81 protein-coding genes and 2 pseudogenes (2 of these 83 running past the window's edge) are annotated in these 83745 nt (G+C 64.9%); 48 read left to right on the top strand and 35 right to left on the bottom strand.

What is annotated here, in order from left to right; all coding sequences use genetic code 11:
• From EDE08_RS13500 to EDE08_RS13475, 6 genes are all read right to left on the bottom strand, one after another.
• On the bottom strand, positions 1-1009 hold the 5' portion of the coding sequence (locus EDE08_RS13500; RefSeq protein WP_131868997.1) for a TRAP transporter substrate-binding protein. 80 nt of this gene lie to the left of the window's left edge; 1009 of the gene's 1089 nt are visible here — the first part of the coding sequence; the start codon lies at positions 1007-1009; its stop codon lies off the left edge, out of view.
• Between the two features lie 180 nt (positions 1010-1189).
• On the bottom strand, positions 1190-2503 hold the full coding sequence (locus tag EDE08_RS13495; RefSeq protein WP_131868998.1) for an NAD(P)H-dependent oxidoreductase: 1314 nt from the start codon (positions 2501-2503) through the stop codon (positions 1190-1192).
• A 187-nt stretch (positions 2504-2690) separates the two neighbouring features.
• On the bottom strand, positions 2691-3491 hold the full coding sequence (locus EDE08_RS13490) for a phytanoyl-CoA dioxygenase family protein (RefSeq protein WP_131868999.1): 801 nt from the start codon (positions 3489-3491) through the stop codon (positions 2691-2693).
• Between the two features lie 156 nt (positions 3492-3647).
• Positions 3648-4325, bottom strand: coding sequence for a GntR family transcriptional regulator (locus EDE08_RS13485; protein WP_131869000.1), 678 nt, complete (start codon positions 4323-4325; stop codon positions 3648-3650).
• A 187-nt stretch (positions 4326-4512) separates the two neighbouring features.
• Positions 4513-5325, bottom strand: coding sequence for an alpha/beta fold hydrolase (locus EDE08_RS13480; protein ID WP_131869001.1), 813 nt, complete (start codon positions 5323-5325; stop codon positions 4513-4515).
• A gap of 17 nt (positions 5326-5342) precedes the next feature.
• Positions 5343-6161, bottom strand: coding sequence for an alpha/beta fold hydrolase (locus tag EDE08_RS13475; RefSeq protein ID WP_131869002.1), 819 nt, complete (start codon positions 6159-6161; stop codon positions 5343-5345).
• A 133-nt stretch (positions 6162-6294) separates the two neighbouring features.
• On the opposite strand from EDE08_RS13475, the gene EDE08_RS13470 reads away from it, so the two are divergent.
• Positions 6295-6837, top strand: coding sequence for a methylated-DNA--[protein]-cysteine S-methyltransferase (locus EDE08_RS13470; protein ID WP_131869003.1), 543 nt, complete (start codon positions 6295-6297; stop codon positions 6835-6837).
• A 128-nt stretch (positions 6838-6965) separates the two neighbouring features.
• On the opposite strand, the gene EDE08_RS13465 is transcribed toward EDE08_RS13470, so the two are convergent.
• Both EDE08_RS13465 and EDE08_RS13460 read right to left on the bottom strand, forming a co-directional pair.
• On the bottom strand, positions 6966-8510 hold the full coding sequence (locus EDE08_RS13465; RefSeq protein WP_131869004.1) for an acyl-CoA synthetase: 1545 nt from the start codon (positions 8508-8510) through the stop codon (positions 6966-6968).
• A 190-nt stretch (positions 8511-8700) separates the two neighbouring features.
• The gene (locus EDE08_RS13460) at positions 8701-9873 is read right to left on the bottom strand and encodes an acetyl-CoA C-acetyltransferase (RefSeq protein ID WP_131869005.1); all 1173 of its coding nucleotides are present in this window, start codon (positions 9871-9873) and stop codon (positions 8701-8703) included.
• A 234-nt stretch (positions 9874-10107) separates the two neighbouring features.
• On the opposite strand from EDE08_RS13460, the gene EDE08_RS13455 reads away from it, so the two are divergent.
• From EDE08_RS13455 to EDE08_RS13420, 8 genes are all read left to right on the top strand, one after another.
• On the top strand, positions 10108-10686 hold the full coding sequence (locus EDE08_RS13455) for a TetR family transcriptional regulator (RefSeq protein ID WP_245524783.1): 579 nt from the start codon (positions 10108-10110) through the stop codon (positions 10684-10686).
• Positions 10687-10741: 55 nt separating this feature from the next.
• Entirely contained in the window at positions 10742-11500 is a 759-nt protein-coding gene (locus tag EDE08_RS13450) for an SDR family NAD(P)-dependent oxidoreductase (protein WP_024337318.1), read from the top strand.
• 194 nt (positions 11501-11694) lie between these two features.
• Positions 11695-12501 (top strand): enoyl-CoA hydratase/isomerase family protein, encoded by an 807-nt coding sequence (locus tag EDE08_RS13445; protein ID WP_131869006.1) that lies wholly within the window; start codon positions 11695-11697, stop codon positions 12499-12501.
• Between the two features lie 43 nt (positions 12502-12544).
• Positions 12545-14416: an AMP-binding protein gene (locus tag EDE08_RS13440; protein WP_131869007.1), complete on the top strand. Its 1872-nt coding sequence runs from the start codon at positions 12545-12547 to the stop codon at positions 14414-14416.
• Between the two features lie 143 nt (positions 14417-14559).
• A complete protein-coding gene (locus EDE08_RS13435; RefSeq protein WP_131869008.1) occupies positions 14560-15687 on the top strand; it encodes an acyl-CoA dehydrogenase family protein in 1128 nt (375 codons plus the stop codon).
• Positions 15688-15832: 145 nt separating this feature from the next.
• Positions 15833-17077 carry an acyl-CoA dehydrogenase gene (locus EDE08_RS13430; RefSeq protein ID WP_131869009.1) on the top strand — a complete coding sequence of 415 codons (1245 nt, stop codon included), beginning with the start codon at positions 15833-15835 and terminating at the stop codon, positions 17075-17077.
• Between the two features lie 9 nt (positions 17078-17086).
• Positions 17087-18331, top strand: a complete 1245-nt coding sequence (locus tag EDE08_RS13425; RefSeq protein ID WP_131869010.1) for an acyl-CoA dehydrogenase — start codon at positions 17087-17089, stop codon at positions 18329-18331.
• Between the two features lie 141 nt (positions 18332-18472).
• Complete coding sequence (locus EDE08_RS13420) at positions 18473-19171, top strand: nitroreductase (RefSeq protein ID WP_131869011.1); 699 nt, start codon at positions 18473-18475, stop codon at positions 19169-19171.
• 100 nt (positions 19172-19271) lie between these two features.
• On the opposite strand, the gene EDE08_RS13415 is transcribed toward EDE08_RS13420, so the two are convergent.
• Positions 19272-19820, bottom strand: coding sequence for a sigma-70 family RNA polymerase sigma factor (locus EDE08_RS13415; RefSeq protein ID WP_018316216.1), 549 nt, complete (start codon positions 19818-19820; stop codon positions 19272-19274).
• Positions 19820-20053: a NepR family anti-sigma factor gene (locus tag EDE08_RS13410; RefSeq protein ID WP_024337325.1), complete on the bottom strand. Its 234-nt coding sequence runs from the start codon at positions 20051-20053 to the stop codon at positions 19820-19822. Before EDE08_RS13410 ends, EDE08_RS13415 begins: the two co-directional genes overlap by 1 nt.
• 218 nt (positions 20054-20271) lie before the next feature.
• On the opposite strand from EDE08_RS13410, the gene EDE08_RS13405 reads away from it, so the two are divergent.
• Positions 20272-21078 carry a response regulator gene (locus EDE08_RS13405; protein WP_028179299.1) on the top strand — a complete coding sequence of 269 codons (807 nt, stop codon included), beginning with the start codon at positions 20272-20274 and terminating at the stop codon, positions 21076-21078.
• Positions 21079-21147: 69 nt separating this feature from the next.
• Here EDE08_RS13405 and EDE08_RS13400 read toward each other — a convergent pair whose 3' ends face one another.
• Together EDE08_RS13400 and EDE08_RS38425 are read right to left on the bottom strand one after the other, a co-directional pair.
• Complete coding sequence (locus tag EDE08_RS13400; protein WP_283811639.1) at positions 21148-21921, bottom strand: energy transducer TonB family protein; 774 nt, start codon at positions 21919-21921, stop codon at positions 21148-21150.
• Positions 21851-22078: a hypothetical protein gene (locus tag EDE08_RS38425; protein ID WP_165935858.1), complete on the bottom strand. Its 228-nt coding sequence runs from the start codon at positions 22076-22078 to the stop codon at positions 21851-21853. The genes EDE08_RS13400 and EDE08_RS38425 overlap by 71 nt, the downstream gene beginning before the upstream one ends.
• A 27-nt stretch (positions 22079-22105) precedes the next feature.
• Here EDE08_RS38425 and EDE08_RS13395 point away from each other — a divergent pair, with 27 nt between their 5' ends.
• Both EDE08_RS13395 and EDE08_RS13390 read left to right on the top strand, forming a co-directional pair.
• On the top strand, positions 22106-22705 hold the full coding sequence (locus EDE08_RS13395) for a nuclear transport factor 2 family protein (protein WP_131869013.1): 600 nt from the start codon (positions 22106-22108) through the stop codon (positions 22703-22705).
• A 145-nt stretch (positions 22706-22850) separates the two neighbouring features.
• Positions 22851-23036: a hypothetical protein gene (locus EDE08_RS13390; protein ID WP_131869014.1), complete on the top strand. Its 186-nt coding sequence runs from the start codon at positions 22851-22853 to the stop codon at positions 23034-23036.
• Positions 23037-23184: 148 nt separating this feature from the next.
• On the opposite strand, the gene EDE08_RS13385 is transcribed toward EDE08_RS13390, so the two are convergent.
• From EDE08_RS13385 to EDE08_RS13375, 3 genes are all read right to left on the bottom strand, one after another.
• Positions 23185-23472 (bottom strand): BA14K family protein, encoded by a 288-nt coding sequence (locus EDE08_RS13385; RefSeq protein WP_502700597.1) that lies wholly within the window; start codon positions 23470-23472, stop codon positions 23185-23187.
• Positions 23473-23979: 507 nt separating this feature from the next.
• Entirely contained in the window at positions 23980-24642 is a 663-nt protein-coding gene (locus EDE08_RS13380; RefSeq protein ID WP_131869016.1) for a response regulator, read from the bottom strand.
• Positions 24639-26606 carry a sensor histidine kinase gene (locus tag EDE08_RS13375; protein ID WP_131869017.1) on the bottom strand — a complete coding sequence of 656 codons (1968 nt, stop codon included), beginning with the start codon at positions 26604-26606 and terminating at the stop codon, positions 24639-24641. Before EDE08_RS13375 ends, EDE08_RS13380 begins: the two co-directional genes overlap by 4 nt.
• A gap of 222 nt (positions 26607-26828) precedes the next feature.
• Here EDE08_RS13375 and EDE08_RS13370 point away from each other — a divergent pair, with 222 nt between their 5' ends.
• Complete coding sequence (locus EDE08_RS13370) at positions 26829-27647, top strand: Crp/Fnr family transcriptional regulator (protein WP_131869018.1); 819 nt, start codon at positions 26829-26831, stop codon at positions 27645-27647.
• 45 nt (positions 27648-27692) lie between these two features.
• A complete protein-coding gene (locus tag EDE08_RS13365) occupies positions 27693-27929 on the top strand; it encodes a hypothetical protein (RefSeq protein ID WP_131869019.1) in 237 nt (78 codons plus the stop codon).
• 213 nt (positions 27930-28142) lie between these two features.
• Here EDE08_RS13365 and EDE08_RS13360 read toward each other — a convergent pair whose 3' ends face one another.
• The gene (locus EDE08_RS13360) at positions 28143-28340 is read right to left on the bottom strand and encodes a hypothetical protein (protein WP_131869020.1); all 198 of its coding nucleotides are present in this window, start codon (positions 28338-28340) and stop codon (positions 28143-28145) included.
• Positions 28341-28906: 566 nt separating this feature from the next.
• Here EDE08_RS13360 and EDE08_RS13355 point away from each other — a divergent pair.
• The 9 genes from EDE08_RS13355 to EDE08_RS13310 all read left to right on the top strand — a co-directional run bounded on the left by EDE08_RS13355 (position 28907) and on the right by EDE08_RS13310 (position 37051).
• Complete coding sequence (locus tag EDE08_RS13355; RefSeq protein WP_131869021.1) at positions 28907-29329, top strand: hypothetical protein; 423 nt, start codon at positions 28907-28909, stop codon at positions 29327-29329.
• 111 nt (positions 29330-29440) lie between these two features.
• Positions 29441-31318, top strand: coding sequence for a molecular chaperone HtpG (gene htpG / locus EDE08_RS13350; protein ID WP_131869022.1), 1878 nt, complete (start codon positions 29441-29443; stop codon positions 31316-31318).
• A 129-nt stretch (positions 31319-31447) separates the two neighbouring features.
• Positions 31448-31729, top strand: a complete 282-nt coding sequence (locus EDE08_RS13345) for a DUF3551 domain-containing protein (protein ID WP_131869023.1) — start codon at positions 31448-31450, stop codon at positions 31727-31729.
• Between the two features lie 9 nt (positions 31730-31738).
• Positions 31739-32044, top strand: coding sequence for a DUF3551 domain-containing protein (locus tag EDE08_RS13340; RefSeq protein WP_502700594.1), 306 nt, complete (start codon positions 31739-31741; stop codon positions 32042-32044).
• A 383-nt stretch (positions 32045-32427) separates the two neighbouring features.
• On the top strand, positions 32428-34242 hold the full coding sequence (locus tag EDE08_RS13330; RefSeq protein WP_131869024.1) for a long-chain-acyl-CoA synthetase: 1815 nt from the start codon (positions 32428-32430) through the stop codon (positions 34240-34242).
• Positions 34243-34385: 143 nt separating this feature from the next.
• Complete coding sequence (locus EDE08_RS13325) at positions 34386-34631, top strand: acyl carrier protein (protein WP_131869025.1); 246 nt, start codon at positions 34386-34388, stop codon at positions 34629-34631.
• Positions 34618-36000 (top strand): class I adenylate-forming enzyme family protein, encoded by a 1383-nt coding sequence (locus EDE08_RS13320; RefSeq protein ID WP_131869026.1) that lies wholly within the window; start codon positions 34618-34620, stop codon positions 35998-36000. The genes EDE08_RS13325 and EDE08_RS13320 overlap by 14 nt, the downstream gene beginning before the upstream one ends.
• Positions 35993-36715, top strand: a complete 723-nt coding sequence (locus tag EDE08_RS13315; protein WP_131869027.1) for an SDR family NAD(P)-dependent oxidoreductase — start codon at positions 35993-35995, stop codon at positions 36713-36715. Before EDE08_RS13320 ends, EDE08_RS13315 begins: the two co-directional genes overlap by 8 nt.
• A gap of 126 nt (positions 36716-36841) precedes the next feature.
• The gene (locus tag EDE08_RS13310; protein WP_131869028.1) at positions 36842-37051 is read left to right on the top strand and encodes a hypothetical protein; all 210 of its coding nucleotides are present in this window, start codon (positions 36842-36844) and stop codon (positions 37049-37051) included.
• A 5-nt stretch (positions 37052-37056) separates the two neighbouring features.
• On the opposite strand, the gene EDE08_RS13305 is transcribed toward EDE08_RS13310, so the two are convergent.
• Positions 37057-37455, bottom strand: a complete 399-nt coding sequence (locus EDE08_RS13305) for a hypothetical protein (protein ID WP_131869029.1) — start codon at positions 37453-37455, stop codon at positions 37057-37059.
• A 212-nt stretch (positions 37456-37667) separates the two neighbouring features.
• Here EDE08_RS13305 and EDE08_RS13300 point away from each other — a divergent pair, with 212 nt between their 5' ends.
• Positions 37668-38813, top strand: a complete 1146-nt coding sequence (locus EDE08_RS13300) for a DUF3095 domain-containing protein (RefSeq protein ID WP_131869030.1) — start codon at positions 37668-37670, stop codon at positions 38811-38813.
• A gap of 24 nt (positions 38814-38837) precedes the next feature.
• Here the strand turns inward: EDE08_RS13300 and EDE08_RS13295 are convergent, their stop codons facing one another.
• The 3 genes from EDE08_RS13295 to EDE08_RS13285 all read right to left on the bottom strand — a co-directional run bounded on the left by EDE08_RS13295 (position 38838) and on the right by EDE08_RS13285 (position 41372).
• Positions 38838-39272 (bottom strand): DUF2147 domain-containing protein, encoded by a 435-nt coding sequence (locus EDE08_RS13295; protein WP_131869031.1) that lies wholly within the window; start codon positions 39270-39272, stop codon positions 38838-38840.
• Between the two features lie 105 nt (positions 39273-39377).
• Positions 39378-40763, bottom strand: coding sequence for an MATE family efflux transporter (locus EDE08_RS13290; protein ID WP_165935905.1), 1386 nt, complete (start codon positions 40761-40763; stop codon positions 39378-39380).
• An 81-nt stretch (positions 40764-40844) separates the two neighbouring features.
• Positions 40845-41372: a GNAT family N-acetyltransferase gene (locus EDE08_RS13285; protein ID WP_131869033.1), complete on the bottom strand. Its 528-nt coding sequence runs from the start codon at positions 41370-41372 to the stop codon at positions 40845-40847.
• 245 nt (positions 41373-41617) lie between these two features.
• On the opposite strand from EDE08_RS13285, the gene EDE08_RS13280 reads away from it, so the two are divergent.
• The 11 genes from EDE08_RS13280 to EDE08_RS38420 all read left to right on the top strand — a co-directional run bounded on the left by EDE08_RS13280 (position 41618) and on the right by EDE08_RS38420 (position 49656).
• Positions 41618-42214, top strand: coding sequence for a superoxide dismutase (locus tag EDE08_RS13280; protein WP_027573470.1), 597 nt, complete (start codon positions 41618-41620; stop codon positions 42212-42214).
• 251 nt (positions 42215-42465) lie between these two features.
• A complete protein-coding gene (locus EDE08_RS13275) occupies positions 42466-43077 on the top strand; it encodes a permease (RefSeq protein ID WP_131869034.1) in 612 nt (203 codons plus the stop codon).
• Entirely contained in the window at positions 43074-43574 is a 501-nt protein-coding gene (locus EDE08_RS13270) for a hypothetical protein (RefSeq protein WP_131869035.1), read from the top strand. The genes EDE08_RS13275 and EDE08_RS13270 overlap by 4 nt, the downstream gene beginning before the upstream one ends.
• Positions 43575-43618: 44 nt before the next feature.
• A complete protein-coding gene (locus EDE08_RS39075; protein WP_131869036.1) occupies positions 43619-43855 on the top strand; it encodes a hypothetical protein in 237 nt (78 codons plus the stop codon).
• A 2-nt stretch (positions 43856-43857) separates the two neighbouring features.
• The gene (locus EDE08_RS13260) at positions 43858-44613 is read left to right on the top strand and encodes a metal ABC transporter ATP-binding protein (protein ID WP_165935904.1); all 756 of its coding nucleotides are present in this window, start codon (positions 43858-43860) and stop codon (positions 44611-44613) included.
• A gap of 6 nt (positions 44614-44619) precedes the next feature.
• Positions 44620-45489 carry a metal ABC transporter permease gene (locus EDE08_RS13255; RefSeq protein ID WP_124163272.1) on the top strand — a complete coding sequence of 290 codons (870 nt, stop codon included), beginning with the start codon at positions 44620-44622 and terminating at the stop codon, positions 45487-45489.
• 2 nt (positions 45490-45491) lie between these two features.
• Positions 45492-46355, top strand: a complete 864-nt coding sequence (locus EDE08_RS13250; RefSeq protein WP_165935924.1) for a metal ABC transporter substrate-binding protein — start codon at positions 45492-45494, stop codon at positions 46353-46355.
• Positions 46356-46409: 54 nt separating this feature from the next.
• A complete protein-coding gene (locus EDE08_RS13245; RefSeq protein ID WP_131869039.1) occupies positions 46410-47456 on the top strand; it encodes a CobW family GTP-binding protein in 1047 nt (348 codons plus the stop codon).
• Positions 47456-48475 (top strand): WD40 repeat domain-containing protein, encoded by a 1020-nt coding sequence (locus tag EDE08_RS13240; RefSeq protein ID WP_165935923.1) that lies wholly within the window; start codon positions 47456-47458, stop codon positions 48473-48475. The genes EDE08_RS13245 and EDE08_RS13240 overlap by 1 nt, the downstream gene beginning before the upstream one ends.
• Before the next feature lie 30 nt (positions 48476-48505).
• Positions 48506-49222, top strand: coding sequence for an MgtC/SapB family protein (locus tag EDE08_RS13235; RefSeq protein ID WP_131869041.1), 717 nt, complete (start codon positions 48506-48508; stop codon positions 49220-49222).
• Positions 49223-49323: 101 nt separating this feature from the next.
• The gene (locus EDE08_RS38420) at positions 49324-49656 is read left to right on the top strand and encodes a hypothetical protein (RefSeq protein ID WP_165935903.1); all 333 of its coding nucleotides are present in this window, start codon (positions 49324-49326) and stop codon (positions 49654-49656) included.
• A gap of 145 nt (positions 49657-49801) precedes the next feature.
• Here EDE08_RS38420 and EDE08_RS13225 read toward each other — a convergent pair whose 3' ends face one another.
• The 5 genes from EDE08_RS13225 to EDE08_RS13200 all read right to left on the bottom strand — a co-directional run bounded on the left by EDE08_RS13225 (position 49802) and on the right by EDE08_RS13200 (position 54638).
• Positions 49802-51244: a homospermidine synthase gene (locus EDE08_RS13225; RefSeq protein ID WP_131869043.1), complete on the bottom strand. Its 1443-nt coding sequence runs from the start codon at positions 51242-51244 to the stop codon at positions 49802-49804.
• A 66-nt stretch (positions 51245-51310) separates the two neighbouring features.
• Positions 51311-51700, bottom strand: coding sequence for a RidA family protein (locus EDE08_RS13220; protein ID WP_131869415.1), 390 nt, complete (start codon positions 51698-51700; stop codon positions 51311-51313).
• Positions 51701-51847: 147 nt separating this feature from the next.
• The gene (locus tag EDE08_RS13215; protein WP_131869044.1) at positions 51848-52435 is read right to left on the bottom strand and encodes a GNAT family N-acetyltransferase; all 588 of its coding nucleotides are present in this window, start codon (positions 52433-52435) and stop codon (positions 51848-51850) included.
• A gap of 132 nt (positions 52436-52567) precedes the next feature.
• Positions 52568-53710 carry a type III PLP-dependent enzyme gene (locus EDE08_RS13210; RefSeq protein ID WP_061879223.1) on the bottom strand — a complete coding sequence of 381 codons (1143 nt, stop codon included), beginning with the start codon at positions 53708-53710 and terminating at the stop codon, positions 52568-52570.
• A 673-nt stretch (positions 53711-54383) separates the two neighbouring features.
• Positions 54384-54638 carry a hypothetical protein gene (locus EDE08_RS13200; protein WP_061879224.1) on the bottom strand — a complete coding sequence of 85 codons (255 nt, stop codon included), beginning with the start codon at positions 54636-54638 and terminating at the stop codon, positions 54384-54386.
• Between the two features lie 136 nt (positions 54639-54774).
• Here EDE08_RS13200 and EDE08_RS13195 point away from each other — a divergent pair, with 136 nt between their 5' ends.
• From EDE08_RS13195 to EDE08_RS13185, 3 genes are read left to right on the top strand one after another with little or no spacing between them, the layout of a single operon-like run.
• A complete protein-coding gene (locus EDE08_RS13195; protein WP_131869045.1) occupies positions 54775-56856 on the top strand; it encodes a M3 family metallopeptidase in 2082 nt (693 codons plus the stop codon).
• Positions 56856-57494: a DUF1007 family protein gene (locus tag EDE08_RS13190; protein ID WP_131869046.1), complete on the top strand. Its 639-nt coding sequence runs from the start codon at positions 56856-56858 to the stop codon at positions 57492-57494. The genes EDE08_RS13195 and EDE08_RS13190 overlap by 1 nt, the downstream gene beginning before the upstream one ends.
• Positions 57491-58615 carry a nickel/cobalt transporter gene (locus tag EDE08_RS13185; protein ID WP_207912976.1) on the top strand — a complete coding sequence of 375 codons (1125 nt, stop codon included), beginning with the start codon at positions 57491-57493 and terminating at the stop codon, positions 58613-58615. Before EDE08_RS13190 ends, EDE08_RS13185 begins: the two co-directional genes overlap by 4 nt.
• Positions 58616-58655: 40 nt before the next feature.
• Here EDE08_RS13185 and EDE08_RS13180 read toward each other — a convergent pair.
• A pseudogene (locus tag EDE08_RS13180) lies at positions 58656-59049 on the bottom strand (MAPEG family protein).
• An 82-nt stretch (positions 59050-59131) separates the two neighbouring features.
• Here EDE08_RS13180 and hemH point away from each other — a divergent pair.
• The 4 genes from hemH to EDE08_RS13160 all read left to right on the top strand — a co-directional run bounded on the left by hemH (position 59132) and on the right by EDE08_RS13160 (position 62836).
• The gene (gene hemH / locus EDE08_RS13175) at positions 59132-60169 is read left to right on the top strand and encodes a ferrochelatase (RefSeq protein WP_131869048.1); all 1038 of its coding nucleotides are present in this window, start codon (positions 59132-59134) and stop codon (positions 60167-60169) included.
• A gap of 10 nt (positions 60170-60179) precedes the next feature.
• Positions 60180-61151, top strand: a complete 972-nt coding sequence (locus tag EDE08_RS13170; RefSeq protein ID WP_131869049.1) for an ABC transporter substrate-binding protein — start codon at positions 60180-60182, stop codon at positions 61149-61151.
• Between the two features lie 226 nt (positions 61152-61377).
• Positions 61378-62367, top strand: a complete 990-nt coding sequence (locus EDE08_RS13165) for an SPFH domain-containing protein (RefSeq protein WP_061879231.1) — start codon at positions 61378-61380, stop codon at positions 62365-62367.
• A 25-nt stretch (positions 62368-62392) separates the two neighbouring features.
• Positions 62393-62836: an NfeD family protein gene (locus tag EDE08_RS13160; protein WP_131869050.1), complete on the top strand. Its 444-nt coding sequence runs from the start codon at positions 62393-62395 to the stop codon at positions 62834-62836.
• Positions 62837-62926: 90 nt separating this feature from the next.
• On the opposite strand, the gene EDE08_RS13155 is transcribed toward EDE08_RS13160, so the two are convergent.
• Entirely contained in the window at positions 62927-63316 is a 390-nt protein-coding gene (locus EDE08_RS13155; RefSeq protein WP_061879233.1) for a winged helix-turn-helix transcriptional regulator, read from the bottom strand.
• 83 nt (positions 63317-63399) lie between these two features.
• Between EDE08_RS13155 and EDE08_RS13150 the strand changes: the two are divergent.
• Positions 63400-63953: pseudogene (locus EDE08_RS13150) on the top strand (carboxymuconolactone decarboxylase family protein).
• Positions 63954-64109: 156 nt separating this feature from the next.
• On the opposite strand, the gene EDE08_RS13145 reads toward EDE08_RS13150, so the two are convergent.
• Complete coding sequence (locus EDE08_RS13145) at positions 64110-65117, bottom strand: KpsF/GutQ family sugar-phosphate isomerase (RefSeq protein ID WP_165935902.1); 1008 nt, start codon at positions 65115-65117, stop codon at positions 64110-64112.
• Positions 65118-65308: 191 nt separating this feature from the next.
• Here EDE08_RS13145 and EDE08_RS13140 point away from each other — a divergent pair, with 191 nt between their 5' ends.
• Complete coding sequence (locus EDE08_RS13140) at positions 65309-67051, top strand: outer membrane beta-barrel protein (RefSeq protein ID WP_131869052.1); 1743 nt, start codon at positions 65309-65311, stop codon at positions 67049-67051.
• Positions 67052-67060: 9 nt separating this feature from the next.
• The gene (locus EDE08_RS13135) at positions 67061-67327 is read left to right on the top strand and encodes a hypothetical protein (protein WP_131869053.1); all 267 of its coding nucleotides are present in this window, start codon (positions 67061-67063) and stop codon (positions 67325-67327) included.
• Between the two features lie 165 nt (positions 67328-67492).
• Here EDE08_RS13135 and EDE08_RS13130 read toward each other — a convergent pair whose 3' ends face one another.
• Together EDE08_RS13130 and gltB are read right to left on the bottom strand one after the other, a co-directional pair.
• Positions 67493-68944 carry a glutamate synthase subunit beta gene (locus tag EDE08_RS13130; RefSeq protein ID WP_131869054.1) on the bottom strand — a complete coding sequence of 484 codons (1452 nt, stop codon included), beginning with the start codon at positions 68942-68944 and terminating at the stop codon, positions 67493-67495.
• Positions 68945-69102: 158 nt separating this feature from the next.
• The gene (gltB, locus tag EDE08_RS13125) at positions 69103-73836 is read right to left on the bottom strand and encodes a glutamate synthase large subunit (protein ID WP_131869055.1); all 4734 of its coding nucleotides are present in this window, start codon (positions 73834-73836) and stop codon (positions 69103-69105) included.
• A gap of 490 nt (positions 73837-74326) precedes the next feature.
• Here gltB and EDE08_RS38415 point away from each other — a divergent pair, with 490 nt between their 5' ends.
• On the top strand, positions 74327-75082 hold the full coding sequence (locus EDE08_RS38415) for a hypothetical protein (protein WP_165935901.1): 756 nt from the start codon (positions 74327-74329) through the stop codon (positions 75080-75082).
• A gap of 237 nt (positions 75083-75319) precedes the next feature.
• Here EDE08_RS38415 and EDE08_RS13115 read toward each other — a convergent pair whose 3' ends face one another.
• Complete coding sequence (locus tag EDE08_RS13115; protein ID WP_131869057.1) at positions 75320-76090, bottom strand: alpha/beta fold hydrolase; 771 nt, start codon at positions 76088-76090, stop codon at positions 75320-75322.
• A gap of 152 nt (positions 76091-76242) precedes the next feature.
• A complete protein-coding gene (locus EDE08_RS13110) occupies positions 76243-76707 on the bottom strand; it encodes an Hsp20 family protein (RefSeq protein WP_165935900.1) in 465 nt (154 codons plus the stop codon).
• Between the two features lie 204 nt (positions 76708-76911).
• Between EDE08_RS13110 and EDE08_RS13105 the strand changes: the two genes are divergently transcribed.
• A complete protein-coding gene (locus tag EDE08_RS13105; protein WP_061879238.1) occupies positions 76912-77859 on the top strand; it encodes an alpha/beta fold hydrolase in 948 nt (315 codons plus the stop codon).
• Between the two features lie 160 nt (positions 77860-78019).
• Here EDE08_RS13105 and EDE08_RS13100 read toward each other — a convergent pair whose 3' ends face one another.
• Together EDE08_RS13100 and EDE08_RS13095 are read right to left on the bottom strand one after the other, a co-directional pair.
• Positions 78020-80830, bottom strand: coding sequence for a di-heme-cytochrome C peroxidase (locus EDE08_RS13100; RefSeq protein ID WP_131869059.1), 2811 nt, complete (start codon positions 80828-80830; stop codon positions 78020-78022).
• A 171-nt stretch (positions 80831-81001) separates the two neighbouring features.
• Positions 81002-82798, bottom strand: coding sequence for an adenylate/guanylate cyclase domain-containing protein (locus tag EDE08_RS13095; protein ID WP_165935899.1), 1797 nt, complete (start codon positions 82796-82798; stop codon positions 81002-81004).
• Between the two features lie 223 nt (positions 82799-83021).
• Between EDE08_RS13095 and EDE08_RS13090 the strand changes: the two genes are divergently transcribed.
• A complete protein-coding gene (locus EDE08_RS13090) occupies positions 83022-83654 on the top strand; it encodes a LysE family translocator (protein WP_131869061.1) in 633 nt (210 codons plus the stop codon).
• Between the two features lie 2 nt (positions 83655-83656).
• Here the strand turns inward: EDE08_RS13090 and EDE08_RS13085 are convergent, their stop codons facing one another.
• On the bottom strand, positions 83657-83745 hold the end of the coding sequence (locus tag EDE08_RS13085; RefSeq protein WP_165935898.1) for an alpha/beta fold hydrolase. Its footprint extends 943 nt past the window's final position; 89 of the gene's 1032 nt are visible here — the last part of the coding sequence; its start codon lies off the right edge, out of view — the gene reads right to left on this strand; the stop codon is at positions 83657-83659.

The raw sequence follows: 83745 nt of genomic DNA, 5'->3' as shown, positions 1-83745 counted from the left end.
GGAAGGCGGTGAGGCTCGCATACATCTTGGCGAAATGCGGGTTGCTCTTGGCGAGACCAGCGTAGATCTCGTTGGCTGCGCCATAGCAGGCTTCGAGCACCTCCTGCGGGAACGGCTTCAGGATCGCGCCGGCCGCCAGCAGCCGCTTCAGCGCGGGCGGATTCACCGAATCGTACTTGCCTGTCACCCAGGTGAAGGTGTCCATCGACGCCGTGCTGATCGCGGCCTGGTAGTGCTTCGGCAGCGCATTCCACTTCTCGAGGTTCATGATGTTGTGGCCCTGGCCGGTGCCTTCCCACCAGCCGGGATAGTAATAGTACTTCGCCACCTTGACGAAGCCGAGCTTCTCGTCGTCATACGGTCCGACCCACTCGGCGGCGTCGATCGTCCCCTTCTCCAGCGCGGGATAGATGTCGCCGGCCGCGATCTGTTGCGGCACGCCGCCCAGCTTCGAGATGATGGTGCCGGCGAAGCCGCCGACGCGGAATTTCAGGCCCTTGAGATCATCGACGGACTTGATCTCCTTGCGGAACCAGCCGCCCATCTGAGCTCCGGTCGAGCCCGTGGGGACGCCGATCGCGTTGTGCTCCTTCAGGAGATCGTTCAGCATCTCCTGACCGCCCGCCCAGATCAGCCAGGAAATATGCTGCCGCGTATTGAGGCCGAACGGCAACGATGTCCCGAAGGTGAAGGCCGGATTCTTGCCCCAGTAATAGTAGAGCGCAGTATTGCCCATCTCGACCGTGCCGTTCGACACGGCGTCGAGCACTTGAAGGCCCGGGACGATTTCGCCGGCCGCAAAGGGTTGGATCTGGAATCTGTTGTCGGTGACCTCGGCGACGCGCTTGCAGAAATATTCGCAGCCGCCATAGAGCGTATCGAGCGACTTCGGCCAGCTCGCCGCCAGCCGCCATTTCACCTCGGGCATCGACTGCGCGATAGCCGGCGAAGCAACGGCACTTGCGGCCAGGCCCAATCCGCCTGCCGTCAGGAATTTACGACGTTCCATGCGTTTCCCTCCTGTGATGTCGTGTCCTCGACGAGGGATCGCGGTCTTGGCGCCGCTTTCGTCTTCGCCGGTGGCCGACGTTTCCTTATGTCCGAAATTCAGTATTCCCGGATCGCAGTCAGCATGACCAAAGGGGAACCGCAAATCAAGCGCACTTTGGTTGTGACGCCGGCAGGCCGGTCAATGCTGCGCTGCGAACGCGGCTTCCATGGTCTTGCGCGTTTTCACCGTTTCGTTGCCCGGGTCGAATTCGACATCGCTCCAGCGCACCACCGCGCCATGGGCGACGTCATGTTTCAGCTTCACGCGATGTGCTAGTCCGATGGGCAGGGCGCCCGCCCTCAGGCTCGCAGCCGCCGGTAACAGCTTGCCCCACACCGTATAGCCCCCTTCGCCGTCGAGCATCTCGCCGGCGCGCAGATTGCGCTTGGCCACCGCTGCGACGTCGCCGCGGAAGCCGGTGGCCTGCCCGGTCGGTTCGCCCCGCAACGCGGCCGACAGCACCGAGATGTTCAGCTCGAGCCCGATCAGATGATAGGGCTTGTACATTGCGGCGAAGCGTCCGCTGGCGTCGGTTTTCAGGCCATATTGCCTGAAGCAGTCGGAGGCATAGTCGCTCAGTGTTTCCAGCACGACATAGACGCCCCAGCGCAAGTCGCGAAACACCGGCCGACCGTCGCGCTCGAGCGAGGAGACGACCTCGACGACGCCCGACCGCTCCAGCACGCCGCCGCGCGAGCGCGGCCGCATGATGTGCGGCAGGTCGTCGACGCCACAGGGCGGAAACAGCAGGCCGTCCGCGGGCACGTCGAGGCTGCAGGCGTTCGCAATCGCGGCCATCTCGATCGCCGATTTGGTGCCGTCGAGAAAGGAATTGAACATCTGCGGATTCATGCCGGCCGATTGCGCCTCGCCCGCAGTCAGGCCGTAATGCTGCCAGACGCCGTCGGGCGTCACGTCGTGATAGGCCGGCAGATATTTCGTGCCTTTGCCGGCAGCGACGACGCGGAAGCCGGTGGCCCGTGCCCAATCCACCATCTCCGCGGTCAGCGCCGGCTGGTCGCCATAGGCGAGCGAATAGACCACGCCGGCCTTGCGCGCTTCCTCGGCGAGCAGGGGGCCTGCCAGCACATCGGCCTCGACATTCACCATCACGATATGCTTGCCGGCCGCGATCGCGGCGCGCGCATGCTTGATGCCGACCGCAGGATTGCCGGTCGCCTCCACCACCACGTCCATCACGCCGCCGGCAATGGCGCGCGCGCCGTCATCGGTGAACATGGTTGCGGCGATCCGCTCGGCGCTCCAGCCGACTGTGCGGCAGGCCTCACGCGCGCGGTCGCGGTCGATGTCGACGATGATGGGCACCTCCAGCCCAGGCGTGTGCGGCACCTGCGCCAGGAACATCGAGCCGAATTTGCCCGCGCCGATCAGCGCGACGCGGACCGGCTTGCCGGCGCTGGCGCGGGCCTGGAGAAGGCGGAAGAGGTTCATGGGAATATCCTGGCAATGGTCGTGTCCTGGACGCGGTGCAGCGTGGAACGCTGCTCGGCAGAGCCGGGACCCAGACAGAGAAGACGTGGCGGCGTAGGCCCCGGCTCAGCAGCGCATCACACCGGACGATGCTCCGCATCGCCGGGAGTGCTGCGCTGCGTCCGGGGCACGGGATCGGATCCTACTCTTACTCCGCCGCCTGACGCGGTGCACGGGCGAGCCGCAGCAGCGCGTCGTCGTCCACGGTCTTGATCGGCGTGAAGTCGCGATGCGCGATGTAGTCCGGCCGGGTCGGCGTGCGAATGTGGTTCGAGACCGCGTTCAGCGTCAGGTACACGATCTTGCGCGGGTAGGGCGTGATGTTGCCGGCAGATCCATGCACGAGATTGCCGTGGAACATCAGCATGCCGCCGGGCTTGCCGGTGGGCGCCACGATGCCGCCTTGCTCGACGAGGCGTGTCACGGTCTCCTCGTCCAGCGTCCACAACGGATAGGAGGTGGTGGCGAGGTCATGCGAGGCCTCGAGGTCGCCGGCATTCTGGCTGCGCGGCACCAGCATCAGGGGGCCGTTGATCGGCATCACCTCGTCGAGGAAGATCGCGATGTTCATCGCACGCGGCTCCGGCATCCCGTCGTCGCGCTTCCAGGTGCCATAGTCCTGGTGCCACTGCCAAACGTCGCCCGTGAAGGCCGATTTCGCGTTGATCTTGAACTGGTGCATGTAGACGGGCTCGCCGAACAGCTGCTCGACCGGCTCGATCATGCGCGGATGCGCGCCGAGGAGTCCGAAGGCCTCGTTGTAGAGGTGTGCGGCAAAGGCCGTGCGCGGCGCGCCGCTCTTCTCGCGCCAGACCTCCGGCCGGTTGGCGTCGTAGATGCCGACCGCCTCGCGCGCGAGCAGATCGACCTCCTCCTGGGCGAACAGCTCGGGCAAAAACAGCCAGCCCTCGCGGTGGAAGAACTCCAATTGCGCCTGGGACAGTTTCATCGGGTCGTCCTCCTTGGTCTTGTTATTCTGTTTGTTGTCGTCATTCCGGGGCGCGACGAAGTCGCGAGCCTGGAATCCATTCATCCGCCATCGCTGCCGCCCGATGGATTCCGGGCTCGCACCAATTGGCGCGCCCCGGAATGACGGCGTTCGTCGCTACGCCGCCGCCGCGTCCGTTGCCCTCAATCTCTCCTCGGTCATCCGTCCCGCCGTCTGCGCATGCGCCAGCGCCGCGCGCTCAGCGGCGCTCGCATTCCCAGCGAGAATGTGTCCGGCAATATCGGCATGCTCGGCCCAGGCGCTATCGCGATAATCGAGCTCGGACAGCACCGTCGCCATCGAGCGCCGCATATGCGGCCATTGTGGCGCGATAGTCTCCTCGATCACGGGATTGCCGGCGAGCTGATAGATCGCGCGGTGAAAATCGACATCGAGCCCGATGAGCTCGGCCAGCGTCGTGTTGCGGTCGCTGCGGCGTCCGGCCGCGAGTGCCGCGTCCAGCCGCGCGCGTCCGGCCGCGTCACTGCCTGCGCGCGCCGCGGCAAGTCGGGCCGCCAGCGCGTCGATGGCGCCGCGTACCTCGTAGAGCTGGCGGATGCGCGCGGGGTCGAGCTGGGTGACTTCAAATCCCCGGCGGCCGCTTTCGGCGACCAGGCCCTGGCGGTGCAACAGATGCAGCGCATGCGAGACCGGCTGGCGCGATACGCCGAGCCTGTCGGCCAGCTCGTTCTGACGGATGCGCTGGCCGGGGCGCAGCGTGCGATCGGAGATCGCTTCCAGGATCCGCGCATAGACCTGGTCGATCAGGTTCGGGAGCGGGTCGAGAGGGATCACGCCGGCAGCTCCTATTATGGAATACGGAATTCCATATCGGACGGTATGCCGGGAGGGGAGAGGCGTCAAGGCGGACTTCGAGGTCCCGCTCAAGCGGCTTCTCTGCCTCCGCTAAGCCATTGATATCACTAGGTCCATCTACTGTGCATGGGGTTGTTTTCGAAGTTTGTAAGGCGGGCAGCCACCCCTACTCCGCCAGGAACCTGTTCACGACTTCACCGAACTCCAGCGGCGCCTGCTCGAACATCCAGTGGCCGGCATTCTCGACCACCGCTGTCGTGCTGCCCGCGATGTGCGCGGCCAGCACGCGCCACATCACCGACAGGCTGCCGGTGGTGGCGCCGCCGCCGATCAGCAGCGTCGGCGTCCTGATCGCCTGCGCGTCGCTGAGCGTGTAGGGCCGGCGCTGCTCGTTGATCTGGCCGAGAAAGGTCATCGCGTTGTCGCGCAGTTGCTGCTTGGCCGCGGCGGGCACGCGCCGCCAGGAGCCGTCACCCTCGATGCCGTCGTAGAAATTCTGTAGCGCGCCCTCGATATCGCCGGCGCGGATCATCTCGACCGATCGCACGGTGCGGGCCGCCAGCGGCGGATGCGCGGGCGTGCCTTCCGGCACCGGCAGGGATGCGTCGAGATCGCCGCCGGGCTCGGCCAGCACCAGCTTGCGCAACAGATCAGGCCTCGCCTGCGCCACGCGAAAGGCGACATGCCCGCCGCGCGAATGACCCATGAGATCGACAGGCCCGGGCTCAACCTGCTCGATGAAAGCGATCACGTCGGCGACATGTTGCGCCATCTTGTAGTCGTCGCCGACCGCATCCCAATGCTCGGGGAAGAAATGGCGCAGGCTCACCGAGATCACCCGGTGTGCTTTCGACAGCGGGCCCAGCACCGAATACCAGGTGCGGAAATCACCGAGCGTGCCGTGCACGCAGACCAGCGGCGGGCCGCTTCCGACTTCCAGATAGGCCATGTCGTAACCGTTGACGCGAATTGTCTGCATGGGTCAGCTCGCCAAAATCAACCTGCTAAGAAATCCAGCACCACTTCGGAATATTTCTGCGGCGCCTGCTCGAACATCGGGTGCGTCGCGTTCGGGATGATCGCCGTCTTCGAATAGGGCACATGTGCGGCCAGCGCGTGCAGCACCTTCGGCAGCAGGCCCTTGGTCCGCGCGCCCAGGATGAACAGTGTCGGTATCTTGATGGACTCCGCGTCCGCCTTCGAGAACGGCGGGCGATTGTCGCGGACCTGGCCGATCAGCGTCATGGCGTTGTCGCGCAGATTTTGCTTCACCATCGCCGGCAGTCGCGGCCAGGTGCCGGGCCCCTCCAGCGTGTCGACGAAGACGGCAAGGCCGCCGTCGACATCGCCGGCTGCGATCTTCGCTGCGGAAGCCGTGAAGCGCGCGAGCAGCGGCGAGGGGCCGCCGACGTAATCCGGATCAAGGCTCGCATCGAGCTCGCCACCAGGCTCGGCCAGGATCAGCCGCCGCAGCAGATCCGACCGCCGCTGCGCCACGCGGAAGCAAATGTGCCCGCCACGGGAATGGCCCATCAGGTCGACCGGTCCGAGATCGAGCTCGTCGATGAAAGCGATGACGTCTTGGACATGCTGGGCGATCGAATAGGTGTCACCAAGCCCGTCCCAGCGCTCGGGGAAGAAGTGCCGCAGGCTGACGGCGATCACCCGATGTCGCTGCGACAGCGGCCCGAGCACGCAGCCCCAGACACGGAAGTCGTTGAGCGATCCGTGCACGCAGACCAGCGGCGGACGGCCTCTGTCCTCGCCCACGTCGAGATAGGGCATGTCGTATCCGTTGACGTGGACGCTTTGCATTCAGGGCTCGTGAGGAATTGGAACTCCTGTGCAAGATTCCCGGAAACCGGGTGGATCGCAACTATTTCCAAGCCTAGATTTGCCGCGAGATGAAAGTGGGGGCCTGCACGAGACGCAAGCCAGGAACCTAGCCATGACCGACCAGCATTTTGCCCTGTTCGACACCCGGATCGGCCTGTGCGCCATCGCCTGGGGCCCGCACGGCATCAACGGCACGCAATTGCCGATGGGCGGCGAGCAGAAGATCCGCACCCGCATCCAGCAGCGCCATGCCGATGCCAGCGAAGCCGAGCCGACCGCCGCGGTGCAGCAGGCGATCGACCGCATCACGAAACTGCTCGCGGGCGAGCCGGATGATCTCACCGATATCCCACTCGACCTCGATGGCGTGCCCGAATTCAACCGCGGCGTCTACGACATCGCCCGCACCATTCCGCCCGGCAAGACGATCACCTATGGCGACATCGCCAAGCAGCTCGGCGGCGTCCAGCTGTCGCGCGACGTCGGCCAGGCGCTCGGCCGCAACCCCTGCCCGATCGTCGTGCCCTGCCATCGCGTGCTGGCGGCCGGCAACAAGCCCGGCGGCTTCTCGGCCAATGGCGGCGTGGTGACCAAGCTGAAGATGCTGGAGATCGAAGGCGCGCTGGTGAACCACACGCCGAGTTTGTTTGATTGAGGTTGCGAAAGCTTGCTCGGCGTCATGGCCGGGCTTGTCCCGGCCATCCACGTCTTCCTTCGCAGTACAAAGAACGTGGATGCCCGGGACAAGCCCGGGCACGACGGTGTTGGGAGCAGGCGCTCGTCCTAAATCTTCGCCGCCGTCTTCGGCCAATACCGATCCCGCAAATGCCGCTTCACCAGCTTGCCGGTCGGCGTGCGCGGCAGCTCGGCTTCGAAATCGATCGAGCGCGGGCACTTGATGGCGGAGAGGCGGGTCTTGCAGTAGGCGATCAGATCGGCCTCCAGAGCCTTGCCGGCGCGCGCCATGTCGTGCGGCTGGACCACCGCCTTCACCTCCTCGCCCATCTCTTCGTTCGGCACGCCGAACACGGCGACGTCGGCGACCTCGGGATGCGTGATCAGCACGTCCTCGGTCTCCTGCGGGTAGATGTTCACCCCGCCCGAGATGATCATGTAGGACTTGCGGTCGGTGAGATAGAGGAAGCCGTCCTTGTCGAGATAGCCGACGTCGCCGAGCGTCGACCAGCCCTTGGCGTTGTAGGCCTTCTTCGTCTTCTCGGGATCGTTGTGATAGGTGAAGGCGGGCGCGTCGGCGAAATAGACCGTGCCGATCTCGCCTGTCGGTTGCTCCTCGTCGTTCTCGTCCAGAATCTTGATCTTGCCGACCACGGCGCGGCCGACGCTGCCGCGGTGCTCCAGCCATTGTTGCGAGTTGCAGACCGTGACGCCGTTGCCTTCCGAGCCCGCGTAATACTCGATCAGGATCGGTCCCCACCATTCGATCATCTTCGCCTTGACGTCGACCGGGCAGGGCGCCGCTGCGTGAATCGCGCCTTTCAGCGTTGAAACATCGTACTTCGTCCGCACCTCGTCCGGCAGCTTCAGCATGCGCACGAACATGGTCGGCACGAGCTGCGACTGCGTCACCTTGTACTTCTCGACCAGCTTCAGGAACTCTTCGGCGTCAAAGTGCTCCATGATGATGGAGGTGCCGCCGAGCACGATCGCCATCATGTTGAAGCGCAGGGGAGCCGCGTGATACAGCGGCGCCGGCGACAGATAGGTGCTCTCCGCGTTCATGCCGCACATGTCGGCGCAGAGCACGCGCAGGAAGGCGTTCGGCGCGTCGATCCTGTTGCCTTCGAAAGCCTTCTTGATTCCCTTCGGCCGACCGGTGGTGCCCGACGAATACAGCATGTCGTAGCCCGCGACCTCGTCGGCAATCGGCGTGGTCGGCTGCGACGCGGCTTCCTTGTCGTAGGAGCGGAAGCCGGGCAGCGGCTCGTCCATCATGTAGAAGATCGGCTCGCCGGGCGTGCCCTTGATCAGGCCTTTGATCTGGTCGGCGCATTTCGGCGTGGTGATCACGACCTTGGCGCCGCAATCGGCGATGATGTAGTCGATCTCGTCCTGCTTCAGATAGCGGCTGATGGCTGTGTAATAGAGCCCGCTGCGCTGTGCCGCCCAGCAGATCTCCATGAAGGCGAGGCGGTTCTCCATCAGAAGCGCGATGTGGTCGCCGGCTTTAAGTCCCAGCGAGCGGAACAGCTGCGCGCCCTGGTTCGAGAGCTCGTCGAGCTCGCGATAGGTGATCGCCTTGCCGGTCCCCGCCATCTGGTAGGCGATCTTGTCGGGCGTATTACGGGCGTGGATGGAGGGGTGGGTCATGGTCGAGATCTCGCAACAAAAAAAGTGTCATCCCGGCGAAGGCCGGGGATCCATAACCACAGGCCTCGACTGTTGAAACGAGATGGAGCTCCGGCGCAGCATAACCACGGCATCCCGTGGTTATGGGTCCCGGATCGGCGCGCGCTTGAGGCGCGCTTGTCCGGGACGACACCGTTTGTGTGGCCGCGACTTATAGCCGTTCCACGATCGTCACGTTGGCCATGCCGCCGCCTTCGCACATGGTCTGGAGGCCGTAGCGCTTGCCGCGCTGGTGTAGGGCGTGGACCAGCGTCGTCATCAGCTTGGTGCCGGAGCCGCCGAGCGGATGGCCCAGCGCGATGGCGCCGCCGTTGACGTTGAGGCGTTCCGGATCGGCGCCGGTGGTCTTCAGCCATGCGGTCGGCACCGAGGCGAAGGCCTCGTTGACCTCGAACAGGTCGATGTCGCCGATCTTCATGCCGGCTTTCTCCAGCGCGCGCTTGGTGGCGTGCAGCGGCGCGTCCAGCATGATGACGGGATCGCCGCCCGTCATGGTCATGTGGTGGACCCGCGCGAGCGGCTTGACGCCGAGTTGCTTCAGGCCGCGCTCGTTCACGACCATCACGCCGGAAGCGCCGTCGCAGATCTGGCTGGCGCTGGCGGCGGAGAGCCTGCCGTTCTCGGCGATCAGCTTGACGCCCTTGATGCCGTCGAGGCTGACGTCGAAGCGGATGCCCTCGTCGATGTGGTGGGTGTCCTTGCTGCCGTCGGCACGGGTGATCTCGAGCGGCACGATCTCCTTCTTGAAGTGGCCTCCTTGCGTCGCCGCGATCGCGCGCTGGTGACTGTTGTAGGAGTACTCGTCGAGCTCATCCTTGGAGAGGCCGTACTTCTCCGCCATCATCTCCGCGCCGGTGAACTGGCTGAACACGATGTTCGGATACTTCTTTTCGATGCCCGGGCTCTTGTAGTTGCCAAAGCCGTTCTTGGCCGGAAGTTGCGAGGACAGGCCCATCGGAACCCGCGTCATCGATTCCACGCCGGCCGCGATCACGACGTCCATCGCGCCCGACATCACGGCTTGCGCGGCGAAGTGCAGCGCCTGCTGCGAGGAGCCGCACTGGCGGTCGATCGAGGTGCCAGGCACACTCTCCGGCAGCTTCGAGGCCATGATCGCGTTGCGCGCGACGTTGTTGGACTGCTCGCCGACCTGCATCACGCAGCCCATGATCACGTCCTCGACCAGGGCGGGATCGGCCTTGGTGCGGTCGACCAGCTCGTCCAGCACCTTGGCGGCGAGATCGGCCGGATGCCAGCCGGCAAGGCGGCCCCCCTTGCGCCCGCCCGCGGTGCGCGCAGCGGCGACGATGTAAGCCTCGGCCATGTCGGTCTCTCCCTGAATTTTTGACTGGGTTGGTTGTCGAGGTCGGATTTAAGGGACGAGAGATCGTTTAGTCAATCGATCAATTAACTCTTGTGATGAGGCGCTGCTTGGGCTTATCTGCGCCCGCTTCAAGCGGCGAAAACAGGGATCTCCGTGGCTATCAGCGTACCGAACAGGCTCCCCGGCGGGAAAAATTCCACGGCACAGAAATTGCTGGTGGCCGCGAGCGAGCTGATGATCGAACGCTCCTCGATCGAGATCTCGCTCTCCGACATCGCGCAGAAGTCCGGCGCCAACGCCGCGCTGGTCAAATATCACTTCGGCAACAAGGACGGCCTGCTGCTGGCGCTGCTTGCACGGGATGCGGCGACCGAGATGTCGAATCTCGAATATCTGCTGGCGCAGCCGATCACGTCGACGGCGAAGCTGAAGCTGCATATCGCCGGCATCATCCGCGCCTATCACCGGTTCCCCTACATGAACCGGCTGATCCACTATCTGCTGCACGAGACCAGCGCGGGCTCAGCCGATGAGGTCTCGAAATTCTTCGTTGCGCCGCTGCTGGACTTTCACCGCCGCCTGCTCGCCGAAGGCGTCAGCCGCGGCGAATTCCGGCAGACCGATCCGGTGCTGTTCTACACCAGCCTGATCGGGGCCTGCGATCATCTGTTCTTCGGCCGGCATGCGATGTCCCGCGCGACCGGCGTCGGCCCGGTTACCGATGATGTCTGCCGGCAATACATCAAGCACATGGAAACGCTGATCTGCGGCGGCATCCTCACGCAAGCCGGGGAAGCTGTCGCTGCCGGATAGTCCAGCCGATGGTTCACAAGTCTAGAGAAGAAACGCCCAAGGAAAGGTACACACGATGCAGTTGAAAGACGTAGCCGTTCTCATCACGGGTGGTGGCTCGGGCCTTGGTGCCGCGACCGCCCGAGCCATGGCTGCCAAGGGCGCCAAGATCGGCGTGATCGACCAGAGCAAGGAAAACGCCGAGAAGGTCGCTGCCGAAGTGAAGGGCGTCGCGCTGCATGCCGACGTCACCAGTGAGGAGCAGATCAAGGCCGCAATCGCCAAGGCGGAAGCTGCGCACGGCGTCGCCCGCGTGCTGATGAACTGCGCCGGCATCGGCGGCTCGCAGCGCATCGTCGGCCGTGACGGCGTCTACCCGCTGGAAAAGTTCGCGCGCATCATCAACGTCAACCTGATCGGCACGTTCAACTGCCTGCGGCTGTTCGCCGAGCGCCTCGTCACTGCGGAGCCCATCGGCGAAGAGCGCGGCGTCATCATCAACACCGCTTCGGTTGCCGCTTATGAAGGCCAGATCGGCCAGATCGCCTATTCGGCCTCGAAAGGTGGTGTCGTCGGCCTCACGCTGCCGGCCGCGCGCGATCTCGCCAGCCAGAAGATCCGCGTCAACACCATCGCGCCCGGCCTGTTCTTCACACCGCTGCTGATGGGCTTGAACGAAGAGGCGCGCAAGAGCCTGGGCGCCCAGGTGCCGCACCCCTCGCGTCTCGGCGACGCCAATGAATATGGCATGCTCGCGGTGCACATCGTCGAGAACCCGATGCTCAACGGCGAGACCATCCGCCTCGACGGCGCCATCCGCATGGCGCCGCGGTAGGCGGTGGGTTCTTCCTTCTCCCCTTGCGGGAGAAGGTGGCGCGAAGCGTCGGATGAGGTGTTCTCTCCGCGATCTCATCTGTGGAGACAGACCCCTCACCCGAGCGAACTCTGGGCTCACAGCGACTTGCCCTCTCCCACATGGGGAGAGGGCGCAGCAATTGGCACCGCGATCAGCGGTACTCAGGAGCGCCCATGTCCCAACCATTGCTGATCGAGCATAACGACGGCGTCGACCGGGTGACGCTCAATCGGCCCGAGCACCTCAACGCGCTCGATCCCGCGCTGATCGATGCACTCAACGACTATTTCCAGGGCCTGCAACGCAACCGCGATACCCGCGTGGTGGTATTGAAGGGCGCCGGCAAGAATTTCTGTGCGGGCCTCGATCTCAAAGCCGCAATGGCGCGCCGGGCCGGGCAGCAGGAGCCGCCTGGGGTCACGGAGTCGCTGGACTCGCAGAGGCGCATTGCAGACATCGTGATGCTGATGCGGCGCTGTCCGCAGCCGATCCTGGCGCTTGTGCAGGGCGCGGCTGCTGGTGGCGGCTTCGCGCTGGCGCTGGCGTCCGACATCCGCATTGCGACGAGATCGGCACGGATGAACTGCGCCTTCATCAAGCTCGGGCTCGGCGGCTGCGATATCGGCACCAGCTATTTCCTGCCTCGTCTCGTCGGCGTGTCGGTCGCATCCGAGCTGATCCTCACTGGGCGCTTCATCGGAGTGGAGCGCGCGCTCGCGGTCGGCCTCGTCTCGCAGGTTGTGGACGAGGACACGCTCGACGACGCGGCTGAGCCTTATGTCGAGGCGATGATGACCGCCTCGCCGGTGGGGCTCCGTCTATCAAAGGAATGCCTCAACATGAGCGTCGATGCCGGATCGCTGGAGGCTGCGATCGCGATGGAGGATCGCAACCAGGTCCTTTGCAGCCGCTCGGAAGAGTTTTCGGAAGGCATCAGGGCCTTCCTCGAGAAGCGAAAGCCTGTCTATATCAAGCGCTGAATGACGAAGATCCGCGAAGGACAATAATTCCGGGAGACGCAAAATGAGTGGAAGTGCGGCAGCGGTGATGACGAGGCCCGCCTTTCGCAAGGTCGCGTGGCTCGCTCGCGACATAGATGTCGCGCGTCGAGATGACGGCACGATGGTGCTGAAGTCGCGCATTCCGCTGCAGCCTTACGAGAAGCACATCCCGGCCTCGCTGGCGAAATGGGCGAAGGAAGCACCCGAGCGCACCTGGCTGGCGCAGCGCGGCGGGCCCAACCGCGAATGGCGCAAGGTGTCTTATGGCGAAGCCAAGCGCATCGTGGATGCGCTGACGCAAGGCTTGCTCAATCTCAAGCTCGAGGGACGTCCGGTCGCGATCCTCTCCGGCAATTCGATCGAGCACGCGCTGATGACGCAGGCCGCGATGCAGGCGCGCTCGCCCGCTGCGCCGGTCTCGCCGGCCTACTCGCTGATGAGCCACGATCACGTCAAGCTGAAATACCTCTTCGACCTGATCAAGCCGGCCGTCGTGATGGTGCAGGACGGCCCGACTTTTGAGAAAGCGCTGAAGGCACTCGACCTCACCGGCGTCACCGTGGTTCACGTCGCGCGACCCTGCGACGGCATCGCAAGCGTCAGCTTTGCCGAGCTCGCGGTAACGCCAGTGACGGCGGATGTCGAAGCGTCGATTGCAGAGATCACACCCCAGACCGTCGGCAAGCTGCTGTTCACGTCAGGCTCGACCGGCATGCCCAAGGCTGTCATCAACACGCAGGAGATGATGTGCGCCAATGCGGCGATGATGATGCAGGTTCGTCCACGCGACCCGAGCGGGCCGATCTCGACCATGCTGGACTGGATGCCCTGGAACCACACGATGGGCGGCAATGCCGCGTTCCACCCGATCCTGGTCGACGGCGGCACGCTCTATATCGACGACGGCCGGCCGATGCCGGGCCAGTTCGACGAGACGCTGCGCAATTTGCGCGAGATCTCGCCGACCTACTACGCCAACGTGCCGGCCGGCTACGCCGCGCTGGCCGCCGCCATGGAGAAGGACGATGCCCTCTGCCGCTCCTTCTTCAAGAATCTCTCGATCATGGCCTACGGCGGCGCGCGGTTGCCGGACGATCTCTACTATCGCATGCAGGTGCTGGCGGTGAAGACCACCGGCGAGCGCATCGTGTTCTACACGGGCTGGGGTTCGACCGAGACCGCGCCGACCTCGACCGGCACTTACTGGGACACCGAGCGCGTCGGCCTGATCGGCCTGCCGTTCCCCGGCGTCGAATTGAAGATGGTGCCGTGCGGCTCGAAATACGAATTGCGCCTGCGCGGCGTCAACGTCACGCCCGGCTATTTCGGCCAGTCGGATCTCACGAAGAAGATGTTCGACGAGGAAGGATTCTACTGCATCGGCGATGCCGGCATCTTCGTCGACGACACCGATCCGGTACAAGGCATCATCTTCGCCGGCCGCGTGGTGGAGGACTTCAAGCTCACCACCGGCACTTTCGTGCATGTCGGCTCGCTCCGCACTGACGCGATCGCCGCGGCGACCCCTGTGGTGCACGACGCGCTGGTCGCGGGGCAGGATCGCGCCTTCATCGGTTTGCTGGCCTGGCCCAATTTGCATGCCTGCCGCCAGCTCGTCGGCAATCCCGATCTGAGCTTTGCCGATGCCGTGAGGCATCCCGAGGTGATCGCCTGCTTCAGGCGTGGCCTGGAAGCTCACAACCGGGAATGCGAGGGCGCCAGCAGCCGCATGATTGCGCGCGCGATGCTGATGGTCGAGCCGCCCTCGATCGACGGCAACGAACTCACCGACAAGGGCTACATCAACCAGCGCGCCGGCCTCGAACGCCGCGCCGCGCTGGTGGAGCGGCTCTATGCCGATCGGCCGGATCAGGATGTGATCGTGCTGCGATGAATGAATACTCTCTCCAATCGTCATTCCGGGGCGCGCGCAGCGCGAACCCGGAATCCATCGGGCCACAAACGTGCGGCGAAATGGATTCCGGGCTCGCGACTTCGTCGCGCCCCGGAATGACAGCAAGAAAAAGGTAGCCCGCCATGAACTTCGATTTCTCCGACGACCAGAAGCAGCTCCGCGACCAGGCGCGGAAGTTCCTCAGTGAGAAGTGCCCGCCCAAGGCGGTACGTGTCGTGCTCGACGGCAAGGCGCCTTACGACAGGGAGCTGTGGAAAGGTCTTGCCGAGATGGGCTTCCTCGGCGTCGCGATTCCCGAGGAATTCGGTGGTGCGGGCGCCGGCCATCTCGAGCTCTGCGTGATCGCGGAGGAGATGGGCCGGGCCAACGCGCCGGTGCCGTTCTCCTCGACGGTCTACCTCGCTGCCGAAGCGCTGCTGATCGCCGGCAGCGACGCGCAGAAGAAGAAATGGTTGCCGGCGATCGCCGCGGGAGAGGCGATCGGCACGCTTGCGCTGTTCGAGGGCAAGGGCAATCCGTCGCCGAAGAACGTCAAGCTCACCGCAGCGAACGGTGTGCTCAATGGTGTCAAGAAGCCGGTGGCCGACGGGGCAATCGCTGATTTCGCCGTGGTTGCCGCGCGCACGGGACCGAGCGGACGCGAGAATGACATCTCGCTGTTCCTCGTCGACCTCAAGGCCGGCGGTGTCGAGGTGAAGAGCCTCACCAATCTCGATCCGACCCGCGGGCAGGCAGAGCTAACGTTTAAGGATGCCAAAGCCGAGCCGCTCGGCGCAGCGGGCGAAGGCCGGAGCATTCTGACCCAGGTGCTCGACCGCGCCGCGGTGCTGTGCGCGTTCGAGCAGGTCGGTGGTGCCGATCGCGCGCTGGAGATGGGCCGAGACTACGCGCTCGACCGCATCGCCTTCGGTCGCCAGATCGGCTCCTTCCAGGCGGTCAAGCACATGCTGGCCGACATGTACGTCTCGGCGACCCTGGCGCGTTCCAACAGCTATTACGGCGCCTGGGCGCTCTCGACCAATGCCGCCGAGCTGCCGGAAGCCGCGGCTGCCGCGCGCATCAGCGCGACGCAGGCGTTCCAGCATTGCGCCAAGAACAACATTCAGGTTCACGGCGGCATGGGCTTCACCTGGGAGTTCGACTGCCACATGTACTACCGCCGCGCCAACGCGATGGCGCTCGGGCTCGGCAGCCTCAGCTATTGGGAAGACCAGTTGATTGAACGGATGCGGAAGAAGAACGCGGCCTGATGACAGGTGCGTAGGGTGGGTTAGCGGAGCGGGTTGCGCGAAGCGCGAGCCGCTCGGCGTAACCCACCTCTTCTGTCGAAGAGGAAACCAAAGAGGTGGATTACGCCTTCGGCTAATCCACCCTACGGACAACAGAGAAAAAGCCATGAACTTCGACGACACCCCGCAGGAAGCCGAGTTCCGCGCCACAGCGCGCGCTTGGATCAGTGCGAATGCGCCAAAGCAGTACGAGGAAGAGCTGCGCAAATCCTCGCTCGGTCGCACCGTCCTCAAGAACGCCAACATTCTCGAAGTGGCAAAAGCCTGGCAAAAGAAAAAGGCCGACGCCGGCTGGGCCTGCCTGCACTGGCCGAAGGAGTATGGCGGCCGCGGCGCCTCGCCGATCGAGCGCGTGATCTGGTCGCAGGAAGAGGGGCCATTCGGCCAGCTCTCGCGCATGTTCATCATCGGCCACGGCATGTGCGGGCCGACCATGATGGCGTTCGCGCGCGAGGAGCATAAGCGGACCTATCTGCCGCCGCTCGCCTCCGGCGAGAAGGTCTGGTGCCAGCTGTTCTCCGAGCCGGCCGGCGGCTCGGATGTCGCGGGCCTGCGCACGCGTGCCGAGAAGGACGGCGACGAATGGGTCATCAACGGCCAGAAGATCTGGACCTCCGGCGCGCATTATTCCGACTACGGCATTTTGCTCACCCGCACCGATCCGACCGTGCCCAAGCACAAGGGGCTCACCATGTTCTTCCTGGACATGAAGAGCCCTGGCGTCGAGGTACGGCCGATCAAGCAGGCGAGCGGCGCCTCCGACTTCAACGAGGTCTATTTCACCAATGTCCGAATCCCCGACCACCAGCGCCTCGGCGAGGTCGGCGACGGCTGGAATGTCTCACTGACCACACTGATGAACGAGCGCAGCGCGATCGGCGCGGCCGTCTCGACCGGCTTCCCTGAATTGTTCGAGTACTGCTCCAGCCTGATGCTCGATGACGGTCCGGCGATCGAGGATCGCGCGGTGCGCTCGAAGCTGGCGAACTGGGCGGTGAAGGCGAGCGGGCTGAAATACACCAGCATGCGCGCGATCTCGGCGCTGTCGAGGGGCGAACGCCCGGGGCCGGAAAACTCCATCGGCAAGCTGGTCGCCGGCTCGATGATCCAGGACGTTGCGACCTACGCGCTCGATCTGCAGGGCGCAGCCGGCGTCGTCAGCGGCGAGGATGCCGAGCTGGCCGGTCGTTTCCAGGCCATGCTGCTGCGTGCGCCCGGCACCCGCGTCGAAGGCGGCACCGACGAGATCATGCGCAACATCATCGCCGAGCGGGTGCTGGGCTTGCCCGGCGACATCCGGGTCGACAAGGACGTGCCGTTCAACAAGATCCCGACGAAGGGAAGAGGGTAGAGGTCCGCCATGAATTTCGACGACACGCCACAGGAAGCCGCATTCCGCGAGACCGCGCGCAAATGGATCGATGCCAACGCGCCGAAGGAGCTCCATGCCGAGCTGTCGAAATCTTCGCTCGGCCGCATCCGCCTTGCCAATCGCGACATCGTCGATGTCGGCAAGGCCTGGCAGAAGAAGAAGTTCGAAGGCAATTGGGCCTGCCTGCACTGGCCGAAGGACTATGGCGGCCGCGGCGCCACGCCGATCGAGCGGGTGATCTGGCAGCAGGAGGAGGGCGTCTACGGCAAGCTGACGCAGCCGTTCCAGATCGGCGAGGGCATGTGCGGCCCGACCGTGATGGCTTTCGGCAGCGAAGAGGCCAAGCGCCGCTATCTGCCCAAGCTCGCCTCGGGTGAGGAGATCTGGTGTCAGCTGTTCTCCGAGCCATCGGCCGGCTCGGACGTTGCAGGCCTGCGCACGCGCGCCGAGAAGAAGGGCGATAGCTGGGTCGTCAACGGCCAGAAGATCTGGACCTCGGGCGCGCATTACTCCGATTACGGACTCCTGATCGCGCGCACGGATCCGAACGTGCCCAAGCACAAAGGCCTCACCATGTTCTTCCTGGACATGAAGAGCCCGGGCGTCGAGGTGCGGCCGATCAAGCAGGCGAATGGCATGCAGGAGTTCAACGAAGTCTATTTCACCGACGTCGTGATCCCCGACAGCCAGCGGCTGGGGGCCGTCGGCGAGGGCTGGAGCGTGTCGCTGACGACGCTGATGAACGAGCGCATGTCGATCGGCGCGCGGCTGGCGACCGGCGTCCCTGAGATGTTCGAGTTCTGCTCCAGCCTGATGCTGGAAGATGGCCTCGCCATCGACGATCCCGCCGTGCGCTCGAAGCTTGCGAGCTGGGCGGCGAAGTCGAACGGGCTGAAATACACCAGCTACCGCACGATCTCGGCGCTGTCGAAGGGGGAGCGGCCGGGCCCGGAGAATTCGATCGGCAAGCTCGTGTCGGGCCTGATGCTCCAGGACATCGCGACCTGCGCCATGGACCTGCAGGGCGCGGCCGGTGTTCTCACCGGCAACGACGAGGAGACGGTGCAGGGCCAGTTTCAGCAGATGCTGCTGTCCTCGCCCTCGATGCGCATTGCCGGCGGGACCGACGAAATCCTGCGCAACATCATCGCCGAACGCGTGCTGGGCCTGCCTGGCGACATTCGCGTCGACAAGGACGTGCCGTATAACAAGATCCCGACCAAGGGGCGGTGATACCAGTCTTGTAGGGTGGGTTAGACGAGCAGGTGGGCGAAGCCCATCTGCTCGGCGTAACCCACCATCTCCGCCGATGCGGAAACCAAAGAGGTGGGTTACGCCTTCGGCATACCCACCCTACGAAGAGCGAGTTGATCCATGGACGCACCCGTCAAACAAACCGACCGCATCGGCGTGCTCGAGGAGCTCCTCAACGAGCGCTACTCCGTCCGCGCGTTTCTTCCCAAGGACGTCGATCGCGCGACCATCGAGCATGTGCTGACCACCGCGCAGCGCACGGCGTCCTGGTGCAACAGCCAGCCCTGGCAGGTCATCATCGCCAGCGGCGAGGCCAAGGAGCGCTTTCGCAAGGCGATCTACGCGGAGGCCTCAAAGGGCCTTGGCGATGACTACGATTTCACGCCGCCGCGCGAATATGTCGGGGTCTATCTGGAGCGCCGCCGCGAAAGCGGCTTCCAGCTCTACAACACGCTCGGCATCGCCCGTGGCGACAAGATGGCCTATGCCAGGCAGGCGCTCGAGAATTACAATTTCTTCGGTGCGCCACATGTGGCGATCATTCACACCAACGAGCCGCTCGGCATTTATGGCGCGATCGATTGCGGCGCCTATGTCAGCAATTTCATGCTGGCCGCGCAGGCGCTGGGGCTCGGCACGATACCGCAGGCGGCGCTCGCGCGGCATTCCGGGCTGATCCGCCGGCATTTCAATCTGCCCGACGACCGCCGCGTCGTCTGCGGCATTTCGTTCGGCTATGCGGACCATGCGCACAAGGTCAACAGCTACCGCACCTCGCGTGCGAGCGTGGCCGATACCGTGACCTTTGTTGACGAGTGATCGAGCGCCGTGAACCCGGCGCCACCCGCATCGGGCGCGCACGAAGACGGCCGTGGAAACGGCCGTCTTCGTCTCGTCCGAGTCCGATTGGCGTCGGCTATCAGCCGCCGCTGCCGCCGATCACGGCCCGCACCGTCTCGTCGGGCCCGAAATCCTCGGCGCCGTCGACATAGAGCAGCGCGGCGAGCTTCGAGCGGGCGCGGTTCACGCGGCTCTTGATCGTGCCGACCGCGCAGCCGCAGATCGAGGCTGCGTCTTCGTAGGAGAAGCCGGACGCGCCGACCAGGATCAGCGCTTCACGCTGATCCTGCGGAAGCTTGTCGAGCGCCGTGCGGAACTCCTCGAACTCGAGATGCGCGTTCTGCGAAGGCTGTGTCTTCAGCGTCTTGGCGTAGTTGCCCTCGGCATCCTCGACCTCGCGCCGCCGCTTGCGATAGTCGGAGCGGAACAGGTTGCGGAGAATCGTGAACAGCCAAGCGGGGAGGTTGGAGCCCGGCTGGAACGAGTCGATGTTGGCGAGCGCACGCAGCAGCGTCTCCTGGACCAGGTCGTCGGCCCGGTCCGCATTGCCGCTGAGCGAGATGGCGAAGGCGCGCAAACTGGGCACGGCCGCCAGGATGTCGTTACGAAGGGAGTCCGTGAGAGGCATTAATCCCTCCCATTGTTGTTGTCGTTGGATCCACCCTCATTTTCCACGTGGGGAGTCGCTCCCGGCGCATCAAGCTTCTTGATCAGTTCTGCGAACCGATCCGGAACCCCCTGCCGCACGACATCGTCGTACATGGCGCGCAACTGATGCCCGATCCGGGATTGGATCTCCGGAGTGAGGCCTCCCTTGCCGGGGGTCGTGCTTCTGCTGGCTTGAGACTTGAGATCTTTCATGACCTGTTCCACGTTTCCCCGAGTTAAGTGACTGCAAATTCGAGAGGTTTTCTCAACCGGGAGCCGTTCCCTGGATAGGCTCAATTCCAGGTCCGCGAAAAAGTTCCCAGCTCTGCGGAACTTTTCTTGAGCTGATGCGTAGTCAGTCCAGCAGGGGAACCCGGGCCCCCCGCGTGTCTCCTGACCTCAAGGCTGGCCCGAAGACGAATGGAGTGGGGATGTCCCGTTCACAGCTTGTTGCTGAACACTTGCCGTTGTTGCGCCGGTACGCGCGCGCCCTGACCGGCAGCCAGGCCTCCGGTGACGCCTATGTCGCAGCCATGTTGGAAGCCATGCTGGGAGACCCGTCGGTGCTCGATGAGAGCCATGGGCCTCGGGCCGGCCTGTTCCGGCTGTTCACACAGATCTGGAATTCGGTCTCGGTCAACGAGGATGCCGAGGTGACGACCCTGCCGATGCCGCCGGAGCGGCGGCTGTCGAACATCACGCCGCTGCCGCGTCAGGCCTTCCTGCTGCTCTCGCTCGAGGGCTTCTCGGAAGAGGAAGTCGCCTTCGTTCTCGGCACCGACGTCGCGGAGACGCGGCGCCTTGCAGACGCTGCCGGACGCGAGATGGCGGCCGAGATTGCCACCGACGTGCTGATCATCGAGGACGAGACCTTCATCGCCATGGACCTCGAGAGCCTGGTGAAGAATCTCGGCCACAACGTCGTCGGCGTCGCGCGCACCCATGCCGATGCAGTGGCGCTGGCCAAGAACAAGCGGCCCGGCCTAATCCTCGCCGACATCCAGCTCGCCGACGGCTCGTCGGGCCTGGATGCGGTCAACGAACTGCTGCGCACCTTCGAGGTGCCCGTGGTGTTCATCACGGCCTACCCTGAGCGCTTCCTCACCGGCGAGCGCCCCGAGCCGGCGTTCCTGATCTCGAAGCCGTTCCAGCCGGCAATGGTATCGGCGGTGGCGAGCCAGGCCCTGTTCTTCCAGCGCAATTCGCGCAATCGCGCGCCGAAGGCGCCGGCGGCGTAAGGAAGTTTCCATCGGAACGGAAGATGGCGCGCCGCAAGGTGCGCCATTTTTAGTTTGCTGGTACTCTATTCAGCAGCCTCGGCAGAGGCCGTTGAGCTTGGCCTTCACCTTGGCTTCGTCTGCCCACGGCCCGCCCATCCCATCGAAAGTCATGAAGACGGATATTCTTTGCAGGTCGTCCTTCGCTTCAGCCGGCGGTTTTGGGAACGGCACGGATCGCTCGACCATGGCGAGCGTGGCGGCATCCAGCGGCGCGAAGCCTGTGCTTTCCACCAAAGCGTTTGAAATCAATTTGCCCGAGCGATCGACTACGAATGTGACTCCGGCATCGCCTTTTCGTTCTATGGCCTCCGGAGGGAACACCCTATTGCGCCAGACATGCTCCGTGACTGCTTTGCGCCAGGCGTCCAAGGCGTCGGACAATGCGAAGGCGGGCGTCGGCTCGCTCGCTGCCAACCCGTAAGGCGGGACTTGGAAGTAACGGAGGCTGAAGACGATCGGCACCGTGAAAGAAAACTTGTCTCCCTTCAGCTCGGCCGGTGGTTCGGGAAACGGTTGGGCGCGATCGAAGATCGCCAGCACGGCGGCATCGAGCTGCCGTGAGCCGGTGTCCTCAACCAACGTCCGCGATATCAACTGGCCGGAGCGGCCGATCACGAATTTGATCTTGGCATGGCCGGGCTGCCTCGGCGCTTCAATCGGAAACAACCTGTTACCGACAATGTGTTCGGTCAATCTTGCCTTCCAGGCCGTCACGCGTTCTGTTTGTGTATCAGTCTGCGCATGCGCGGGGAAAGCAGCCAGCAATCCGAGAAGTCCAGCCAAGAGTAAGAGGAATTTCATCTGCATCGTCGCGGATATTAATCGCCGCCACGTTGATTTCAAGGCTCGTTGCTCGCATCGCGCTCACCCCGGTGTGGCCAGCTGGAACGACCGCGAGGCCGATCCGCTTGACCGCAACCAAATTGCCCCGTTGATATCTCGGACCGGTGGCATTCATCGCAGCCTCAAGCCCGGAGATGTCCCCATGGACCAGCAACTCCTCGATCGCCTCGCCATCCGCGACCTCGTCGAGAACTGGGCGGTGTGGCGCGACGCCGGCGACTGGGAGCGCTTTGCCTCGGTCTGGCATGACGAGGGCTGGATGTCCGCCACCTGGTTTCAGGGGACGGCGCGGGATTTCATGCGGGTCAGCCAGGAGGGATTCGCGAAGGGCGTGCGCATCCTGCATTTCCTCGGCGGCACCAGCATCGATCTTGCCGGCGAGCGGGCCATCGCCCAGACCAAGATGACGATCTCGCAGCGCGCCCTGGTGCACGACGTGCTCTGCGACGTCGTCTGCACGGGACGCTTCTACGATTTCCTGGAGAAGCGGCAGGGTAAATGGGGCATCGTCCGCCGCCAGCCGATCTACGAGAAGGACCGGATCGATCCGGTCGATCCCGCCGCGACGCTGCGCCTCGACCAGGAGGCGCTCGCTGCGCTGCCCGAAGGCTACCGCCACCTCGCCTACATGCAGGAGCTGATCGGCTACAAGGTCAAGCGCGACATGCCGGGCCTCACCGGCGCGGAAGTCGAGAAGCTCTATGGCGAAGGGCGGGGCTGGCTGGCGGGGACCGCGAACTAAGCGTCGGACGATCGGCCACGATCCCCGACGGCCGGATGCGGCCGCTTGCGGGTCGGGAATTTCCTGACATCAGATGGACCTTACCTGACTGACGACGGGACAGCAGGTCACGCAAAGTTCAACCGGGACCGTCGAGGAGGAGATCATGGAATTCGCGATCGGCTTGGCTATGCTTGTGATTGCCGTGGCGCTGATTTACGTCGGGCTGCCCGACCGGCAGGGCGGCAGTCCACGTTTCCTGCGTTTCGAGGCCGCGTCTGTCCTGTATCCGCCCCTGATCCTCGTGTTCATCGCGATCGGTACGGCTCAGGTCGTTTTCTCTCTCGATTGACACGGTCGCGCGCCGACGCGCGCGAATGTCGACGTGGCAAGAGAGCGACGGAAACCGCCTATCGGATCGATCCCGTTCCGGTCGAGCACCACGTTCCGATCGGGGTTGGAACGGTTGCTCGAGGTCCGTCGCCCGCGCGAGGCACAAATCACGGACAGGGATGCCGCCGCCCGTCGTATCCAAGATACGTGCCCGAAGCCGGATCGTAGGATTTGAAGCGTTGCGAGCAATATGCTGCGTTCTCCGCAGCCTGGGCGCGGCTGTTCGCGATCGCTCCCCCAATGGCGGCGCCGGCCGCAAATCCGCCTAGCGCCGGGCCCCAACCGTAGCGGTGCGGATACCCATATCGCCATCCTCGATGATGATAACGATGATCCCAACCTCCCCGCCATTGAACGGCGACGATGTCGGAGGACGCGCCGGGCTTACTCCGCATCGCGAGAGGCGCCGCGATCGCGCCATTGACGCAAAGAGTGGCCGCAAGCAGCGCGCCTGCAGCAGTTAGCCCTTGCAAATGTCGCATTTCAATCTCCGTTGGTTTCGTTCTGCGCCAGGTAAATTCATTGACTGGCCCGAGGTTCAGTCAAGGCGGGTACGGACACGTACCGAAGCAAGCTGTCATCGTCGGATCCTGCAAGAGTCCGTACCGAAGCGTACGTTGCGAGCCGATATGCACTGACATCTGCGAAGCTCCGTCGTAGGATGTCGTCGCGGTGAAGACAAGAATTCGAGCCGACAGAATTACTTCCAGAAGCAAGTGCGGCTCCGGCGCTTATGCCGGAGCCGTTTTCTGTCGGGCTGAAAAGTTCGCCCACTCGTATCTTCTTGAACCGCCGTCCAGCCGACGTCTGTCCCGCGAGAAGCGCAGCGCTGCGCCCTTCGACATGCGAGCGCGCGCCGGGACGTTGCCGCGGACGAGGACTGCCACGGCATCGTCACGTCGTCATTCCTTGGATAGATGATCGAGCCAGCCGTGCGAGACGCCGTAGCGTACGATGTCGGCGCGCTTATGCAGCCCCAGTTTCTCGACGGCTCGCGATTTATGGGTTTCGATGGTCTTGATGCTGACGTCCAGACGCGCAGCGATTTCCTTGTTGCTAAATCCCTGGGCAATGAAGCGGAGGACCTCGGCCTCGCGCGGCGTGAGCTCCAGCTGAGTTGCGCTTTCGGAAGGTGCGTGATCGCCGGGTGGAGATGGCAGCGCTTTCTCCGCGATCGCCGGGTCCAGATAGATCCCGCCCTCGGCGATCGCGCGGATGGCACGCACCAGTTCATCCGCTGCGGATCGCTTGAGCAGATATCCACGTGCGCCGGCCTGCAACATCGGCTGAACGTAAGCACGATCCTCGTGCACCGTGAGTGCCAGCAATCGAACGTTGGGAAACTCGATCGCAATTCGTTGCGCCAGTTCGATGCCGCTAATGATCGGAAGCGAGATATCCAGCACGGCAATATCCGGTCGCTCCCTGCCGATGACGTCGATCGCGTTCTGCCCGTCGGTCGCCTCGCCAACGATGGAGATGTCCTGAACGGGCTCGAGCAAGGCCTTCATGCCTGCCAGGACAAGCGGATGATCGTCAGCCAGCGTGATTCGGATCGGTTTCACGAGCCTGCATCCTGTCCGGAAAGAGGTACCGTCATGAAGAGTGTCGTCCCGATATTGGGCGCGGATTCGACGGTAAGCGATCCGCCGAGCAGCGCCAGCCGCTCCTCCATGACGGAAAGGCCGAGTCTGGAAGCGTTGAGGCCCGACAGTTTCGATGGATCGAAGCCGATCCCGTCGTCTTCGACGATGACGCGAAGTTCGTTCTTTCGCCGGTCGAAGACGAGACTGACGTTGCGCGCATTGCCGTGCTTGGCCACATTGTTGAGAGCTTCCTGAATCGCACGGTAAAGGGCGATCTCGACTTCGAGCGGGAGGCGGTCTGCCGGTCCGATCAACTGGACGTCGGTACTGATTCCGAAGCGCCGGGTCCACTCCACACAGAATGCTTCGATGGCTCTGTGCAGTCCAAGATCGTCGAGGGCCGTAGGACGAAGGTCTGCAGCGATCTGGTGAATGTCTCGTCCGATGCCGCTGGCGAGCCCCTGCAGCCAGTGCAACTTATCGACCTGAGTCGGATCGGAGGACGTCGTCGCGAGCGATTGTTCGAGATTCTTCAACCCCAGCAGCAGCCCGGTCACCGTCTGACCGATCTGATCATGCAATTCACGGGAGATTCGCCGGCGTTCGTTCTCCTCGGCGTCGCCGAGCCGCCGCAGCAGGCGCTGGCGATCGAACTCCGCCCGCTTCATCTCGTCAATGTCCAGGAGCACGCCGATGACGACTTCGGCGTTGTGTCCGTCGATCCGCGAACTGCGCCCGCTGGCGCGCAGCCAGCGGCCGTCCGGAGGAGCGGTGCGGAACTCTGCGGCAACGGCGTCGCTCTTGCGGGATTGCAGCAATATTTTCTCGAATGAGGCGCGATCCGCCGGGTCGATGCCGGTCAGGAGCGTCTCGAAGGGCAGGCTCACGTCGCCGGTGGCGGCGCTCTTGGTGATCTTGAGCATGTCCAAGGCCCGTTGCGAGGCGATGACTTCGCCAGTCGGCACGTTCCAGCTGAATACTCCGAGATCCGCCGCATCGACCATGAGCCGTCGTCTTTCCTCGCTCTGTCTCAGGGCCAGCGCGGCCTGGGCCTCTTGCTCGACGCGTCGCTGCGATATGTCGCGCGCCGTGAACCAGACGAGCGCGAGCCCGAGGGCCAGGCTCACGGCACCTCCACTGGCGAGAAAAATCGCCGACCGGCGGACCGGGGCATCGAGCTGGTCCGTCGGGATGGCGAGGTGAACCGACCAACCGCCTGTGCCAGGCAGTCCCTTGTAGATGGAGTCGACCTTGGCCCCTTCGAGCGTCGTCCCGACATAGCTGCCTTGGGACCCCTGGGCGATTGCTTCCCGCACAGATGCGCTGGCTGGACGGCCGAGTTCAAATTGCTCGGCGACGGTGCGCGCGACGATGTTGCCCTTGCGATCGACGACGACGCCGACCCATCCAGGCGGCGCCCCCGCGCTCTTCAGAATCTGGCTGACCGCGTCGGGCACCAGCGCGACGGTCAGGACGAATCTGAGGTCGCCGTTCCGTTCGACGGGGGCTCGCAAGGCGACGAGGCGTTTGCCCGAAATCGGACCCAGAGGTCCAATTCCACCGATCGCCGCCTTGCGGGTCGTCAGGATTCTCTCGAAATTCTCCCGATCTGCAGTTGCCCCGAGATCGGCTCCAATGGGGCGTAGCAGATTGAGCACTTGATTGCCCTTGGGGTCGACCAGCTCAATCGTTTCCCAGAGAGGCCTGGTTTCCTTGACGCGTAGAGCCTCGACATAAAACGACGAGAGATCCGAAGTATCGAGGCTGGCTGAGGCCGCAAGCGTCTCGGCGATCTGGACCTGAAGCGCTAGATCCGAAGAGATTCGCGTCACGACACGGTCGAGCGTTTCGAGAGCGGCGAGGCGCGAGTCGGTCCGCTCTTGGCGGGCATTCAGGAAAACGACCCAGCCCGCGAACAGAACGAGCGGAATGGCCGCTGCCATGACGAGCAGGATCAGCGGACGTTGTGCGGCCCGTGCCGAACCTGGTTGGACAACTGCTCTCACTCTCGGTGCCTCACGTTAGCATAGGCGCGGTTCGAAAACCGCGGCAACCCGCCAAAGCCGCTTGTCAGGTTTTTCCTGACGGGAACCGTCCTTCAGCCCGACTGGGCCAAACGTGAGCCGCTCCCCATGATTGGTCAAACGGCAACCGAAAGATGGCACATGCTCGAATTGGATCTTGTAAAGAAAGACGCGCGAAATTCGGGGACTGCTTCGTCGATCGTGTCGAGGATCGCTCCCCAGGCGCGCGACGCATCGCCTCCCTCCTTGGGCAACGACCTCATCGCGCACCTCTCGCCTCGGTCGCGTCGATCGCTCCTGGACCGCTGCGATTCGATCCGCTTGACGGCACGACAGGTGCTGCAGGAGCGAGGTCTTCCCCTGCAATTCGCATACTTCATCGAGTCCGGCGCGGCGTCGCTCACGACCCGGGCCGGAGATTGCCCGCCTGTTGAGATCCATACCCTGGGGAAAAAGGACTTCGTCGGCGTCCCCCTGGTGCTGGGAATGCGGGTCTCTCCGCACCGGTGCACCGTTCACGTCCCTGGAAAGGCGCTGCGGATCCAAACCGACGCCTTGATCGCGTTGATCAAGACGGACACAGAGGTGGAAAAACTGTTGCTGCGCTACGTCCAGGCAACGCTGATACACAGCGCTCAGCTGGTCGCATGCAACTCGCGGCACAATCTGTCCCAGCGGCTGGCCCGATGGCTGCTGGTCGCACGCGATCGGATCGGAGACAACGAGGTCGCATTGACTCACAAATGCATGGCGCAAGCTCTCGGCGTACGCCGTGCCGGCATTACGACCGCGGTGGGGGACATGGAGGCAAACGGTCTGATCCGGCGGAGCCGCGGGCGAACGGTAATCGTCGATGAGACCCGCCTGGAGCAGGCATCCTGCGACTGCTTCCGCGTCATTCGATCCGCCCACGAGAATTCTTTGTTGGGACCGATCGCGTTGCGCGTCGCGCATCCTTGACCTCAGGGTTTTGCGTGGGGCTTGTGCAAAAGGAGGGCATGCGGCATGAGTCTGGCGTCCACGATCGTTGGAAATGGTAAATTGCAGTCTGATGCGGAAATTCTTGTAGAGGCGCTTGAGGAGACCAAGCGCCTGCTTGCGTCGGCCGGAGCTGCCGGCCCGACATGCAGGTCCGAGCAGCACGAGCTCCTGAATATGATCGAGTTCGTAATTTATGATCCGGCTGTCGCGCGTGCCGCGGAGCGGCTGAAGCTGCGTGCACGATTGAAAGCGGTCGTCTGACCGACCTTCGGCCCGTCGACCCATTCGGCATATTGAGATATTGCGGAATGAGGCGGCCGAACACGCTTTGCGCCGCGCGGATCTGGCCAGGATGCCGTTTCGCCCCACCGCAAGAAGTTCGTGAGTGGTACCTCGGCTCTTCCGACGTCGGCTTGCTGTGCTCCTCGCGTCCTTGATCGCTTGCCTCTACGTAGCGATACGAAGCGGTAACGCCTAAGACGAATCCTCGGCCGGACCGTTGATGGCGTCGATCAGGTGCGCCACCAGAATGCTGGCGCTGAAGAACATCATGCAGGCGACCACAATTCCGATCATTCGCGTGCCTTCGATGTGCGGGATGACACGTAGCGCGCCAAGACCGCTTCCCAAACCCGGTCGAGGATAGTTTGGAAGATGGTCGTCCGACGCCATGATTTCCCGGCGTGCGCCGGGATGTTGCGCGCGGCCCGGGGGGCTCCCGGTCCGGGCAACAGAACGCGGGGGCCGTCACCTCGGCCGGTGGATAGCCAGCTGCCGATTTTCGATCGCACGAACAATGTCATATCCAGTCTCCCGGGATGGCAGCGGTGCTCCGTAAAGCTGGAGTTCAAATGGCCTCCGGGCTAGTCGGGCTGACTCCCCGGGCAGTCAGGAAATTCCCCACGCCGCGATGGTGCAGCGAAATGCGCGCATTGCCGGCTTCCGCCGAGCGTGCTCTGGCGCTTTCAGCGGAATCTCCCGGGGGGGGGCTTGCGGACAAAAGTAAGGCGCGACCGGCATCACCACAGTCGCGCCCTACGTCGCCGGCTTATGGGGCAGGGGGGAATAGCCGGCTGCTGAGACGACTCCCGACCGTCGGAGTCGTTCCATGGCTTGCGAAATATTTCGCCGACCTGCGGCATTTTTCGCACACGGTTAAGTGATCGTAACGGCTGAGAACCGCCGATCCTGTGGCGGCGTTGTTCCCGTGATCGCCATGGGGCGAGGGATCGACAGCCATGTCACAGATTCAAAAGGTATTTTTAGGCGCCATTGCGACCGTCGCCACGCTCGGTGCTGTGCAATTGGCCTCCGGCCATGACCTGGCTGGTCGCTGGCAGGCTCTCGCCGACACCTCCAGCCGCAGCGCGAACCTCGCCCCGAGCCACAACGTCAATCGCACCGCAAAGGCGGACCGGCTCGCCGAGATCAAGCCGGCGCCGGCTGCGACCCGCACGGTGTCGATGCGGCTGAACGACCTCGCCGATACGTCGGTGCTGCTGCGGGTCCCGGCGGTGATCGAGACCGGCAACGCCAAGCCGCCGGTGCTGCTCCTGAACCAGCAGAAGGTTCGCACCCGGCCGACGATCGCCTGTGAGCCGATGGTCAGCTCCCTGACCGAGGTCGCGAAGCTGCTCCAGCCCGGCCGTTGCGTGACCTGATCCGCGCCTCCCCTGACGGGAGCCTTCCGGGCGGATGCTTCACATCCTCTTGATCCGCCGTTGCCTCGCGCTATATCCGGGTTCCTCCCTTTGTTTTGACCGGGTAAGCGCATGACGACGTCAGATACGGCTGTGCATACGCAGCCTTTCCAGGCCGAAGTTTCCGAACTGCTGCACCTGATGGTGCATTCCGTTTATTCGGAAACCGATATCTTCCTCCGCGAACTCATTTCCAATGCCTCCGATGCCTGCGACAAGCTGCGCTACGAGGCCATCGCAAGTCCCGCCCTGCTGGGCGAGGGCGACGCGCTCAAGATCCGCATCATCCCGAACAAGACGGCCAAGACGCTTGCGATCGCCGACAACGGCATCGGCATGGAGCGGCAGGAGCTGATCGATCATCTCGGCACCATCGCCCGCTCCGGTACCAAGGCGTTCGTGTCCAAGCTGAAGGAGGCCAAGGACGGCCTCGGCTTGATCGGCCAGTTCGGCGTCGGCTTCTATTCAGCCTTCATGGTCGCCGAGAAGATCGTCGTGATCAGCCGTCGCGCCGGCGAAAGCGACGTCTGGACCTGGACGTCGTCCGGTGGCTCCGGCTTCGAAATCGCCCGTGCCAGCGAGGAGGACGCGGCGCGCGTGACGCGCGGCACCGAAATCGTCCTGCACCTGAAGGACGACGCCAAGAAGTATCTCGAGACCTACGAGATCGAGCGCATCGTCACGGCCTATTCCGACAACATCCTGTTCCCCATCGAGCTCGTGCCCGAAGAGGGCGAGCCGCGCCAGATCAATTCGGCCAGCGCGCTGTGGCAGCGCGCGAAATCCGAGCTGACGGCGGACGACTACAAGAAGGCCTATCAGCAGATCGCCTCCGCCTTCGACGATCCCGCGATGACGCTGCACTACCGCGCCGAGGGCCGCTACTCCTACGCCGTGCTGCTGTTCGCGCCCTCGACCAAGCCGTTCGACCTGTTCGAGCCTAACCGCAAGGGGCGCGTGAAGCTCTATGTCCGGCGCGTCTTCATCACCGACGATGCCGATCTGTTGCCGGGCTATCTGCGCTTCATCCGCGGCGTCGTCGACAGCGAGGATCTCCCGCTCAACATCTCGCGCGAGATGCTTCAGAACAATCCGCAGCTTGCGCAGATCCGCAAAGCCGTGGCGACCCGGGTTGTGTCCGAGCTCGAAAGTCTTGCCGACAAGGACCCGGAGAATTTTGCCAAGATCTGGGACGCCTTCGGCGCGGTGCTCAAGGAAGGCATCTACGAGGATTTCGAGCGGCGCGAAAAGCTGCTCTCGCTGTCGCGCTTCACCACCACGTCGGGCGAGAAGCGCTCGCTGAAGCAGGTCATCGCCGATTTCAAGCCGAACCAGACCGAGATCTATTATCTCGTCGGCGACAGCATCGAGCGGTTGAAATCCAATCCCCGGCTGGAAGCTGCGACCGCGCGCGGCATCGAGGTTCTGCTGCTGTCCGATCCGGTCGATGCCTTCTGGACCTCGATGCCGTCGGAGTTCGACGGCAAGCCGCTGAAGTCGCTGAGCCAGGGCGATCTCAATCTCGACCTGATTCCGCGCGTCGACGAGGCGGACGAGGCGAAGAAGGATGAGCCGGCCGCGGACGAAGCGGCCACCATTGCCGTGATCAAGGCCGCGCTCGGAGAGCGCGTCAGCGATGTCAAGGCCTCAACGCGCCTCACGAGCTCGGCCTCCTGCCTCGTCGCCGACAGCCAGGGGCCCAGCCGCGAGCTCGAGCGCATCCTGTCGCAGCAGAACCGCGGCATGAAGACCAGGCCGATCCTCGAGATCAATTTGCGCCATCCGCTGGTCACCGCGGTCACCAAGGCGCAAGCCGGCTCGAAGGTCGTCGACGATCTCAGCCTGCTGCTGCTCGAACAGGCGCAGATCCTGGACGGCGAATTGCCGGAAGACCCGGCCGCGTTCGCGGCAAGGCTGAATCGGCTCGTGCTGCAGGGGCTCGGCGCCTAGCGCCGCAGCCCCACCCTACTCACCTTGCTGTCATCTATTTGCAGGAACAGTCGCGTCCGCCGTGATGTTATGCCATATGGAACCGTCGGCCCCCGATCCGCCGGCGGCCACCGACTCGAGGATGCGTCCATGCGCTTGCCGATCTTGACCCTCACCGCGATTGCCACGCTGTTCGTCGCGGCAGATGCCAGTGCCCAGACCTATGATCCACGCTATCCGGTGTGCATGCACGTCTATACGCCCGGCGGCTTCGGCGGTGGCGGCGGGGACTATTTCGACTGCTCTTTCACCTCGCTGCCGCAGTGCCGTGCGACCGCGTCGGGCCGCTCGGCGAGCTGCGACCTCAACCCCTATTACGCCTTCAACGAACCGCCCCCGCCGCCGCGCCGGCGCCACAAGAAACAGCATTAGCGGTCTGCGATGCGGTCTCCTCGGATATTCGCCTCGCGTGGTTGGCTCGGCCTGGCCATGGCCGTCGGTGTCTCGCTCGCCGCCGCGCCGTCGCATGGGCAAACCTTCGATCCCCGCTATCCCGTCTGCATGCACGTCTACTCCGGTGCGAATGGCGGTGGCGGGGACTGGTACGACTGCTCCTTCACTTCGCTGCCGCAGTGCCGCGCGACCGCCTCGGGACGCGCTGCGACCTGTGACCTCAACCCGTACTACCCGGTCACCGCGCCGCCGCACCCGCGTCACAGGCGAAGCGGTCAGCACAAGGGATGGTAGAGCAAGGAATTTCCTGCTTGGCGAAGGCCGCCTAGCGCCTCCCGCCACTCCCTCCTCACGCCAGATAGCTCGACCACTTTGCGCCAGCGATCGGCTTCCGCCGTCAGCATGCTGCCGAACTCATGGGCATTGCCGTGTAGCGGGATCGCGCCGAGGTCGGCGATGCGGGCCTTGATCCCGGCGTCGAGGGAGAGGGGAGGCTTCCCGCTCGGCTTCGCTTACTTCGCTGTCGCAAGAATGGCACCGGGCTGCACGCCAATCCCGCCGGCCTGGTAAAGGATCGCTAGAGTTAATCCTGCACTAACGGAGTTTTACCTTGTCTCTTAACACCTGGGCAGCGCGCGCGGGCTAAGCTGCCGGACACAAGCAGACGGCCCGAAAGAGTGAACAATATGACCACCGGCGTCATCGAGCAGCCGAAAACCGTACACGCACCGTCGGCTTCGAAGATCTGGCTGAAGGCAATCGAGCTCACTGCGCGGATCGAGGCGTTGCCCGGGCGTCTGTTTGCGGACGTCATCGACGATTGGGCGCAACGCCAGCCCGGCCGCGTCGCGCTGGTTACGGCTGACACAAGTCTCGACTATCAAGGGCTGTCGAAGCGCATCAATCGCTACGCGCGCTGGGCGCGCTCGGCCGGAGTAGCCAAGGGCGACACCGTGGCCCTCATCATGCCGAACGGCATCGACTATCTCGCGGCCTGGCTCGGCATCAGCCGCGTCGGAGGCGTGGTGGCGCTGCTCAATACAAAGCTGGTGGGACAGTCGCTGGCGCATTGCATCGACGTCGCAAGACCGGCGCACATTATCCTGGCGCACGAGCTGACGGAGATGCTGGACGGCGCAACGCCGCATCTGAAGGCGCAGCCCAAAGTCTGGACCCACGGCGATGCCCGCAGCCAGCGCGCGATCGATGTCGCTCTCGCCGTCCTCGACGACGGCCCGCTCTCGTCGGACGAACATGGCGACGTCACGATCGATGACCGCGCGCTGCTGATCTACACCTCGGGCACCACGGGCCTGCCGAAAGCGGCCAGCATCAGCCACCGCCGTATCCTCAACTGGGGCTTCTGGTTCGCCGGCCTCACCGGCGCGACTCCGCAGGACCGGCTCTACGATTGTCTCCCGCTGTTCCACTCGGTCGGCGGCATTGTCGCGCCGTGCAGCATGCTGGCTGCCGGCGGCTCGGTCGCCATTGCGGAAAAATTCTCGGCCTCGCATTTCTGGTTCGACGTCGTCCAGCATGACTGCACGTTGTTCCAGTATATCGGCGAGCTCTGCCGCTATCTGCTGAAGGCGGCGCCGTCGGAATACGAGACCCGGCACCGCCTGCGGCTCGTCTGCGGCAACGGTCTGCGCGGCGACATCTGGGAAGATTTCCAGGCGCGCTTTTCCATTCCGCGCATCCTCGAATTCTACGCGGCGACCGAAGGCAATTTTTCGCTGTTCAATGTCGAGGGGCAACCGGGCGCGATCGGGCGCATTCCGCCGCTGCTGGCACATCGCTTTCCCGCCAGTCTCGTCAAGCTCGACCCCGGCAGCGGCGTGCCGCTGCGCAATGACGAGGGATTTTGCATCGCGTGCGCCCGCGGCGAGGCCGGCGAAGCCATCGGCCGCATCGGCACCGCGGACGAGGGCGGCGGCCGCTTCGAAGGCTACACCGATGCGGGCGAGACCGAGAAGAAGGTCCTGCGCAACGTCTTTGCCAGAGGCGATGCCTGGTTCCGCACCGGCGATCTGATGCGGATCGACGACAAGGGCTTTTTCCATTTCGTCGACCGCATCGGCGACACCTTCCGCTGGAAGGGCGAGAACGTCGCGACCTCGGAGGTGAACGACGCCGTGCGCGATTTCGCCGGCGTGGTTGACGCCACCACCTACGGCGTCGCCATCCCCGGCGCCGACGGCCGCGCCGGCATGAGCGCGATCGTCGTGAACGAGGGCTTTGACATCGCCGCGCTGCCTGCGCATCTCGCGCAGCGCCTGCCGGCTTACGCCCGGCCAGTCTTCATTCGCATCTCGCGCGAGCTCGATGCGACCGAGACGTTCAAGCAGAAGAAGGGCGATCTCGCGCGCGAGGGATTTGACCCGGCTGCGATCTCCGATCCGTTATTCATGCTCGACCCGAAATCCGGCGCCTATGTCGCGCTCGATTCCAGCACATTTGCCGGGATCGCAGACGGCACGATCCGGTTGTAACGGCAACAAAATCCGCAAGATGGGTCCAATTTTATCTGAATTGTCCAAGAGGCCATTTACTTCTGTCGGGTAAACAGAGGGTCATTGGGAGGCGGTCATCGAGAGCCGCCGCAACACGAATGATAGCGAAAAGCGAGCCAGCCATGTCGGTAAGGTCAAAGGTCATCGAAGCGATCCAGCAGATCGCCAGAGAGCAGCACGTCGCGCTTCCCGCACTCTCGGACGATCTGTCCCTGCACGAGACGGGTTTCGACTCGCTCGCCTTTGCCATTCTTGTGGCGCGCCTCGAGGACGAGACCGGCGTCGACCCATTCACCATTTCCGAGGACGCTGCGTTCCCCGCCACGGTAGGCGATTTCGTGCGGGCCTACGAAAATGTCCCCGCGTGAGATCTTTGCGCTTCGCGACCATCTCGGCGCGGAGCTGAAAGGCCGCACGATCTCCGATGCGCACGATGTCGTGTCGCTGACCGACGTCCTGTCGCACACGGTTCTTGGCGGCCGCCTGCGCGAGCTGTCCGGCCGCGCGGTGCTGCTGAAACTGTCGGACCAGCTCCGGTCCGGCCTTGCCATGATCGAGCTCGACGGCATCGCCCGCCGCATGCTGCTGTGTCCGCCGGATCTCAACCCGGCGCATCTTGACTCGTTGATCGCTGATGCCGGCATCGATGCCGTCGTCACCGACGAGCCCGATCGCTGGGGTGGCACCGGCGTTCCGCTGGTCGTCACCGCCCATTTGCCGCTTCAAGCCACCGCGCCGGCCACGAGCGAGCGTGCGACCGAATGGTTGATGTTGACTTCGGGTACCTCGGGCGTGCCAAAGATCGCCGGCCACACGCTGGAAGCCTTGACCGGTGCGATCGTCGCCGAAGGCCCCGCACGCGGACCTGCGCCGGTGTGGGCGACGTTCTACGACATCCGCCGCTATGGCGGCCTGCAGATCTTTCTCCGTTCCATCCTCTCCGGCGGCTCGATGGTGCTGTCTGATCCGCATGAAGCGCTCGGCGATCACATCGCGCGGTTGAATGCGCGCGGGGTCTCGCACATGTCCGGCACGCCCTCGCACTGGCGCAAGCTCCTGATGAGCGGCGCGGCCGCGCAATTCGCCCCGGCTTACGTCCGTCTCTCCGGCGAGATCGCCGACCAGGCCGTGCTCGACGGCTTGAAGGCGGCATTCCCCAATGCCTCCGTCGGCCACGCCTATGCCTCGACCGAGGCCGGCGTCGGTTTCGCCGTCAATGACGGGCTGGAGGGCTTTCCGGCCGACTATCTCGGCAACCGCAACGGCGTCGAGATGAAGGTCGTCGACGGCTCGCTGCGGATTCGCTCGGCACGCACGGCGCATGCCTATGTCGGCCGCGACGCGGCGGCGCTTACCGGTGCCGACGGCTTCGTCGACAGCGGCGACATCGTCGAGCTGCGCGGTGACCGTTACTACTTCGTCGGCCGTCGCGGCGGCATCATCAATATCGGCGGGCTGAAGGTCCATCCCGAGGAGATCGAGGCGGTGATCAATCGCCATCCCGACGTGCGGATGTCGCGCGCCAAGTCGCGCCGCAGCCCGATCACCGGCGGCATCGTCGTCGCCGATGTGATCCTCACTGAGGGCACCGATGCGGCGCGCGCGAAGGAGACTCGCGACCAGATTCTGGATCAGTGCCGCGCCCAACTCGCGTCCCACAAGGTGCCGGCGGTGATCCGTTTCGTCGAGGCGCTCGACGTCACCCCGGCCGGCAAACTGGCGCGCACCGATGCATAACGTTCTCGTCACCGGCGGCAGCCGCGGTATCGGTCTTGCCATTGCAACGCGCCTCGTCGGAGGTGGCTTCAACGTGATCGCGGCCGCGCGGCGCGAGAGCGACGAACTCAAGGCGGCGATTGTCCGGTCCGAGGGGCGGCTGCATTTCCGCGCCTGCGATCTTGCTGTGATCGATGCGATCCCGGCCTTCGCAAAACTCGTTCGCGACGAATTCGGCCCGATCTACGGCCTCGTCAACAATGCCGGCCTCGGCACCGAAGGCCTGCTTGCTACGATGCACAATTCCGAGATCGCGGCCCTGGTGCAGCTCAACGTGCTGTCGCCGATCGTCCTCACCAAATATGTCGCGCGGCAGATGATGGCCGATGGTGCCGGCCGCATCGTCAACATCTCCTCGATCATCGCGACCACCGGTTACAATGGCCTGTCCGTCTACGGCGCGACCAAGGCCGCCGCCACCGGCTTCACCCGCTCGCTCGCGCGCGAGGTCGGCAAGCTCGGCATCACCGTGAATGCGATCGCTCCGGGCTTCATCGACACCGAGTTGACGCACAATCTGTCCGACGAGGGACGCAAACGCATCGCCGGCCGCAGCGCGCTGCGCCGCCTGCCGGAGGCGGACGACGTCGCACGCATGGTGGAATACCTGCTGGGCGAAGGCGGCCGCAACGTCACCGGGACGGTGTTCACCATCGACGCGGGGAATACGGCGTAAGCGGAACTCTGACGCCATGATCGTGTTGATCCGGCACAATGACATTCAGCCGGATTTGGTCGTAAGATGCCCCGCAATCGGTTGGGTTACGTCAATCGATCTGCCCTAATCGACAGGGAGCAGTCCATGACGACATCAAACATGACCGCTTCAAATCAGGTCCGCGCGGAGCAATCCCCCGCGAAACCGGACGATGTCCACTGCCCGCCAATGACACATCAGAATTCCGGCAGTCACGGCCATGAAATGTACCCGCAGCAATTCGTCCGCCTGGTCGGCTGCCATGATGCGTCTCTCGATGCCTTGCGCAAGCGTCAGGACGAGAGGCTGCACTAAGCCGCTCACGTCCGCAGCTTCGGCGAGTCCTTCGGAAGGTCAATTCGCTCGTGTGAGAATTCCGGCGGGCCTTCGGTGAGGCGGCGGATGCGGCGCTCGCGTTCGTCCGCTGGCAATGCGGGATCGAGCAGCGTCTCGATCTCATGGACTGCGATCTCTTCGATCCTGGTGGCGTCCGATTCGAACGGGTGCACCGGCGTGAGGACCGGGGATGCGGCTTTCAGGCCCAGCTCGATCAGCTTGCAGATCGCATCCGAGCGGGTCATCTGATGAGATTCGGCCCAGGCATCGACGGCCGCCGTCAATCCTTCGGGCATCTTCACGGCGCTGATCGGGTCGATGCCCGTGCGCCGCCTGACCGGAGAGGTGGAGTCCTTGTTGCCGAAGTCGGGCACCTCGATCATCCCATGCAACCCTTGGAGCCGATCGACGATAGCCGTTCTCCGCTGGCCGTCGTTTGATGCCGATCAATGACTCCGGCGCGGCATTGCAGCGGGGCCGTATCTTGTTGTCCGGGTCGGTTTCGGCCAATGATTGAATTTGGGGGCGCCGTTTGGCGAACCCGGATCGATCCTGCCACGTATTTGCTTCGTACTCCAACCATCCGGCAACCCCGATGACCTCAGGCGAATCCTTCTATGGCGGCATTCCCGTCTTCCGAGGCTTCACCAGCCTGATGGACCCGACGCTGTATTCGCCGCTGCCGGAGGACTGGAGCATCGGTGTCGCCGACATCGTCGATTCGACCAGGGCGATCGCAGCGCAGCGCTACAAGGCAGTCAACATGGCCGGAGCCGCCGTGATCGCGGCGGTGACGAATGCGTTGGGGGGACGCGAATTTCCCTTCGTGTTCGGCGGCGACGGCGCGAGCTTCGCGGTTGCGCCGAAGGATGTCGAACTTGCCCGCGAGGCGCTGGCCGCGACCGCGACCTGGGTGCGGGAAGATCTCGATCTGACCATGCGCGTCGCACTAGTGCCGGCCAGCGCCATCCGCGCGCAGGGGCTCGACGTGCGCGTCGCCCGGTTCGGGCCGTCGGCCAACCTGTCCTATGCGATGTTTTCGGGCGGCGGGCTCGCCTGGGCCGACGCCGCGATGAAGCGCGGCGAGTTTGCCGTCGAGGAGGCGCCTGCCGGCACGCAGCCGGATCTCTCGGGCTTGTCGTGCCGCTTCGAGGTGATGCCGGCGGCGCGCGGCCTGATCCTGTCGGTGCTGGTGATGCCGGTGCGCGGCGTCGATCCGCAGGCCTTCCGCAAGGTGATCGAAGACGTCATCCATCTGGTCGAGCGCAGCCCTGACGGTGGCCGCCCGGTGCCGCCGCAGGGGCCGTCGCTGAAATGGCCGCCGCAGGGGCTGGAGTTCGAAGCCCGCACCAAGCGCGGCGGTCCGCTGTTCGTTCGCAGGGTCAGCGTGCTGGCATATGCCTTGTTCATCTATCTGGTCATGCGCTTCGACCTCGGGGTCGGCGGCTTCGTGCCAAATCTCTACAGGCGCCAGGTCGTCGAGAACTCGGACTTCCGGAAATATGACGACGGTCTGCGCATGATCCTCGACTGCACGCCGCAGCTCGAAAGCGCGTTGAGCGATCGCCTGGCGGCGGCAGCGCGCGAGGGCATCGTGCGCTTCGGTCTCCATCGGCAGGACGCCGCCATGATGACCTGCTTCACGCCGTCGGTGCTACGCAGCGATCACGTGCACTTCATCGACGGCGCCCAAGGTGGCTACGCCTTGGCGGCGACAGCGCTGAAAGCGATGATGGGGTGAGAAGATCGCGTCCGGGACACGAGACTACCGTCCCGCGCGTGTCCAGGTCTCGCCGCCACAGAGCGCCCCGAGGCAGCCTTCGACCCGCAGCGAGTCCGCGCCCGTCAGGCTGATGTTGCTCGCATAGGTGCTGCCGTCGTCGGCGTTGTAGATCTGCCCCGACCATTTGTTCGGACCTGCGGACTGCATGTCGCTGAACAATGGCAGGCCGATCATCGGGCGTCTTGCGAGCGCGGGATTTGGATTCTTGCTGTCGGTGGCGGGCTGACCGGTCGAGGTGTCGTAGGGCTCGCGCAGCCAGACGATGTGGCCGCAGATGCCGCCGCCGCATTTGCTGATCTTCACGCGCGCATCGCCCGCCTGCGTGAGCCAGGTCCCATCGGCGCTCTGTGCACGAGCGGCAGACGTGCCAAGCAACGCGGCGAAGAGGACGATGAGAGCTGCGAATCTGGACGTCATGGAAGGCCTCGAAAATGGAGCGCCTCCATAGCAGCCCGGCGGGATAGTGCAACGCCGGCTGGAATCACATTCCTGCGTTCAACTGCCTGAATGTTCTACCTGCGCTCATTTGCCCCAGCGCACGAACGCGACCGAGGCCGCGGTCGAAAGTCCGAACACGACCATGGCGCCGCCGACCAGCGCGAACAGGGTCCAGGCCGGAGCTTGCGCGGTCATGAGTCCGACGCCGCCGATCGCGACGATCAGGAGCCGCGCCGTCGAGGCGAGCACGGGCCCGCCGACACGCGCCGCGCCCTGTGACGAGAAGTATAGCGATACGCCTATGCCGAAGAACACGAAGGCCGGACCTGCCCAGTGGAAATAGCTGTGAGCGGCGGCGGTGACGCCGGGATCCCGCGTGAAGAGCCCGACCCACAGCGACGGAGCGAGCGCAACAGTGAGGCCGATCAGGCCGACCGTGAGTCCGGAGGCCGCAGCCGCGGTCCAGGCCACACGCCGCGCGCGCTTCACATGCCCGGCGCCGATCGCCATGCCGACCATCGGCACCGAGGCGATGCCGAAGGCGAAGGTGATCGGAATCAGCAGAAATTCCAGCCGCGATCCGATGCCATAGCCTGCCAGCATCTCGGTGCCGAAGGTCGCGAGAATCTTCGTGAAGATCAGGATGGTGAGCACGGTCTGGAGCGGCGACAAACAGGCCACCGCGCCGACCTTGAGGATGTCCAGGAACATCGCGCGCTCGAAATGAAACGCCCGGAGATCGAGCGGCAGCCGGCTGCGCCCGGACAACAGACACCAGAGCAAGAAGATCGCCGCGCAGCTGAACGCGATCAGCTGGCCGCTCGCGACACCCGGCATGCCGAATTGCGGCACGCCGAACAGCCCGAGCCCGAGCGTGCCGCCGAGCGCGATCTGCAGCACGCTCGCGCCGATCAGAATCATCGAAGGCAGGCGCATGTCGCCGGTGCCGCGGATCACCGAGGCCAGCGTGTTGACGAGCCAGATCGCGACTGCGCCGGAGAACAGCACCTGCGAATAGCCGCTGGCTTCCTCGAGCACCTGCTCGCGCCCGCCGAGCAGCGCGAAGAAGGAGCGGCCGAAGACGAGCATCGTCACCGTGAAGAACAGCCCGCCGCAGAGGCCGATGATGGCGGCATGCAGCGCCAGCGTCGCGGCGCGGTCGCGATCCCCCGCACCGAGCGCGCGGCTGATCGCGGAGGAGACGCCGCCGCCCATCGCGCCCGCGCTCATCATCTGCGTCAGCATCGCGAACGGAAACACCAGTGCGATTGCGGCGAGCGGAATGGTGCCGAGCCGGCCGATATAGGAGGTCTCGGCAATGGCAACCAGCGTGCTGCCAACCATCGCGATCATGTTGGGAATCGCGAGCCGCAGCAGCGTCGGCAGGATCGGCGCGGTCAGGAGGCTGGCGATGGGGGAGGCGACCGGCGCAACCGGCGGGACGGCGTCTGCTGTGGCGTCGATCGTCATGTTCACCGGGCGGAATATTAAATGATGACCGACATATTATAGGGCCTGCGGCGGCCGGCGCAGCCCTCGCTCACGCAGGGCTCACCACGGCAGGCCGCATAGGTCGATGGTGCCCAGCGTCGGCGCGCGCACGATGTGGAAGACATAGGGCGCCATGTAGGTGAACCGGATCCGTCCTTCCGGCTGCTCGCAATAGACCTCGCCGTTGAAGGGCAGCCAGCTCCGGGCCGCGTAGAAGGCAGCGTTGTGCGGTTCGCAGACCAGCAGCGCGAAACGGACTGCCTCGTTGGCGCGGATCGTATGCACCGCCGCCTCGATAGCCGTGGTTGCATAGCCACGGCCGCGCTGGTCTTCCCGCGTGCAGACGCCGCCGATGCCGCCGACGTGAACCTTCTGTCCGTTCCAGGTGATGGTGCGGAAGTAGATGCCGACATGGCAGACGAGACCGTCCTTGGGCGTCTCGATCAGCACGCGAAGATCGGCATTGGCCCATTTGACATGAGCCCAGGGCTTGCCCGTAATCAATTGCGGTCCCCAGACCGCCTGATGCAGCGGCTCGGCAATCGGCCACGAGGCGTCGCCGTTCAATATGTCGATCTCGATGCTCATGGCGTCGTCCTTCACAGCTCCGCTTCGTGGCGCGTTTGTTCTGTCTTAAGCGCCTCAAAGGCAATGATATTTTACAGCGAACCGTAGGTCTGATCGACGGCGGCCGGTTGCGACGAATTTGTGCATTCAGGCAGGACGCGCCAGGTCACGCCTTTTCGCAAATTCTGAGGTATTTAATGGCGGCGGAACCTTCTATAAGGGGTGACCGTTAGAACTCGTTCCCCACCAGTTGCGGACAAGAACCCATGACCTTTACGCTGCCCCCACTCCCTTACGCCTATGACGCCCTCGGCCAGTATATGTCGAAGGAGACGCTGGAATATCATCACGACAAGCATCATCAGGCCTACGTCACCAACGGCAACAACGCGCTCAAGGGAACCGAATGGGAAGGCAAGTCCCTTGAAGAGATCGTCAAGGGCTCGTTCGGCAAGAACCCTGCGGTGTTCAACAATGCCGGCCAGCACTACAACCACATCCACTTCTGGAGCTGGATGAAACCAAATGGCGGCGGCACCAAGCTGCCGGGCAAGCTCGAGAAGAAGATCAACGAGGACCTCGGCGGCTTCGAGAAGTTCAAGACGGACTTCCAGGCGGCCGGCGTCGGCCAGTTCGGCTCAGGCTGGTGCTGGCTCCAGGTCAAGAACGGCAAGCTCGAAATCTCCAAGACCCCGAATGGCGAGAATCCGCTGGTGCACGGCGCCACCCCGATTCTCGGCTGCGACGTCTGGGAGCACTCCTACTACATCGACTATCGCAACCGTCGCCCCGACTACCTCAAGGCGTTCGTCGAGAACCTCGTGAACTGGGAGTACGTGGAGTCCCTGTTCGAGAAGGCGTGAGTGTCATTCCGGGGCGCGCGAAGCGCGAGCCCGGAATCCATTTATCCGTTCGGGTGACGCCCGATGGATTCCGGGCTCGGCGCTGATGCGCCGCCCCGGAATGACAAAGAGGCGGTCGCATCAGCGGCCGCCTTTTTGCTGTGCGGAATTGCCCTGCACGGTGCGCGTACCGGCCTGTGATCGTTCCGTTTGCATCGCCCGGCCGGCGCTTCTAATCAGAACGGGCATCCCCTCGATCCGACCCGAGCCCGTTGTCAGAACCTTCCCCGAAAGACCCGGCGCCTGCCGAGGACGCAGACTCCGAGCCGCGGCCGGGGCGTGTGCGCAAGCCGATCGGCTGGTCGACCATCATCATCGCAGTTCTGGTGGCGGTGAGCGCAGCGCTGGTCTGGCGGCGTGACGGCACCGACGGCGTTCTCGACATCCTGACCCACGATCTCTCGTTGTTCTCAGGCATCCTGCCGCGCGTGCTCGCGGGCTGCCTGCTCGGGGCCTTCATCTCCGAGATCCTGCCTCACGAAAAGGTCTCGCGCTCGCTGGGGCCGAAATCGGGCTTGAGGGGCCTTCTGATCGGCACCGCCTTCGGCGCGATCCTGCCTGGTGGTCCCTTCACCGCCTATCCGGTCGCGAGCGCGCTGCTCGCGGTCGGCGCCGATTTCGGCGCCACCATCGCCATGGTCGTGAGCTGGACCCTGATCGGCTACGGCCGGGCGGTCGCCTGGGAGATCCCGATCATGGGCACCGATTTCACGCTGTGGCGGATCGTGATCTCGCTGCCGCTGCCGGTGCTGGCGGGTGCCCTCGGCCGCTTCGTCTATGTCAGGCTCTATCCGAAGCCGCTCGCGAAGGAAGACGAGAATTGAGTGCGGCGCTTCTGATCGACATCCTGTTGTGGGGCTCTGTGCTGGGCGTCGGCCTGATCGCGTTCCGCCGCGGCCCTCCCGTGTTCAAGGCCTCGCTCCGCGAAGGCTCGATGGACTTCATCAACATCGTGCCGCGGATCGCGCTGGGTGTGATCGGCTCCGGCTACATCGCCGCCATCATCCCGCAGGAGGTCATCACCGGCTGGCTCGGCCCGGACAGCGGCTGGTTCGGGGTCGCGGCCGCCGTGGTCGCCGGCGCCGCCACGCCGGGCGGCCCGGTGATCGGCTTCTCCATCGGCACCGTGGCGCTGAAATCCGGCGGCGGGGTGCCGCAGGTGGTCGCTTATGTCGTCGCCTGGGCCTTGTTCGCCTTTCAGCGTGTGATTTTGTGGGAGATCCCGTTCATGCCGGCTCGTTTCGTCTGGTTCCGCTGCGCCGTATCCGTGCCATTCCCGTTCGTGGCCGCCGCCATCGCGATGGTGATCGGCAAGCCCTGAGGCCGGCGTGGACAGAGGGGATGTTATAATATAACATTATTGGCATGGTTCCCGCCGCATCCCGCGCCCAGCATCATGACCATGTCCAGGGCCACGCCCTTGGCCACGGGCATTCGCATGGGCACGACCACAGCCATGCCCATGTTCATGATGCGACGTCTCCGCATCCGGCCCAGGCGGCGCCCTGGTCGATCCTGCGCATGACCATGGCAGGCCGCCTCGCGGCTGCCGCCGCCGTTTGTGCCGTGCTCTGGGGCGTCGTTTTTCTGGCGATGAGGTGAGCATGGCGGCGCTGCATTTCCACAACGTCACGCTGGGCTATGACCGTCATCCGGCGGTGCACCATCTCAGCGGCGAGGTCGCCGCGGGCGCACTTGTCGCCGTGATCGGCCCGAACGGCGCGGGCAAGTCGACCCTGCTGCGCGGCATCGTCGGCATCCTCAAACCGCTCGATGGCAGCATCCAACTCGGCGGCCTCGATGCCCGCGACATCGCCTATCTGCCGCAGAGCGCGGAGATCGACCGCAGCTTCCCGATCTCGGTGTTCGACTTCGTCGGCACCGGGCTGTGGCGCGCGACCGGCCTGTTCGGCGGCATCGGCAAGGCCGCCCGCGAGAAGATCCTCGGCGCGATCGCATCCGTCGGCCTCAATGGATTCGAGAACCGCCCGATCGGCACGCTCTCGGGCGGCCAGATGCAGCGCGTGCTGTTCGCGCGCGTGCTGCTCCAGGATGCGAGCCTGATCGTGCTCGACGAGCCCTTCAACGCCATCGACAGCAAGACCACGGCCGACCTGCTCGCGCTGGTGAAACGATGGCAAGGCGAAGGCCGCACCGTGCTCGCCGCGCTGCACGACATGGAGATGGTGCGCAACCATTTCAGCGAGACGCTGGTGCTGGCGCGCGGCCCTGTGGCGTGGGGCCCGACCGCGGAGGTGCTGACGCCGGAAAACCTGATCGTCGCGATGCGGATGTGCGAGGCCTTCGACGACAGCGCCGCGGCCTGCGCGGCCGATGATGTCAGCTCGCGGGCGGCTTGATGTCCGATGATCTATGACGCGCTGATCGGTCCGTTCACCGAATTCGAGTTCATGCGGCGGGCGCTCGCCGCCGTGATCGCGCTGGCGCTGGCGGGTGCGCCGATCGGCGTATTCCTGATGCTGCGGCGGATGAGCCTCGTCGGCGATGCCATGGCGCACGCCATCCTGCCCGGCGCGGCCGTCGGATTCCTGCTCTCCGGCCTCAGTCTGTTCGCGATGACGGCCGGCGGCCTGATCGCCGGCTTTGCAGTCGCGATCCTCGCCGGCGTGGTCGCGCGCTCGACCGGGCTGAAGGAGGACGCGTCGCTTGCGACTTTCTATCTGGCCTCGCTCGCGCTCGGCGTCACCATCGTCTCGATCAAGGGCACGAATATCGACCTGCTGCACGTGCTGTTCGGCAACATCCTCGCAATGGACGATCAGACGCTGCTGGTCGTCGCCTTCAATGCCACCGTGACGCTGCTGGTGCTCGCGGTGATCTATCGCCCGCTGGTGATCGAGAGCGTCGATCCCTTGTTCTTGCGAACCGTGAGCCGCGCCGGCGGCCCCGCGCATCTCGCCTTCCTCGCACTCGTCGTCATCAACCTCGTCAACGGCTTTCAGGCGCTCGGCACGCTGCTCGCGGTCGGCCTCATGATCCTGCCCGCGGGCATTGCCCGGTTCTGGTCGCGCGATCTGACCAAGATGATCTGCATCGCCGTCGTTGCTGCCGCGGTCTCGGGCTATGCGGGGCTGGTGCTGTCGTTCCAGACCCGTGTGCCGTCAGGTCCCGCCATCATTCTCGTGGCGACGATGCTCTACATCGTCTCCGTGCTGTTCGGCCGTGTTGGCGGCATCGTCCGGCAACTGCTTCCCGGCCGGCATCTGGAAGCATGACGATGCGGCTCATCCTGTTTTGTGCGCTGTTACTGATCGCCGCGCCGCTGCATGCCGCGGATCGGCTCAACGTCGTCGCCAGCTTCTCGATTCTCGGCGATTTCGTCCGCAACGTCGGTGGTGACCGCATCAATCTGACGACGCTGGTCGGCGCGGACGGCGACGTCCACGTCTACACGCCGGCCCCGGCCGATGCGAAGCGGGTCGCGGATGCAAGGCTCGTCATCGTCAATGGACTCGGCCTCGAGGGCTGGCTGCCGCGTCTCGTCCAATCCTCCGGCAGCAAGGCAACGGTCGTCGTTGCCAGTGCCGGAATCGTACCTCTGAAGCTTGGCTCAGCTGCGGATCCCCATGCCTGGCAGTCTGTCCCGAACGCCAGGATCTATGTGACCGACATCGCCAATGCGTTGGCCGCCGCCGTCCCGGATCAGGCGGACTTCTTCCGCACCCAGGCCAAGGCCTATCTGGAAAAGCTCGAAACGCTGGACCGCGATATCCGTGACGCCGTGGCGAAGATCCCGCCGGGCCGGCGCAAGGTGATCTCCACCCACGACGCTTTCGGCTATTTTTCCGCCGAGTACGGTATCCGGTTCATCGCCCCCCTGGGCGTCTCCACGGAAACCGAACCCAGCGCGCGCGACATCGCGGCCATCATCAGCCAGGTCAAGGCCCAGAAAATTCCGGCCGTATTCCTGGAAAATATCAGCGACGACCGCCTGATCCGCCGGATCGCGGCCGAGAGCGGCGCCAAGGTCGGCGGGACCCTGATTTCGGACGGTTTGACCGGCGAAAAGGGGCCTGCACCCACTTACATTGACATGGTCAGGCACAATATAAAGGCCCTGACCAGCGCGCTTGACCATTAGGGCAGGGGCCACCTCGCCTCGCGTCGCGCGACAAGCCCGAAGTCCGGAGTTGTTATGTCTGAAGCGACCTCCCAAAAGATTCCCGTGACTGTCCTGACCGGCTATCTCGGGGCCGGCAAGACCACGCTCCTGAACCGCATCCTGTCCGAAAACCACGGCAAGAAGTACGCCGTCATCGTCAACGAATTCGGCGAAATCGGCATCGACAACGACCTCATCATCGGCGCCGATGAGGAAGTGTTCGAGATGAACAATGGCTGCATCTGCTGCACCGTGCGCGGCGACCTCGTCCGCATCATGGACGGCCTGATGAAGCGCAAGGGCAAGTTCGACGCCATCATCGTCGAGACCACTGGCCTCGCCGATCCGGCGCCGGTCGCCCAGACATTCTTCGTCGACGAGGACGTACAGAAGAACGCGCGGCTCGACGCGGTCGTCACGGTCGCCGACGCCAAATGGCTGTCCGATCGTTTGAAGGATGCACCCGAGGCCAAGAACCAGATCGCCTTTGCCGACGTGATCGTGCTGAACAAGACCGACCTCGTCTCCAAGGGCGAGCTCGCCGAGGTCGAGGCCCGCATTCGCGGCATCAACCCCTATGCGAAACTCCACCGCACCGAGCGCTGCTCGGTCGCGCTGGCCGACGTGCTCGACCGCGGCGCGTTCGACCTCGACCGCATCCTCGACATCGAGCCGGATTTCCTGGAGGCCGACGATCATGACCACGACCATGATCATCACCATCACGGCCATGACGATCACCACCATGATCACGGTCACGGCCTGAAGCACTATCACGACGAGGAGATGCAGTCGCTCTCGCTCAAGACCGACAAGCCGCTCGATCCGAACGTGTTCATGCCCTGGCTCCAGAACCTGGTGCAGGTCGAGGGCGGCAAGATCCTGCGCTCGAAGGGCATCCTCGCCTTCCACGACGATGACGACCGCTATGTTTTCCAGGGCGTCCACATGATGCTGGAGGGCAACCACCAGCGGAAGTGGAAGGAGGGTGAGCCGCGCGAGAGTCGTCTCGTCTTCATCGGCCGAGAATTGCCGGAAGACGCGATCCGCAAGGGTTTCGAGAGCTGCATCGTCTCGTGATGAAAGAGTTTACGCCGGCGCCCGAGTCCGCTTCGATCGTTTCCGTCACCGAGCGCGTCAAGCCCATTGCGCTCGGCATGGCCGTGACCTCGGTGCATTTCCTGAGGGATCGCGCCGCCTTCGTCGGCGGCGAGGAGAACGTCGCATTCGTCGATGCCAATTGCGAGATCACCACGGTCGCCGTGCATGGCGGCGGCATTCTCTCGACCGCTTCCGACGGCAAGCGCCTCGTGATGGGCGGCGACGACGGCAAGGTCGTCTCGCTCGATGCCAAGGGCGAGGTGACGCTGCTCGCCACCGACCCGAAGCGGCGCTGGATCGATGCGGTGGCGCTGCACGCCGACGGTGCCGTCGCCTGGTCGGCCGGCAAGACGGCAACCGTCAAGAGCGGCAAGGCCGAGGAGAAGTCGCTCGAGGTGCCCTCGACCGTCGGCGGCCTCGCCTTCGCGCCGAAGGGCCTGCGGCTCGCGATCGCGCATTACAACGGCGTGACGTTGTGGTTTCCGAACATGGCGGGATCAGCCGAATTCCTGCCCTGGGCCGGCTCGCATCATGGCGTCAGCTTCAGCCCGGACAACAAATTCCTGGTTACCGCGATGCACGAGCCGGCGCTGCATGGCTGGCGGCTGGCCGACAACAGGCACATGCGCATGACCGGCTACCCCGGCCGGGTCCGCTCGATGTCCTGGAGCGCGGGCGGCAAGGGGCTCGCGACCTCGGGGGCCGACACCGTCATCGTCTGGCCGTTCGGCAGCAAGGACGGCCCGATGGGCAAGGAGCCCGCGATGCTCGCCCCGCTGCAGGCGCGCGTGTCGGTCGTCGCCTGCCATCCGAAGAACGACATCCTCGCTGCCGGCTACAGCGACGGCACCGTGCTGATGGTGCGCCTGGAGGATGGCGCCGAGATCCTGGTCCGCCGCAACGGCACGCCCCCTGTCGCCGCGATCGGCTGGAATGCGAAGGGCACGCTGCTGGCTTTCGCCGATGAAAATGGGGATGGCGGGCTTCTCGAGCTTTAATTCGTCATGGTTCCCGCCGTATAGGGGACCATGCGGTTTCTGACGACCTTCCAGCTTGCCGACTTCGGCGACACGCTGATCAGCCTGACCACGGCCTTCGTGCTGGGAACGCTGATCGGCGCCGAGCGGCAGTACCGCCAGCGCACCGCGGGCCTGCGCACCAACGTGCTGGTCGCGGTCGGCGCGGCCGCCTTCGTCGATCTCGCCATGCAACTGGACGGCGCCGATGGCGCGGTGCGGGTGATCGCCTATGTCGTCTCGGGCATCGGCTTCCTGGGCGCCGGCGTCATCATGAAGCAGGGCATGGACGTGCGCGGCCTCAACACCGCGGCGACGCTGTGGGCTTCGGCCGCGGTCGGCTCCTGCGCCGGCGCGGACATGGTCGCGCAGGCGGCCGCGTTGACGGTCTTCGTCATCGCCGGCAACACCATGCTGCGCCCGCTGGTCAATGCCATCAACCGCATCCCGCTGAACGAGAAGGCGCTGGAGGCGAGCTACTATTTCAAGCTCGCGGTCGCGGCCGACGCTCTTCCGGATATGCGCGACCGGCTCGTCGAGAAGCTCGAGGCCGCGAAATATTCGGTGGCCGATATCGACGTGGCCGAAATCGGCGAGGACGTTCTCGAGATCGCCGCACGACTGGTTGCGACCGCGGTCGATCCGAACGAGCTGAACGCGGTGGCGACAGATCTCCAGCATTTGCCAGGCGTGCGCCACGCCACCTGGGAGGTCAGCACCACCGACTGAGTGCGGCGTTTTGGCCCGCAAGGGGCGGGTTCCCGCTTCTTTGGCCCTGGAACCGGCGCGCCGCGGTTTCGTTGATTCCGCGGACAAACGCGGTGATCGATATGCCTGGCCAAGATGAGAAGCGCAGACTGAAGCTCGATCTGACAATTGCCGGCGCGCTGTTCGCAGCAGGCGTCGTGGTGTCGGTGATGTCCCTCGCGCAAATCCGCGCCGAAAGCCGGATGGATCTGGTCCAGGCAACGCCACCACTCCAAGGCACTCCGTCCGACGAACAGAACAGGACGCCCGCGGAGTCCAAGCCCGGCGGCGACCGGCCGACCACGCCGGCCCCTGAGCCCGCGCGCCCCGATCCGCAGACGCAAGGCGCGGCGACCCAGCCGGCTCTGCCGCCGGCTCCGCCGGAAAAGATCGCGCCGCCGATCGAGAAGAAATAGGCTACACAAATGGTGTCATCACCCGCGAAAGGCGGGTGATCCAGTATTCCAGAGACGGCTGTGATAGAGCCGAGAAGCTGCGGCGTACTGGATGCCCGCCTTCGCGTGGCATGACAGTTGTGGGCGAGGCGGGACGCGTCGCCCCTCACCGCACCAGAACGTTCCGGAACTGCCAGGGATCACTGGTGTCGATGTCCTCCGGAAACAGTCCCGGACGATCCGTCAGCGGCGTCCAGTCGGTGTAGAAGCCCTTCACCGGGCCGAGATAGGGCATCTGGATTTCGAGCAGGCGATCGAAATCCATCTCGTCGGCTTCGACGATGCCTTCGTTCGGGTTCTCCAGCGCCCACACCATGCCGCCGAGCACGGCGGAGGTCACTTGCAGGCCGGTGGCGTTCTGATAGGGCGCGAGCTTGCGGGTCTCTTCGATGGAGAGCTGCGAGCCGAACCAGTAGGCGTTCTTGTCATGGCCGAATAGCAGCACGCCGAGCTCGTCGATGCCGTCGACGATCTCGTTCTCGTCGAGGATATGGTGCTTTTCCTGCATCTTCCCGGCGCGGCCGAACATTTCATGCAGCGACAGCACGGCATCGTCAGCCGGATGGTAGGCGTAGTGGCAGGTCGGCCGATAGACCGCCGTACCGGATGCATCGCGCACGGTGAAGTAGTCCGCGATCGAGATCGACTCGTTGTGGGTGACGAGGAAGCCATATTGCGCGCCGCGGGTCGGGCACCAGGTGCGCACGCGCGTGTTGGCGCCGGGCTGCATCAGGTAGATGGCGGCGCCACAGCCGACCTCGTGGCCATGTGCATTCTCGGGCATCCATTTTTCATGGGTGCCCCAACCGAGCTCGGACGGCTGCACGCCTTCCGACAGGAAACCTTCCACCGACCAGGTGTTGACGAAGACATCAGGCTCTTTCGGCGACTTGGAGCGCTGGGTGTCGCGTTCGGCAATATGGATGCCCTTGATACCGGCCTGCCGCATCAGATCCGCCCATTCTCCCTTGGTCTTCGGCCGGGGGGCATTGAGCTTCAGGTCGGCGGCAACATTGAGCAGCGCCTGCTTGACGAAGAATGAGACCATGCCGGGATTGGCGCCGCAGCAGGAGACGGCCGTCGTCGAGCCCGCCGGGCGCGCCTTCTTGGCGGCCAGCGTCACTTCGCGAAGGGCGTAGTTCGAGCGCGCTTCCGGGCCCTTCGACGCATCGAAGTAGAAGCCGAGCCAAGGCTCGTTGACGGTGTCGATATAGAGAGCGCCGAGTTCGTTGCAGAGCTCCATGATGTCGGTCGAGCCGGTGTCGACCGACAGATTGACGCAAAAACCCTGGCCGCCGCCCTCGGTGAGCAGCGGGGTCAGCACCTCGCGATAATTGTCCTTGGTCAGGCCCTTCTGGATGAACCTGACATTGTGCTTCTCGCAAAGCGCCTTGCGACCCTCGTCCTTGGGATCGAGCACGGTGATGCGCGACTTGTCGTAGTCGAGGTGCCGCTCGATCAACGGCAATGTGCCTTTGCCGATGGAGCCGAAGCCGACCATGACGATGGGACCGGTGATCTTCGCGTAGATCTGCGAGGCGGGGCTCATGGGATGGTTTCTCCGGAAAGTGCTGGCAGACAAAAGGGTGGGGTGGATCAGGCGCTGCGGCGCTTTTTAGACGCCGCGGCGCTTGGCGGTGACTTCGATCTCGACCTTCATCTCGGGCTTGGCGAGGGCGCTGACGACCAGCAAGGTCGCGGCCGGCCTGATCTCGCCGAGAACCTCGCCGCAGACGGCGAAGTGGGCATCGATGGTGCTGGCGTCGGTGACGTAGTAGGTTGCACGAACGATATCGGCCATCTCGAATCCGCCCTCCTTCAGGGCGGCTGCGATGGTCTTGAAGCAGTTGCGTGACTGGCTCGTGACATCGGCGGGCATGGTCATCGTGGCGTAGTCATAGCCAGTGGTGCCCGCGACGAAGGCGAAGTCGCCGTCGATCACCGCGCGGCTATAGCCGGCGGTCTTCTCGAACGGAGAGCCGGTGGAAATCAGGCGACGGGACATGGTCATGGGCCTCGACTGAAAGGGGATTTTCGTGGGGTTAAAGGGCGTTTCCGGCGCCTGCGCAACCCCCAAGGAAGGGGCTTGGCGCAGGCGCGGCCGGGCGCTGCCGCTCAATGCGGCTTGGGTCGTCGCGATGAAGGCGGTCCCTTAGGCCGCGTGTGCCACCGCTGCACGAACCGACCTCCGTTTGGGCAGCGCCGCGCCGGTCGGCACGATCATCCCGGCGGCGCCGTCCAGCGCACCGTCGTCGAACTCGATCGCCAGCAGGCGGTCGCGCTCGAACGGGCCGGGCAGCGCGAGTTCGGCCGTCTTCTCCCCCGAGAAGCCGAAGCGAGCGTAATAGGGCGCGTCGCCGAGCAGGATCACGGCGCCATGCCCGCGCGCCCGGGCGGCGGCCAGCGCTTGATGCATCAGCGCGGCGCCAATCCCGAGCTCGCGGCAGGCAGGGTCCACCGCCAGCGGTCCGAGGACCAGAGCGGGCCTGCCTCCGGCGCTGACATGCCACAGCCGCACGGTTCCCACGAGCTTGCCCTCGCGCACCGCCGTCAGGGCAAGGCCTGAGGCGGGTGCGCGCCCGTCGCGCAGGCGCTGGCAGGTGCGGCCGTGGCGGTTCTCGCCAAAGCAGGCATCGAGCAGCGCCTCACGCATCGCGACGTCTCCAGCACGTTCCGCACGGATCACGAACGGAGCGGCTTTCGAGGTGAGGGCGATCTGTGGCTTTCGAGGAGCAGTCATGGCACGTCAGTCCTCGCTCGAATCCGTGCGCCAGGGGCACGCGGATTCGCGCGTCGTCAGAATGGCAATGTCAGGAAAGGAGCCGGCGGACCGGCTCCCGGGTTCGTCAGGCCTCTAGAACAGAGAGGCGGATCAGATGTGGTACGTCCTCAGCGGCGGGATGCCGTTGAACGCCACCGACGAGTAGGTCGACGTATAGGCCCCGGTTCCTTCGATCAGCACCTTGTCGCCGATCTCGAGCGTGACGGGAAGCGGATACGGGTTCTTCTCGTACAGCACGTCGGCGCTGTCGCAGGTCGGACCTGCGAGCACGCACGGCGTCATGTCCGCGCCGTCGTGACGGGTGCGGATGGCGTAGCGGATCGACTCGTCCATGGTCTCGGCGAGACCGCCGAACTTGCCGATGTCCAGGTACACCCAGCGGACCTCGTCCTCGTCGCTCTTCTTCGAGATGAGCACGACCTCGGATTCGATGATGCCGGCGTTGCCCACCATGCCGCGGCCCGGCTCGATGATGGTCTCCGGGATCTGGTTGCCGAAGTGCTTGCGCAGCGCGCGGAAGATCGAGCGGCCGTAGGTCACCACCGGCGGCACGTCCTTCAGGTACCTGGTCGGGAAGCCGCCGCCCATGTTGACCATGGACAGGTTGATGCCGCGCTCGGCGCAGTCGCGGAACACCTGCGAGGCCATCGCCAGCGCGCGGTCCCACGCCTTCACCTTGCGCTGCTGCGAGCCGACATGGAACGAGATGCCGCACGGCTCCAGCCCCTGGCGCTTGGCGAGGTCGAGCACCTCGACGGCCATCTCCGGGTCGCAGCCGAACTTGCGCGACAGCGGCCACTCGGCGCCGGCGCAGTCATAGAGGATGCGGCAGAACACCTTCGCGCCCGGGGCGGCACGTGCGACCTTCTCGACCTCGGCGGCGCAGTCCACGGCGAACAGCCGGATGCCGAGCGCGAAGGCGCGCGCGATGTCGCGCTCCTTCTTGATCGTGTTGCCGAAGGAGATGCGGTCGGGCGTCGCACCCGCGGCCAGCGCCATCTCGATCTCGGCGACGGTCGCGGTGTCGAAGCAGGAGCCCATGGAGGCGAGCAGGGCCAGCACTTCCGGCGCCGGGTTCGCCTTGACGGCGTAGAACACGCGGCTGTCGGGCAGCGCCTTGGCGAAGCTCTGATAATTGTCGCGCACGACCTCGAGGTCGACGACGAGGCACGGCTCGGTGTCGAGGCCATCCTTGCGGCGGTTGCGCAGGAATTCCTGGATACGTTCGGTCATGGCACTCTCCAAACGGCCCAGCGACGGGCCCGTTCAAAACATGACGTCGGATAGGAGTGCTCTGGCCGGATCGCGCGATGGAGGCGCGACGAAGCCAAAAGACTCAAACCAGACTGTGCTGCCGTGGATTGGTTGGGAGTGTTCCCGCCCGCACACCTGGCAATGAAGGACAAGCCTTTTCAGTAGCCCGCGCCGGCGTTGGACTGCCGGTAGAGACCAAAAAAGCCCGATCCGTCGTTGCTTTAAGTCGCGTCCCCCGTTGAGAGCGGGGTGCGCCGGTTCGCCTCCGGCTGCCAGTCACGGTTGCAAAGAGCGAAGTCACCTTCGACATGGCATCCCTTTGAGAGAGATGCTGGGCGCTTCGGGTTTGCTTCGGTCGCTCGACCTTTCGGTCCGGACTTCCGCACTTCCGAAGAGCCCCTCGGCTTCTTCACCCCTTGGCGGCTGTCCGGCCTCTTGTCCGGATACCTACCGACTGACACACGACCACAGGCACGTGCGAAATTGGGCAAGTCCGCACATAAGTGTTTTGACTCTGGTTCGCAAGAATTTTTTTAGGCTGAAAACAGAATTGCCTAACATCTGCTTGCGCAGTGTGGCGCGAGCGACGCGGAAGATGAATGCGCGTTAAGTTTTCGCAGGCCCTGCGCGTGTTGCTGGCGCGAGAGAAGCTTCAGCGGCGCTTCGTGAAGGGCTCGATGCGTCGAGCGCCGCGGACGAAGGCGGTCATCACGAGCACGCCGAGAGCGAACAGCACGGCCTGGAGGATGTGGGCGCCCTGGTCGCCGAGCCCGAACAGGATCGCCAGCGCCCAGCCGCCGGCAAAGGCCCCGCCGAACACCTCGGCGCCGATCAGGATGGCAGCGCTGATGACGGTGATGACGCTCGGCCAGGCGATCTGACGGGAAGATGAGGAAGGCGCGTTCATGAGCTCAGGGTCCGTAGCTTCGAAGGGGCGCAATCTCCCCGAAAAGGAGGCCGGGAGCAAGGGCAAATGGCCCAAAAAAGCCCCATCGCGTGCTATAGCTGGCCGCAACAATCGAGCCACGAATTCGGGACTTGTGATGTCAGAAACCCGCCAAACTACGGACGCCGAGACCAACCCGCTCCTGAAGGCCTGGACGACGCCGTTTGCGACCCCGCCCTTCGACGAGATCAAGCCGGAGCACTTCCTTCCGGCGTTCGAGCAGGCCTTCGCCGACCACTCCGCCGAGATCGCGGCGATCATCAACGATCCGGCGGTGCCCGACTTCGCCAACACCATCACGGCGCTGGAGCGTTCGGGCAAGCTGCTGAGCAAGGTCGCGGCGGTCTTCTACGACCTCGTCTCGGCGCATTCCAACCCGGCCATCCTGGAGATCGACAAGGAGGTCTCGTTGCGGATGGCGCGGCACTGGAATCCGATCATGATGAACGCCGTGCTGTTCGGCCGCATCGCCCAGCTGCACGAGAACCGCGCCAATCTTGGGCTCATGCCCGAGCAGCTTCGCCTGCTCGAGCGCACCTACACCCGCTTCCACCGCTCTGGCGCCGGTCTCTCGGAGGAGGCCAAGGCGCGGATGGCCGAGATCAACGAGAGGCTGGCCCAGCTCGGCACCGGCTTCAGCCACCATCTGCTCGGGGACGAGCAGGAGTGGTTCATGGAGTTGGCGGAGGCCGACCGCCAGGGCCTGCCGGAGAGCTTTGTCGCCAGCGCCAAGGCCGCGGCAGAAGAGCGCGGCATGCAGGGCAAGGCCATCGTCACGCTGTCGCGCTCCTCGGTCGAGCAGTTCCTGAAGAGCTCGGCGCGGCGTGACCTCCGCGAGAAGGTCTACAAGGCCTTCATCGCGCGCGGCGACAACGGCAACGCCAACGACAACAACGCGACCATCGTCGAGATCCTGAGGCTGCGCGAGGAGAGCGCCAGGCTCCTGGGCTACCCGACCTACGCCGCCTACCGGCTCGAGGACTCCATGGCCAAGACGCCGGATGCGGTGCGGAGCCTGTTGGAGCGGGTGTGGAAGCCGGCGCGGGCCCGCGCGCTCGCGGACCGCGACGAGATGCAGGCGCTGATCACGGAAGAGGGCGGCAATTTCAAGCTCGCGCCCTGGGACTGGCGCTTCTATGCCGAGAAGCTGCGCCTTCAGCGCGCCAATTTCGACGACGCCGCGATCAAGCCTTATCTTGCGCTCGACAACATGATCGCCGCCGCCTTCGACTGCGCCACACGCCTGTTCGGCGTCACCTTCGAGGAGCGCAAGGATGTTCCGGTCTGGCACCCGGATGTCCGGGTCTGGGAGATGAAGGGCAGGGACGGCAAGCACAAGGCGCTGTTCTATGGCGACTACTTCGCCCGGCCCTCGAAGCGCTCCGGCGCCTGGATGACGTCGCTGCGCGACCAGCAGAAGCTCGACGGCGATGTCGCGCCGCTCGTTCTCAACATCTGTAATTTTGCCAAGGGGGCCGGCGGCGAGCCTTCGCTGCTGTCGCCCGACGATGCCCGCACCCTGTTCCACGAGTTCGGCCACGGCCTGCACGGCATGCTCTCCAACGTGACCTACCCCTCGCTGTCGGGCACGTCCGTTTTCACCGACTTCGTCGAGCTGCCGTCGCAGCTCTACGAGCACTGGCAGGAGCGGCCCGAGGTGCTGCAGAAGTTCGCCCGCCATTACCAGACCGGCGAGCCGCTGCCGGACGAGCTGCTGCAACGGTTCCTTGCCGCGCGAAAATTCAATCAGGGCTTTGCCACGGTCGAGTTCGTGTCCTCGGCGCTGGTCGACCTCGAATTCCACACCCAGCCGGCCGCTGCCGCGCAGGATGTCCGCGCCTTCGAGAGACGCGAGCTGGAGAAGATCGGGATGCCCGAGGAGATCGCGCTGCGGCACCGGCCGACGCAGTTCGGCCACATCTTCACCGGCGATCATTATGCCGCGGGCTATTACAGCTACATGTGGTCGGAGGTGATGGACGCCGACGCCTTCGGCGCCTTCGAGGAGGCCGGCGACATCTTCGATCCTGCCGTGGCCAAACGCCTGCACGACGACATCTATTCGAGCGGCGGATCGGTCGATCCCGAAGCTGCCTACGAGGCCTTCCGCGGCCGCCCGCCCGAGCCCGACGCGCTGCTCCGCCGGCGCGGCCTGCTCGACGACGCAAAGGCGGCCTGATGGGCATGCGCCGCCTGTTCGGATGGCTGCTCGCCGCCATTCTCACGCTTGCGGCGGGAGCGGCGCAGGCGCATCCGCATGTCTGGATCACCGCGACCAGCGAGCTGCTCTACGCGGCGGACGGCAGCATCACCGGCGTGCGCCATGCATGGACCTTCGACGACATGTTCTCGGCCTATGCGGTGCAGGGGCTCGAGAGCAAGACCAAGGGCACCTATACGCGCGAGGAGCTGACGCCGCTGGCGCAGACCAATGTCGAGTCGCTGAAGGAATACGCCTACTTCACCTTTGCGCGAGCCGACGGCAAGAAGGAAAGATTCCAGGAGCCGGTCGACTACTTCCTCGACTACAAGGACACGGTGCTGACCCTGCACTTCACGCTGCCGCTGAAGAACCCGGTCAAGCCCAAGCAATTGGTGCTCGAAGTGTTCGACCGCTCCTTCTTCATCGACTTCCAGATGGCCAAGGACAATCCGGTCAAGCTGGTCGGCGCGCCTGCGGGCTGCCAGATGAAGCTGGAGCGGCCGAACGACGGCACCGCGAGCGCGCAGAAGCTGAACGAGCAGACCTTCCTGAACGGCGAGAACTCGAATTTCGGCATGATGTTCGCCAACAAGATCACGGTGGATTGCCCTTGAAGCCGCAACTCTCTCCGCTCGCGCGCGGGCTGCTCGCCTGCACCGCCGTTCTGCTGGTCGTGGGCGTGGCCGATGCCGCGCTCCATGATCTGCTCGCGCAAAATCCGTTCGGCGCGCCGCGACCGGCGCAGGCGGCCCAGCCTGAAGCCGGCGGCGTCATCGGCTGGCTGCTGGCAAAGCAGTCGGAATTCTATCGGCAGATGTCGGCGACCATCCGGGCCGCGAAGTCGGACGGATCGGCGGTGTGGACGCTGCTGTTCATCTCGTTTGCCTATGGCATCTTTCACGCCGCCGGTCCCGGCCACGGCAAGGCGGTGATCGCCTCCTACCTGGTCGCCAACCGCGAGACCGCGCGGCGCGGCATTGCGCTGTCCTTTGCCTCGGCCCTGATGCAGTCGCTGGTGGCGATCCTCATCGTCGGCATTTCGGCCTGGATCCTGAATGCGACCGCAAAGACCATGTGCAAGGCGGAAGGGGTGATCGAGATCGCAAGCTACGCCCTGATCGCGCTGTTCGGCCTGCGCCTGGTCTGGGTCAAGGGCGGCACTTTCATCCGCGCGCTTCAGGCCGCCCAGCCGGTGCCGGCGATTGCGGGCGTGCCGCACCATCATGATCACGATCATCACCATCATCGTGAGGCCCATGCTCATCATGACCACGATCACGGGCATGATCACCACCATGGCCACAGCCACGCTCACCATGACCACGGCCATGGTCACGTCCATGACGAGCATTGCGGCCATTCCCACGGCCCCACCCCCAGCGAGCTGGCTGGCCCCGGTGGCTGGCGGCGCGGGTTCGCCGCGATCCTGACCGTCGGCATCCGCCCGTGCTCGGGTGCGATCCTGGTCCTGGTGTTCGCACTGGCCCAGGGCCTGTTCTGGGCCGGCGTCGCCGCAACCTTTCTGATGGGTCTCGGCACCGCGATCACGGTCGCGGCCATCGCAATCGTCGCCGTCTCCGCCAAGGACATCGCCGCCCGCCTCAGCGCCGGGCGTGACGGCGGCGGTGCGCTCTTCATGCGCGGCATCGAGTTCGGCGCCGCCGGCCTCGTGCTGCTGTTCGGTGTCGGCCTGCTGTTCGGCTACATCGCCGCCGAACGGACCACCTGTTTCTGAGTTCTTCCCCTCTCCCACAGGAAGAAGGAAGAAGAGAAGCTCACACCGGCAGGAACCGCTTCAACGCAGGCATGAAGAAGATCCCGAGGTTGATCGCAAAGCCGATGCTCCAGAGGATCGAGGGTCGGGCGGTTGCCGAGATAGGTCAGCACATAGGCGAGGCGCACGATCAGGAACAGCGCCGCGAGCTCGTCGATCAGGCGCTGCGGCGAGTCCCGGTATTCGGCAAGCAGCACCGCGAAGGCGAAAAACGGAAAGCTCTCGATACCGTTCTGGTGCGCCCCGAGTGCGCGCTGCGAGAGGGCGTCCTCATAAAAGGCGGGATCGCGCGGCCGGGAATTGTCGAAGCGGCGAAACCTGATCCATTTGACCGAGGCGATCGTTGCCAGATACAGCAGCAGCGCTCCGAATACGCACCATTCCGCGAGCGTCATCTTGCCTCCCCCGCTTGGGTGCGACCCTAGCGAACCCCGGCTCATCTTGACAAGTTCGGACCAACGCGCGACCCACAGAGCCATGACCAGTGTCGTCCCCATCGAGACCGCGAGACCGGCCACCCAGTCCACCTTGCCGCGTGTTGGCGTGCTCCTGATCAATCTCGGAACGCCTGACACCGCCGATGCGCCGGGCGTACGGGTCTACCTCAAGGAGTTCCTCAGTGACGCCCGCGTCATCGAGGACCAGGGCCTGATCTGGAAGCTGGTGCTGAACGGGATCATCCTGCGCAGCCGTCCCCGCACCAAGGCGTTGGACTATCAGAAGATCTGGAACACCGAGCGGAACGAGTCGCCGCTGAAAACCATCACGCGCTCGCAAAGCGACAAGCTTGCAGCCGCCTTGTCGGACCGCGGCCACGTCGTTGTCGACTGGGCGATGCGCTACGGCAATCCCTCGATCAAAGCGGGCATCGACGCGCTGATCGCGAAGGGGTGCGAGCGCATTCTGGCCGTGCCGCTCTATCCGCAATATTCCGCCTCGACCTCGGCGACCGTCTGCGACGAAGTGTTCCGCGTGCTGGCCCGCCTGCGCAACCAGCCGACGCTGCGGGTGACGCCGCCCTACTATGAAGATGCGGCCTATATCGAGGCGCTCGCGACCTCGATCGAAGCGCATCTGGCGACGCTGTCCTTCAAGCCGGAGCTGATCGTGGCGTCCTTCCACGGCATGCCGAAATCCTATGTCGAGAAGGGCGATCCCTATCAGCAGCACTGCATTGCCACGACAGAGGCGCTGCGCCGCCGGCTCGGCATGGACGACACGAAGCTGCTGCTGACCTTCCAGTCGCGCTTCGGCAATGACGAGTGGCTCCAGCCCTACACCGACAAGACCATGGAGCGGCTCGCCAGGGAAGGCGTGCGCCGCATCGCAGTGGTGACGCCGGGCTTTTCCGCCGATTGCCTGGAGACGCTGGAGGAGATCGCGCAGGAGAATGCCGAGATCTTCAAGCACAATGGCGGCGAGCAGTTTTCCACGATCCCGTGCCTCAACGATAGCGAACCCGGCATGGACGTGATCCGCACCCTGGTGCTGCGCGAGCTTCAGGGCTGGATCTGATGGGCGCCCCATGAACCGCCGTGAGTTCCTGGCGCTTCTCGGGATGATCGTGGCGCTGCCGGCCCCGGTGCTGGGGCAGCCGCGCGCGACGCGGCGGCTCGGCGTGCTCTCGGTCACGGCCGCCGCCGACGCGATCGGGCAGGCCCGCAGCACGATCCTGGTCGAGGCGCTCGCCGGCCTCGGCTGGAAGGAGCGCGACCTCAAGATCGACTGGCGCAGCGGCGGCGGCGACCGCGCCCGCATCGCGCAGCTTGCGGACGAGCTGATCGCGCTCAAGCCCGACATCATGCTCGCGGTCGGCACGCCCTCGGTCGAGGAGCTGCGCCGGCGCACCACGACGATCCCGATCGTGTTCGCCGTCGTCACCGATCCCGTCAGCCAGGGCTTTGTCGAAAATCTCGCGCATCCCGGCGGCAACATCACCGGCTTCACCGATTATGACGGTCCGCTCGCCGGCAAATGGCTGGAGATGCTGACCCAGGTCACGCCACCCGTCCGCCGCGTGCTCGTCGTCTACAATCCCGCCACCGCGCCGTTCGCGCCCCTGATGCTCCGCACCATCGAGGATGCCGCACGGACGCTGCACGTGACGGTCGAGCCCGCGCCGGTCCATGACGCCGCCTCGATCGGGGCGCTGGCTTCGCGGAAGGACGACGCCATCCTGGTCCTGCCGGACTTCTTCACCATGGCCAACCGTGCGCAGCTGCTCTCGGCGATCGCACAGGCGCGCGTACCCGCGGTATTCTGGAGCCGGACCTTCGTGGACGAGGGCGGGCTGATGTCCTACAGCACCGACAGCGCCGAGCAGCTCCGGCGCGCGGCGGACTACATCGACCGCATCCTCAGGGGTGCGCAGGCGGCCGACCTCCCGGTCCAGAACCCCACAAAGTTCGAGCTGACGATCAACCTGAAGGCGGCCAATGAGCTTGGCATCACGCTTTCTGAAGGCCTCCTGGCAATCGCGAACGACGTCATCGAATGACGCCGCCCACTGCGAACGGCATGGCCGGATGCGTTGCTATCTGTCGGTGGGGGCGCCGCTCGCTTTCAAGAGCCTGTCGCAAATACATCTCGCGAGCATTCCCTCTCCGCGCCACTTGTGCAGAATCGCGCCCATATCGACGTTACGCGCGACCGCTGAACCGGTAGGATCGTGATGCCGACCAATGACAGCGCCGGAAAGGGCTTTTTCCCGGCTTGGAGGAGATATGAGCGGTTTCGACATTTTCGCTATTGTTCTGGTGTTGCTCGTCATCGTCACGCTGGTGGCCGGCGTGAAGACGGTGCCGCAGGGCTATGACTGGACCATCGAGCGGTTCGGCAAATACACGCAGACGCTGAGCCCCGGCCTCAATCTGATCGTGCCCTATTTCGATCGCGTCGGGCGCAAGATCAACATGATGGAGCAGGTGATCGACATTCCAGAGCAGGAGGTGATCACCAAGGACAACGCCACCGTGACGGTCGACGGCGTCGCCTTCTACCAGGTGTTCGATGCCGCGAAAGCCAGCTACGAGGTTTCCAACCTCAACCAGGGGATCACGGTCCTCACCATGACCAACATCCGGTCGGTGATGGGTTCGATGGACCTCGACCAGGTGCTGTCGCATCGCGACGAGATCAACGAGCGCCTCTTGCGCGTCGTCGACGCCGCGGTCTCGCCCTGGGGCGTCAAGGTCAACCGCATCGAGATCAAGGACATCGTGCCTCCCGCTGACCTGGTCGAGGCCATGGGCCGGCAGATGAAGGCCGAGCGGGTCAAGCGCGCTGACATCCTCGCCGCCGAAGGCCAGCGCCAGTCGGAGATCCTGCGCGCCGAGGGCGCCAAGCAGGGCCAGATCCTCCAGGCGGAAGGCCGCAAGGAAGCGGCGTTCCGCGACGCCGAGGCACGCGAGCGGTCGGCCGAGGCCGAGGCGAAGGCCACCCAGATGGTGAGCGAGGCGATTTCCAAGGGCGACGTTGCCGCATTGAACTATTTCATCGCCGACAAATATATCAAGGCGTTCGGGCAACTCGCGGACTCGCCGAACCAGAAGGTCATCATGCTTCCGGTCGAAGCGATGAGCATGCTGGGCTCGCTCGCCGGCATCGGCGAGATTGCCAAGGCGACGTTCGGCGAAGGCGCGGTGTCCGCGGCCGCCCGCCGTGGCTCGGTGCCGTCGTCCCGTCCGACGCCGCCGACCGTGCCGCCGCAGTGACGGGATCACCCACAGAGGCCGTATCATGACCGACATGTTCGTCTCGCTCGGAACCTGGAACTGGCTGATTCTCGGCTTTCTCCTGATGGCGCTGGAGGTGCTGGCGCCGGGCATCTTCCTGTTCTGGCTCGGGCTCGCTGCCCTGCTGGTCGGCCTGATCTCGTTCGCGGTCGTCGTGTCATGGCAGCTACAGCTCGTGATGTTCGCGGTCTTCGCCGCCGCCGCGGTGCCGGTGTGGCGCCGCCTCGCCAGGCCGAAGCCGGATGCGAGCGCCAGCCCGTTCCTCAACAAGCGCTCCGAGGCGCTGCTGGGGCGCGAGTTCACGCTGGAGAAGCCGATCGTCGACGGCAGCGGTACCATGCGTATCGGCGACACGGTGTGGCGCGTTGCGGGTCCCGATACGCCGGCCGGAACGCGGGTCAAGGTGGTGCAGGTCGACGGTGCGAACCTGACGGTGGCTGCGGCGTGAGGATTCTTCGCCTCTCCCCGCGCGCGGGGAGAGGCCGGATTGCATCGCAGATGCAATCCGGGTGAGGGGGACTCTCCGCGAGTCCATCTTTCACCGTCTGCGCGGAGGCTCCCCCTCACCCCGACCCTCTCCCCGCAAGCGGGGAGAGGGGGAAGAGTTCTTCCACCGCTCCGCAAATCTGTGCAGCGGCATGAACGTCTCGCACAAATCCCGTCCCAGCGGCGTCAGCCCGTAACCGCCGCCGTCACCCAACTCCACGAACCCAGCCTCGCGCAGCTCCGTCAGCCGCGCTTGCAGCACCGTCGGCGAGGCCTCGTCGCAGGCGCTGCGCAGCGCGCGCGAGGTGAGGGGGCCGTGCCGCAACTCCCACAATATTCGCAAGGTCCAGCGCCGGCCGAGCAGGTCGAGCAACGCCATGATCGGCCGCCCGGTGCGCGAGCCGCGGACGCTGCGTGTCTTCGAGCCGGCCTGTTTCGCCATCGTCGCCTCTTGCGTCGTGCTACAAATAATGTAGCGTATTGCTACTATAAATGTAGCATAGGAGCCGGCCCATGTCTGCTGCGATGTCCGAAGCCGCACCGCGCATCGCCCCGCTCGCGCCGCCTTATCCCCCGGAGATCCAGGCGCAGTTCGACCGCATCATGCGCGGCGCGCCGCCGCTGGTGCTGTTCCGGGTGATGGCGGGCCACAGCCGCGCCTGGGACAAGTTTTGTGCCGGCGGCCTGCTTGATCCCGGCCCGCTGTCCTTGCGCCAACGCGAGATCGTCATTGACCGCACCTGCTGAACGGATGCGAATACGAATGGGGCGTGCATGTCGCGATCTTTGCCGGGCCGGCAAGGCTCACCGAGGACGAAGTGCGTGCGACGGTGCAGGGCGACGCGGCATCGCCATGCTGGTCAGTTGGCGAGCAGGCGCTGATCGCAGCCGTCGACGCGCTACATCACCGCGCGACGTTGAGCGACGAGGAATTCGTCGCACTCTCGGCGCACTACGACGAGGCACAGATCCTGGAGATCATGCTCCTGTGCGGCTTCTATCGCACCGTGTCGTATCTGGCGAACGGGCTGCGACTGCCCCTGGAGGAGAACGCGGCGCGGTTTCCGGCGCCGCTCTAGCGCAATGACGAGGGGGAGGCAGGTACGGGCCACACTCTCACTGTCATTCCGGGGCGCGCCACTTGGCGCGAGCCCGGAATCCATGCGAGACAAACTCTGCGGCACGATGGATCCCGGGCTCATCGCTTCGCGATGCCCCGGGATGACGCGCAAACCCTACGCCACCCCCGCGCGCAGCAGGTCGTGCAGATGCACGATGCCGACCACCTTGCCCGCCTCCGTCACCAGCAGCGTCGTGATCTTGCGGGTGTTCAGCACCTCGATCATCTCGGTTGCGAGCATCGAGGGCGGCACGGATTTGGGCTGCTTCGTCATGATCTCATCGACCGTCACCGTCAAAAGGTCGGGCCGCATGTGGCGGCGCAGATCGCCATCGGTGATGATGCCGACGGCCTCGCCCGCAGCGTTGACGATGCAGACGCAGCCGAGCCCCTTGGCCGACATCTCGACCACAGCCTCCGACATCTTGGTGCCTTCGGGCTTGACCGGAATCTCCGCGCCGGTGCGCATGTAGTCGCGGACGAATTTCAGCATCGCGCCCAGCTTGCCGCCGGGGTGGAAATGCGCGAATTCCAGCGCCGTGAAGCCGCGGCCTTCGAGCAGCGCGATCGCGAGCGCGTCGCCGATCGCGGCCTGCATCAGGGTCGAGGTGGTCGGCGCAAGATTGTGCGGACAGGCCTCGCGGGCCTTCGGCAGCTCGATGACGAGGTCGGCGGCCTGTCCGAGCGACGATGCGGCGTTCGACGTCACCGCGATCATGGGAATCGCAAAGCGCGCCGAATAGTTCACGAGGTTCTTCATCTCCGGCTGCTCGCCGGACCAGGACAGCGCCATGATGACGTCGTCGGTGGTGATCATGCCGAGGTCGCCATGGCCGGCTTCGGCGGCGTGCACGAAGAAGGCGGGCGTGCCGGTCGAGGCCAGCGTCGCCGCGATCTTGCGGCCCATGTGTCCGGACTTGCCGAGCCCGGTCACGATGACACGGCCCTTGGCGTTGCGGATCAGGTCGACGGCCTTCGCGAAGGTCGCGCCCAGTGGGCCGCGCAGGGCTGCGGCGAGCGCGTTGATGCCGCCGCTCTCGGTCTCCAGCGTGCGGAGCGCGGATTCGACGCTTGTAGGGATGGGGCCGGATGATGCGGTCATCAGCGGTTTCGAACTCGGCATGCTTTGGTCCAGGGAGGAGGGGCGTTCGCCCGTTGGCGCCTGCTTAGCACGCCCCGACCAGCGAGGCGACGAGCGCCCCGATACCCTCAACCGGTCATTAACCATAATTGTTTTAACTCCATTAACGATGGTTCCTGCCAGCCGGTGGGGATGATCGTGAAAGTGTTTGATTTCGTTGGGGTTATTCCATCGTGGTGCCGTCTCCAGGCAATGGCCGGAGCAAACGCGCGCATTTCCTGCGCGCAGCTTTGCCGTGCCTCGCGCTGACGGCCCTCGGAAGCGCTCCGGCGGCCGCCCAGAGCCTCACGCCCGACCTGTTCAATCCCAACCGCGGCGGCTTTGCCTCGCCCGACGCGCTGCCGACGCGCCGCACCGCGGGCGTGCCGCAGGCGCCATCGGATTCATTGCCGGCGCTGCCCGATCCCAATGCCGATCCGCGCAAGGCCCGCGAGACGCCGGCGACCTCGCGCATCGGTCAGGTCCCGACCTACGGCCTGCCCGCCGCGACCGGCGCGAGCAGCTCCGGCTACGACTCGCTGAACCGCAAGCGGCAGCAGCCGAAGCTCTATCCCGGCCAGCCGAAGCCGAAGCGCGCGGCCGGTCCGGGCTCGAAGGCCCCGCCGGCAACACCGGAGCGCACGCTCACTCCGCCGCGTATCGCGCCGCCGCCCTCCGAGACCGCGCACAAGGTCCCGGTGCCGCCGGCGATGGCGGGCAACGTGCCTGGCCAGCCGCTGCGCCGCCGCCTGAGGGCCGATGAGGATCCGTTCGGTGCCGTCGGCGATTATGCCGGCAGCTTCCTGATCAAGGGCGGGCTCGAGCTCTCCGCGGGCTACGACACCAATCCGACGCGCCTCAACAAGCCTGTCGGTTCGCCGGCCTATGTGATCGCGCCCGATCTGCTCGTGGTGTCCGATTGGGAGCGCCATGCGCTGGTCGCCGATCTGCGCGGCTCGTTCTCGGGCTACACCAACGACATGCCGGCGACGATCAACGGCCTCGCCTCGCCGTCGCCGGTCGAGGCCAACCGTCCCGACTTCACCGGCCATGTCGATGGCCGGCTCGACGTCACCCGCGACTTCAAGCTTCTCTCGCAGCTCCGCCTGCGGCTCGCCACCGACAATCCCGGCAGCCCGAACGTGCAGGCCGGCCTGCAGAAATACCCCGTCTATGCCGCCTACGGCACGACCATCGGCTTCGACCAGACCTTCAACCGCTTCCAGGTCTCCGCCGGCGCCACGATCGATCGCACGGCATACACGGATTCGAAACTCACCGATGGCTCGGTCTTCCCCAACACCGACCGCGACTTCAACCAGTATGGCGGCGTCGGGCGCTTCTCCTATGATCTCAAGCCCGGCCTGAAGCCGTTCGTCGAAATCGAGGGCGACACCCGCGTCCACGACCAGGCCGCCGACCGCAACGGCTACTTCCGCGACTCGAACGGCGGCTACGCCAAGGTCGGCTCGTCCTTCGAGTTCTCGCGCATTCTCACCGGCGAGATCTCGGTCGGCTATTCCGCGCGCAACTACACCGACCCGCGCCTCAGTCAGCTCGCCGGCTTCCTCACGACGGGCTCGCTGATCTGGAACGCCAGCGGCCTCACCACGGTGAAATTCTTCACCGACACGCAGATCAACGAGACCACGATCCCCGGCTCCTCCGGCGTCCTGGTGCGCACCTACGCCGCCGAAGTCGACCACGACTTCCGCCGCTGGCTCACCGCCGTCGGCAAGTTCACCTACGGCACGTACGATTACCAGAACCAGGGTCGCAACGACAAAACCTACTCGCTCGAAGGCAATCTGATCTACAAGCTCAGCCGCAACATCTGGGTCAAGGGCACGCTGCGCCACGACATCCTGGATTCGAACATCGCCTCGGCCAGCTCGCAGGGCACGGTGGTGCTGCTGGGCGTGAGGTTGCAGAACTGAGGGGCCACTATGGCAGCTCGGATTACCCTCAATATCAATTCGGCCGGCGAATTCGAGCTATGGCTGAATCCGGAGGGTCGAGACCTTCTCGTCAAGAAACTATTGGCTCTGAGCGAGACCAACGAGCATTTTCACTTGATGCCAAGTGAAGTCCCGTCGGACGTTGAAGTTTCGACGCGCCCCTATCGGCCGAGCGACAAGCTTCTCGAACACGGCAAGGTGCTGTTCCGGCTTGACGAGTGGGATGCGCGCTACTTTCCGCACGTATTGGAGTGAAGCCGATCGCTCTCTCCACTCACTCCGCTGTCATGGCCCGGCTTGACCGGGGCATCCAGTACGCCGCGGCCTCTCATTTCAATGACAATTTTCTCTGGAATACTGGATCGCCCGGTCAAGCCGGGCGATGACAGTCTTAGTTGTAGCGGCCAGCGCGTGTCTCACTCAGCGCGGCAGATCCGTCTTCCCCATCAGGAACGTGTCGATCGACCGCGCGCAGAGCCGGCCCTCGCGGATGGCCCAGACCACGAGCGACTGGCCTCTCCGCATGTCGCCCGCCGAAAACACGTTCGGGCGCGAGGTCTGGTAGTCGAGCGTGTTGGCCTTGACGTTGCCGCGGGGGTCGAGCTCGACCGCGAGCAGCTTCAAGAGGCCTTCGTGCACGGGGTGGACGAAGCCCATGGCGAGCAGCACGAGATCGGCATCGAGCTCGAACTCGGTGCCCGCAATCGGCTTGAACTTGTCGTCGACGCGCACGCAGTGCAGCTTCTTGACTTGGCCGTTCTCGCCCGAAAACTTCTGCGTCAGCACGGCGTATTCGCGCACCGCGCCTTCGGCCTGGCTGGAGGACGTCCGCATCTTCAGCGGCCAGTTCGGCCAGGTCAGGCCCTTGTCCTCGCGCTCGGGCGGGGCGGGCATGATCTCGAGCTGGGTCACCGAGAGCGCGCCCTGGCGCAGCGAGGTGCCGATGCAGTCGGATCCGGTGTCGCCGCCGCCGATGACGACGACATGCTTGCCGCCGGCCAAAATCTCCTGGACGCCGCCGAGCGGCTCCTCGGAGACGCGGCGGTTCTGCTGCGGCAGGAAGTCCATGGCGTAGTGGATGCCCGACAGCTCGCGGCCGGGGATCGGCAGGTCGCGCGGGGCTTCGGCGCCGCCGGTCAGCGCCACCGCGTCGTACTCGTTGAGCATCTCGCGCGGATCGACATTGCCCTCGGCGCCGACATGGCTGTTGTAGTGGAAGGTGACGCCTTCGGCTTCCATCTGCGCCACGCGGCGGTCGATGACGCTCTTCTCCATCTTGAAGTCGGGGATGCCGTAACGCAGCAGGCCGCCGGCCTTGGCGTACTTCTCGAACAGGTGCACGTCGTGGCCGGCGCGGGCGAGCTGCTGTGCGCAGGCCATGCCGGCGGGACCCGAGCCGATCACGGCGACCTTCTTGCCGGTCTTTTCAGTCGCCACTTCCGGCTTCAGCCAGCCATTGTCCCAGGCGCGGTCGACGATCGCGCATTCGATGGTCTTGATGGTGACGGGGTTGTCGTCGATGTTGAGCGTGCAGGACGCCTCGCACGGCGCAGGACAAATGCGCCCCGTGAACTCCGGGAAATTGTTGGTGGAGTGCAGATTGCGCGAGGCCTCTTCCCAATTGCCCTGGTAGACGAGGTCGTTCCAGTCCGGGATCTGGTTGTTGACCGGGCAGCCTGGCGTGCCGGGCGCCACCGAGCCGGTGCCGTGGCAATAGGGGATGCCGCAATTCATGCAGCGCGCGGCCTGGTCGCGCACTTCCTTCTCGGACAGCGGAACGACGAATTCCTTGTAATGCTTCACGCGATCGGCGACCGGGGTGTACTTGCGGTCGTGCCGTTCGATTTCCAGAAAACCCGTGATCTTGCCCATTAAACCCGAAGTCCCTGCCGCTTAAATTCGTTTGTTCTCTCACTCCTCATCCTGAGGAGCGGCGCGCCTTTCGCGCCGCGTCTCGAAGGATGGAGGCCCACATGGTGACCTCATGGTTCGAGACGCAGCTATCGCGCTCCTCACCATGAGGGCTTTCATTACGCCCCGATCGCGATTTTCGGTTCGGCGTCCGCGTTGGCGGCCATCTCGCGCAGCGCGCGCCGGTATTCGACCGGCATCACCTTGCGGAATTTGGGCAGCCATTCCTTCCAGTTGGCAAGGATGTCGGCGGCGCGCTTGGAACCGGTCGCCTTGGCATGGCGCGAGATCAGCACGTGCAGGCGCTCGACGTCGGAGGCGAGCAGGTTCCTGAACACGTCGACCCGGCCGTGCGCCTCGAGGTCGCCCGAGGCGTGATAGGTGTCGGCGTTGATCATCTCCTCCGACAGCACCGGCTCGAGCTCGACCATCGCCATGTTGCACAGCCGGTCGAAGTCGCCGCTCTCGTCCAGCACGTACGCAATGCCGCCGGACATGCCGGCCGCGAAGTTGCGCCCGGTCTTGCCGAGCACGACCACGATGCCGCCGGTCATGTATTCGCAGCAATGATCGCCCGCGCCTTCGACCACCGCGACCGCGCCCGAGTTACGCACGGCAAAACGTTCGCCGGCGATGCCGCGGAAGTAGCATTCGCCCTCGATCGCGCCGTACATTACGGTGTTGCCGACGATGATGCTCTCTTCCGGCACGATCGCGGAGTTCTTCGGCGGCTTGACGATGATCTTGCCGCCCGAGAGGCCCTTGCCGACATAGTCGTTGCCTTCACCCTCGAGCTCGAAGGTGACGCCGTGGGCGAGCCACGCGCCGAAGGCCTGTCCGGCGGTGCCCTTGAGGCTGACATGGATCGTGTCGTGCGGCAGGCCGGCATGGCCGTAGATCTTGGCCACCGCGCCCGACAGCATGGCGCCGGCGGAGCGGTTGGTGCTGTTGATCGCAGCCTCGATCTTCACCGGCGCGCCGCGGTCGAGCGCGGGCTGCGCCCGCTCGATCAGCGTGCGGTCGAGCACCGCCTCGAGATGATGGTTCTGGCGCTCGGAGTGATAGATCTTCTGGCCCTTCTCTTCCTTCTGCTTGACGAAGAGCTTGGAGAAATCGAGGCCCTTGGCCTTCCAGTGCGCGACCAGCTTGGTCTGGTCGAGCAGCTGCACCTGGCCGACCATCTCGTTGAAGGTCCGGAAGCCGAGGCTTGCCATGATCTCGCGGACTTCCTCGGCGACGAAGAAGAAGTAGTTGATCACGTGCTCGGGCTGGCCGGTGAAGCGCTTGCGCAGGACGGGGTCCTGGGTCGCGACGCCGACCGGGCAGGTGTTGAGATGGCACTTGCGCATCATGATGCAGCCGGCCGCGATCAAGGGCGCAGTGGCAAAGCCGAACTCGTCGGCGCCCAGCAGCGCGCCGATCACGACGTCACGGCCGGTGCGGAAGCCACCGTCGACCTGGACCACGATACGGCTGCGCAACCGTTCGCGCACCAGCGTCTGATGGGTTTCGGCGAGACCGATCTCCCAGGGCGAGCCGGCGTGCTTGATCGAGGTCAGCGGCGAAGCGCCGGTGCCGCCCTCGAAGCCCGCGATGGTGACATGGTCGGCGCGCGCCTTGGCAACGCCCGCCGCCACCGTGCCGACGCCGATCTCGGAGACGAGCTTGACCGAGACGTCGCCCGTCGGGTTGACGTTCTTGAGGTCGTAGATCAGCTGCGCCAGGTCCTCGATCGAGTAGATGTCGTGGTGCGGCGGCGGCGAGATCAGGCCGACGCCCGGCGTCGAATGCCGGACCCTGGCGATGGTCGCGTCGACCTTGTGGCCGGGCAGCTGGCCGCCCTCGCCGGGCTTGGCGCCCTGCGCCATCTTGATCTGCATCATGTCGGAGTTGACGAGATACTCCGTGGTGACGCCGAAGCGGCCGGAGGCGACCTGCTTGATCGCCGAGCGCATGGAATCGCCGTTCGGCATCGGCTTGAAGCGGTCGGCTTCCTCGCCGCCTTCACCGGTGTTCGACTTGCCGCCGATCCGGTTCATGGCGATCGCGAGCGTGGTGTGCGCCTCGCGCGAGATCGAGCCGAAGCTCATCGCGCCCGTGGCGAAGCGCTTGACGATGTCCTTGGCCGGCTCGACCTGGTCGAGCGGCACAGGCTTTCGCTTCTCTTCCTCTGCGTTCTTGATCCGGAACAGGCCGCGCAGCGTCAGCAGCCGCTCCGACTGCTCGTTGAGGATCTTGGCGAAGGCGCGATAGCGCTCCTGCGAATTGCCGCGCGCGGCGTGCTGGAGCAGCGACACGGATTCGGCGGTCCAGGCATGGTCCTCGCCGCGGCTGCGATAGGCGTATTCGCCGCCGACATCGAGCGCGCTCTTGTAGACGAGCGCCTCGCCGAACGCGTCGGCATGGCGGCGCACCGCCTCTTCCGCGATTTCGGCCAGACCCACGCCCTCGACGCGGGTATGCGTGCCGGCGAAGAACTTGCCGACGAAGTCGGCCTTGAGACCGACCGCGTCGAAGATCTGCGCGCCGCAATAGGACTGGTAGGTCGAGATGCCCATCTTGGACATCACCTTGAGCAGGCCCTTGCCGATCGACTTGATGTAGCGCTTGACGATCTCATAGTCGTCGAGCGAGCCGGGCAGGCGGTCCTTCATCGCGATGATGGTTTCGAACGCGAGATAGGGATTGATCGCTTCGGCGCCGTAGCCGGCGAGGCACGCAAAGTGATGCACTTCGCGCGGCTCGCCGGATTCGACGACGAGGCCGACCGAGGTGCGCAGGCCGGTGCGGATCAGGTGATGATGCACGGCGGCGCAGGCCAGCAGCGAGGGGATCGGCACGCGGTCGGTGCCGACCATGCGGTCGGACAGGATGATGATGTTGACGCCCTCGCGCACCGCGCTTTCGGCGCGTGCGCAGAGCTCGTCCAGCACCTGGTCCATGCCGGCCGCGCCGAGGCCGGCGTGGAAGGTGGTGTCCAGCGTGCGCGACTTGAAGTGAGACTCCGCCACTTCCGAGATCGAGCGGATCTTTTCCAGGTCCGCATCGGTCAGGATCGGCTGGCGCACTTCGAGGCGCTTGGTCGTGGCCATGCCCTGGAGGTCGAACAGGTTCGGCCGCGGTCCGATGATCGAGACGAGGCTCATCACCAGCTCCTCGCGGATCGGGTCGATCGGCGGGTTGGTGACCTGCGCGAAGTTCTGCTTGAAGTAGGTGAACAGCGGCTTGGCCTTGTCCGACAGCGCCGAGATCGGCGTGTCGTTGCCCATTGAGCCCGCAGCTTCCTCGCCGGTGGCGGCCATCGGCGTCATCAGGATGGTAATGTCTTCCTGGCTGTAGCCGAACGCCTGCTGGCGATCGAGCAGGGACAGGTTGGAGCGCACGCCGGTGGTCGCAACCTTCGGCAACTCCTCCAGCACGATCTGGGTCCGCTCAAGCCACTCCTTGTAGGGATGGCTCCTGGCGAGCTCGGCCTTGATCTCGTCGTCGGGGATCAGGCGGCCCTGTTCGAGGTCGACCAGCAGCATCTTGCCCGGCTGCAAGCGCCACTTGGTGATGATCTGGTCCTCGGGAATCGTCAGCACGCCCATCTCGGACGCCATCACGATGCGGTCGTCCTTGGTGACGAGATAACGCGCGGGCCTGAGGCCGTTGCGGTCGAGCGTGGCGCCGATCCGGCGGCCGTCGGTGAAGGCGATCGCGGCGGGGCCGTCCCACGGCTCCATCAGCGCGGCATGATATTCGTAGAAGGCGCGGCGCTTCTCATCCATCAAGGGATTGCCGGCCCACGCCTCCGGAATCATCATCATCACCGCGTGCGGCAGCGAGTAGCCGCCCTGCACCAGGAATTCGAGCGCGTTGTCGAAGCAGGCGGTGTCGGACTGGCCCTCATAGGAGATCGGCCAGAGCCGGTTGATGTCCTTGCCGTACAGCTCGGAGCTCACCGAGGCCTGCCGCGCTGCCATCCAGTTGACGTTGCCGCGCAGCGTGTTGATCTCGCCGTTATGCGCGATCATGCGGTAGGGATGCGCCAGCGACCAGGCCGGGAAGGTGTTGGTCGAGAAGCGCTGGTGCACGAGGGCGAGCGCGCTCTCGAAATCCTGCTCGTGCAGGTCGGGATAGTACTTGCCGAGCTGGTCGGCGAGGAACATGCCCTTGTAGATCACGGTGCGGCAGGACATCGAGCAGGGATAATAGCCCGCAAGGCCGCGGTCGCGGCGCTGGTAGATCGCCTGCGAGATCGACTTGCGCAGGATGTAGAGCCGGCGCTCGAACTCGTCCTCGGTCTTGGCGGTGCCGTTGCGGCCGATGAACACCTGCATGCAGGCGGGCTCGGTCGGCTTCACGGTGACGCCGAGCGAGGAATTGTCGGTCGGCACGTCGCGCCAGCCGAGCAGGGTCAGGCCCTCCTCCTTGATCTGGTCGGCGATGATGCTCTTGATGACGTTGCGCCAGGCGGTGTCGCGCGGCATGAACAGCGCGCCAATGGCATATTCGCCCGGGTTGGGCAGCGCAAAGCCGAGCTCCTTTGCCTTGCGGCCGAAGAAGGCGTGCGGAATCTGCACCAGGATGCCGGCGCCGTCACCGGCGCGCGGGTCGGCACCGACGGCGCCGCGATGCTCGAGATTGCAGAGGATGCTCAGCGCGTCCGAGACGATCTCGTGCGACTTCTTGCCCTTGATGTTGGCGATGAAGCCGACACCACAGGAATCCTTCTCCAGGCTCGGATCGTAGAGGCCCTCGGCTTTGGGACGCGAATTGTGTTCCTGAATCGGGTCGGTCGTTTTCGAGGCGACCGTCGCCGACAGCTCTTCTGCCACGATGTTTGCGCGCTCGAATTGCGACCCGTTCATTGCTCTGTCCTCTCCATGCGGCAAGCTGCCTCACCGCCAACTTCGGCGCACCTTGGGTGTCCCGCGGCACCCGCTCCTGGGCCACCGCTCGTCCGCTGCGAGCCGCATTTTCTTAAATTCAGGCCTAGGCGCTCTTCGTCCCCGAGAACGGCTTTGCCTGGTACCTTGCCGACGCTCGAGAGCACCGGTTTTCGCTGCAATCCCTGTGCCGGAACCGCACGCAAAATTGAGACAGTCTTCCTGTCCTAAACATCACCTTGCCAAATTTTTGTCTAGCACACAAGCGCGCGAAAGTCCCGATTCCCGATATGTCAATCAATCGCTTTCCAAAAGTTGCGCGGCCCCGGTTTTGAAGCAAACGCGCCCTGATCCGGCCCCGTGCGCGCCGGAATCCCCAATGAAGCTTCGGATCAACCCTTCGGAAGGCGCGCCATGCCGCGAGAAGCGAAAGAGGGCGGCCATCGGGGGGCCTGACAGGAGCGTCTCGACCATGAAGTTTTTCACAGGATGTGTGGCCGCCGCCGCGCTGGCGTTGGCTGCAAGTGCGGGCCACGCCCAGGTTCCCGCCAGCGGTATCGCAAGGGGAGCCATCGTCGCGGTGTCGGATTTCGACGGACCCTACGCGCCGGAGGCCGCCCCGCCGCCACCGCGTTACGGTTACGGCTATGGCTACGAGGAACGCGGTCCGGCGCCGGTCTTGTTGCCGTCAACCGAGGTTTACGCGGTGCTGCGCGAAAACGGCTTCTTGCCGCTCGGCATCCCGCGCCTGCGCGGCAGCGTCTATACCATCGCGGCGATCGACCGCCGCGGCGACGATGGCCGGCTGGTGATCGACGCCCGCGACGGAAGAATCTTGCGCTTCATGCCCGCCGCTGACGCCTACGGCATGGCGCCCGCCTATGACGAACGCGCGGTCGCGCCTTACGGACCGCAAAGCGCGCTGCCGCCGCCGACCGTGATCCGCGGCGGCCCGCCGCGCCCGCCGGCTCCGATCCCGCATGTGGCAAGCCGCGCCGTGCCGCTGCCCAAGGCCGCCCCGCGGCGCGCCGAGACGCCGGTCGCTGCCGCGAAGCCGGCCGCGCCGGTCGCGCAGCAGGCTCAAGCACCGCAGGCCCAGCCTCCGCAGCAAGCGGCCGCCGCGCAGGCCAAGCCCGCCGATGCAGCCGCGCCAACCGTCGCCCAAGCCAAGCCTGCCCCGACCATCCTGCCGACGCAGGAGATGCCGGCCGTGCAGGGGTTGGATTAGCGCTGCGAGCTTGGCGCGGTGGCGACAGCTACACCAATGGTGTCGTCCCTGCGAAGGCAGGGACCCATACCGCGTGATCTATCGGGGGGATGAGGTGCGAGTCCCAGACGAGCAGTCTCCGTCAAATTGCTCCCTGGGGTTATGGGTCCCTGCGTCCGCAGGGACGACAATGGAGAGAGATCCGAGCACAACAAAAGCGCCCGAACAGCCGGGCGCTTTTGCATTCACGCTATCACCTCAGCTTCGCGGATACCCCGCCGCGTCCAGGATCAGATTCGCGACCTCCTTCGGATGCGACACCAGCGAGAGGTGGCCGGCATCGAGCTCGATCGTGGTGGCGTTCATGCGCTTGGCGAGGAAGCGCTCGAAATCGGGGTTGATGGTGTAGTCGTTCTTGGACACCGCGTACCAGCTCGGCTTGGAGTGCCACGCCGCTTCCGTGGTGCGGCCGGCGAAGATCGAGGCCGCGGTCGGCCATTGCACCGCATAGAGCTCCCTGGCCTGCTTCGGCTTCACGCCATTGGCGAAGTATTTCAGGAAGGCCTCTTCCGAGAGCTTGGTGGTGCCGTCGCGCTCGACGATGCCGGCGCGTGCGGGCCCGGTCGGAAACTGCTTCGACAGCGCCACGAAATCCTCGTTCGCATCGGGCGCGCGGGCGGCGACGTAGACGAGCCCGGTGACCTTCGGGTCGGTGCCGATCTGGCTGATCACAGTGCCGCCCCAGGAATGCGCGACCAGCACGGTCGGCCCGTCCTGCTCCGCCAGCGCCCGCCTGGTCGCCTCGACGGAGTCCGCAAGCGACGACAGCGGATTCTGCACGGCCGTCACATGCAGGCCTGCAGCCTGCAGGATCGGGATCACCTCCGACCAGCTCGACCCGTCGGCCCAGGCGCCGTGCACCAGCACGACGTTCTTCGCCTTGACCGTCGCAGGTGTCTGCGCATGAGCAAGGCCGAGGGGAGCCGCCAGAAGGCTCGCAGCGACGAAAAGGCTGCGCCAGAGTGACATGATCTTCTCCATCTTGTTTGAGTTCGATGCCCAAGGGACGGAGGGAGCGATGGCGGCGTTACACGGCTTCACCGCTCTGTGATGCAATGCACAACGAAAAAAAGCGCCCCGGGGCACCGGGGCGCTCTCGCAACTTGGAAGTCGCGTTCTGTTTAGGCGGCTTGCGCGGCCGAGTTCTCGATCACCTGCGCCTTGGCGCCGGCGTTGATCGCGATCTGGCGCGGCTTCTTGGCCTCGGGAATCTCGCGCACGAGGTCGACGTGAAGCAGCCCGTTCTCGAGCGAAGCGTCCTTCACCTGCACGAAGTCGGCAAGCTGGAAGGCGCGCTCGAAGGCACGCGCGGCGATGCCGCGATACAGCACTTCGTTCTTGCTGTTCTCGTTGGCGACTTTCTCGCCCTTGATCGTCAGCGTGTTTTCCTTCGCGACGATGGAGAGCTCATCCTTGGAGAAGCCGGAGACCGCAACGGTGATGCGGTAGGCGTTCTCGCCGGTACGCTCGATGTTGTACGGGGGGTAACCGGGGCTGCCGTCCGAACCGGCCTGGTCGAGCAGGTTGAAGAGGCGGTCGAAGCCGACGGTGGAACGATAAAACGGGGTGAGATCGTAGGTACGCATGGTCAAGTCCTCCATTGAGCGACTGTTAGGCAACCCGCCCGCCATCGGGCCGGGCTTTCGTCTGTGTGCAGCCTGATGTTCCGGTTCCGAAACACTGGTAGCGGCCTGCACGAAAATGATATGGGTGGAACGAGACGGCGTTCAAGAGGGCGGCATTTGCGCCTTTTCGGCGCTTTAGCCCCTTGATTGCAGTACTTCCCGCCTATGACGCTGGTCTCGATCCCGTCCAATCCGGTTCCCGAAAACGTCGTCAGCGGCACTATCAGGACCCCCGATGGCGCCGAGTTGCGCTTTGCGCGCTGGGCGCCGCCGGCGAACCGCAAGGGCACCGTCTGCGTCTTCACCGGGCGCAGCGAGCAGATCGAGAAATATTTCGAGACGGTGCGCGATTTGCGCGACCGCGGCTTTGCGGTGGCGATGATCGACTGGCGCGGGCAGGGCCATTCCTCGCGCCGCCTGCGCGATCCGCGCAAGGGCTATGTGCGCGACTTCTCCGATTTCGAGATCGACGTCGAGACCTTCGTGCAGCAGGTGGTGCTGCCGGATTGCCCGCCGCCCTTCTTCGCGCTCGCCCATTCCATGGGCGGCACGGTGCTGCTGCGGGTCGCCCATGCCGGCAAGCGCTGGTTCGACCGCATGGTGCTGTCGGCGCCGATGATCGACCTGCCGGGGCGTACCACCTCATTGCCCGTGCGTGCGCTGCTCAAGACGATGCGCCTGCTCGGGCAGGGCGGCCGTTACGTTCCCGGCGGCAGCGACCGCCTCACCGGGCTCGAACCCTTCATCAACAATCCCCTGACCAGCGATCCCGTGCGCTATGCGCGCAATGCCGCGATCCTGGAGGAGGATCCGACGCTCGGACTGGCCTCGCCGACGGTCGCCTGGGCCGATACCGCCTTCCGCGCGATGCACACCTTCAAGCGCGTGAACTACCCCTCCCAGATCCGCCAGCCGATCCTGATGCTGGCGGCCTCCAATGACACCGTGGTCTCGACCGCGGCGATCGAGGAGTTCGCCTATCACCTGCGCGCCGGCGCCCATCTCGTGATCGCCGGCTCCAAGCACGAGATCCTGCAGGAGCAGGACCGCTACCGCTCCCAGTTCTGGGCCGCCTTCGACGCCTTCGTCCCGGGCACACCGCTGTTCAAGTGAGCTGCATCCGCAAAGGCGGTGCGCTCCCTCGCCCCGTTCTTACGGGGAGAGGGGTGGGGTGAGGGGCCTCTCTCCGCCGATGAGACTGCCGTGACCCCCTCACCCGGATCGCAAGAGCGATCCGACCTCTCCCCGCAAGCGGGGCGAGGTAAGAAAATCGCTACAGCGTCTTCAAATACTCGATCAGGTCGTAGCGCTCTTGCTCCTTGAGCGGGCGGCCGATGGTGCCGTCCTTGCCAGGGCCTGGCGTGCCGTCGAACGAATGGCCGAGATTGCTGTTGCCGAACAGGTCAGTGCCATCAGACGCTCGCGTCGAGAAGCGCGACTGCCCGGTCTTGCAACTCTCGCCGTCGGTGACCGCGAAGCCGACCTGCTTCGGATCATAGTCGCGGTCGCCACCCATGCAGAACGATTTGGGGCGCTCGGCCGCGGGCCTCAGCATCCAGTAGAGCGAGGGCACCGATCCGTTGTGCAGGTAAGGCGCGGTGGCCCAGACACCGTTGAGCGGGCGCGCGCGATACCAGGGCCCCGGCTCGTTCTTGTCGGCCGGCTGCGGACCGGGATTCGGGCAGTTCTTGCGCTTGCCCCACCAGGCATCCTGAACCTTCGGGTCGATCTTCGCATCATCCATCGCCTTGCGGCTGACGATGTCGACGAGCACCATCAGGCCAAGCGAGTACGGCATGTCGGTCGACGAAATATCCGGCAGATTGCAGTTCCACCAGGCGTTGAGATTCTGCGTGGGGTCGAGCTTGAGGAAGCCCGGCACCTGAACCGTTCGCGTCGCCAGCACGCCCGCCTGAGCGGGGTCGGTACCCATGCCTTTGACGCTCTTCTGAACCTCGTTGAGGAACTTGTCGTTGCCGATGGTCTCCCAGCGTGGCGAGGACCAGATGCTCTGGGCCGGAAACTCGGCGTCGAACGCCTTGTCGTCGACCGGACCGAGATGGCATTCGGCGCAGAGCTCCGCATAGAGCTTACGGCCGCGCTTGACGCGCTCGTCATCGATCTTCCAGGCAGCATCGCCAAAGATGTCCGACGGCCATTTCGGCGATGTCAGTCCGGATAGCTGCTTTTTTGGATAGGGCGGCGACCCCTTCAGCAGATCCTCGATCCAGATCAGATTCTTGATATCCATCGAGGAGCGAAGCAGCCTGTCCTTGGGGGTATTGTCGGACAGATTGAGCAGCGCGGTCACGCCCAGCGCTTCGCCGGCATTGCGGATCAGCGGCTGTTCGATCGAAGCGTCATATTGCGCGTATTTGAGCCAGGGCACGGTCCAGATCGGCGGGAAGCTGACCGGCGCGTCCTGGGCATGCAGGTTCTTTTCGAAGCCGCTGAGGCCGCTGATCGCCATGTCCTGGGCGAAGACCTGATTGCCGATGCGGTTGAGCGCGTCGAGACGACCATATCCCTCCTCGGTGTTCTCTTGCGGCTCTTCCCGCTTTGTCTTCGGGTTGAGCCTCGTCTTGCCGGCGATGGTTTTCGCGTAGGTCTTCTCCCAGTCGACCAGGAATGTGCTGATCGTGCGCAGCTTCTGCTTCAGTGCATCGCGATCCTCAGCGCTGGCGGAGGTGCCGAGCACACGATCGGCGAAGCGTGTGAAGCGGCCTGGCACGAGCAGCGTGTAGGCGATCGACAGACCGGTCGTGACCTCGAGCTTCCTCAGGTCGGTCATGGCCGGACCGCCGTCGAAGCGGATGGCGATGCCTTTGTATTGGATCTGGCCGGTGTGGCAGGCGGCGCAGGTCAGGCCGATCCGGTCCTCGCCGATCTGGCCGGTCGCGGGATCGGCGACGCCGGTCATGCGCGCAAAGCCGACGGGCAGGCCGTCGACGTTTTCGGCCTGGGGACCCCAGTTGACCGGCGGATCCCAGAGCCGCGCCGGCACCGGCTCCGTCTTGTCGTAGACGTTGGCATAGCCGAACCGGCGCAGCGTGGCGTCGTCGGTGTTGATCGTCTGCGGGCTCGGGATGAAGCCGAAGCGCTGAAGATGGTCGCTGTCATGCAGCATCCCGGGCTTTGCGAAGAAATGAAGCCGCGGCTGCTCAAGCGCCATGAACCAGCGATAGGGCACCGGGAAGGTCGCGGTGCCCTGGCTGGCGTGATGAAACCAGTGCCGGTCCTCCAGCGCCCAGTTCTGCTCGAGCCAGTACGCGGCCCGGGGTTCGACGTGCGCGGGCAAGGGCGGGGCCACGAGGTCCCCGAGGATGCCGGGCAGCATCGGCTGGAATTGATCCGGAAAGCGCAGCGCCACGATGCCGAAGATGAGGAGCGCGGCGGCCAGTCCGCCGGCAGCGCGCAAGATCAGCGAGGGCGGGGTGACCGGCTGGCTCACGACCCGCTGGGTGATCCTGTCCGGGAATTTGCGCTCGTTGAACAATGTCCTCACCTCGGCCACGCTGAGATAGCGGTCGTCGCCCTGATCCTTGCCCATGATCTTGAGCAGGATCGGCCATTCGAACTTCATGAGGATCGGGTAGTACCAGCGCGCTTGATTGCCGGCGCGCTTGAGGTTGTCCTTCATGAAGGTCTGGATTTGCGAGGCGTTGAGCCCGGTCTCGGTGCCGCCGCCATCGGGATCGGCGTAGGTGCCGCCGAAACCGGCAAGCCGTGCAATCTCGTCCTCGTTGACGCGACCGTCGACGCCGAGGATGCGCGAGCCGGCACCGAGCTTGTCGAGCGGGCCGCCGCGCAGCGTGTTGAGCTGCGCGCCCCAGAAGATGCTTTGCAGAATATGACAGGCGCCGTTGGCGATCAGTGCGACGCCGCGGACCTGGATGCGGGCCGAGGTCTTCTTCAACCCGGTCTCGCCGCTTGCATTTGCGATGGTCTGCGACAGCGTCCGGAGTGGGACGGTGCCGCCATCGACGAAACCTTCGCCGACGAGTCCGCGCAGGAAGGGGCAGGGATTGTTCGGCGAGACCTGGATCGATGGGTCGAAGGGCGGCTTCGAAGCGCGGTCATGCATGGCCCAAATCCTGAAAACGGCGAATCGCAAATAAGGACGCGCCGATCAAGCGCGGAAAATCCTACCAAAACGACAGCAGAATATACTACTTCAGCGTGTGATGAAGTGTGGCTGATTTCACTGTCCTGTCAATAAAAGCCGGTGCCGGACGGCACTGGCGCGGTCAGTTTCTCAGGATTCGGCGGCGAGTTTGACGCCGCTCTGAACCAGCGTCAACTTGCCGAGCGGCACGCCGGCCTTCAGCAGTCCCTCGCGATAATGGGCGATGTCCTCGGGCCGCTTCCAGTGGAAATTGCGCAGGTGCCTGTCGACGTTCAGCGCTGGATAGTTTGCCATCAGCACGCGGGCGGCTTCGCTCGCCTCGTCGCTTCGCCCCAGTTGCGCCAGCGCCGCGGCGCGGATCGCCAGCGCCTGCATGTGATTCGGGTTGATGTAGAGCTGCTCGCGGGCCCATGACAGCGTCGCGTCATATTGGCGCAGAAGATAATGACTGAACGCGTTCAGCGCCGACCATTGGTAGCGTGGGTCGCTGTTGTCGCGTTGCGCTGCCATCGAGAACAGCTCGATCGCCTCGCGGTGCTCGCCGATCATGAAATGACAGATGCCGAGCACGCCGCGCGCGCCATTGTCGTAAGGGTTGAGCGCGACCGCGCGCTTGGCGGCGTCCATTGCCGCCTCGTGATGACCCTCCAACGCGTGCGCCCAGGTCAGGATCGAGAACGCGAAGGAGGAGCGCGGATCGAGCCGGACGCTGGTTTCGGCGAGGCTCATCGCCTCGGCCCACATCTCGCGCGTGCCCTTGACCCAGCCGAACTGAATGCTCTGGATCTGGATCGTGGCGAGATAGGCATGTGCGATCGACAGCTTGGGATCGAGCCCGATGGCCTCCCGGAACAGGTCGACCGCGGCGGCCAGATCCTCCTTGGTCTGCCGGTAGTAATGCGACAGCCCCTTGAGGAAACGGTCCCAGGCGGAGACGTCGGTCGAGAGCCGCGCCGGCGCCGAGGCCTCCGCACGGACGATCTCGGTGGCGATGGCGGCGGACAGGTTGGTCGTGATCTCGTCCTGCATCGCGAAGAGGTCGCCGATGTCGCGGTCGTAGCGGCCGGTCCAGAGCTGCTCGCCGGTCTCCGGCGCGATCAGCTCGGCGGTGACGCGGATCTTGGCGCCGGCACGCCGCACCGAGCCCTGGATCAGGTAGGTGGCGTCGATCTCGCGTGCGATCAGGCGTGTGCTCGTGTTCTTGCCCTTGAACGCGAAAGTCGAGTTGCGGCTCAGCACCCGATAGAAGGATTGCAGCGACAGCGCGTGGATCAGGTCCTCGGTGAGGCCATCGGAGAAATATTCATCCTGGGCGTCGCTGAGATTGGCAAAGGGCAGCACGCCGACGATCGCGGTGCGGTACTGCTGCGAGAGGGCGGAGGCTTCCCGGAGCTCGGGGGCAAGCGCCGGCGCGCCCTCGGGCGTCCAGGTCCAGACCCCGATCGCGTCCTTGATGTTCTTGAAGCGATGGTTGCCGGCATCGGTTAGCGGCACGGTGAGATGCTTGCTCGCCTCCCGGTGGGCCTTGGCCGAGATCGCGAAGCCGCCGGGGCTCGCCACCGATTCCAGGCGGACGGCAATGTTGACATCGTCACCGAAAACCTCGTCCTCATCGGCGATGACGTCGCCCATGTGGATGCCGAGCCGGAACTGCATGGCGCGGTCGGCCGGCAGGTGGCGGTTGCGCTCCGCCATCAGCGTCTGCATCGCGATCGCGGCTTCGGTGGCGCCGACGATCGAGGCGAACTCGAGCAGGAAGCCGTCGCCGGTGTTCTTCACGACGCGGCCGCCGTGATTGAGGATGATGGGATGGATCGCCGCGCGATGGGCTTTGAACGCGGCATGGGTGCCGGCCTCGTCGCTGCCCATCATGCGCGAATAGCCGGCGACATCGGCACAGACAATGGCGGCCAGACGTCTTTCCATATCCGCGAAGCTCCAAGGGAGAGGGGACCGGCCACGGCGTGGCAGTCGCCTCGAGTCCCGCATTTCGAGAACCCTCCCTTTATAAAGCAGATGAGCCCGAGCGGAAGCCTGATCCGCATTGCAAATTCGAGGCAAATCCTAAGCGATTCCGGCGGTGGACGGGGATGGGCGAACCGACTAAGCGGAACCAACACGCCCGGACGGGCGTGCGGGGGGACCTTGCATGCTGGGCATTCAGGAGATCGGGCTTTTCATCCTGTCGGGCGTGCTGCTCAACATCACGCCGGGGCCGGATTCGGTCTATGTGATCGGCCGCAGCATGCAAATGGGCTGGCGGGGCGGCGCTGCTGCCGCCTTGGGCATCAGTTGCGGCTGTTTTGTCCATGTCGCGGGCGCGGCGATCGGGCTTTCGGCGCTGCTGCTGGCCTCGTCGACCGCCTTCTCGATCCTGAAGCTGGTCGGCGCGGCCTATCTCGTCGTGACCGGGCTCCAGATGCTGTTGTCGCGCCCGGTGCCGGCGTCGGCGATCGACGAGCCGGTGCGGAGCTCATTGCGGCGGGTCTTCCTCCAGGGCGTCTTCACCAACGCGCTCAATCCCAAGGTCGCGCTGTTTTTCCTGGCCTTCCTGCCGCAATTCGTCGCAGCCGACGCGCCCCACAAGCCGCTCGCCTTCCTGACGCTCGGCCTCATCTTCATCTCGACAGGGACGTTGTGGTGCCTGGTGCTGGCCGCGTTCGCGGCCAAGGCCGCGCACCGTCTGCGGCAGTCCGAGGGCGCCATCGCCTGGGTCAATCGCGCGCTTGGCGGCCTCTTCATCTATCTCGGCGTCCGCGTCGCCATGCTGGAGACGCGGTAAGCCTATCGGTCGCCTGAGGGCACGTTTGTCCCGTCCATGAACGACACGATCTCCTCGATCAAACGGCGGCGGCCGCGTGCGGGCCGATCAT

It is taken from the genome of Bradyrhizobium sp. R2.2-H (assembly GCF_004346455.1).
GTDB classification, from domain to species: Bacteria; Pseudomonadota; Alphaproteobacteria; order Rhizobiales; family Xanthobacteraceae; genus Bradyrhizobium; species Bradyrhizobium diversitatis.
Note: the sequence above shows the minus strand (reverse complement) of the source record. Positions and strands in the feature narration are given on the sequence as shown.

Excerpts from the sequence above, each read along its gene's own strand:
- EDE08_RS13495 (WP_131868998.1), bottom strand. The coding sequence starts at position 2,503 with ATGAACCTCTTCCGCCTTCTCCAGGCCCGCGCCAGCGCCGGCAAGCCG.
- EDE08_RS13490 (WP_131868999.1), bottom strand. The coding sequence starts at position 3,491 with ATGAAACTGTCCCAGGCGCAATTGGAGTTCTTCCACCGCGAGGGCTGG.
- EDE08_RS13480 (WP_131869001.1), bottom strand. The coding sequence starts at position 5,325 with ATGCAGACAATTCGCGTCAACGGTTACGACATGGCCTATCTGGAAGTC.
- EDE08_RS13475 (WP_131869002.1), bottom strand. The coding sequence starts at position 6,161 with ATGCAAAGCGTCCACGTCAACGGATACGACATGCCCTATCTCGACGTG.
- EDE08_RS13470 (WP_131869003.1), top strand. The coding sequence starts at position 6,295 with ATGACCGACCAGCATTTTGCCCTGTTCGACACCCGGATCGGCCTGTGC.
- EDE08_RS13465 (WP_131869004.1), bottom strand. The coding sequence starts at position 8,510 with ATGACCCACCCCTCCATCCACGCCCGTAATACGCCCGACAAGATCGCC.
- EDE08_RS13460 (WP_131869005.1), bottom strand. The coding sequence starts at position 9,873 with ATGGCCGAGGCTTACATCGTCGCCGCTGCGCGCACCGCGGGCGGGCGC.
- EDE08_RS13455 (WP_245524783.1), top strand. The coding sequence starts at position 10,108 with ATGATCGAACGCTCCTCGATCGAGATCTCGCTCTCCGACATCGCGCAG.
- EDE08_RS13450 (WP_024337318.1), top strand. The coding sequence starts at position 10,742 with ATGCAGTTGAAAGACGTAGCCGTTCTCATCACGGGTGGTGGCTCGGGC.
- EDE08_RS13445 (WP_131869006.1), top strand. The coding sequence starts at position 11,695 with ATGTCCCAACCATTGCTGATCGAGCATAACGACGGCGTCGACCGGGTG.
- EDE08_RS13440 (WP_131869007.1), top strand. The coding sequence starts at position 12,545 with ATGAGTGGAAGTGCGGCAGCGGTGATGACGAGGCCCGCCTTTCGCAAG.
- EDE08_RS13435 (WP_131869008.1), top strand. The coding sequence starts at position 14,560 with ATGAACTTCGATTTCTCCGACGACCAGAAGCAGCTCCGCGACCAGGCG.
- EDE08_RS13430 (WP_131869009.1), top strand. The coding sequence starts at position 15,833 with ATGAACTTCGACGACACCCCGCAGGAAGCCGAGTTCCGCGCCACAGCG.
- EDE08_RS13425 (WP_131869010.1), top strand. The coding sequence starts at position 17,087 with ATGAATTTCGACGACACGCCACAGGAAGCCGCATTCCGCGAGACCGCG.
- EDE08_RS13420 (WP_131869011.1), top strand. The coding sequence starts at position 18,473 with ATGGACGCACCCGTCAAACAAACCGACCGCATCGGCGTGCTCGAGGAG.
- EDE08_RS13415 (WP_018316216.1), bottom strand. The coding sequence starts at position 19,820 with ATGCCTCTCACGGACTCCCTTCGTAACGACATCCTGGCGGCCGTGCCC.
- EDE08_RS13410 (WP_024337325.1), bottom strand. The coding sequence starts at position 20,053 with ATGAAAGATCTCAAGTCTCAAGCCAGCAGAAGCACGACCCCCGGCAAG.
- EDE08_RS13405 (WP_028179299.1), top strand. The coding sequence starts at position 20,272 with ATGTCCCGTTCACAGCTTGTTGCTGAACACTTGCCGTTGTTGCGCCGG.
- EDE08_RS13400 (WP_283811639.1), bottom strand. The coding sequence starts at position 21,921 with ATGAAATTCCTCTTACTCTTGGCTGGACTTCTCGGATTGCTGGCTGCT.
- EDE08_RS38425 (WP_165935858.1), bottom strand. The coding sequence starts at position 22,078 with ATGAATGCCACCGGTCCGAGATATCAACGGGGCAATTTGGTTGCGGTC.
- EDE08_RS13395 (WP_131869013.1), top strand. The coding sequence starts at position 22,106 with ATGGACCAGCAACTCCTCGATCGCCTCGCCATCCGCGACCTCGTCGAG.
- EDE08_RS13390 (WP_131869014.1), top strand. The coding sequence starts at position 22,851 with ATGGAATTCGCGATCGGCTTGGCTATGCTTGTGATTGCCGTGGCGCTG.
- EDE08_RS13385 (WP_502700597.1), bottom strand. The coding sequence starts at position 23,472 with ATGCGGAGTAAGCCCGGCGCGTCCTCCGACATCGTCGCCGTTCAATGG.
- EDE08_RS13375 (WP_131869017.1), bottom strand. The coding sequence starts at position 26,606 with ATGGCAGCGGCCATTCCGCTCGTTCTGTTCGCGGGCTGGGTCGTTTTC.
- EDE08_RS13370 (WP_131869018.1), top strand. The coding sequence starts at position 26,829 with ATGCTCGAATTGGATCTTGTAAAGAAAGACGCGCGAAATTCGGGGACT.
- EDE08_RS13365 (WP_131869019.1), top strand. The coding sequence starts at position 27,693 with ATGAGTCTGGCGTCCACGATCGTTGGAAATGGTAAATTGCAGTCTGAT.
- EDE08_RS13360 (WP_131869020.1), bottom strand. The coding sequence starts at position 28,340 with ATGGCGTCGGACGACCATCTTCCAAACTATCCTCGACCGGGTTTGGGA.
- EDE08_RS13355 (WP_131869021.1), top strand. The coding sequence starts at position 28,907 with ATGTCACAGATTCAAAAGGTATTTTTAGGCGCCATTGCGACCGTCGCC.
- htpG (WP_131869022.1), top strand. The coding sequence starts at position 29,441 with ATGACGACGTCAGATACGGCTGTGCATACGCAGCCTTTCCAGGCCGAA.
- EDE08_RS13345 (WP_131869023.1), top strand. The coding sequence starts at position 31,448 with ATGCGCTTGCCGATCTTGACCCTCACCGCGATTGCCACGCTGTTCGTC.
- EDE08_RS13340 (WP_502700594.1), top strand. The coding sequence starts at position 31,739 with ATGCGGTCTCCTCGGATATTCGCCTCGCGTGGTTGGCTCGGCCTGGCC.
- EDE08_RS13325 (WP_131869025.1), top strand. The coding sequence starts at position 34,386 with ATGTCGGTAAGGTCAAAGGTCATCGAAGCGATCCAGCAGATCGCCAGA.
- EDE08_RS13320 (WP_131869026.1), top strand. The coding sequence starts at position 34,618 with ATGTCCCCGCGTGAGATCTTTGCGCTTCGCGACCATCTCGGCGCGGAG.
- EDE08_RS13315 (WP_131869027.1), top strand. The coding sequence starts at position 35,993 with ATGCATAACGTTCTCGTCACCGGCGGCAGCCGCGGTATCGGTCTTGCC.
- EDE08_RS13310 (WP_131869028.1), top strand. The coding sequence starts at position 36,842 with ATGACGACATCAAACATGACCGCTTCAAATCAGGTCCGCGCGGAGCAA.
- EDE08_RS13305 (WP_131869029.1), bottom strand. The coding sequence starts at position 37,455 with ATGATCGAGGTGCCCGACTTCGGCAACAAGGACTCCACCTCTCCGGTC.
- EDE08_RS13300 (WP_131869030.1), top strand. The coding sequence starts at position 37,668 with ATGACCTCAGGCGAATCCTTCTATGGCGGCATTCCCGTCTTCCGAGGC.
- EDE08_RS13295 (WP_131869031.1), bottom strand. The coding sequence starts at position 39,272 with ATGACGTCCAGATTCGCAGCTCTCATCGTCCTCTTCGCCGCGTTGCTT.
- EDE08_RS13290 (WP_165935905.1), bottom strand. The coding sequence starts at position 40,763 with ATGACGATCGACGCCACAGCAGACGCCGTCCCGCCGGTTGCGCCGGTC.
- EDE08_RS13285 (WP_131869033.1), bottom strand. The coding sequence starts at position 41,372 with ATGAGCATCGAGATCGACATATTGAACGGCGACGCCTCGTGGCCGATT.
- EDE08_RS13280 (WP_027573470.1), top strand. The coding sequence starts at position 41,618 with ATGACCTTTACGCTGCCCCCACTCCCTTACGCCTATGACGCCCTCGGC.
- EDE08_RS39075 (WP_131869036.1), top strand. The coding sequence starts at position 43,619 with ATGGTTCCCGCCGCATCCCGCGCCCAGCATCATGACCATGTCCAGGGC.
- EDE08_RS13260 (WP_165935904.1), top strand. The coding sequence starts at position 43,858 with ATGGCGGCGCTGCATTTCCACAACGTCACGCTGGGCTATGACCGTCAT.
- EDE08_RS13255 (WP_124163272.1), top strand. The coding sequence starts at position 44,620 with ATGATCTATGACGCGCTGATCGGTCCGTTCACCGAATTCGAGTTCATG.
- EDE08_RS13250 (WP_165935924.1), top strand. The coding sequence starts at position 45,492 with ATGCGGCTCATCCTGTTTTGTGCGCTGTTACTGATCGCCGCGCCGCTG.
- EDE08_RS13245 (WP_131869039.1), top strand. The coding sequence starts at position 46,410 with ATGTCTGAAGCGACCTCCCAAAAGATTCCCGTGACTGTCCTGACCGGC.
- EDE08_RS13240 (WP_165935923.1), top strand. The coding sequence starts at position 47,456 with ATGAAAGAGTTTACGCCGGCGCCCGAGTCCGCTTCGATCGTTTCCGTC.
- EDE08_RS13235 (WP_131869041.1), top strand. The coding sequence starts at position 48,506 with ATGCGGTTTCTGACGACCTTCCAGCTTGCCGACTTCGGCGACACGCTG.
- EDE08_RS38420 (WP_165935903.1), top strand. The coding sequence starts at position 49,324 with ATGCCTGGCCAAGATGAGAAGCGCAGACTGAAGCTCGATCTGACAATT.
- EDE08_RS13225 (WP_131869043.1), bottom strand. The coding sequence starts at position 51,244 with ATGAGCCCCGCCTCGCAGATCTACGCGAAGATCACCGGTCCCATCGTC.
- EDE08_RS13220 (WP_131869415.1), bottom strand. The coding sequence starts at position 51,700 with ATGTCCCGTCGCCTGATTTCCACCGGCTCTCCGTTCGAGAAGACCGCC.
- EDE08_RS13215 (WP_131869044.1), bottom strand. The coding sequence starts at position 52,435 with ATGACTGCTCCTCGAAAGCCACAGATCGCCCTCACCTCGAAAGCCGCT.
- EDE08_RS13210 (WP_061879223.1), bottom strand. The coding sequence starts at position 53,710 with ATGACCGAACGTATCCAGGAATTCCTGCGCAACCGCCGCAAGGATGGC.
- EDE08_RS13200 (WP_061879224.1), bottom strand. The coding sequence starts at position 54,638 with ATGAACGCGCCTTCCTCATCTTCCCGTCAGATCGCCTGGCCGAGCGTC.
- EDE08_RS13195 (WP_131869045.1), top strand. The coding sequence starts at position 54,775 with ATGTCAGAAACCCGCCAAACTACGGACGCCGAGACCAACCCGCTCCTG.
- EDE08_RS13190 (WP_131869046.1), top strand. The coding sequence starts at position 56,856 with ATGGGCATGCGCCGCCTGTTCGGATGGCTGCTCGCCGCCATTCTCACG.
- hemH (WP_131869048.1), top strand. The coding sequence starts at position 59,132 with ATGACCAGTGTCGTCCCCATCGAGACCGCGAGACCGGCCACCCAGTCC.
- EDE08_RS13170 (WP_131869049.1), top strand. The coding sequence starts at position 60,180 with ATGAACCGCCGTGAGTTCCTGGCGCTTCTCGGGATGATCGTGGCGCTG.
- EDE08_RS13165 (WP_061879231.1), top strand. The coding sequence starts at position 61,378 with ATGAGCGGTTTCGACATTTTCGCTATTGTTCTGGTGTTGCTCGTCATC.
- EDE08_RS13160 (WP_131869050.1), top strand. The coding sequence starts at position 62,393 with ATGACCGACATGTTCGTCTCGCTCGGAACCTGGAACTGGCTGATTCTC.
- EDE08_RS13155 (WP_061879233.1), bottom strand. The coding sequence starts at position 63,316 with ATGGCGAAACAGGCCGGCTCGAAGACACGCAGCGTCCGCGGCTCGCGC.
- EDE08_RS13145 (WP_165935902.1), bottom strand. The coding sequence starts at position 65,117 with ATGCCGAGTTCGAAACCGCTGATGACCGCATCATCCGGCCCCATCCCT.
- EDE08_RS13135 (WP_131869053.1), top strand. The coding sequence starts at position 67,061 with ATGGCAGCTCGGATTACCCTCAATATCAATTCGGCCGGCGAATTCGAG.
- EDE08_RS13130 (WP_131869054.1), bottom strand. The coding sequence starts at position 68,944 with ATGGGCAAGATCACGGGTTTTCTGGAAATCGAACGGCACGACCGCAAG.
- gltB (WP_131869055.1), bottom strand. The coding sequence starts at position 73,836 with ATGAACGGGTCGCAATTCGAGCGCGCAAACATCGTGGCAGAAGAGCTG.
- EDE08_RS38415 (WP_165935901.1), top strand. The coding sequence starts at position 74,327 with ATGAAGTTTTTCACAGGATGTGTGGCCGCCGCCGCGCTGGCGTTGGCT.
- EDE08_RS13115 (WP_131869057.1), bottom strand. The coding sequence starts at position 76,090 with ATGTCACTCTGGCGCAGCCTTTTCGTCGCTGCGAGCCTTCTGGCGGCT.
- EDE08_RS13110 (WP_165935900.1), bottom strand. The coding sequence starts at position 76,707 with ATGCGTACCTACGATCTCACCCCGTTTTATCGTTCCACCGTCGGCTTC.
- EDE08_RS13105 (WP_061879238.1), top strand. The coding sequence starts at position 76,912 with ATGACGCTGGTCTCGATCCCGTCCAATCCGGTTCCCGAAAACGTCGTC.
- EDE08_RS13100 (WP_131869059.1), bottom strand. The coding sequence starts at position 80,830 with ATGCATGACCGCGCTTCGAAGCCGCCCTTCGACCCATCGATCCAGGTC.
- EDE08_RS13095 (WP_165935899.1), bottom strand. The coding sequence starts at position 82,798 with ATGGAAAGACGTCTGGCCGCCATTGTCTGTGCCGATGTCGCCGGCTAT.
- EDE08_RS13090 (WP_131869061.1), top strand. The coding sequence starts at position 83,022 with ATGCTGGGCATTCAGGAGATCGGGCTTTTCATCCTGTCGGGCGTGCTG.